This is a genomic window from Pseudomonas sp. s4 (assembly GCF_046764235.1).
In the GTDB taxonomy this organism is placed as follows: domain Bacteria; phylum Pseudomonadota; class Gammaproteobacteria; order Pseudomonadales; family Pseudomonadaceae; genus Aquipseudomonas; species Aquipseudomonas asiatica.
Map to the genome: position 1 here is coordinate 57,672 of NZ_CP177209.1, position 112,239 is coordinate 169,910.

The 112,239-nt window shown below is 61.5% G+C and carries 105 protein-coding genes and 2 pseudogenes (2 of these 107 running past the window's edge); 59 read left to right on the forward strand and 48 right to left on the reverse strand.

What is annotated here, in order from left to right:
* A protein-coding gene (locus tag ACK56M_RS00290) for a GtrA family protein (RefSeq protein WP_010951446.1) crosses the window boundary here: on the reverse strand, window positions 1-307 show its 5' portion. It extends 113 nt beyond the left edge of the window; 307 of the gene's 420 nt are visible here — the first part of the coding sequence; it begins with the start codon at window positions 305-307; its stop codon lies off the left edge, out of view.
* Window positions 308-564: 257 nt separating this feature from the next.
* Between ACK56M_RS00290 and ACK56M_RS00295 the strand changes: the two genes are divergently transcribed.
* The 4 genes from ACK56M_RS00295 (at window position 565) to ACK56M_RS00310 (ending at window position 4,727) form a co-directional block, all read left to right on the forward strand.
* A complete protein-coding gene (locus ACK56M_RS00295; protein WP_011953108.1) occupies window positions 565-1,533 on the forward strand; it encodes a LysR family transcriptional regulator in 969 nt (322 codons plus the stop codon).
* 210 nt (window positions 1,534-1,743) lie between these two features.
* Window positions 1,744-3,051, forward strand: a complete 1,308-nt coding sequence (locus ACK56M_RS00300; RefSeq protein WP_009395904.1) for an OprO/OprP family phosphate-selective porin — start codon at window positions 1,744-1,746, stop codon at window positions 3,049-3,051.
* A gap of 298 nt (window positions 3,052-3,349) precedes the next feature.
* Window positions 3,350-4,375: a hypothetical protein gene (locus ACK56M_RS00305; RefSeq protein ID WP_011953109.1), complete on the forward strand. Its 1,026-nt coding sequence runs from the start codon at window positions 3,350-3,352 to the stop codon at window positions 4,373-4,375.
* A gap of 127 nt (window positions 4,376-4,502) precedes the next feature.
* Window positions 4,503-4,727 carry a hypothetical protein gene (locus ACK56M_RS00310; protein WP_010951451.1) on the forward strand — a complete coding sequence of 75 codons (225 nt, stop codon included), beginning with the start codon at window positions 4,503-4,505 and terminating at the stop codon, window positions 4,725-4,727.
* Between the two features lie 92 nt (window positions 4,728-4,819).
* Here the strand turns inward: ACK56M_RS00310 and ACK56M_RS00315 are convergent, their stop codons facing one another.
* The 5 genes from ACK56M_RS00315 to ACK56M_RS00335 form a co-directional block, all read right to left on the reverse strand.
* Window positions 4,820-6,817, reverse strand: coding sequence for a heavy metal translocating P-type ATPase (locus tag ACK56M_RS00315; RefSeq protein WP_411959204.1), 1,998 nt, complete (start codon window positions 6,815-6,817; stop codon window positions 4,820-4,822).
* Window positions 6,818-7,019: 202 nt separating this feature from the next.
* The gene (locus ACK56M_RS00320; RefSeq protein WP_003253432.1) at window positions 7,020-7,343 is read right to left on the reverse strand and encodes a DUF2790 domain-containing protein; all 324 of its coding nucleotides are present in this window, start codon (window positions 7,341-7,343) and stop codon (window positions 7,020-7,022) included.
* A 162-nt stretch (window positions 7,344-7,505) separates the two neighbouring features.
* Window positions 7,506-10,667 (reverse strand): CusA/CzcA family heavy metal efflux RND transporter, encoded by a 3,162-nt coding sequence (locus ACK56M_RS00325; RefSeq protein ID WP_010951454.1) that lies wholly within the window; start codon window positions 10,665-10,667, stop codon window positions 7,506-7,508.
* A 24-nt stretch (window positions 10,668-10,691) separates the two neighbouring features.
* On the reverse strand, window positions 10,692-11,942 hold the full coding sequence (locus ACK56M_RS00330) for an efflux RND transporter periplasmic adaptor subunit (RefSeq protein ID WP_010951455.1): 1,251 nt from the start codon (window positions 11,940-11,942) through the stop codon (window positions 10,692-10,694).
* A gap of 68 nt (window positions 11,943-12,010) precedes the next feature.
* Window positions 12,011-13,282 carry a TolC family protein gene (locus ACK56M_RS00335; protein WP_010951456.1) on the reverse strand — a complete coding sequence of 424 codons (1,272 nt, stop codon included), beginning with the start codon at window positions 13,280-13,282 and terminating at the stop codon, window positions 12,011-12,013.
* Between the two features lie 403 nt (window positions 13,283-13,685).
* Between ACK56M_RS00335 and ACK56M_RS00340 the strand changes: the two genes are divergently transcribed.
* From ACK56M_RS00340 to ACK56M_RS00350, 3 genes and pseudogenes are all read left to right on the forward strand, one after another.
* Window positions 13,686-15,029: an OprD family porin gene (locus ACK56M_RS00340; RefSeq protein ID WP_003253422.1), complete on the forward strand. Its 1,344-nt coding sequence runs from the start codon at window positions 13,686-13,688 to the stop codon at window positions 15,027-15,029.
* Between the two features lie 488 nt (window positions 15,030-15,517).
* Window positions 15,518-16,192: pseudogene (locus ACK56M_RS00345) on the forward strand (heavy metal response regulator transcription factor).
* 117 nt (window positions 16,193-16,309) lie between these two features.
* On the forward strand, window positions 16,310-16,633 hold the full coding sequence (locus ACK56M_RS00350) for a hypothetical protein (RefSeq protein WP_010951457.1): 324 nt from the start codon (window positions 16,310-16,312) through the stop codon (window positions 16,631-16,633).
* A 101-nt stretch (window positions 16,634-16,734) separates the two neighbouring features.
* Here ACK56M_RS00350 and ACK56M_RS00355 read toward each other — a convergent pair whose 3' ends face one another.
* The 5 genes from ACK56M_RS00355 to ACK56M_RS00375 form a co-directional block, all read right to left on the reverse strand.
* On the reverse strand, window positions 16,735-17,262 hold the full coding sequence (locus ACK56M_RS00355; protein ID WP_012269855.1) for a hypothetical protein: 528 nt from the start codon (window positions 17,260-17,262) through the stop codon (window positions 16,735-16,737).
* Window positions 17,263-17,451: 189 nt separating this feature from the next.
* Window positions 17,452-18,849, reverse strand: a complete 1,398-nt coding sequence (locus ACK56M_RS00360) for a hypothetical protein (protein WP_224765890.1) — start codon at window positions 18,847-18,849, stop codon at window positions 17,452-17,454.
* A gap of 81 nt (window positions 18,850-18,930) precedes the next feature.
* On the reverse strand, window positions 18,931-19,329 hold the full coding sequence (locus tag ACK56M_RS00365) for a hypothetical protein (RefSeq protein ID WP_411959205.1): 399 nt from the start codon (window positions 19,327-19,329) through the stop codon (window positions 18,931-18,933).
* Window positions 19,330-20,066: 737 nt separating this feature from the next.
* A complete protein-coding gene (locus ACK56M_RS00370; protein ID WP_411959206.1) occupies window positions 20,067-20,474 on the reverse strand; it encodes an RcnB family protein in 408 nt (135 codons plus the stop codon).
* A 241-nt stretch (window positions 20,475-20,715) separates the two neighbouring features.
* On the reverse strand, window positions 20,716-22,008 hold the full coding sequence (locus tag ACK56M_RS00375) for a sigma-54 interaction domain-containing protein (RefSeq protein WP_085721401.1): 1,293 nt from the start codon (window positions 22,006-22,008) through the stop codon (window positions 20,716-20,718).
* A gap of 222 nt (window positions 22,009-22,230) precedes the next feature.
* Between ACK56M_RS00375 and ACK56M_RS00380 the strand changes: the two genes are divergently transcribed.
* From ACK56M_RS00380 to ACK56M_RS00390, 3 genes are read left to right on the forward strand one after another with little or no spacing between them, the layout of a single operon-like run.
* A complete protein-coding gene (locus tag ACK56M_RS00380; RefSeq protein WP_054572533.1) occupies window positions 22,231-23,115 on the forward strand; it encodes an MBL fold metallo-hydrolase in 885 nt (294 codons plus the stop codon).
* 39 nt (window positions 23,116-23,154) lie between these two features.
* Window positions 23,155-24,426, forward strand: coding sequence for an FAD/NAD(P)-binding oxidoreductase (locus tag ACK56M_RS00385; protein WP_100413590.1), 1,272 nt, complete (start codon window positions 23,155-23,157; stop codon window positions 24,424-24,426).
* Entirely contained in the window at window positions 24,423-25,241 is an 819-nt protein-coding gene (locus ACK56M_RS00390; protein WP_085721398.1) for a sulfite exporter TauE/SafE family protein, read from the forward strand. The genes ACK56M_RS00385 and ACK56M_RS00390 overlap by 4 nt, the downstream gene beginning before the upstream one ends.
* Here the strand turns inward: ACK56M_RS00390 and ACK56M_RS00395 are convergent.
* Window positions 25,230-26,117, reverse strand: coding sequence for a LysR family transcriptional regulator (locus ACK56M_RS00395; protein WP_015268432.1), 888 nt, complete (start codon window positions 26,115-26,117; stop codon window positions 25,230-25,232). The two genes, ACK56M_RS00390 and ACK56M_RS00395, sit on opposite strands and share 12 nt — an antisense overlap.
* Window positions 26,118-26,338: 221 nt before the next feature.
* On the opposite strand from ACK56M_RS00395, the gene ACK56M_RS00400 reads away from it, so the two are divergent.
* Window positions 26,339-27,985: a GMC family oxidoreductase gene (locus ACK56M_RS00400; protein WP_015268433.1), complete on the forward strand. Its 1,647-nt coding sequence runs from the start codon at window positions 26,339-26,341 to the stop codon at window positions 27,983-27,985.
* A 98-nt stretch (window positions 27,986-28,083) separates the two neighbouring features.
* Window positions 28,084-29,703, forward strand: a complete 1,620-nt coding sequence (locus tag ACK56M_RS00405) for an MFS transporter (protein ID WP_100413589.1) — start codon at window positions 28,084-28,086, stop codon at window positions 29,701-29,703.
* A gap of 199 nt (window positions 29,704-29,902) precedes the next feature.
* Here the strand turns inward: ACK56M_RS00405 and ACK56M_RS00410 are convergent, their stop codons facing one another.
* From ACK56M_RS00410 to glyQ, 4 genes are read right to left on the reverse strand one after another with little or no spacing between them, the layout of a single operon-like run.
* Entirely contained in the window at window positions 29,903-30,688 is a 786-nt protein-coding gene (locus tag ACK56M_RS00410; protein ID WP_025337179.1) for a lysophospholipid acyltransferase family protein, read from the reverse strand.
* Between the two features lie 46 nt (window positions 30,689-30,734).
* Window positions 30,735-31,262 carry a D-glycero-beta-D-manno-heptose 1,7-bisphosphate 7-phosphatase gene (gene gmhB / locus ACK56M_RS00415; RefSeq protein WP_015268435.1) on the reverse strand — a complete coding sequence of 176 codons (528 nt, stop codon included), beginning with the start codon at window positions 31,260-31,262 and terminating at the stop codon, window positions 30,735-30,737.
* A gap of 3 nt (window positions 31,263-31,265) precedes the next feature.
* Complete coding sequence (glyS, locus tag ACK56M_RS00420; protein ID WP_100413588.1) at window positions 31,266-33,317, reverse strand: glycine--tRNA ligase subunit beta; 2,052 nt, start codon at window positions 33,315-33,317, stop codon at window positions 31,266-31,268.
* Entirely contained in the window at window positions 33,314-34,261 is a 948-nt protein-coding gene (glyQ, locus tag ACK56M_RS00425; RefSeq protein ID WP_013970261.1) for a glycine--tRNA ligase subunit alpha, read from the reverse strand. Before glyQ ends, glyS begins: the two co-directional genes overlap by 4 nt.
* 83 nt (window positions 34,262-34,344) lie before the next feature.
* Between glyQ and ACK56M_RS00430 the strand changes: the two genes are divergently transcribed.
* Window positions 34,345-34,896, forward strand: coding sequence for a DNA-3-methyladenine glycosylase I (locus ACK56M_RS00430; RefSeq protein ID WP_003260004.1), 552 nt, complete (start codon window positions 34,345-34,347; stop codon window positions 34,894-34,896).
* 41 nt (window positions 34,897-34,937) lie between these two features.
* Window positions 34,938-35,825: a lysophospholipid acyltransferase gene (locus tag ACK56M_RS00435; RefSeq protein WP_015268436.1), complete on the forward strand. Its 888-nt coding sequence runs from the start codon at window positions 34,938-34,940 to the stop codon at window positions 35,823-35,825.
* 97 nt (window positions 35,826-35,922) lie between these two features.
* Here ACK56M_RS00435 and ACK56M_RS00440 read toward each other — a convergent pair whose 3' ends face one another.
* The 5 genes from ACK56M_RS00440 to def are packed head-to-tail and all read right to left on the reverse strand — an operon-like array spanning window position 35,923 to window position 40,452.
* Window positions 35,923-36,237: a tetratricopeptide repeat protein gene (locus tag ACK56M_RS00440; RefSeq protein WP_015268437.1), complete on the reverse strand. Its 315-nt coding sequence runs from the start codon at window positions 36,235-36,237 to the stop codon at window positions 35,923-35,925.
* An 11-nt stretch (window positions 36,238-36,248) separates the two neighbouring features.
* Window positions 36,249-37,622 carry a Trk system potassium transporter TrkA gene (gene trkA / locus ACK56M_RS00445; RefSeq protein WP_013970264.1) on the reverse strand — a complete coding sequence of 458 codons (1,374 nt, stop codon included), beginning with the start codon at window positions 37,620-37,622 and terminating at the stop codon, window positions 36,249-36,251.
* A gap of 23 nt (window positions 37,623-37,645) precedes the next feature.
* Window positions 37,646-38,956, reverse strand: a complete 1,311-nt coding sequence (rsmB, locus tag ACK56M_RS00450) for a 16S rRNA (cytosine(967)-C(5))-methyltransferase RsmB (protein WP_411959207.1) — start codon at window positions 38,954-38,956, stop codon at window positions 37,646-37,648.
* Window positions 38,953-39,885: a methionyl-tRNA formyltransferase gene (fmt, locus tag ACK56M_RS00455; protein ID WP_015268438.1), complete on the reverse strand. Its 933-nt coding sequence runs from the start codon at window positions 39,883-39,885 to the stop codon at window positions 38,953-38,955. Before fmt ends, rsmB begins: the two co-directional genes overlap by 4 nt.
* A gap of 60 nt (window positions 39,886-39,945) precedes the next feature.
* On the reverse strand, window positions 39,946-40,452 hold the full coding sequence (gene def, locus ACK56M_RS00460) for a peptide deformylase (RefSeq protein WP_003260000.1): 507 nt from the start codon (window positions 40,450-40,452) through the stop codon (window positions 39,946-39,948).
* Between the two features lie 207 nt (window positions 40,453-40,659).
* Here def and dprA point away from each other — a divergent pair, with 207 nt between their 5' ends.
* From dprA to ACK56M_RS00475, 3 genes are all read left to right on the forward strand, one after another.
* Window positions 40,660-41,757: a DNA-processing protein DprA gene (dprA, locus tag ACK56M_RS00465; RefSeq protein WP_015268439.1), complete on the forward strand. Its 1,098-nt coding sequence runs from the start codon at window positions 40,660-40,662 to the stop codon at window positions 41,755-41,757.
* A 42-nt stretch (window positions 41,758-41,799) separates the two neighbouring features.
* A complete protein-coding gene (locus ACK56M_RS00470; protein WP_015268440.1) occupies window positions 41,800-42,357 on the forward strand; it encodes an L-threonylcarbamoyladenylate synthase in 558 nt (185 codons plus the stop codon).
* Between the two features lie 443 nt (window positions 42,358-42,800).
* Window positions 42,801-43,109: a hypothetical protein gene (locus ACK56M_RS00475; protein ID WP_031324379.1), complete on the forward strand. Its 309-nt coding sequence runs from the start codon at window positions 42,801-42,803 to the stop codon at window positions 43,107-43,109.
* 159 nt (window positions 43,110-43,268) lie between these two features.
* Here the strand turns inward: ACK56M_RS00475 and ACK56M_RS00480 are convergent, their stop codons facing one another.
* Window positions 43,269-44,246 carry an NADPH:quinone reductase gene (locus ACK56M_RS00480; protein WP_013970270.1) on the reverse strand — a complete coding sequence of 326 codons (978 nt, stop codon included), beginning with the start codon at window positions 44,244-44,246 and terminating at the stop codon, window positions 43,269-43,271.
* 134 nt (window positions 44,247-44,380) lie between these two features.
* Here ACK56M_RS00480 and hemF point away from each other — a divergent pair, with 134 nt between their 5' ends.
* Window positions 44,381-45,292, forward strand: coding sequence for an oxygen-dependent coproporphyrinogen oxidase (hemF, locus tag ACK56M_RS00485; protein ID WP_013970271.1), 912 nt, complete (start codon window positions 44,381-44,383; stop codon window positions 45,290-45,292).
* 25 nt (window positions 45,293-45,317) lie between these two features.
* The gene (gene aroE, locus ACK56M_RS00490; RefSeq protein WP_015268442.1) at window positions 45,318-46,142 is read left to right on the forward strand and encodes a shikimate dehydrogenase; all 825 of its coding nucleotides are present in this window, start codon (window positions 45,318-45,320) and stop codon (window positions 46,140-46,142) included.
* Window positions 46,143-46,255: 113 nt separating this feature from the next.
* On the opposite strand, the gene ACK56M_RS00495 is transcribed toward aroE, so the two are convergent.
* The 3 genes from ACK56M_RS00495 to betC form a co-directional block, all read right to left on the reverse strand.
* A complete protein-coding gene (locus ACK56M_RS00495) occupies window positions 46,256-47,821 on the reverse strand; it encodes a SulP family inorganic anion transporter (RefSeq protein ID WP_015268443.1) in 1,566 nt (521 codons plus the stop codon).
* 129 nt (window positions 47,822-47,950) lie between these two features.
* Window positions 47,951-48,880 (reverse strand): choline ABC transporter substrate-binding protein, encoded by a 930-nt coding sequence (choX, locus tag ACK56M_RS00500; RefSeq protein WP_015268444.1) that lies wholly within the window; start codon window positions 48,878-48,880, stop codon window positions 47,951-47,953.
* 14 nt (window positions 48,881-48,894) lie between these two features.
* Complete coding sequence (gene betC / locus ACK56M_RS00505) at window positions 48,895-50,412, reverse strand: choline-sulfatase (protein WP_015268445.1); 1,518 nt, start codon at window positions 50,410-50,412, stop codon at window positions 48,895-48,897.
* Between the two features lie 108 nt (window positions 50,413-50,520).
* On the opposite strand from betC, the gene ACK56M_RS00510 reads away from it, so the two are divergent.
* Complete coding sequence (locus ACK56M_RS00510; RefSeq protein ID WP_411959208.1) at window positions 50,521-51,420, forward strand: choline sulfate utilization transcriptional regulator; 900 nt, start codon at window positions 50,521-50,523, stop codon at window positions 51,418-51,420.
* A 282-nt stretch (window positions 51,421-51,702) separates the two neighbouring features.
* Window positions 51,703-52,674, forward strand: coding sequence for an IS110 family transposase (locus tag ACK56M_RS00515; RefSeq protein WP_411959049.1), 972 nt, complete (start codon window positions 51,703-51,705; stop codon window positions 52,672-52,674).
* 92 nt (window positions 52,675-52,766) lie between these two features.
* On the opposite strand, the gene ACK56M_RS00520 is transcribed toward ACK56M_RS00515, so the two are convergent.
* Complete coding sequence (locus ACK56M_RS00520) at window positions 52,767-53,384, reverse strand: NAD(P)-dependent oxidoreductase (protein WP_411959209.1); 618 nt, start codon at window positions 53,382-53,384, stop codon at window positions 52,767-52,769.
* A gap of 52 nt (window positions 53,385-53,436) precedes the next feature.
* Between ACK56M_RS00520 and ACK56M_RS00525 the strand changes: the two genes are divergently transcribed.
* Window positions 53,437-53,769 (forward strand): DOPA 4,5-dioxygenase family protein, encoded by a 333-nt coding sequence (locus ACK56M_RS00525; RefSeq protein ID WP_054572544.1) that lies wholly within the window; start codon window positions 53,437-53,439, stop codon window positions 53,767-53,769.
* A 120-nt stretch (window positions 53,770-53,889) separates the two neighbouring features.
* Here the strand turns inward: ACK56M_RS00525 and trpA are convergent, their stop codons facing one another.
* Both trpA and trpB read right to left on the reverse strand, forming a co-directional pair.
* Window positions 53,890-54,699 carry a tryptophan synthase subunit alpha gene (gene trpA / locus ACK56M_RS00530; RefSeq protein ID WP_054572545.1) on the reverse strand — a complete coding sequence of 270 codons (810 nt, stop codon included), beginning with the start codon at window positions 54,697-54,699 and terminating at the stop codon, window positions 53,890-53,892.
* On the reverse strand, window positions 54,696-55,913 hold the full coding sequence (trpB, locus tag ACK56M_RS00535; RefSeq protein WP_015268451.1) for a tryptophan synthase subunit beta: 1,218 nt from the start codon (window positions 55,911-55,913) through the stop codon (window positions 54,696-54,698). Before trpB ends, trpA begins: the two co-directional genes overlap by 4 nt.
* A gap of 111 nt (window positions 55,914-56,024) precedes the next feature.
* On the opposite strand from trpB, the gene ACK56M_RS00540 reads away from it, so the two are divergent.
* Window positions 56,025-56,921 carry a LysR family transcriptional regulator gene (locus ACK56M_RS00540; RefSeq protein WP_015268452.1) on the forward strand — a complete coding sequence of 299 codons (897 nt, stop codon included), beginning with the start codon at window positions 56,025-56,027 and terminating at the stop codon, window positions 56,919-56,921.
* On the opposite strand, the gene ACK56M_RS00545 is transcribed toward ACK56M_RS00540, so the two are convergent.
* The gene (locus ACK56M_RS00545; RefSeq protein ID WP_003261039.1) at window positions 56,918-57,241 is read right to left on the reverse strand and encodes a DUF883 family protein; all 324 of its coding nucleotides are present in this window, start codon (window positions 57,239-57,241) and stop codon (window positions 56,918-56,920) included. The genes ACK56M_RS00540 and ACK56M_RS00545 overlap by 4 nt on opposite strands.
* Before the next feature lie 150 nt (window positions 57,242-57,391).
* Here ACK56M_RS00545 and ACK56M_RS00550 point away from each other — a divergent pair, with 150 nt between their 5' ends.
* Together ACK56M_RS00550 and ACK56M_RS00555 are read left to right on the forward strand one after the other, a co-directional pair.
* Window positions 57,392-57,607 carry a dodecin gene (locus ACK56M_RS00550; protein ID WP_013970282.1) on the forward strand — a complete coding sequence of 72 codons (216 nt, stop codon included), beginning with the start codon at window positions 57,392-57,394 and terminating at the stop codon, window positions 57,605-57,607.
* Window positions 57,608-57,708: 101 nt separating this feature from the next.
* Entirely contained in the window at window positions 57,709-57,930 is a 222-nt protein-coding gene (locus ACK56M_RS00555) for a DUF1161 domain-containing protein (RefSeq protein ID WP_003261041.1), read from the forward strand.
* Window positions 57,931-58,028: 98 nt separating this feature from the next.
* Here ACK56M_RS00555 and ACK56M_RS00560 read toward each other — a convergent pair whose 3' ends face one another.
* A complete protein-coding gene (locus tag ACK56M_RS00560; RefSeq protein ID WP_191472040.1) occupies window positions 58,029-59,033 on the reverse strand; it encodes an LLM class flavin-dependent oxidoreductase in 1,005 nt (334 codons plus the stop codon).
* Between the two features lie 153 nt (window positions 59,034-59,186).
* Between ACK56M_RS00560 and ACK56M_RS00565 the strand changes: the two genes are divergently transcribed.
* Together ACK56M_RS00565 and ACK56M_RS00570 are read left to right on the forward strand one after the other, a co-directional pair.
* A complete protein-coding gene (locus ACK56M_RS00565; RefSeq protein ID WP_013970285.1) occupies window positions 59,187-59,612 on the forward strand; it encodes an OsmC family protein in 426 nt (141 codons plus the stop codon).
* Between the two features lie 73 nt (window positions 59,613-59,685).
* Window positions 59,686-59,919: a DUF1161 domain-containing protein gene (locus ACK56M_RS00570; RefSeq protein ID WP_015268454.1), complete on the forward strand. Its 234-nt coding sequence runs from the start codon at window positions 59,686-59,688 to the stop codon at window positions 59,917-59,919.
* A 120-nt stretch (window positions 59,920-60,039) separates the two neighbouring features.
* Here ACK56M_RS00570 and ACK56M_RS00575 read toward each other — a convergent pair whose 3' ends face one another.
* Together ACK56M_RS00575 and ACK56M_RS00580 are read right to left on the reverse strand one after the other, a co-directional pair.
* Window positions 60,040-60,453 (reverse strand): hypothetical protein, encoded by a 414-nt coding sequence (locus tag ACK56M_RS00575; protein ID WP_013970286.1) that lies wholly within the window; start codon window positions 60,451-60,453, stop codon window positions 60,040-60,042.
* 55 nt (window positions 60,454-60,508) lie between these two features.
* Window positions 60,509-60,922, reverse strand: a complete 414-nt coding sequence (locus ACK56M_RS00580) for a hypothetical protein (protein WP_015268455.1) — start codon at window positions 60,920-60,922, stop codon at window positions 60,509-60,511.
* A gap of 85 nt (window positions 60,923-61,007) precedes the next feature.
* Between ACK56M_RS00580 and ACK56M_RS00585 the strand changes: the two genes are divergently transcribed.
* Window positions 61,008-62,081 carry an aminopeptidase gene (locus ACK56M_RS00585; protein ID WP_411959210.1) on the forward strand — a complete coding sequence of 358 codons (1,074 nt, stop codon included), beginning with the start codon at window positions 61,008-61,010 and terminating at the stop codon, window positions 62,079-62,081.
* 117 nt (window positions 62,082-62,198) lie between these two features.
* On the opposite strand, the gene ACK56M_RS00590 is transcribed toward ACK56M_RS00585, so the two are convergent.
* Together ACK56M_RS00590 and ACK56M_RS00595 are read right to left on the reverse strand one after the other, a co-directional pair.
* Entirely contained in the window at window positions 62,199-62,849 is a 651-nt protein-coding gene (locus tag ACK56M_RS00590) for an HAD family hydrolase (protein ID WP_191472039.1), read from the reverse strand.
* A gap of 119 nt (window positions 62,850-62,968) precedes the next feature.
* On the reverse strand, window positions 62,969-63,517 hold the full coding sequence (locus tag ACK56M_RS00595) for a gamma carbonic anhydrase family protein (protein ID WP_003261048.1): 549 nt from the start codon (window positions 63,515-63,517) through the stop codon (window positions 62,969-62,971).
* Between the two features lie 66 nt (window positions 63,518-63,583).
* Between ACK56M_RS00595 and prlC the strand changes: the two genes are divergently transcribed.
* The 6 genes from prlC (at window position 63,584) to ACK56M_RS00625 (ending at window position 72,071) form a co-directional block, all read left to right on the forward strand.
* Window positions 63,584-65,671: an oligopeptidase A gene (prlC, locus tag ACK56M_RS00600; protein WP_191472038.1), complete on the forward strand. Its 2,088-nt coding sequence runs from the start codon at window positions 63,584-63,586 to the stop codon at window positions 65,669-65,671.
* Complete coding sequence (locus tag ACK56M_RS00605; RefSeq protein WP_013970292.1) at window positions 65,668-65,949, forward strand: YheV family putative zinc ribbon protein; 282 nt, start codon at window positions 65,668-65,670, stop codon at window positions 65,947-65,949. Before prlC ends, ACK56M_RS00605 begins: the two co-directional genes overlap by 4 nt.
* Window positions 65,950-66,073: 124 nt before the next feature.
* Window positions 66,074-68,068, forward strand: coding sequence for a M3 family metallopeptidase (locus ACK56M_RS00610; RefSeq protein WP_100413580.1), 1,995 nt, complete (start codon window positions 66,074-66,076; stop codon window positions 68,066-68,068).
* Between the two features lie 77 nt (window positions 68,069-68,145).
* Window positions 68,146-69,204, forward strand: a complete 1,059-nt coding sequence (locus ACK56M_RS00615) for a PA0069 family radical SAM protein (RefSeq protein WP_411959211.1) — start codon at window positions 68,146-68,148, stop codon at window positions 69,202-69,204.
* Window positions 69,205-69,626: 422 nt separating this feature from the next.
* A complete protein-coding gene (locus ACK56M_RS00620) occupies window positions 69,627-70,346 on the forward strand; it encodes a carbonic anhydrase (RefSeq protein WP_013970295.1) in 720 nt (239 codons plus the stop codon).
* Between the two features lie 192 nt (window positions 70,347-70,538).
* On the forward strand, window positions 70,539-72,071 hold the full coding sequence (locus ACK56M_RS00625) for a SulP family inorganic anion transporter (RefSeq protein ID WP_100413579.1): 1,533 nt from the start codon (window positions 70,539-70,541) through the stop codon (window positions 72,069-72,071).
* A gap of 131 nt (window positions 72,072-72,202) precedes the next feature.
* Here ACK56M_RS00625 and ACK56M_RS00630 read toward each other — a convergent pair whose 3' ends face one another.
* A complete protein-coding gene (locus ACK56M_RS00630; RefSeq protein WP_100413578.1) occupies window positions 72,203-72,844 on the reverse strand; it encodes a hypothetical protein in 642 nt (213 codons plus the stop codon).
* A 369-nt stretch (window positions 72,845-73,213) separates the two neighbouring features.
* On the opposite strand from ACK56M_RS00630, the gene coxB reads away from it, so the two are divergent.
* From coxB to ACK56M_RS00650, 4 genes are read left to right on the forward strand one after another with little or no spacing between them, the layout of a single operon-like run.
* Window positions 73,214-74,341, forward strand: coding sequence for a cytochrome c oxidase subunit II (gene coxB, locus ACK56M_RS00635; protein WP_015268462.1), 1,128 nt, complete (start codon window positions 73,214-73,216; stop codon window positions 74,339-74,341).
* 43 nt (window positions 74,342-74,384) lie between these two features.
* Window positions 74,385-75,974: a cytochrome c oxidase subunit I gene (gene ctaD, locus ACK56M_RS00640; protein ID WP_015268463.1), complete on the forward strand. Its 1,590-nt coding sequence runs from the start codon at window positions 74,385-74,387 to the stop codon at window positions 75,972-75,974.
* Window positions 75,975-75,984: 10 nt separating this feature from the next.
* A complete protein-coding gene (locus ACK56M_RS00645; RefSeq protein WP_100413577.1) occupies window positions 75,985-76,551 on the forward strand; it encodes a cytochrome c oxidase assembly protein in 567 nt (188 codons plus the stop codon).
* 16 nt (window positions 76,552-76,567) lie between these two features.
* Complete coding sequence (locus ACK56M_RS00650; RefSeq protein ID WP_100413576.1) at window positions 76,568-77,455, forward strand: cytochrome c oxidase subunit 3; 888 nt, start codon at window positions 76,568-76,570, stop codon at window positions 77,453-77,455.
* 110 nt (window positions 77,456-77,565) lie between these two features.
* Here ACK56M_RS00650 and ACK56M_RS00655 read toward each other — a convergent pair whose 3' ends face one another.
* A complete protein-coding gene (locus ACK56M_RS00655; RefSeq protein ID WP_003258925.1) occupies window positions 77,566-77,769 on the reverse strand; it encodes a twin transmembrane helix small protein in 204 nt (67 codons plus the stop codon).
* A gap of 63 nt (window positions 77,770-77,832) precedes the next feature.
* Between ACK56M_RS00655 and ACK56M_RS00660 the strand changes: the two genes are divergently transcribed.
* From ACK56M_RS00660 to ACK56M_RS00680, 5 genes are read left to right on the forward strand one after another with little or no spacing between them, the layout of a single operon-like run.
* Window positions 77,833-78,570 (forward strand): SURF1 family protein, encoded by a 738-nt coding sequence (locus tag ACK56M_RS00660; protein ID WP_100413575.1) that lies wholly within the window; start codon window positions 77,833-77,835, stop codon window positions 78,568-78,570.
* Window positions 78,539-79,120 (forward strand): hypothetical protein, encoded by a 582-nt coding sequence (locus tag ACK56M_RS00665; protein WP_015268467.1) that lies wholly within the window; start codon window positions 78,539-78,541, stop codon window positions 79,118-79,120. The genes ACK56M_RS00660 and ACK56M_RS00665 overlap by 32 nt, the downstream gene beginning before the upstream one ends.
* 9 nt (window positions 79,121-79,129) lie before the next feature.
* The gene (locus ACK56M_RS00670; protein WP_015268468.1) at window positions 79,130-80,209 is read left to right on the forward strand and encodes a COX15/CtaA family protein; all 1,080 of its coding nucleotides are present in this window, start codon (window positions 79,130-79,132) and stop codon (window positions 80,207-80,209) included.
* A complete protein-coding gene (gene cyoE / locus ACK56M_RS00675) occupies window positions 80,194-81,087 on the forward strand; it encodes a heme o synthase (RefSeq protein ID WP_286918408.1) in 894 nt (297 codons plus the stop codon). The genes ACK56M_RS00670 and cyoE overlap by 16 nt, the downstream gene beginning before the upstream one ends.
* A complete protein-coding gene (locus tag ACK56M_RS00680; RefSeq protein WP_013970305.1) occupies window positions 81,084-81,716 on the forward strand; it encodes an SCO family protein in 633 nt (210 codons plus the stop codon). Before cyoE ends, ACK56M_RS00680 begins: the two co-directional genes overlap by 4 nt.
* A 210-nt stretch (window positions 81,717-81,926) precedes the next feature.
* Here the strand turns inward: ACK56M_RS00680 and ACK56M_RS00685 are convergent, their stop codons facing one another.
* From ACK56M_RS00685 to ACK56M_RS00695, 3 genes are all read right to left on the reverse strand, one after another.
* A complete protein-coding gene (locus tag ACK56M_RS00685) occupies window positions 81,927-82,697 on the reverse strand; it encodes a MetQ/NlpA family ABC transporter substrate-binding protein (RefSeq protein WP_013970306.1) in 771 nt (256 codons plus the stop codon).
* 64 nt (window positions 82,698-82,761) lie between these two features.
* On the reverse strand, window positions 82,762-83,433 hold the full coding sequence (locus ACK56M_RS00690; RefSeq protein ID WP_013970307.1) for a methionine ABC transporter permease: 672 nt from the start codon (window positions 83,431-83,433) through the stop codon (window positions 82,762-82,764).
* Complete coding sequence (locus ACK56M_RS00695; protein ID WP_411959212.1) at window positions 83,433-84,440, reverse strand: methionine ABC transporter ATP-binding protein; 1,008 nt, start codon at window positions 84,438-84,440, stop codon at window positions 83,433-83,435. Before ACK56M_RS00695 ends, ACK56M_RS00690 begins: the two co-directional genes overlap by 1 nt.
* 227 nt (window positions 84,441-84,667) lie before the next feature.
* Here ACK56M_RS00695 and katE point away from each other — a divergent pair, with 227 nt between their 5' ends.
* Complete coding sequence (katE, locus tag ACK56M_RS00700) at window positions 84,668-86,803, forward strand: catalase HPII (RefSeq protein ID WP_411959213.1); 2,136 nt, start codon at window positions 84,668-84,670, stop codon at window positions 86,801-86,803.
* A 109-nt stretch (window positions 86,804-86,912) separates the two neighbouring features.
* On the opposite strand, the gene ACK56M_RS00705 is transcribed toward katE, so the two are convergent.
* The 4 genes from ACK56M_RS00705 to zur form a co-directional block, all read right to left on the reverse strand.
* Window positions 86,913-87,620 carry a PA5502 family lipoprotein gene (locus ACK56M_RS00705; RefSeq protein ID WP_015268471.1) on the reverse strand — a complete coding sequence of 236 codons (708 nt, stop codon included), beginning with the start codon at window positions 87,618-87,620 and terminating at the stop codon, window positions 86,913-86,915.
* Between the two features lie 127 nt (window positions 87,621-87,747).
* Entirely contained in the window at window positions 87,748-88,530 is a 783-nt protein-coding gene (znuB, locus tag ACK56M_RS00710) for a zinc ABC transporter permease subunit ZnuB (protein ID WP_191472033.1), read from the reverse strand.
* Entirely contained in the window at window positions 88,523-89,299 is a 777-nt protein-coding gene (znuC, locus tag ACK56M_RS00715) for a zinc ABC transporter ATP-binding protein ZnuC (protein ID WP_191472032.1), read from the reverse strand. The genes znuB and znuC overlap by 8 nt, the downstream gene beginning before the upstream one ends.
* Complete coding sequence (zur, locus tag ACK56M_RS00720) at window positions 89,296-89,781, reverse strand: zinc uptake transcriptional repressor Zur (RefSeq protein ID WP_013970312.1); 486 nt, start codon at window positions 89,779-89,781, stop codon at window positions 89,296-89,298. Before zur ends, znuC begins: the two co-directional genes overlap by 4 nt.
* An 18-nt stretch (window positions 89,782-89,799) precedes the next feature.
* On the opposite strand from zur, the gene ACK56M_RS00725 reads away from it, so the two are divergent.
* Entirely contained in the window at window positions 89,800-90,756 is a 957-nt protein-coding gene (locus tag ACK56M_RS00725; protein ID WP_043935186.1) for a zinc ABC transporter substrate-binding protein, read from the forward strand.
* A 313-nt stretch (window positions 90,757-91,069) separates the two neighbouring features.
* Here the strand turns inward: ACK56M_RS00725 and ACK56M_RS00730 are convergent, their stop codons facing one another.
* A complete protein-coding gene (locus ACK56M_RS00730) occupies window positions 91,070-92,020 on the reverse strand; it encodes a homoserine kinase (protein WP_015268475.1) in 951 nt (316 codons plus the stop codon).
* 69 nt (window positions 92,021-92,089) lie between these two features.
* Entirely contained in the window at window positions 92,090-92,377 is a 288-nt protein-coding gene (locus ACK56M_RS00735) for a DUF2782 domain-containing protein (protein WP_015268476.1), read from the reverse strand.
* Between the two features lie 75 nt (window positions 92,378-92,452).
* On the opposite strand from ACK56M_RS00735, the gene polA reads away from it, so the two are divergent.
* Entirely contained in the window at window positions 92,453-95,200 is a 2,748-nt protein-coding gene (polA, locus tag ACK56M_RS00740) for a DNA polymerase I (protein ID WP_054572509.1), read from the forward strand.
* Between the two features lie 422 nt (window positions 95,201-95,622).
* Here polA and yihA read toward each other — a convergent pair whose 3' ends face one another.
* Entirely contained in the window at window positions 95,623-96,255 is a 633-nt protein-coding gene (gene yihA, locus ACK56M_RS00745) for a ribosome biogenesis GTP-binding protein YihA/YsxC (protein ID WP_015268478.1), read from the reverse strand.
* A gap of 201 nt (window positions 96,256-96,456) precedes the next feature.
* Here yihA and ACK56M_RS00750 point away from each other — a divergent pair, with 201 nt between their 5' ends.
* From ACK56M_RS00750 to ACK56M_RS00780, 7 genes and pseudogenes are all read left to right on the forward strand, one after another.
* Window positions 96,457-96,759: a c-type cytochrome gene (locus tag ACK56M_RS00750; RefSeq protein ID WP_015268479.1), complete on the forward strand. Its 303-nt coding sequence runs from the start codon at window positions 96,457-96,459 to the stop codon at window positions 96,757-96,759.
* Between the two features lie 31 nt (window positions 96,760-96,790).
* Window positions 96,791-97,408: a c-type cytochrome gene (locus ACK56M_RS00755; protein WP_003256951.1), complete on the forward strand. Its 618-nt coding sequence runs from the start codon at window positions 96,791-96,793 to the stop codon at window positions 97,406-97,408.
* A gap of 174 nt (window positions 97,409-97,582) precedes the next feature.
* Window positions 97,583-98,215, forward strand: coding sequence for a thiol:disulfide interchange protein DsbA (dsbA, locus tag ACK56M_RS00760; RefSeq protein WP_003256950.1), 633 nt, complete (start codon window positions 97,583-97,585; stop codon window positions 98,213-98,215).
* 34 nt (window positions 98,216-98,249) lie between these two features.
* Window positions 98,250-99,082 (forward strand): annotated as a pseudogene (locus ACK56M_RS00765) (endonuclease/exonuclease/phosphatase family protein).
* 27 nt (window positions 99,083-99,109) lie between these two features.
* Complete coding sequence (locus tag ACK56M_RS00770; RefSeq protein ID WP_015268482.1) at window positions 99,110-101,053, forward strand: GGDEF domain-containing protein; 1,944 nt, start codon at window positions 99,110-99,112, stop codon at window positions 101,051-101,053.
* Window positions 101,054-101,133: 80 nt separating this feature from the next.
* Window positions 101,134-101,922, forward strand: coding sequence for an N-acetylmuramoyl-L-alanine amidase (locus ACK56M_RS00775; RefSeq protein WP_013970322.1), 789 nt, complete (start codon window positions 101,134-101,136; stop codon window positions 101,920-101,922).
* 122 nt (window positions 101,923-102,044) lie between these two features.
* Entirely contained in the window at window positions 102,045-103,649 is a 1,605-nt protein-coding gene (locus ACK56M_RS00780) for an EAL domain-containing protein (RefSeq protein ID WP_015268483.1), read from the forward strand.
* A 40-nt stretch (window positions 103,650-103,689) separates the two neighbouring features.
* Here ACK56M_RS00780 and ACK56M_RS00785 read toward each other — a convergent pair whose 3' ends face one another.
* Window positions 103,690-105,471 carry a KinB sensor domain-containing domain gene (locus tag ACK56M_RS00785; RefSeq protein WP_015268484.1) on the reverse strand — a complete coding sequence of 594 codons (1,782 nt, stop codon included), beginning with the start codon at window positions 105,469-105,471 and terminating at the stop codon, window positions 103,690-103,692.
* Window positions 105,468-106,814: a sigma-54-dependent response regulator transcription factor AlgB gene (algB, locus tag ACK56M_RS00790; protein WP_015268485.1), complete on the reverse strand. Its 1,347-nt coding sequence runs from the start codon at window positions 106,812-106,814 to the stop codon at window positions 105,468-105,470. Before algB ends, ACK56M_RS00785 begins: the two co-directional genes overlap by 4 nt.
* 211 nt (window positions 106,815-107,025) lie before the next feature.
* Between algB and ACK56M_RS00795 the strand changes: the two genes are divergently transcribed.
* The 6 genes from ACK56M_RS00795 to ACK56M_RS00820 all read left to right on the forward strand — a co-directional run.
* Window positions 107,026-107,847: a BON domain-containing protein gene (locus tag ACK56M_RS00795; protein WP_015268486.1), complete on the forward strand. Its 822-nt coding sequence runs from the start codon at window positions 107,026-107,028 to the stop codon at window positions 107,845-107,847.
* Between the two features lie 174 nt (window positions 107,848-108,021).
* Window positions 108,022-108,312 (forward strand): hypothetical protein, encoded by a 291-nt coding sequence (locus ACK56M_RS00800; RefSeq protein ID WP_015268487.1) that lies wholly within the window; start codon window positions 108,022-108,024, stop codon window positions 108,310-108,312.
* Between the two features lie 41 nt (window positions 108,313-108,353).
* On the forward strand, window positions 108,354-108,515 hold the full coding sequence (locus ACK56M_RS00805) for a DUF1328 domain-containing protein (protein ID WP_003252966.1): 162 nt from the start codon (window positions 108,354-108,356) through the stop codon (window positions 108,513-108,515).
* Between the two features lie 2 nt (window positions 108,516-108,517).
* On the forward strand, window positions 108,518-108,988 hold the full coding sequence (locus tag ACK56M_RS00810) for an inhibitor of vertebrate lysozyme family protein (RefSeq protein ID WP_015268488.1): 471 nt from the start codon (window positions 108,518-108,520) through the stop codon (window positions 108,986-108,988).
* A gap of 743 nt (window positions 108,989-109,731) precedes the next feature.
* Entirely contained in the window at window positions 109,732-111,060 is a 1,329-nt protein-coding gene (gene gltP / locus ACK56M_RS00815) for a glutamate/aspartate:proton symporter GltP (protein WP_191472031.1), read from the forward strand.
* Window positions 111,061-111,331: 271 nt separating this feature from the next.
* Window positions 111,332-112,239 carry the 5' portion of a nucleoside recognition domain-containing protein gene (locus ACK56M_RS00820; protein ID WP_054572512.1) on the forward strand. 322 nt of this gene lie beyond the right edge of the window, so the window shows 908 of its 1,230 coding nt (coding positions 1-908); the start codon lies at window positions 111,332-111,334; the stop codon falls past the right edge of the window.

The window sequence follows — 112,239 nt, forward strand, 5'->3', positions numbered from 1 at the left end:
GTGACAGATTCGACTTGATGAGGAACCACATACCCACGCCATTGCCGAAGTTTGTGGTTAACGCGACCAGTGCAAACCTGACAGGCTGAAACTTACGAGAGCCATCTGCCACAAAACAGAGCGCCCTATTTCCAATGAAGCTCGCGATTGCGCCAACCATGCCGCCACAGATACTGGCCAGTAACGGAGTAACGAATTCTGTCGTAACCAGCAATAGGAACACCGCATAATGGACTCCCGTTGCTATGAAGCCGATCCCCAGATAACGAATCAGTAAGGTAGTAAGAGGTGGGGTTTGATTTTCCATGCCCAAAGCCTATGGAGGCAAAGGTGAAAAAATAGTGAACTAAATGTAAATGCGTAATTAGCCGAATCTATATATGGTAAGTAACAAGTCGGCGCACTAGGCTAGCACGCTACAATATCAGAGGGATTGCCTGAAAATTACGCTTTCGAAATAAAAGCCTTCCGATAACGCATGCATGACCCGTGGATTACAATGTTGACAAGATAAGGAAACACCGGGTGGCATTGAGATAGATTCCCCGAATTAAGGGGGACCTAATGGTTACACAAAATGAAACATATACAAGCAGCGTTGTTCCTTACAGCCCTGACATATTGGATGATTTGCCAATTGATGATCAGCTGGCCGTAGAGTTTTTCGCAACAGCACGTTGTGCCAGTTTCAAACAGGCTGCCCGAGGGCTCAATGTGCCAGTGGTAGGCCTGCGGAAACGCTTGGAGAAACTGGAAGAGCACATTGGTGCTCCCGTGTTTGTCTACAAACACAACAAGCTTGCCCTGACCCGCACAGGCGAGAGGGTCAGCCATTACCTGTGCCAGCTCTTCGGCCCAGACGGCCTTGGCAAGTCCGGTGAAAAGGAAGTCCCCAGGCTTACCATCGCGATCACAGAGCCAGTGCTGAACGACATCGTAAACCGCGATCTAGTCGCCTACGTGCGTGATCATGCCGAAATGCAGCTGGAAATCCATTCAGAATGCACAACGCAGATGCTTTCTGAGTGTGAAGTCGATGTGGGTATCGCTTTGGTGAGCCCAGATGATAAAGGCGCGCTTGATCGCCATCCTACGTATAGGTTTGAAAGGCTTGGCCGGATTGGGCACGCCCTGTTCATTTCCAGCCGCTATTCAAGAAGCGTCACCCTTCCAGTGGAGAGCTTGGATTTGCACAACTTCATGCTCGTTGTCCCTTGGGATGAAGAGATCTTGGCGGGCTCACGAAAGTGGGCATCGATAATGGCTGAGCATCAGGGCGGTACCACTCGGGTCAAGAGCTACAACCTATCACGAGGCCTTGTCGTTGGCGGTGCGTGTATTGGAGTGCTGCCCGACTACAGCCGAAAACTGGAGAGAAATATCCTACCCGTGCCGGGTTTCCTGGACGACCTGGAGGAGAAAGATGTCTATCTTGTTATCAAAACGAAGCTTGTCCGCAATCCGCAGGTTTTGGAAATTCGAAGATTGATCAAGAAGAGCTTCTTTGATAAGAAGGACTGGCTTGTTCGGTAACAGTTTTGTTAGGTTTCAAACTCCTCCGTTAACACTACAGAAACACAACTGTCATATTCGCTTGCAACCTAGTCAGAGTGCTTAGAACAAAGGCATCTTGTTACAGCGGGTGACAACCGTGGCCTGCTCCCATCTGCAAGATAAATTTAGGCCGGCGCAGGGCGAAATATAACGTCGGTAGCTAAGCACTTAACATACGAGAGGCAAGCAATGATCCGTTCTTCGAACATGCGGGAAAAGCTGTTGGCTGCCGCAATAATAGGCACATTTTCCTCGCAAGCATTCTCCGGAACAGTAACCACTGACGGAGCTGACATCGTTCTGAAGACCAAGGGCGGTCTTGAAGTATCGACTTCTGACAAGGAATTCAGTTTCAAACTGGGCGGCCGAGTTCAGGCCGACTACGGCCGTTTCGATGGTGTCTTCACCAAGAATGGCGATACCGCTGACGCAGGCTACTTCCGTCGCGCCTACCTTGAGCTCGGTGGCGTGCTGTACCGCGACTGGAAGTATCAGCTCAACTACGACCTTTCCCGCAACACGGGCAACGACTCCGACGGCTACTTCGACGAAGCCAGCCTGACCTACACGGGTTTCAAGCCGGTGCAACTGCGCTTTGGCCGTTTCTACACCGACTTCGGTCTTGAGAAAGCCACCAGTTCGAAGTGGACCACCGCCATGGAGCGGAACCTCTCGTACGACCTGGCGGACTGGATCAACGACAACGCCGGCATGGGTGTTCAAGCCACCAGCACCATCGCTGACATGGCTTATGTTTCCGGTAGCGTTTTCAGCGAAACCAATAACAACTCGGATGGCGACAGCACCAAGCGCTACAACGTACGTGGCGTGTTCGCACCGCTGCACAGTGATGGCAACGTCCTGCACGTCGGTGCTCAGTACGCTTACCGCGACCTCAAAAACAGTGCGGTCGATACCCGGATTCGTTCGCGTCTGGGCGTCCGCGGTGTAGATACCAATGGCGGCGGCGATGCCGGCACCAACGGCAACCGCATGCTGTTTGGCGGTGCTGCTGCACAAGATGGCCTGTGGAAGGACGACTCGGTCTGGGGTCTCGAAGGTGCCTGGGCCACCGGCCCGTTCTCGGTTCAAGCGGAATACCTTCGCCGCAAGCTGAAAGCTGACCAGGCCAACAACGACATGAAGGCCTCCGGTTACTACGCCCAGATGGCTTACACCCTGACCGGCGAGCCGCGTATCTACAAGCTCGATGGTGCCAAGTTCGACACTATCAAACCAGAGAACAAGGAACTGGGGGCCTGGGAAGTCTTCTACCGCTTTGACGATATCAAGGTCGAAGACGGCAACCTGGTCACCGCGGCGGACCAATCGAACGAGCGCAAGGCCAAGAGCCACACGGTGGGTGTGAACTGGTACGTCAACGAGGCGGTGAAAGTCAGTGCCAACTACATCAACGTGCGCACCGACAACAACGAGAACACCGTGGGCGACGACAGCGGCAATGCCATCGTGACCCGCCTGCAATACGTCTTCTGATCCCTCTCATCAGTCTGACGTGAGAAAGCCGGAAGCGCTCAACGTGCTTCCGGCTTTCCTGTTTCTGGAGGTGATCAAGCATGGAGCGCCCTCCTCCTACCTGCTTTCGCTTACCGATGACCGCTCTTGCCAAAGCTCGGCGAATCTGATGTGATTGCCGCGTCGGGCTTTGCATGGTGGCCGTGCAAGCAAATCAAACCTGACTCCTATTCATGATTGAACCTGATTCGACGTCCAGCTTCGCGTCTAACGGCCCTACAAGCGCAGCTACCCCAACGTCGCTCATTAGGGGATAGTCATGTCTGCAAAAAAGCTGCTTCAACCTCTCGCTGCTCAGCTGCACGCCTCGTTCTCGGCTTCTGGCCGCCCGTACTCTCATCTGCACCTCCACCAGCTGTTCCACGCGGCCATCGGCTCCGTTGCACCGCAAGTTGCCATCCAAGACAAGCTGCCAATTCAGGTCTGTCGTGACAACGAGACACGGCAGTACAACCTCTACGCGGCGGTCGAGCGGGCGAAAACGTGCTTAGGATTGACCGATCTTCAAGCAGTCGGTGTGGCTGAAGAAGTCATTGAGGTGCTACGAACTGCGGGAATCGGCGTGAACCAGGTTCGCCTGCTCCTTGACCCCTCCTTCAGCTCGAAGACTCGCAAAAAGGCCTTCAAGGCTCTCTGCAAGAACCTGGATCTGAACGAGCTAGGCGATCGCTTCGTCCCCAAGACTGCCACGTTGGCCATCGCTGCTGGTATTGCGCCGCCTCCCAAAATGTCGTGGAAGGATCGCTTCGCCCTGGCTGCAAATTCCCCCATGCGGGGGCCAAGCGAGCTCATCAGCATGGTCAACCGGGATGAGTGTTATCTGTGGGTATTCCCACCGACTGACCATCATGCGACGGCTCCAGCGACGCATGACCGTTTCTTTGGTGAAAAGACCCACCCGAGCGCAGAAATGGGCATGGGGTTCAGCATCATCGATTCCGGCTGGACCCGCCCCAAGTACCCGCTATCCAGGCAGTCACAAGAGACCTTCATCCAGTATTCGCTTTCTGCGCCGATGTGGTCCTGGCGCGCACAAAGTGACACCTGGCGCCTGGGAAACATCCTGCGTTCAAGAATCCTTGACGGGGCTCCTTGGCATAACGAGCCTCTGAGTGACGTGCTTCCGAGCGGCCTTAAATCCCTGCCCCGGATCTATGGGTGCGAAACCTGCCGAACGCTGTTCATTGAGAATCACAGCGACTACCCGGATGTACCCACTCAGTGCCAATGCGGTGAGGCGAGCAGCACGGGTGACCAAAACGAGTCATCTGCTCTCAATAGCTGATTTTCCTTACGGTGGCGGGCTGAGCCCCCCGTTAGGGATTGGCTATGGGAGCGGGATTCGCTCACCCCAAACCTGAAGGCGCCGCCACCTAACCGAGCGATATGAGCTGAATGCTCGCGGAGTAGATATGCAAAAGAGTAAAAACAAACAGGACACCCTGGCGGCGATCAATGCGCTTGTCGAGATTGCGTATGATCAGGGATTTGCGGACGGACACGGAGTCGGCAATCAAGTCGGTTTCGTAGCCGGTGTCATGAGCCTCAAAGCTGCATTGGCCTGCGGCTTACGGCATGGCTCACCTGAGTGCGGAAAGGCCCTTGAAAGCCTCAAGCGCATCGGGATCGACGAGTGAGAGAAAAGTACGGGTCGTGCGCTGATCGCGCACGACCCGTACTTCTACTTCAGGTCATTTCCCTGCTTAGCTTCATGATTGAAGCTCAGGGATCAGGTGCTTCTGCGGTAGGCCAACAGGCGCAAGGCGTTGAAGACGACCAACAGTGTGGAGCCCTCATGGATCGCAACAGCGGCACCAATGCTCAAGCCCATGATGGTGGACGGAACCAGGATGGCCACAATCCCCAAGCTGACGAACAGATTCTGGTGGATGATCGATCGCGTGTGACGGCTCAGCCCCACCACAAATGGGAGTTGCCTGATGTCGTCAGCCATAAGCGCGATATCAGCCGTTTCCAGGGCAACATCAGATCCAGCAGCCCCCATTGCGATACCAACGCTCGAACTGGCCATGGCAGGGGCATCATTGACGCCGTCACCCACCATGGCCACCTTGGCGCTAAGGCGCAGGTTTTTGATGGCCTTGACCTTGTCTTCCGGCATCAGGTCTCCCCACGCTTCATCTAAGCCAACTTGTTTGGCTACAGCCTCTGCAACGCGGTTGTGGTCTCCAGAAATCATGACCATGCGTTCGATGCCCATCTCTCTAAGCTTCTGGAGTGCCTCTTTGGCCCCCTCCCGGGGTGTGTCCAATAGCCCGATAGCGCCCAGATCCTTGTCAGCACGCCGTACCACCATGGTGGTACGGCCTGACTGACGTAGACGCTCCGCAGCCTCCAGGGCTGCCTTGCTGAGTGCGGGAATACCATTGGTACCGAACATCTCGACCTTGCCAATCCAGACGAACTGCCCATCAAGCTCAGCACGCACGCCGCGGCCAATCATGTTGCTCATGTTCTTGGCTTGGAATCGGCGCCGTGTGCCAATCATCTCTTCACCGTCACGCACAATTGCCGCAGCCAGCGGATGGTCGCTCATCGACTCCACAGCGATGGCGACGTTTAGCAGATCCTCGATCTGCGTGCCGCCTATGGGTATTACATCGGTGATACGTGGGCGCCCTTCGGTCAGGGTACCGGTCTTGTCGAATGCCATGGCATTCAATGATCCAAGCTCTTCAAGTGGCGCACCGCCCTTGATCAGCACGCCACCTCGGGCTGCCCTGGCGATGCCAGAGAGAATGGCGCTTGGTGTAGCGATCGCGAGCGCGCAGGGGCTGGCTGCAACCAGTACGGCCATCGCCCGGTAGAACGAGTCACGGAACGGCTCGTCAAGGAAAATGCCGGCAAATAGCAGCCCGACTACCAGCAGTAAAACCAACGGGACGAATATGCGTTGGAAGCGGTCCGTGAATCGCTGGGTCGGTGACTTCCTGACTTCGGCTTCACTGACCATCTTGATGACCCGCGCCAAGGTACTCTCCGTAGAGCGCCGTGTTACCTCAACCTCGATGAGCGTTTCGCCATTGATGGTACCGGCGAAGACTTTCGAGGCTGCATCCACTGCATCTGGCTTGCTGCGTGCGAGTTCGGCATCAGGAACAGGTTGCTTGTCCACGGGGACGCTCTCACCGGTTACTGGCGCCTGGTTGATACTTGAGGAGCCTACGACTACAAAACCATCGGCCGGCAGGCGGTCATTGGGGCGCACGATGACAACGTCACCGGGAACCAGCAGCTCCACGGGCATCTCCACCGTGCCATTTGCTCTGCGTACGATCGCGGTGGCTGGTGCGAGCTTGGACAGTGCCTCAATCGCTTTCTTGGCCCGCCCCATCGCGTAGCTTTCAAGGGAATGCCCCAGACTGAACAGGAACAGCAGCAGAGCCCCCTCCGCCCAGGCGCCGATGCTCGCGGCACCGACTGCGGCGAGAAGCATCAGCGAGTCGATCTCGAAGCGTTTCTGACGGATGTTGGTAACCGCTTCCTTAGTGGTGAACCATCCACCGAACACGTAGGCCGACACGTACAGAATCAGAGGCAGACGATCAATCAGGCCAAGTTTTCCTGCGAGAGCTCCGGCACCCAGGAGAGCACCACAGATCAGCGCGAAAATCAGCTCTGTGTTCATTCCAAAAATGCCGCCATGCTCATGGCTATGACCTTCATGCCCGGCTTGGTCATCAGGGCGTTCAAGCAAACTCTTCATAACTCGTCCCTTCTGGGGTCAAGGCTTCCAATTGCCCTCTGCAGTTGGGGAGCCGTCTCTGTTGGTTGGCTAAGATCTATTGCACGGTTTGCCCGAGCCCAGGCGTTAACATTTCGAAGCTATGGGGTATCGGGCGTAATAAAAAATGCCAGGCACTGCCTGGCATTTATGAATTCTCTAATTGTTCTGTTCAAATCGTTTACTACTTGTTGTTGATGCATTGCGAATACATCGAGTAACGAACAGTCTTGAGCGTGCCCTGGGAGTCCTCGAAGGTCATCAACCGTGGATAGACCTGGCAGGTACGGGGGTCCTGCGACTGACGTACGAATTTCGCAACGTCTATCTTCATGCCATATTTGTAATCCTGAATCTCTGGCATTGGCTTGCCATTTTTCTCCGCGTACTTGGCCACTGCGGTCTGGTGTTCCTTGGTGTATTGAAGCTGCTTGCTCTCGGAGAAAGTGTTGGCCTGCGAAGCCACCGAGAAAACAACAAGTGCAGCAGCGATAATTAGCTTTTTCATAAAACCCTCTCAATTTCAAAACTTCTCGGGCGTAACCTTAGCAATGCATAGGCATCACCGGCATGACGAGAAACTTACAATTTTGAAAGGTAAGTGCATCTACTTCACTTTAAACAAAAAAGCCCACAACACGTGTTGTGGGCTTCTCTTTAGCGGAGGCTGTTAGCTAACCACTTCGGCCTCGTCGCCGTCTTCATCCTTGCGGTGTGCCCAGTGATACAGGGCAGGCAGTACCAGCAAGGTCAGTGCGGTGGAGGACAGGATCCCGCCAATCACCACCGTCGCCAATGGCCGCTGAACTTCGGCACCGGTGCCGGTGGCCAAAGCCATCGGGATGAAGCCCAGGGACGCTACCAAGGCTGTCATCAGAACAGGTCGCAGACGGGTCAATGCACCTTCATCGACTGCCTGTCTGAGCGTTCGTCCCTCCTCCCTTAGCCCGCGGATGAAGGCAATCATCACCAGGCCGTTCAGTACTGCAACGCCGGACAGTGCAATGAAGCCGACACCTGCCGAGATCGACAGTGGGATGTCCCGCAGCCACAACGCCACAACACCACCGGTGAGTGCGAATGGAATACCGGTGAAGACCAGCATGCCGTCCTTCAGGTTGTTGAACATCAGGAACAACAAGGTCATGACCAGCAGCAAGGCGACTGGAACAACGATCTGCAGGCGTTTGGCAGCCGACTGCAGCTGCTCGAACTGGCCCCCCCAAGTCGTCCAGTAGCCCGCAGGGATTTGCACCTTCTTGTCCAGCGATGCGGTCGCCTCCTCAACGAAGGACCCCAGATCGCGGCCTCGAACGTTGGCGCTGACGATAACCAGACGTTTGCCGTTCTCGCGGCTGATTTGGTTCGGGCCCAGTTGCAGGTCCAGATTGGCGACCTGGGACAGCGGGATGAAGCCGATCTGATTGGCACCCTGTGCCGCATTGGCAGGTACCGGGATCAGCAAGCTGGACATACCCGCTACGTCGGTGCGAACGGTCTCTGGTAGGCGTACTACCATGTCGAACCGACGGTCGCCCTCATACAGCGTGCCGGCCTGACGGCCACCCACGGCGATAGCGATCGAGTTCTGAACATCCGCGATGTTCAGGCCGTAGCGTGCTGCTTTTTCGCGGTCAATGTTGATGGTCAGCACCGGCAGGCCGGATGTCTGCTCAACTTTCACTTCCGATGAGCCCGGGACCGCTTTGAGCGCTGCCGCGATCTTGTTGGCGGTGTTGTTGAGCACGTCCATGTCATCGCCGAAGACTTTCACAGCGACGTCACTACGCACGCCCGAAATCAGCTCGTTGAAACGCAGTTGGATTGGCTGCGACAACTCGTAGTTGCTTCCTGGAACACCCGCTGCGGCCTTCTGCACTTCAGCAATCAGCTCATCACGAGGCTTCTTCGGGTTAGGCCACTGATCCTGAGGCTTGAGCATGATGTAGGCGTCAGAGGCGTTCGGCGGCATCGGGTCAGATGCAATTTCTGCGGTACCCGAGCGTGCGAACATCCGCTCAACTTCAGGCACCTGCGCAATCACCGCTTTCTCCAGACGCTGCTGCATCTCGACAGATTGAGTGAGGCTCGTTCCAGGCACACGCATGGCCTGCATCGCAAAGTCACCCTCACTGAGGCTTGGGATGAACTCGCTACCCATACGACTTGCCAGCAAACCACTGAGCACGACCAAGGCTACTGCGGCCGAGAAAGCGATGTTCCGATGTCCCAGCACCCATTGCAGAACCGGTTCATAGCGCAGTCGAGCTGTGCGCATGACCACGCCTTCCTCTTCCTTCACCTTGCCAGTGACGAACATGGCAATAGCTGCAGGAACAAAGGTAACGGACAGGACCATTGCACCCAGCAGCGCCATCACAACGGTGAAGGCCATCGGGTGGAACATTTTGCCTTCGACGCCGGTGAGGGCGAAGATCGGCAGGTACACCACCATGATGATCAGCTGACCGAAGATCAGCGGCCGGCGAGCTTCTCGCGCCGCGGCAAAGACCTCGTGGAAGCGTTCGGTTTTGGTGAGCATGCGGCCATGCTTATGTTGCGCATGAGCCAGTCGACGGATCGCGTTTTCTACAATAACCACGGCACCGTCGACGATGATGCCGAAGTCGAGTGCCCCCAAACTCATTAAGTTGGCACTGACCTTGTTGTTGAACATGCCTGTGAAGGTGAACAGCATGGACAGCGGAATCACCATCGCGGTGATCAGAGCCGCACGGATGTTGCCGAGGAACAGGAACAGAATGGCGATAACCAGGATCGCGCCTTCCACCAGGTTCTTCTTCACCGTCGCGATGGCTTTTTCAACCAGGTTGGTACGGTCGTAAACAGTCACAGCCACCACGCCCTTTGGCAGGGTGCGGTTGATGTCCGCCAATTTGGCGGCGACAGCTTGAGATACGGTGCGGCTGTTTTCACCAATCAGCATGAACACGGTACCGAGCACGACTTCGCGGCCGTTCTCAGTAGCAGCACCTGTACGGAGCTCTTTACCGATGCTGACGTCAGCAACGCTGCTGATGCGAATCGGTGCACCATCCACACTGGTGATCACGATGTTGGCGATGTCTTCGATATTGCCTACCTGACCCGGTGCACGGATGAGCAACTGTTCACCATTACGCTCGATGTAGCCGGCACCGACGTTGGCGTTGTTACTTTCCAACGCTGCGACCAGGTCATTGAGTGTCAGCTTGTAGGTAGCCAGGCGCTTTGGATCCGGCGCAACCAGGAACTGCTTGGCATAACCGCCGATGGTATTGATCTCGGCCACACCCGGGACGTTACGCAGCTGAGGCTTGATGATCCAGTCCTGGATCACGCGCAGGTCGGTCGGGGTGTACGGCGTACCGTCCTCTTTGACCGCGCCATCTTCGGCTTCAACAGTCCACAGGAAGATCTCGCCGAGGCCGGTAGATACCGGACCCATGACGGCCTCTACACCTTCTGGCAGCTGTTCCTTCGCAACCTGCAGCCGCTCGTTGATCAACTGGCGGGCAAAGAAGATGTCAGTGCCATCCTTGAAGATCACGGTGACCTGAGACAGGCCAGAGCGAGACAGGGAACGGGTCTGCTGAAGGCCCGGGAGACCGGCCATGGCCGTTTCAACTGGAAACGTGATCCGTTGTTCGGTTTCCAAGGGCGAGTAACCAGGCGCTGCAGTGTTGATCTGCACCTGGACGTTGGTGATATCGGGTACCGCATCGATGGGCAGCTTTTGATAGCTGTAGATACCGATACCCGCCATGATCAGAACGGCGATCATTACTACGATGCGCTGCTCGATGGCGAATCTGATGATACGTTCAAACATGAGAAATCATCCTGTCAGTTCGCATCAGTGACCGTGTTCGGCAGAAGCTTTGCCGAGCTCGGACTTGAGTGTGAAGCTGCCACTGGTTGCTACCTGGGCGCCGGCTTCAATACCGTCGATGATTTCCACGTACCCATTGTCGCGGCGACCCAGTTTTACCGGGCGGGTGTCAAAGCCATCTGGGGTGCGTACGAATACCGAAGGTTTGTCTTCAACGGTCTGCACAGCGTGCTCAGGGACCGCTACGGCAACTCGATCGGTCTGGGAGGTGACCGCAATGTTTACGAACAGGCCTGGACGCCAGGCGCCGTTGGGGTTGGTCAAGGTGACGCGGACAGTAGCTGCACGGTTTTGCTCGCCCAGCAGGCTGCCGACATAACCCACCTTCCCTTCGACCTCGACGTTCATGTCAGGCGAAGAGACTTTCACTGCACGGCCAGTCGTGACCTTGCCCAGATCTGTCGGCGGAACTGCGAAGGTCGCCCAGACCTGATTCAGGTCGGAAAGGATGAAGGCGTTGGTCGCCTCGCTGACGACTTCGCCGACGGTCAGGTGTTTCTCCACTACCACGGCGTCGAAGGGAGCGCGGAGCTCGTAACGATTACCGCCAACGGAGTTAACCGAGGCACCGATTGCGCCGACCTTCTGCTTGGCGTTGGCCAAGGAGATCTCCGCTTCTTGCAGCGCTTGGCGTGCTTGGAGGTAGTCTTGCTCTGCAGAGATCTTGTCCTGCCACAGTTGCTTCTCACGTTCGAAGGTCACACGCGCCAGTTCGACGCGACGCTGTGCGGCCTGTTGTTCGCTGCGCAGGTCAGAGATCTGCTGGCTGGCGATTACCGCGAGGACTTGCCCTTTCTTGACCGTCTCGCCCAGGTTGGCCTGGACAGCCTCAACAACGCCAGGAACACGAGGAACCACGTGGGCAGTACGATCTTCGTCGAAGCGAATTTCGCCAGGGAAGCTCACGACGGTACCGAGGTCACGAGGCGCTGCAGCTTCCAGGGCAACACCAGCGGCCTTGATCTGTTCAGCGCTGAGCGTCAGCTTGCCCTCTTCTTCACCGCCCTCTTCGCTGTGGCCTTCTTCACCATGGCCCTCATCACCTTCCTCTTTGGCGGCAGATGCGGCTTTCTTTTCGTCGCCATGGCCATCGTTAGCGCCATGCTCGGCAGTACTGGCGGCCTGCTGTCCGGAACTGTTGTTCCAGGCAAGGCTGCCAAATCCGAGGGCTGCCACAGCGGCTACCGCGAGGGCGATCTTGCGTTTGTTATCCATTGCTACTCCTGCTGATCGTAGGCACCGGCTTGTTCAAGGCTGTGTGCCGAAGAAAATGTTTGGCCCGTTCAGCGAGTGCCGGCGGTTGAGCCGACTTCGCCATAAACCCTTTCCACCTGCGCACGCGCATTGGTCGCCGCTGCCAACGATTCGAGGTATTGGCCACGAGCGACGATCAAGGTGCGCTGGGCATCCAGCACTTCGATGAAACCGAATTTGCCCATCTCGAAGCCGCGGGTTGCGGTCTCTACGGCTTGTTGGGCTGAAGGCAGAATGGTCTTGTCGTAGGACTCGACCTCCTGCATGGCGGTGGACCATTGGTTCAACGCGGTTTGGGTTTCGGTGCGCAGGCGCAGCTCAACAGCATTGCGCTGGTCCCGGGCCTGATCTGCACGACGAGAAGCGGAAAGAATGTTGCCCTGGTTACGATCGAACAGCGGCAAAGGCATAGACAGGCCCACAGTGTTGACCCGCTCGCGCACAGAGCGGTCGTACTGGCTACCTACACTGACAGTAAGGTTCGGGATACGCTGAGCTTTCTCTGAGCCGAGCGAGGCATCGCTCTTGTCTATCTGCACCACGGCCTGACGCATTTCTGCTGTTTGGTCGAGCTTAGCCAGCAGATCTTCAGTGCGAGGTGGCAAGCCCGGGGAGAGGGTTGGCGATTCGAGTCGATCAAACACGGTGACTGAGCTCCCGGTAATTTGAGCGAGCTGTTGGTAAGCGGTCGCTTTTTCCGTTTCTGCACGTCGAACTTGCAGCTGGGCTTCGGCCAGTTGCACTTGAGCGCGGGTCGCCTCCACTGGGGACGACTTACCTGCGCGAACACGGCCATCGACGATGCGAAGACCGCGCTCAGTCAGTTCGAGAGATTGCTTGGCCAGGTCGAGACCTGTCTGGGCCCGCAACGCGGCGTAAAAGGCTTGGACGACATCTGCACGCAGGCCGTTAACGCGACGGTCTAACTCAAGCTGTGCGGCGGTCTGCCCGTATGTGGCGACGTCAACACGAGCCCCCCGCTTACCGCCCAGCTCAAGGGTCTGGCTGAGAGAGACAGTCGTCTGGCTGGTGTTACGACGGGTGTCTTCCACGTCATACGAGATTGTGGGGTTGGGGATAAGCCCGGCCTGCTTGCGAGCACCATCAGCGATCCCAATTTCTTGCCTGGCCGCGGCCAGGTCTGGGTTGGCATCCATGGCCGTCGAAAGCGCCTGGGGCAAGCTGATGCTTTGGGCAAGGGCTGCAGGCGCCATCAACCCAGAGATGACTGCACAGAGTGCAGCGATCTTCCAGGGCGAGACGGGGGTCTTGGGTAAGACATTGCGGTTATACCGGGGCACTTTGATGGTCCTCGTGCACAAACTTCGATAAAGCTTGGCGAGAACGCCGAAACAGCTGCCAAGCCCCACTTGATTAGGTGATGGCACTCTAATGAGCGGTAGCTATCAGAGGGGTGGCTAGAAAATTACAATTCCGTAAGAATGTCCTGTAATGCCCGAAAATACTGGGAAACCAAACCCGACACGATGATTTCGTTACAAGCAACGGAGATGGCAAACACGCGGTGCGAAGGCCCGAACAACAGGTAGATGACGAAATTGTAATTTTCCTATCACCCCCCCGTTATCTTCGGCCTGCAAATATGAGCTCGCGCTACGCTAGGCGCGCCGCCTGGTCAGAACAATTAACGACACCCGCGCCGGTAAACATAATAAAAACTGCCGTGAATCAAAGGAGCATCGGATGAAAATCAAAGTACCACTGTATTTGGCGGCAGTTTCTGCGCTGTCTGGAAGCTATGCTATTTCGGCACAGGCAGAAGACAAGCCAGAAGGCTTCATTGAAGGCAGCAGCCTTACAGTGCTGAACCGTAACTTCTACTTCAACCGTGATAACCGCGACAGCACTGCCCCCACTTATAACAGTGGCAAGGGCAACACCAACGGCTACTCCGAAGCCTGGGCGCACGCGATCATCAGCAAATTCAACTCTGGGTTTACCCAGGGAACCGTTGGCTTTGGCGTTGATGCCTTCGCCATGATCGGCCTCAAGCTCGACACCGGTGATGGGCGCAACGGCGGCCGTAGCTCCTTCGACGTGCTACCCGTTGATAACAAGGGCGAAGCTCGCGACGAATACACCAAGGTCGGCGGCGCAGCCAAAGTCCGCTTGTTCGATACCATCGTGAAAGTAGGTGATGTTTTCCCATCGACTCCGGTCGTTGCATCCGGCGACTCTCGCCTGCTGCCAGAAAGCTTCCGCGGCGTGACCGTTGAGAACACCAGCATCCAAGGCCTCACCCTGCAGGGTGGTCGTCTGCATGCGATGAGCCAGCCGGTCTCAAGCAACCTGAACGACAACTTCGTGACGTTCTACGGCGGCCCGGTCAACTCGCCATGGATCGGTTACGGTGGCGGTGACTACTCGATCAACGACAACTGGACTGTGAGCGTCTACGCCAGCCAGCTGAAAGACGTCTGGAATCAGTACTACGCCGGCACCAGCGTGGTTTACCCGCTGAGCGACGATCTGGCGCTGATCGGTGGCTTCAACTACTACAAAGCCGTAGATGAAGGTAAGAAGCGCCTGGGTGAATTCGACAACAACATCTGGAGTGCCAAGGTCGGCGTGCGTTACGGTGCCCATACCCTAGCCCTGTCGCACCAGCGCAACAACGGCGACGACGATTTTGACTACCTGCGTCAGTCGGACTCGATTTTCGTCGACAACTCCATCCAGTACAGCGACTTCAACTCGCCGAAAGAGCGTTCCTGGATGCTGCGCTATGACCTGAACTTCACCAGCTACGGCATTCCAGGCCTGACGTTCATGACCCGCTACGCCAGAGGCTCGGGCGCGGATTACTCGAACGCTAACCAGTTCTACATGCGCACTGATGACAACGGCAACCCGCTCGACAATCAGAAGCGTTGGGAGCGTGACGTCGAAGTCAAATACGTTGTCCAAACCGGTCCAGCAAAAGATCTGTCCTTCCGGTTGCGCCAGGCAACCACACGTGCCACTGCATTCGAATCGGATCTGGATGAAACCCGTGTGATCATTGAGTACCCGCTTTCGATTCTGTAATTCGCTAACTGGACCAGTTATTCATTAACTGGTCCTATTAGTAAAACGAGCATTACGAATTCACCTTGAGTGGCTTAAGTGCTCCTTTGGTAAAAGGTGGATATTTGGCGCCCATTGGGCGCCTTTTTTTGCCTAAAATTCAAGTAGGCGTTCGATTGTACGCATCGCATGCCGGTGAAGTTCATGACTACACCAATGACCAGTCTCTTCAATGTGAGCGACCTCGCCGTCATCTGAGCGGAACGAAGCCAGCACAAAGAAGAAAATAACCCAATACTTCATAAGGTCAAATCACCTGCTGGAGAGAGGGCCCGCAACTGTCAAACCCAAACCGCGACAAGATATACCGCCAGACTATCAACTGTATTACCTAGAAATTACAAATCCGTCATTTGAGCCCCGGCACGCTCATTTTGATTTACCATCCCTTTCAATAATGCCGGCGCGCGTGCGCGGTTAATTGCTCAGTGATATCGAGACAAAATCCCATGCGAATTCTGGTAATTGAGGATGAAGTAAAAACTGCGGAGTATGTGCGTCAAGGTCTGACGGAATGTGGCTATGTCGTAGATTGCGTCCACACCGGGTCAGATGGATTATTCTTGGCTAAGCAGCACGAATATGAGCTGATTATCCTGGATATAAATCTGCCAGAGATGGACGGTTGGCAGGTCCTTGAGTTGTTGCGTCGTAAAAACTGCCCTTCCCGTATCATGATGCTGACGGCGAGAAGCCGGCTGGCGGATAAGGTCCGGGGGCTGGAGAACGGAGCAGATGACTAGCTGATCAAGCCATTTGAGTTCCCTGAGCTGCTGGCCCGGGTTCGCGCCTTGATGCGCAGGTCAGATCACCCTGCATCCGTAGAGGTCATTCGCGTCGCTGACCTGGAGCTTGATCAGAGCCGGCACAGGGCATTCAGGGACGGTCAGCGCATTGACCTGACCACGAAAGAATTCGCGTTACTGCATTACCTGATGCGTAATACCGGTGTGGTGCTGAGCCGCACCCAAATTATTTCGCAGGTTTGGGATATGAATTTTGACTGCGACACAAACGTTGTAGAGGTGTCGATTCGAAGACTCAGAGCCAAGATAGATGACCCTTTCGAGACCAAACTGATACATACGCTTCGGGGCGTAGGGTATGTGCTTGAAAAACGATAGTTGCCAAGCTCTCTAGTACCGAAAATCCGCTACATGCTTCCGTCGCTTGCGAACTTGAGGTTTCTGTTTACGATCCGCGGCGCTGATTCCTCACTCAACAAATGAGGTAGGCTGTACATGAGGTATAGCATTGATTATCAGCAGGTTTCGCAAGGACAATCCGATGCCAGCATTGATGCCTGTCCAGCTGACATTGTCTTCAACAGCGACCATGGCCTAGCTCTTATCCCGTGCGTTGGCGATGTTATCAACCTCCCCTCTACGGCGGTCAAAGAAGGGGTTTGCGGCATCGTTAGATCAAGGATTTTCAATTATCTCAGAGGTCCTGAAGAGCTGTACTGTCACGTCAATATTCTCGTTGAGGAGGCGGACATCAATTTCGAAAGTCTCATCTCGGAATACATGCGCAATCAGTCACGTGCTCGCTCGCCTTCTTCATAAAGTCGAAGGCGGGCCAGTCCATTAATGGTTGTGTATGGGTGAGGGTTCAGCAGAGCGAGCGCCTACTGAGCACCAGAGATGAATAGTCACAGCCTAGTGGTTTAACGCGGTACTGCTGGTGTACGCAGGGCCGGACTCATTGTTTTTTGAATGGCGCATTGCAGCACATAGAAATATAAAACCCCGGAAGCAAATACGATTGCGGACAGATAAGCAAACTCAGAGTCTAAAACCCCGGAAACCATATACAATTTAATCGTGATAGAACCCATAATAATTCCGGTACAGTACATGACGCCTGTGAACTGATTGCCCAAAAAACTCAGTATGCCGCTGAAGGCATTGTTCGCACTCAACAGCATTGCTTTCAGTATCGTCCAGCCGAGAACTGGCAGAAAAGCCTTGATCATGAAGGCGAATAACATCGACGATGCAAACAGTTTTATCGGGGTTTCTGCCCACGGCTTGATGGTGCCGTCTACTTCAACGCCGGTATACAAGATGATATTCAGAATAATCGCCATAAGGGTGCATATGCCGAGGCGTATCATTTCCCGCTTAAGCGGGGCCATCATTATCACTGCGTGAATCTTGTTTCCAAAGTATCGTTTTAGTCCTTGGATCGACATTTTTCTTCCTATGCTCTCGGGTATGACGCTGTTGTAGCGTTGTATGACGGTCATGCTTTTACCCGAAGAGAGGTGACGCTTCAACGGTCCTGAATTGCGCAGGGGATCTCATGTCCTTCCCCTGGCTGGGTAGCTTGCTGAGAAATTCTCATCTACCTGCGTGGCAACGATGCGGCCACCCCGCCGCCGTCAGAGCTCTGGAGGACTGGCTGCTGTCAGCAACTCATCGAGTGACGGAACCTTAGCGTTTGCACTGAGGACGAGTGTTCTGGATCGGAGTATGGATACATCAAAGAAAGATTCGCACTCGACTCTTCCGTTTACTTCTCTCCAGTGGGTGACTTCTGGTATCAACTCATTAGGCACCGGGTATAGTGCCATAGGGTTATGGAATACCTCCACTTCAGCAGACCACGGCTCGTAGCCATATTGCGGCCAGAGCTGACCGTAGTCGCTGGACGCTACATCCAACAGAAATGGGATACCTCGTGATGCTCCCGGAGAACGGTCGAAAAACTCACCAAACCGCAAGTATCGGTACCCGTCTAGATGAGCTCCACCTGAGATCGGCACTCGGCTGAGCTTTGGCACTGTGCAGGCATTGGTGAAAATGACCGCTGAAAGATGGGCATTTTCCATTAGCGTAAATAGGCCGTTGGGGCGCCCTGATAGCAGAGATGTCTCTTCCTCCACAGTTATCAGGTGCGTACCACGATGCGCAGATGAGTGAACTGCAAAGCCATAGAGATAGCTGATGAGCGACTCCCTGCTCCACAGCATTGAACTGGGCGCATGGAAATCGGCTAAGGCCAGAATGAGCGGCTTACCCTCCACGTGCGGTAGGGATTCGTAACGCTTGTCCAATTTGTTTTGGATGGTCCTCGCAAACCTTTCTGCAGCCGCTCCTAAGAAACGCTCATGTCGGTCAGCGGGTGGGGGGACCGGCGAGGCGCCAAAATGCTCATACCGCTCTTCCGGGTTGGCTGTCACTGCTTCAACCCAGGCCTCATCTCCCAGCCTATTCTCGATGTGAAAATCGGGTGATTCTTTAGGCTGGGTGACCAAGAGTCCCTGTTCACGAAAAATCGCTAATAGGTGGGCTTCCCAGAGGCGGGTGTGAAAATTCTCAGTCTGGCAATCGGGAACCCAATTTCTGTCTGGGGATGGCAGTGCGAGATACAGTTGATTCAGCGCCCACGCCCCAATACGGCGGCTTGGATCAAATAGTGATTTGAACACCACGCTTGGTGTGCGCTTACCCATTCTGCTTAGAGGAGCACGTCGTCGTTCACCTGAAGGGAGTGGAAGCGGATGGGCTTGGGTATAGAGAAAATGGCTGATTGAGGCGCGGGCTTCAGACTCGCCAGTGGTGCGCTCACTATGGCTGAGGAGCACCCACACGCTATCGACACGACGCCGCAAGGTGACAATTCCGAAGCTGCCGGAATGGATATTTCGGGTTAGAGCGGCACAAGAAATTCCGTCCTCACTAAGCCATGCCCCTACTGGCGGGCTGTCCCCAAACCCCAACCCTCGTGGAAGCGACAAAGCGATTAGATCGAACATCGGCGCAGCAATTTCTTTCATTCGCTGATCTCGGCAGCCGTCAAAATGCATTCCATCAATGCCTCGGAGCGTGCCCGCCGGCGATGGCATCGGTGGAGGTACCTATTGAAGAAGGGGGCCTTGTTCCACCAGGACATCTCGGTTGGTGAAGATGGTCTCAATGGTTGCCTCGGCAGCCACATGAGTCTTTCGCGTGATCTCTTCAAGGGCCAGTTCGAGCCGGTAGTCTTGGAAATACTCGTACAGCTTTTCAGAGCTCTCGGATATCTCCTCCCCACCATTCTTCGCGAACAAGATGTGGATGATCGCTGCGAGTGGGAGAGAGATGTCGAGATCCTTCTCTTCTGCATCTGAATCCGAGTTCAAACCGTCGAAATACCTCTCCAGATGACTCTGGAGCTCCTCAAGCCAGAACTGAGATAGGTTGCTTGGAAGGGAGCTTTCAGGCCCGGTCAGAAGGACTTCATCTCTGAATAGAGCCAGCAGATTGGGGTTTGCCATGGAGGACCTCACGATTAGATTTGAGAGCAACTGGTCAGCATAGTCCACCTCAAGATGACCACCTCCTTGACGCCCATCCTGGTGCTCCTGAGCATCAGACGAGTGAATCGCCCCGAAACCTGTAGATACAAAATGACCGCTTCTCGCCGTTAGCTGCCTTTCTTGAAGGACAGCTTTGGGTCGATAGCGGCCTTCGTGGAGGTTGGTGTCTACGGGGTCGGTTTAGTCAATCTGAATCTCCGGTTTCACCTCCGTGAGGCCGGCCATCGTCATGCATCAGATCTTGATTGACACGCGTGCCGCTTTGGATAGCCTTGCAATTGAGGGCTGCAACTGCGCATTTGTCGGGCCTGGGTACCAGCATGAGCCCCCCGCAATTTTGGCAGCAGAGGAAGCTGGTTCCTCTGAAGTAGTGACGGCGGGCATTGCCAGTCGGATTCTGAACCCAAGGTCGCCAGACTAGGAGCTAAAGGATCGCTGCGACTACTCCTCATCCCTTACCGAAAAGTCACGCGTCGGTCGTAAACGGCCCTTTCCAGGCCAATCAACTTTTGTGATTGGTGAGTAGGGATTTCTCGGCTTTTCTGTGAAAAGCACCCCTTCATTTCACAAAAAAAATGGCGAAGATTCCAATTTCACGGGGTCTGGCCTATCACCTATTTTGTGAACCTACATCCGGTGTAGATCGCCAGGCACTAAAAAGCCCGCGAAAGCGGGCTTTTTAGTGCCTGTAGAAATCAGTAACCGCTGAGGACGTTGACGATCACACCACTGGCAATAGCCACCAGCACATAGTCCCCGTTGACATACAACCAGCGGTGATCACGTGGTGGCGCATACAGGTGGCGTGCTTTCCAGTCGGTCACCCAGTAACGGTCGCCGCGGTAGTGCGGATCAACCACATGGCCACGCTGCCACTGCTGATGCGGAACCGGCATGCCCGGTTGTGGGCGGAAATTCGGGTCGCGATAAGCGGGACCGCGGCCATTATCATGTCGGCCTTGGTACTGTGGCTGACCATGCGGTGGGTTGCCCTGGTGCAATGGGTCGCCATCATGCCGGTCAAGTGGGCCTGGCTGCGCGAAACTGGCCAAGGGGGCGCTGAGCATGAGCGCGGCGCAGATCACGGTCAGGGTTTTCTTCATTTTGCGGTCCTCTGCATGTTGACGCCTGGCGGGAGCTGACTGGCTGCCAGGTTCGGTTAACTGATCAGACCACAATCATTCCCGCTTAATGTCAGGACAGAGGTAAAGGTCCGGTAAAGGTCTGAGGAGGCACGGTGGATGGCACCGGCTTCGCCGGTGTTCACGGGTGAACCCGCTCCCACAGGATGTGTGTTGCCCTCGGGAATAAGCAGGCCCTTGTAGAGCGCGTTAACCGAAGGCGTCAATTCAGGCCAAGCTCCTTCAACCGGCGATACAGGGTGCGCTCGCTCAGGCCAAGGTGACGGGCCAGTTCACTGCGCGAGCCCTTGAACTGTTGCAGTGCCTGGGCCAGCTCACCCAGGTGATTGCGCCGGCCATCTGCCGTGATCGCCCCTGTCGACCCAATGTCCTCCGGCAAATGCTCGGGCCGGATAAGTCCGTCGTCCGCAAACAAACGCGCCCTTTCCAGAATGTTGCGAAGTTCGCGAATATTGCCTGGGAATGGATGCAGCACGAGTTTCTGCAAGGCCTCGTCGCTCAGCCTGGGTGTCGGCTTGCCGGCCATGCGCTGCAGCAGGCTCTGGGCGAGCAACGGTAGGTCTTCTGCTCGTTCGCGCAATGCCGGCAGACGTATCGGGAAGCCGCTGATGCGGTAGTACAGGTCTTCGCGGAAGGTGCCGTCCGCGACCATTTGCTTCAGCGGTTTATGGGTTGCCGATACCAGGCGGAAATCCGAATGCACCGTACGCAGGCTACCTACCGGGCGGAAGCTGCCGGACTCGATCAGGCGCAGCAGCTTCACTTGCATCGCCAGCGGGACCTCGCCAATTTCATCCAGAAAAAGGGTGCCACCATGCGCCGCTTCAGCCAGACCGATCTTGCGCTGGTTGGCGCCAGTGAACGCGCCCTTCTCGTAGCCGAACAACTCGCTCTCGAACAACGATTCGGTCAGGCCGGTACAGTCAACCACCACCAACGGGCCGTTGGCCCGGGGGCTACCCAAGTGCACTGCGCGGGCGAACAGTTCCTTGCCGGTACCCGACTCACCCTGTAGCAACACCGGGATCTGCGCCGGTGCCGCACGTTGCAGGCTGGCCAGGGCCGCTTTGAACGCTGGCGCGCGGCCGACCAGCCCTTGTTCCTGAGGCTGCGCCGACGCGAGGGTGATGCTGGTCAGGCGTTCGACAAAGGCCACCACCCTGCCCTGTTCATCCAGGATCGGCCGCAGCTCTACATCCACATGCTCGGGGCCGCGTGGCGTGTGATGAATGTGCAAAACCCGCTCCGGTGCCTTGCTGTGCCACGCCTTGCGCATCGGGCAATGCTCGCCGGCCTGGTCGCAAGGCACGGCGTAGTGGTGCGAGACCTTGTGGCATTTCTCGCCCAGCGGCGCCTGCTCGTGGCGACCGAACTGGCGGCGATAGGCAGCGTTGGCCGCCAGGATGTTGTAGTCGGTATCCAGCACGATGGTTGGCAGGGCATCGTGCTCAAGATAGGAAACCAAAGCTAGGATGAGGGGATGGGCTTCAGGCATGACGGCACCGATTGGATGACCGGCGCAGGGTAACAAGGACTGCCAAACACTGCCATTGGCTGACAGTCGACTGCCATCTGCGCTGCCACTGTCGTCGGCAATTGTCAGCAACGGGCCGGTTTCATTGGCCCAAGCGCAGGAAAATGCCTGGCATGCATCTTGATAAACCTCCTGGCACTGCCTACGCCTGTACAAGGCTGGGCGGATAAATTGGAGAACGCGATGATCATCGGCAACAACCTGCACGTGGACGCCTTTTACGACAAGGCGACCTCGACCATCAGCTACCTGGTCATGGACGGCGAAACGCGCAAGTGTGCGTTGATCGACAGTGTCCTGGACTATGACCCCAAGTCGGGGCGTACCTGCACTGCTTCGGCGGACCAGTTGATTAACCGGGTAAAGGAGCTGCGAGCTGACGTGCAGTGGGTGCTGGAAACCCATGTGCATGCCGACCACCTTTCGGCAGCGGCCTATTTGAAGGAAAAGCTCGGCGGCCATACCGCCATCGGCGCGCACATCACCCAGGTACAGAAAGTGTTCGGTGCCCTGTTCAACGCCGAGCCTGGCTTCGCCCGCGATGGCAGCCAGTTCGATGTGTTGTTCGAGGACGAGGAAGGTTTCCGCATTGGCAACCTGCATGCCCGCGCGTTGCACACCCCGGGGCACACGCCTGCGTGCATGAGCTTCATGATCGAGGACGCCGGCGAGATAGCGGTGTTCGTCGGCGACACCCTGTTCATGCCCGACTACGGTACCGCCCGTTGCGACTTCCCTGGGGCCGATGCCCGTACCCTGTACCGCTCGATCCGTCGCCTGCTGGCCTTCCCCGACCAGACCCGGCTGTTCATGTGCCACGACTACCTGCCAGGTGGCCGTGACATGCAGTACGTCACCACCGTGGCCGAGCAGCGCGCCAACAATATTCATATCCACCAGGGCATCGATGAGGACAGCTTCGTCGCCATGCGTGAAGCCCGCGACAAGACCCTCGACATGCCCGTGCTGATCCTGCCTTCGGTGCAGGTGAACATGCGCAGCGGCCAGTTCCCCGCGCCGGAAGATAACGGTGTGAGCTACCTGAAGATTCCGCTGAACAAGCTGTGACCGCCCTGCCCCATAACCAGATTTACAGGATTTACCGCCATGCCTGCCTTGTTGTCCCCTGCCAATACCGACCACCACAAAGTGGTCATCGTCGGTGCCGGCGCCGCCGGAATCGCCACCGCTTCCAGCTTGATCAGCCGTGACCCGTCGCTGGATGTGACCTTGATCGACCCCGCCGAAGTGCACTACTACCAGCCCGGCTGGACCATGGTCGGTGCCGGTGTGTTCAAGGCGCCAAGCACTGCCCGCACCATGGCCTCGACCATTCCGTGCGGCGTGCGCTGGATAAAGGCACGCGTGCAGGGGTTCGACCCGCTGGGCCAACTGGTCCTCCTCGAAGGCGGCCGCGCCATCAGTTATGAACAGTTGGTGGTCTGCCCCGGCCTCAAACTGGATTGGGCGGCCATTGATGGCCTCAGCGAGACCTTGGGCCTCAACGGCGTCACCTCCAACTACCGCTACGACCTGGCGCCCTACACCTGGGAACTGGTACAGAAGCTCAAGCAAGGCCGAGCCCTGTTTTGCCAGCCGCCCATGCCGATCAAGTGCGCAGGCGCGCCGCAGAAGGCGCTGTACCTGTCTTGCGACCACTGGCTGCGGCATGGTCACCTGGGGGCTGTGAAAGCCAGTTTCTTCAATGCCGGCGCAGTATTGTTCGGTGTGGCGGACTACGTGCCCGCATTGATGAAGTACATCGAAAAGTACGCCGTGGACCTCAATTTTTCCCACCGCCTAGTCGCCGTGGACGGTCCGAACAAGCGCGCCACCTTCGTGCGCACATTGGCCGATGGCAGCAACGAAACGCGTATCGAGGCCTTCGACATGCTGCATGTAGTACCGCCGCAGGTGGCACCGGACTTCATTCGTGAAAGTCCCTTGGCCGACAGCGCCGGCTGGGTCGATGTCGATCCGCATACCCTGCGCCATCGCCACTTCACCAATGTCCATGCCCTTGGGGACGTGGCCAATACCAGCAATGCCAAGACCGCCGCCGCTGCACGCAAGCAGGCTCCGGTCGTGGCCAACAATGTACTGGTGGCCCTGGGCAGGCTGCCTACCATGGCCCAGTACGATGGTTATGGATCGTGCCCGCTCACCGTCGAGCGCGGCAAGATCGTGCTGGCCGAGTTCACCTATGGAGGCAAGCTGGCACCGAGCTTCCCCAACTGGCTATTGGATGGTCGTAAACCGACACGTCTGGCCTGGTTGCTCAAGGCGCAGGTGCTGCCACCCTTGTACTGGAAAGGCATGCTCAAGGGCCGCGAGTGGTTGGCACGGCCACAGCCGTTGGTAGCCGAGGGTCGGCAGTGATCGAACATCAAATACTGGGAGCGGGCCTGGGCGCGATCATCGGTGCCGTGCTGGCATTGACCGGTGCCGGCGGTGGCATTCTCGCAGTGCCTTTGCTGGTGTTCGGCCTGGGGCTGTCGATGGTCGAGGCGGCACCGGTCGGCCTGCTGGCCGTAGGCATCGCGGCAGCGGTGGGTGCTGTGCTGGGCTTGCGGCAGGGCCTGGTGCGCTACCGGGCGGCGCTGTTCATCGCATTGATCGGTGTGGCAGCGGCGCCGTTCGGGCTGACGCTGGCGCACCGCCTGCCGAACACGCCACTGCAGTTGGTGTTCGCCGGGGTGTTGGTGTATGCCTGCCTGCGTATCTGGCGCAAGGCGGCCAAGGAACTGCGCGGCGAAGCCAATGATGCCCATCGCTACATCGAACCCTGCGTGCTGAACCCGCTGCAGGGCCGTTTGCGCTGGACCCTGCCCTGCGCGCGCGCCCTGGCCTTTACCGGCGCATTGTCAGGGCTGCTGTCCGGCCTGCTGGGCGTGGGCGGTGGCTTTGTCATCATCCCGGCCCTTAACCGCTACACCAACCTGCGGATGGCCAGCATCGTCTCCACTTCGCTGGCGGTGATCGCGCTGGTGTCCACCGGCAGTGTGGTCAGCGCCAGCCTCGCAGGGGTCATGCACTGGCAGGTTGGCGCCCCGTTCGCCGTCGGTGCGGTGCTCGGCCTGCTGCTGGCGCGGCCATTGGCGGCCAGGCTGGCCGGGCCGCGCTTGCAGCAGATGTTTGCCGTGGCCGGTTGGGCTGCGGCCCTGCTGCTGGCCGGCAAGGCGCTACTGGGCTAGCAGCTCGCTCTGTTCTGCCGCGCACAGCGCCAGCAGGTAGTCCCACACTACCCGCAGGCGCACTGACTTGTGCAGTTCGCGGCGGGTGCAGATCCAGTAGCTGCGCTGGATGGTTTCGCCAGGCAGCACGCGCACCAGCGTCGAGTCGTGGCGGGCCATGTAGTTGGGCAGTACGGCGATGCCCAACCCGGCGCGGGCGGCGGTTTGCTGGGCGATCACGCTGGTGCTGCGAAACACCACGTTGGGGGCCCGACAGAAGCTGTTGAGAAACAGCAGTTCCTGGCTGAACAGCAAGTCGTCGACGTAGCCGATCCAGCTGTGCCGGGCCAGGTCCTCGCGGTTGCGCAGCGGGGGCGCGCGATCCAGGTAGTCCTGGCTGGCGTACAGGGCCAGGCGATAGTCGGTGAGTTTGCGGGTGATCAGCAGGTCGGCGTTGGGCCGTTCCAGGTGGATGCTGATCTCCGCCTCGCGGTTGAGGATGCTGACGAAGCGCGGTACTGCCACCAGCTCCACTTCCAGGCCGGGGTAGCGGTCGAACAGCGCATTCATGCGCGGGGTGAAGAACATGATGCCGATGCCTTCGGTCACCCCCAGGCGAATCTTGCCCAGCGGCGTGATGGCCTGGGTGATTTCTTCCTGCGCCAGCAGGGCGACGTTTTCCATGGCTTCGGCGTGCTTGAGCAGGGCCTGGCCCGAGGGGGTCAGTTCATAGCCCTGGGCATGCTGCACGAACAGCGCAGTCCCCAGGCTCTGCTCGATGCTCTCGATGTGCCGGGCCACGGTGCTGTGGGTGGTGTTGAGGCGCTTGGCGGCGGTAAGCAGGCGGCCGCTGCGCTGCAACTCGAGGAAAAACCGCAGATCGTTCCAGTCGAACATGCTGATCCTTTTTGGCAGTTCGTTCCGGCCTCTTCGCGGGCACGCCCGCTCCCACAGGGATCGCGTTACCTTGTGGGAGCGGGCGTGCCCGCGAAGAGGCCAGCACAGACTTACCACTGTGCTAAAACGCACAGCGGCTGCGCGAAATCTCGTGTTTCCTCCACGAAATTACTCACTAAGATGGATCGGGACAAGAATAATAATCAGGCCCGAGGTTGCACATGCCATCAGCCGATTCTGTCTTCGACTACGTGGTCGTAGGTGCCGGTCCCGCCGGTTGCCTGTTGGCCAATCGTTTGTCCGCCGATCCTTCCTGCCGAGTGCTGCTGCTGGAAGCGGGTGGGCGCGACAACTATCCCTGGATCCATATCCCCGTCGGTTACCTCTATTGCATCGGCAACCCGCGCACCGACTGGTGCTTCAAGACCGAGGCGCAGCCCGGCCTGGGCGGTCGTGCGCTGGGCTATCCACGCGGCAAGGTGCTGGGTGGCTGCTCCTCGATCAACGGCATGATCTACATGCGCGGCCAGGCCGCCGACTACGACCGATGGGCCGAGCAAGGCAACGACGGCTGGGCCTGGAAGGACGTACTGCCGCTGTTCAAGGCCAGCGAAAGCCACTTTGCCGGCGCCAGCGAGCACCACGGTGGTGATGGCGAATGGCGGGTCGAGCGCCAGCGCTATAGCTGGCCGATCCTCGATGCCTTCCGTGATGCCGCCGAGCAAAGCGGCATCGGCAAGGTCGAGGACTTCAATACCGGCGACAACCAGGGCTGTGGATATTTCCAGGTCAACCAGCGCAGCGGTGTGCGCTGGAACGCTTCCAAGGCTTTTCTACGGCCGATCAAGGATCGCCCCAACCTCACCGTGCTGACCGGCGTTCAGGTTGACCAGGTGCTGCTCAACAACACCCGTGCACGGGCGGTAAAGGCGTTCTGGCAGGGTGCCTGGCACGAGTTTGCGGCACGTCGCGAGATCATCCTCTGTGCGGGTGCTGTGGGCTCTCCCGGTATCCTGCAGCGCTCCGGCATCGGCCCGCGGCAGTTATTGGAAAGCCTGGGCATTGGCGTGCGTCACGACATGCCCGGTGTTGGCGGCAACCTGCAGGATCACCTGCAGCTGCGCCTGATCTACCAGATCCGCAATTCCCGTACCCTGAACCAGATGGCCAACAGCCTGTGGGGCAAGATGGGCATGGGCCTGCGCTACCTCTATGACCGCAGTGGCCCGCTGGCCATGGCCCCGAGCCAGCTGGGTGCATTCGTGCGTTCAAGCCCGGAGCAGGCCACCGCCAACCTGCAGTACCACGTGCAGCCGCTGTCACTTGAGCGATTCGGCGAACCACTGCACACGTTCCCGGCCTTTACCGCCTCGGTGTGCAACCTGCGCCCGGCCAGCCGCGGGCGTATCGATATCCGCAGCAGCGACATGAACAGCACGCCGCTGATCGACCCCAACTACCTCAGCGACCCCCAGGACCTGCGCGTCGCCGCCGATGCCATTCGTCTTACCCGGCGTATCGTCCAGGCCCCTGCCCTCGCTGCGTTCGACCCAAAGGAGTACCTGCCGGGTTTAGCCCTGCAAACCGAAGAAGAGCTTTTCGAAGCCGCCGGCAAGATCGGCACCACCATCTTCCACCCGGTAGGCACCTGCCGCATGGGCAATGGCGAACTGGACGTTGTGGATAACCAGTTGCGCGTGCACGGCATCCCTGGCCTGCGCGTGGCGGACGCCTCGATCATGCCGCAGATCACCTCCGGCAATACTTGTTCACCCACCCTGATGATCGCCGAGAAGGCGGCGCAACTGATCCTCAAAGGAGCTGCCACCCAGACCTATTTGAACGAAGACGCGATACCGACGCCCTGACCCTGGGTGCGTGCAGTACCGGCAGCTGGCGGTCAGAAGCTGCCGACAGTGGAACAACAAGAATAATCACTGTGGCCTGCGGGCCGAGGACAGCAACGATGTCGGATTACATCCAAGAGCAGAGTGCGGCGGCCAGCAGCTCCAGCCGTCGTGAAGAACGCAAGATCATTTTCGCGTCATCCCTCGGGACAGTTTTCGAGTGGTATGACTTTTTTCTCTATGGTGCGCTGGCAGCGGTCATCAGCAAGCAGTTTTTCGCTGGCGTGAACGACACCACCGCCTTCATCTTCGCCCTCATGGCCTTTGCCGCCGGCTTCCTGGTGCGGCCGTTCGGCGCGCTGGTATTCGGCCGGCTGGGCGACATGATCGGGCGCAAGTACACCTTCCTGGTCACCATCGTGCTGATGGGCCTGTCCACCTTCGCGGTGGGGTTGTTGCCCACCTACGCCAGCATCGGCATCGCGGCACCGATCATCCTGGTGGTCCTGCGCATGCTGCAGGGGCTGGCGCTGGGTGGTGAATACGGCGGTGCGGCCACCTATGTGGCCGAGCATGCGCCGCCCGGCAAGCGCGGTTTCCACACGGGTTTCATTCAGTCCACCGCCACCCTTGGCCTGTTGTTGTCGCTGGTGGTGGTGCTGGGCAGCCGCTATATCAGTGGCGACCAGTTCGAAACCTGGGGCTGGCGCCTGCCGTTCCTGTTGTCGATCGTGCTGCTGGCGATTTCCACCTGGATCCGCATGAGCATGCACGAGTCGCCGGCCTTCGTGAAAATGAAGGCTCAGGGCAAGGTCAGCAAGTCGCCGATCCGTGAGTCGTTCACCTCCTGGCCGAACCTGAAAGTGGTGCTCACCGCCCTGTTCAGCATCAACGCCGGGCAGGCCGTGACCTTCTACACGGCGCAGTTCTACGTGCTGTTCTTCATGACCCAGATGCTGAAGATGGACCCGGCCCAGGCCAACACCCTGCTGATCATCAGCGTTGTCATTGGTGCGCCATTCTTCGTGTTCTTCGGCTGGTTGTCCGACCGGATTGGCCGCAAGCCGATCCTGATGCTCGGCCTGCTGCTGGCCACGGTGCTGTACTTCCCGCTGTTCAAGGCGCTGAGCCACTACGCCAACCCACAGATCGACGCGGCCAGCCGCCAGGCGCCGATCGTGGTCACTGCCGACCCGAGAGGCTGTACTTTCCAGTTCGACCCGGTAGGCAAGGCGCGCTTCGACAGCCCCTGCGACAAGGTCAAGACCTTCCTGGTCAAGCAAGGCCTACCGTACAGCTCTGTGGATGTGGCCGGCAGCGATGTGGTGGTTAACATCGGTGACAAGACCATCAACGGCTTCGACGAAGCGGCCATGCGTGCGGCGGTGGAACAGGCTGGCTACCCGGCCAAGGCCGACCCTGGGCAGGTCAACCAAGTGATGGTGGTGGTGCTGATCGTGGCGATGATCCTGATCGCGACCATGACCTATGGCCCGCTGGCGGCGGTGATGGTCGAGCTGTTCCCCACTCGCATCCGCTACACCTCCATGTCACTGCCCTACCACATTGGCAACGGCTGGTTCGGTGGCTTCCTGCCAACGGTGTCGTTCGCGCTGGTGGTGTACACCGGGGATATCTTCTATGGGCTGTGGTACCCGGTGGTGGTGACCGGGGTCAGCCTGGTGGTGGGGATCTTCTGCCTGAAAGAAACCAGGGATGTGGATATCGACAAGATCTGACGGTTGCAACGGGCCGTTTCTACACGCCCGCATGAGGCAATAAAAAACCGGCTGTAAAAGCCGGTTTTCTTATGCCCCAAAAAACTTATGCACGATTTTCAGAAAAATGTCATACACAGAAATAAACAGCTAATTCAAACACTTAGCGATCACTTCAGGCTTTTAATCCAAAAACAGTTCACAAGTTATCCACAGATGGTCAGGCCATCTGTTCCTGGGGTTTTTCCTCTGCTGGCGGCAGCGAACCCATGGCCCGCTGGGTCGCTTCGTTCCACGCCGCAGCGCGGTCGTTGAGCTCGGCAATGGCCCGTGGCCCGGTGCCGTTGGCGTACATCGGCTCGCCAATCACCACCTCGATTGTGCCCGCGCGCTTGCCCCAGCCGGTCTTGGGCCAGAACTTGCCGGCGTTATGGGCAATCGGCAGCACCGGCAGGCCGGCATTCACTGCCAGCGCGGTACCGCCACGGGAGAACTTGCCCATGGTGCCGAATGGCACGCGGGTGCCTTCCGGGAAGATCAGCACCCAGGTCTTCTGCTTGAGCAGCTCGTCACCCTTGCTGGCTACCTGGCGCAGGGCTTCCTTGGGGTTATCTCGGTTGATCGCGATCGGCCGCAGCATGGCCATGGCCCAACCGAAGAACGGCACATACAGCAACTCGCGCTTGAGCACCTGGCTCAGCGGCGAGAAATACTGGGAAAGGAAGAAGGTTTCCCAGGTGCTCTGGTGGTTGGACAGGATCACGCAAGGCTCATCAGGCACGTTCTCGGCGCCAGTGATCTTGTAGTCGATACCCAGGATGGTGCGCACCAGGAACAACGCGCAACGGCACCAGTACACGTTGATGAACTTGTAGCGCTTGGGGAACGACAGGAACGGCGCAACGAAGAAGCTCAGCGAGCACCACAGCAGCGAACTGGTGCCCAGCAGCAGGTAAAAAAGAAAGATTCTGATCGCCTGCAGGATCGACATAGTGGCTTGTACCATTGCGGGGCATGCCCGCCTGAGAAAAATGCGCCCGAAGGCGCACTGTTTAAATTAGTTCTCTGGCGATAGCTGCCAGATCGTCGAAAATCAGTGTAGTTTCCGGGACGCCTTTTTCCAGGGTCCGCTCGCCCTTGCCGGTTTTCACCAACACGGGTTGTGCACCGACGGCCAGGGCGGCCTCCAGGTCACCTTTGCTGTCGCCAACGAACCAGACGCCTTCCAGGCCGACCTGGTAATGCTCGGCGATCGCCCGCAGCATGCCAGGCTTGGGCTTGCGGCAATCGCAGCCTTCGTCCGGCCCGTGCGGGCAATACACGATGTGGCCCACTTCGCCACCCTGCTCGGCCACCAGCGCGCGCAGGCGCGCGTGCATGGCCTCGAGGGTAGTCAGCGCATAGTAGCCACGGGCAATGCCGGACTGGTTGGTGGCCACGGCCACCGTCCAGCCCGCCTTGCTCAACTGCGCGATCGCATCGACCGAGCCAGGGATCGGCACCCACTCGTCCAGCGTCTTGATGTAGGCGTCGGAGTCGTAGTTGATTACTCCGTCACGGTCGAGAATCAGCAGTTTCAAGGCTTACCCCAGCAGCGAAATGTCGGCCACGCCCAGGAACAGGCCGCGCAGGCGGCTGAGCAGGGCATAACGGTTGGCGCGTACCTTGGCATCCTCGGCGTTGACCATCACCGCCTCGAAGAAGGCGTCGACCGGGTCACGCAGGGCCGCCAGGCGGGCCAGCGATTCGCTGTACTGGCGTGCAGCAGCCATCGGTTGCACGGCCTGGTCGGCCTGCTGGATGGCCGAGTACAGGGAGAACTCGTTGGCGTTGTCGAAGTACTTCGGCTCGACGTGATCAGCGATGGCGCCTTCGGCCTTGCTCAGCAGGTTCGACACGCGCTTGTTCACCGCGGCCAGGGCCTCGGCTTCCGGCAGCTTGCGGAAGGCTTGTACAGCCTGCACGCGCTGGTCGAAGTCCAAGGCAGAACCTGGCTGCAGGGCACGGACCGACAGGTAGGTGGCCACGTCGATGCCTTCGTCTTCGTAACGCGCACGCAGGCGGTCGAAGATGAACTCCAGCACCTGTTCGGCCAGGCCGGCGGCCTTGACCTTGGCGCCGAACTGCTTGACCGCGAACTCGACCGCACCGGTCAGGTCCAGGTCCAGCTGCTTCTCGATCAGGGTACGCAGCACGCCCAAGGCGGCACGGCGCAGGGCGTACGGGTCCTTGCTGCCGGTAGGCAGCATGCCGATGCCGAAGATGCCGACCAGGGTGTCGAGCTTGTCGGCGATGGCCACCGCAGCACCGGTGAGGGTCTGCGGCAGCTCGGCGCCAGCACCGCGCGGCATGTACTGCTCGTTCAGGGCCAGGGCCACGTCTTCCGGCTCACCGTCGTTGAGCGCGTAGTAGTAACCGGCCACACCCTGCATCTCAGGGAATTCGCCAACCATCTCGGTGGCCAGGTCGCACTTCGACAGCAGGCCGGCGCGGCCGGCGCGCTGGGCGTCGCCGCCGATCAGCGGGGCGATGAAGGCGGCCAGCTTGGAGACGCGCTCGGCCTTGTCGTACACGGTACCCAGCTGAGCCTGGAACACCACGTTCTTCAGGCGCTCGTTGAAGGTTTCCAGCGGCTGCTTCTTGTCCTGCTTGAAGAAGAACTCGGCGTCGGTCAGGCGTGGGCGTACGACCTTCTCGTTACCTTGCACGATCTGCTTCGGGTCGCGGCTCTCGACGTTGGCCACGGTGATGAAGCGCGGCAGCAGCTTGCCTTCGCTGTCCAGCAGGCAGAAGTACTTCTGGTTGTCCTGCATGGTGGTGATCAGGGCTTCCTGCGGCACTTCGAGGAAGCGCTCCTCGAACGAGCACACCAGCGGCACTGGCCACTCGACCAGGGCGGTCACTTCGTCCAGCAGCGCCGGCGGCACGATGGCGCTGCCTTCCTGCTGCATGGCCAGTTCGGCGGTACGCTTGCTGATCAGCTCCCGGCGCTCGGCGAAGTCGGCCAGCACGTAGGCTTTGCGCAGGTCTTCGACGTAGTTGGCCGGGGTGGTGATGACCACGTTTTCCGGGTGGTGGAAGCGGTGGCCACGGGATTCACGGCCTGCCTTCTGCGACAGGATGGTGCAGTCGACCACTTGGTCGCCCAGCAGCATCACCAGCCATTGGGTCGGGCGCACGAACTCTTCACGGCTGGCCGCCCAGCGCATGCGCTTGGGGATCGGCAGGTCGTTGAGCGAATCTTCGACGATGGTCGGCAGCAGGCCGGTGGTGGCCTTGCCCGGGATGTGCTGGGAGAAGCGCAGCTTGGGGCCGCTCTGGTCGATTTCCGACAGCTCCACACCGCATTTCTTGGCAAAGCCCAAGGCAGCCTGGGTCGGCTCGCCGTCTTTGAAAGCAGCCTGCAGGGGCGGGCCGTCGATATTGATGCTGCGGTCAGGCTGTTGCACGTCGAGCTGGCGGATCAGCACGGCCAAGCGGCGCGGCGCGGCGTAAACCTGCTTGCCGGTGTAGTTCAGGCCAGCGGCCTGCAGGCCCTTCTCGATACCCGCCAGGAAGGCTTCGCCAAGGCTGGCGAGGGCCTTCGGTGGCAGCTCCTCGGTGCCCAGTTCTACCAGGAAATCTTGAGCACTCATTGTGCAGCCTCCAGCTTAGCCAACACTTCGTCACGCAGTTCAGGGGTGGCCATCGGGAAGCCCAGGCGTGCGCGGGCTTGCAGATAGCTTTGCGCCACGTCCCGGGCCAGGGTACGTACACGCAGGATGTAGCGCTGGCGCTCGGTTACCGAGATGGCGCGGCGGGCGTCCAGCAGGTTGAAGGTGTGCGAGGCCTTCAGGACCATTTCATAGGTCGGCAGCGGCAGCTCAAGCTTGATCAGGCGGTTGGCTTCGCTTTCGTAGAAGTCGAACAGCTCGAACAGCTTGTCGACGTTGGCGTGCTCGAAGTTGTAGGTCGACTGCTCCACCTCGTTCTGGTGGAACACGTCGCCGTAGGTGACCTTGCCGAACGGGCCGTCGGCCCACACCAGGTCGTACACCGAGTCGACGCCCTGGATGTACATGGCCAGGCGCTCCAGGCCGTAGGTGATTTCACCAGTGACTGGGTAGCACTCGATGCCGCCTACCTGCTGGAAGTAGGTGAACTGGGTGACTTCCATGCCGTTGAGCCAGATTTCCCAGCCCAGGCCCCAGGCGCCGAGGGTCGGCGATTCCCAGTTGTCTTCGACGAAGCGAATGTCGTGGACCAGCGGGTCCAGGCCGATGGCTTTCAGCGAGCCGAGGTACAGCTCCTGGAAGTTGGCCGGGTTGGGCTTCAGTACCACCTGGAACTGGTAGTAGTGCTGCAGGCGGTTGGGGTTTTCGCCATACCGCCCGTCGGCAGGGCGACGGCTAGGCTGCACATAGGCGGCGTTCCAGGTTTCTGGACCCACGGCGCGCAGGAATGTAGCGGTGTGGAAAGTGCCGGCGCCTACTTCCATATCGTAGGGCTGAAGCACCACACAACCTTGCTCGGCCCAGTAGTTCTGCAGGGCGAGGATCAGGTCTTGGAAGGTACGCACGGCTGGCGTAGGCTGGCTCACGAAATTCACCTGTATCTGGGGATGCGGATGTAAAGAGCGGGAGTATAACCTGATTCGCCTCGCCCTCTACTCATTGGAGCCTTATGCCACGCTGCTTTTGGTGTACCGACGATCCGTTGTACCAGGCCTACCATGACCAGGAATGGGGAACGCCCCAGCGTGACCCGGCGTTGCTGTTCGAGATGCTTTTGCTCGAAGGGTTCCAGGCGGGGCTTTCGTGGATCACCGTATTGCGTAAACGCGAGCGTTATCGCGAGGTGATGCACGGCTTCGATCCGGTGAAACTCGCCGTCATGAGCGACGAACGCATCGAGGAGCTGATGCAGGATGCCGGCATCATCCGCAACCGCCTCAAGCTCAAGGCTGCCAGGCGTAATGCCCAGGCCTGGCTGGCTGTGGACAACCCCGCCGACTGGCTCTGGTCATTCGTCGGTGGTGCGCCGAAGATCAACCACTTCACTGGCCGCAGCGAGGTGCCAGCGGTTACCGATGAAGCCAAGGCGATGAGCAAAGCCCTGCAGAAAGCCGGCTTCACGTTCGTTGGCCCGACCATCTGCTATGCCTTCATGCAGGCCACCGGCATGGTCATGGACCACACCACCGATTGCGATCGCTACGCCGCCTTGTTGCGCTGAGGGGTTACAATGCGCGCCTTGCTGAAATAAGGAATTCGCCTGTGGAAAAGTTCAAGGGCGCCCTGATGGTCGGGGTGCTGCGTCTGTTTGCCAAGCTGCCCTGGGGCGCTGTGCAGCGCGTCGGCGCCGGTATCGGCTGGCTGATGTGGAAGATCCCCAACGGCTCGCGCAATGTCGTGCGCATCAACCTGGCCAAGTGCTTCCCGGAGATGGACCCGGCCGAGCGCGAGCAGCTGGTGGGCCGCGCGTTGAAGGACATCGGTAAATCCTTCGTCGAAAGTGCCTGTGCCTGGATCTGGCCGCCGCAGCGCTCGCTGGAGCTGGTCAAGGAAGTGCACGGCCTGGAAGTGCTGGAGCAGGCGTTGGCCTCGGGCAAGGGCGTGGTCGGCATCACCAGCCACCTGGGTAACTGGGAAGTGCTGAACCACTTCTACTGCAACCAGTGCAAACCGATCATCTTCTATCGCCCGCCGAAGCTGAAGGCGGTGGATGACCTGCTGCGCGAGCAGCGGGTGCAGATGGGCAACCGCGTGGCGCCTTCGACCAAGGAAGGCATCCTCAGCGTGATCAAGGAAGTGCGCCGTGGTGGTCAGGTGGGTATTCCTGCCGACCCGGAGCCGGCGGAGTCGGCCGGGGTGTTCGTGCCGTTCCTGGGTACCCAGGCGCTGACCAGCAAGTTTGTTCCGAACATGCTGGCCGGGGGCAAGGCGGTTGGAGTGTTCCTGCATGCCCTGCGGTTGCCTGACGGCTCGGGCTTCAAGGTGTTCCTGGAGGCGGCGCCGGAAGAGATGTACAGCACCGATGTGACCGTGTCGGCGGCGGCGATGAGCAAGGTGGTCGAGCGCTATGTGCGCGAGTACCCGAGCCAGTACATGTGGAGCATGAAGCGCTTCAAGAAGCGCCCGGCTGGCGAGGCGCGCTGGTACTGAGATTTTCACTGTCCCCTGTTGGAGCGGGTTTACCCGCGAATGCGTCGGTGAATCCAACATCGCATTCGCGGGTGAACCCGCTCCCACAGGGACCGCGTTAACCTGATGTCTTGCTGAGCTTCTTCAGAAACACGGTCATCTCTTTCTCGGCCTGCTTGTCCCCATGGGCCTGCGCCGCCACGATCCCCTCCTCCCAGGCCTTGCGCGCCGCCGCCAGGTCACCCTGCAGCTGATGCGCCTTGCCCAGCAGCTTCCACGCCGCCGAGTACTTCGGGTCCTGTTCCACGCACCGTGCCAGATGCACCGCCGCTTCAGCACCATTGCCTTCGTCCAGCCAGGCCTTGCCCAGGCCGAACCTCAACAACGGGTTATCCACACCCTTGGCCAGCATCTTCTCCAGCGATTCGCGCATGCCCTGTGCTCCTAGAAGAAACTCAAGCCGACGTGGAACAGCTTCTCCACATCCCGGATATGCTTTTTATCCACAACGAACAGGATCACATGGTCGCCCGATTCGATCATGGTGTCGTCGTGGGCAATCATCACCTCTTCGTCACGAATGATCGCGCCGATGGTGGTGCCCGGTGGCAGCGCGATGTCTTCGATCGCCTTGCCGACCACCTTGCTCGACTTCGAATCCCCGTGCGCCACCGCTTCGATCGCCTCGGCCGCGCCGCGGCGCAGCGAGTGTACGCTGACGATGTCGCCCCGGCGCACGTGCGCCAGCAGGGTGCCGATGGTGGCCAACTGTGGGCTGATGGCAATGTCGATGTCGCCACCCTGCACCAGGTCGACATAGGCCGGGTTGTTGATGATGGTCATCACCTTGCGGGCGCCCAGGCGCTTGGCCAGCAGCGACGACATGATGTTGGCCTCGTCGTCGTTGGTCAGGGCCAGGAAGATGTCGGCGTCGGCGATGTTCTCCTCCAGCATCAGGTCCTTGTCCGAGGCGCTGCCCTGCAGCACCACGGTGCTTTCCAGGGTGTCGGAGAGGTGTCGGCAACGGGCCGGACTCATCTCGATGATCTTCACCTGGTAGCGGCTTTCGATAGCCTCGGCCAGGCGTTCGCCGATTTGCCCGCCACCGGCGATGACCACACGCTTGTTGGTTTCGTCGATACGGCGCAGCTCACCCATCACCGCGCGGATGTCCTTCTTCGCGGCGATGAAGAACACTTCGTCGTCTGCTTCGATCACCGTGTCGCCCCGCGGGGTGATCGGGCGGTCGCGGCGGAAGATGGCCGCCACGCGGGTGTCGACGTTGGGCATGTGCGCGCGGATCTGGCGCAGTTGCTGGCCTACCAGCGGGCCACCGTAGTACGCCTTCACTGCCACCAGCTGGGCCTTGCCTTCTGCGAAGTCGATCACCTGCAGCGAGCCTGGGTGCTCGATCAGGCGCTTGATGTAGTTGGTCACCACCTGCTCGGGGCTGATCAGTACGTCGACCGGGATATGGTCGTTGTCGAACAGCTCTTCGCGGGTCAGGTAGGCCGACTCGCGCACCCGGGCAATTTTGGTCGGGGTGTGGAAAAGCGAATAGGCCACCTGGCAGGCGACCATGTTGGTTTCGTCGCTGTTGGTTACCGCCACCAGCATGTCGGCGTCGTCGGCACCGGCCTGGCGCAGCACCGTAGGCAGCGAGCCGCGGCCTTGAACGGTGCGGATATCCAGACGGTCGCCCAGGTCGCGCAGGCGGTCGCCGTCAGTGTCGACCACGGTGATGTCGTTGGCTTCGCTGGCCAGGTGCTCCGCCAGCGTACCGCCTACCTGTCCTGCGCCGAGGATGATGATCTTCATCCGCTACTCCCTACCTTTTGTTTTTATCCGCGCGAGGCGGCGATCTTGATCAGCTTGGCATAGTAGAAACCGTCGTGGCCGCCTTCCTGGGCCAACAACTGGCGGCCGTGGGGCTGGCGCAGGCCGGCTTCGGTGGCCAGGTCCAGCTCACGGGCGCCCGAGGTGCGGGCAAGGAAGGCATCGATCACTTCGGTGTTCTCGGTCGGCAGGCTGGAGCAGGTGGCATATAGCAGCATGCCGCCCACTTCCAGGGTCGGCCACAGGGCATCGAGCAGCTCACCTTGCAGCGTGGCCAGGGCCGGGATGTCGTCGGCCTGACGGGTCAGCTTGATGTCAGGGTGGCGGCGGATCACGCCGGTGGCCGAACAGGGGGCATCGAGCAGAATGCGCTGGAACGGCTTGCCGTCCCACCAGCTGGCGGTGTCGCGGGCATCGCAGGCGATCAGCTCGGCGTCCAATTGCAGGCGGTCGAGGTTCTCGCGCACGCGGGTCAGGCGCTTGGCTTCGAGGTCGATGGCCACCACGTGGGCCAGGCCGGCTTCGGCTTCCAGCAGGTGGCAGGTCTTGCCACCCGGTGCACAGCAGGCGTCGAGCACGCGCTGGCCGGGGGCCAGTTCCAGCAGGTCGGCGGACAGCTGCGCGGCTTCGTCCTGCACGCTCACCCAGCCTTCGGCAAAGCCTGGCAGGCCGCGCACATCGAAGGCTTCGGCCAACACGATACCGTCACGGCTGTACTGGCAGGCGCTGGCGCCAACGCCTGCCTCGGCCAGCAGTGTCAGGTAGGCATCGCGGCTGTGGTGGCGACGGTTGACCCGCAGGATCATCGGCGGGTGGGCGTTGTTGGCGGCGCAGATGGCCTCCCAGTGCTCCGGCCAGAAGGCCTTGAGCGACTTCTGCAGCCAGCGCGGGTGGGCAGTGCGTACCACCGGGTCGCGCTCCATGCCGGCCAGCAATTCTTCGCCTTCGCGTTGGGCGCGGCGCAGCACGGCATTGAGCAGGCCTTTGGCCCACGGTTTCTTCAGCTTGTCGGCACAGCCGACGGTCTCGCCGATGGCAGCGTGGGCCGGGATACGGCTGTAGAACAGCTGGTACAGGCCGACCAGCAGCAACGCCTGCACATCGGCATCGGCGGCCTTGAACGGCTTCTGCAGCAGCTGCGCGGCCAGCAGGTCCAGGCGTGGCTGCCAGCGTGCGGTACCGAACGCCAGGTCCTGGGTCAGGCCGCGGTCGCGTTCATCGACCTTGTCCAGTTGCGCTGGCAGCGAACTGTTCAGCGAGGCCTTGCCACTGAGTACAGCGGCAAGGGCACGGGCGGCGGCGAGGCGTGGGTTCATTGGCCCAGCACCTTGCCGCTGGCGAATTTCTCGCGACGGCTGTTGAACAGGTCGCTGAAGTTCAGTGCCTTGCCGCCGGGCAGTTGCAGACGGGTCAGGCTCAGTGCCTGGTCACCGCAGGCGACAACCAGGCCGTCCTTGCTGGCGGAGAGGATCTCACCCGGGGTGCCTATCGCTGTGGACAAGTTGGCGGCCAGCACTTTCACGCTTTCGCCATCGAGGGTGCTGTGGCACACCGGCCACGGGTTGAAGGCACGGATCAGGCGTTCCAGCTCGACGGCCGGGCGGCTCCAATCGATGCGCGCTTCGTCCTTGTTCAGCTTGTGCGCATAGGTGGCCAGGGCATCGTCCTGCACTTCACCCTGCAGCGAACCATCGGCCAGGCCGGCGATGGCCTGGACGACTGCGGGCGGGCCCATCTCCGCCAAGCGGTCGTGCAGGCTGCCGCCGGTGTCTTCGGCGCTGATTGGCGTGACCACCTTGAGCAGCATCGGGCCGGTGTCCAGGCCCGCTTCCATACGCATCACGGTCACACCGCTCTCGGCGTCGCCGGCTTCCACGGCGCGCTGGATCGGTGCGGCACCGCGCCAGCGGGGCAGCAGGGAAGCATGGCTGTTGATACAGCCCAGGCGCGGGATATCCAGCACCACCTGCGGCAGGATCAGGCCGTAGGCGACCACTACCATCAGGTCCGGCTTCAGCGCCGCAAGTTCGGCCTGGGCTTCGGCGTTGCGCAGGGTCGGCGGCTGGAACACCGGGATGTCATGGGCCACAGCCAGTTGCTTGACCGGGCTCGGCATCAGCTTCTGGCCACGGCCAGCGGGGCGGTCGGGCTGGGTGTAGACGGCCACGATCTCGTACGGGCTGTCGAGCAGGGCCTTGAGGTGTTCGGCGGCAAACTCTGGAGTGCCTGCAAAGACGATGCGCATGGAGTTCTCGCTTCAAAAAAGAAAAAGGCTTGCCGGAGCAAGCCTTCTGGAAGGTGGGGATCAGGCTTGCTGGCGGTGCTGCTTTTCCAGCTTCTTCTTGATCCGGTCGCGCTTGAGCTGCGACAGGTAGTCGACGAACAGCTTGCCGTTGAGGTGATCGAATTCATGCTGCACGCACACCGCCAGCAGGCCTTCGCACTCCAGCTCGTAAGGCTTGCCGTCGCGGTCCTGGGCCTTGACCCGCACACGCAGCGGGCGGTCGACGTTCTCGTAGAAGCCAGGTACCGACAGGCAGCCTTCCTGATACTGGCCCATGTCGTGGGTCAGCTCTTCGACCGTGGGGTTGATGAAGACGCGCGGCTCGCTGCGGTCTTCACTGAGGTCCATGACCACGACCTGCTGGTGCACGTTGACCTGGGTAGCGGCCAGGCCGATGCCAGGGGCTTCGTACATGGTTTCAAACATGTCGTCGATCAGCTGACGCAGGGCGTCGTCGAACACCGTCACCGGCTTGGCGATGGTGCGCAGGCGCGGGTCCGGGAATTCGAGAATGTTCAAGATGGCCATAAGGTCAGGCAGTCACTGTGCGTTCGGTTGAAAACTGAGCACACATAATAAAGGGAAACGGGGATTTCAGCACCTGTGAAAGCTCGTCTAGGGTTTTCAGGGCCAGCTTATTGCCCATTCGATGGACAGGTTGTCAAAGCGTTATCAACAAAGTTATCCACAGTTTGTGCCACGTCGATGGCCCCGTTTCGATCAAGGATGATCCCCATGCAGACCTACCATTCGTCGCCTCTTCCGCCTGCCGAACTGGAGGCCCGATTACGCCTGCACCGGCTGCCGGAGACGGGATTGCGTCGCTTTAACACCTTGCTTGAGGCTTTTGGCAGTGCCTCTTCGGCACTGTGTGCACCCGCCGGCGCCTGGCGCGCATTGGGCATACCCCAGGCCACCATCGATGCCCGGCGCAGTGCCGAAGTTCGTGAGGGTGCATTGGCCGCAATGGCCTGGCTAGAGCGCCAGGGCCAGCATTTGCTGATGTGGGACGGCCCTGGCTACCCGCCACTATTGGCGGAAATCGACGATGCCCCTCCACTGCTTTTCGTAGCTGGAGACCCGGCCTTGCTCGAGCGCCCACAACTGGCAATTGTGGGCAGCAGGCGTGCTTCACCACCGGCGCTCGACACCGCTGCGGCATTTTCCCGCTACCTGGCGCAGGCCGGTTTCACCATTACCAGCGGCTTGGCCGTGGGCATCGACGGTGCCGCTCATCGGGCCGCATTGCAGGCTGGCGGGGGCACGATCGGCGTGCTCGGTACGGGGTTGCAAAAACTTTATCCACAGCGCCACAAGTCGCTTGCGCAAGCGATGATCGACAATGGCAGCGCGCTGGTATCCGAGTACCCGCTGGATGCCGGGCCGCTGCCCGGTAATTTCCCGCGGCGCAATCGCATCATCAGCGGGCTGTCGCTGGGCGTGCTGGTTGTCGAGGCAAGCCTGGCCAGTGGTTCGCTGATCACCGCACGCCTGGCTGCCGAGCAAGGCCGCGAGGTGTATGCCATACCGGGATCCATTCACCATCCTGGGGCCAAGGGCTGCCACCAGTTGATCCGTGACGGCGCGCTGCTGGTGGAAAGCGTGGAGCAGATACTGGAAAGCCTGCAGGGTTGGCAGAACCTGCCACCTGCGGTTGTGGATAAATTTGACCATCCACTGCTCGCCCTGCTGCATGCCGCGCCACAGACCAGTGAAAGCCTGGCCCACTGCAGCGAGCTGCCGCTGGCCGACGTGCTGGCGCAGCTGACCGAACTGGAGCTGGAAGGCCGGGTCAGCAATGAAGCCGGGCGTTGGTTTGCCCGCGCGGGCTAAGTACACTGCTCACAAGCAAGGTATATAGGCGGAGTAACAGAAATGGTGAGCAGTTTTCGTGTGCAACAAGCCGCACGTGAGATCCGGGCGGGCGCAGTGATCGCCTATCCGACGGAAGCGGTCTGGGGCCTGGGCTGCGACCCGTGGAACGAGGACGCGGTGTATCGCCTGCTGGCGCTGAAGTCGCGGCCTGTGGATAAAGGCCTGATCCTGGTAGCCGACAACATCCGCCAGTTCGACTTCTTGTTTGAGGATTTCCCCGAAGACTGGATCGACCGCATGGGCAGCACCTGGCCGGGGCCGAACACCTGGCTGGTGCCGCACCAGGACCTGTTGCCCGAGTGGGTTACCGGGCAACATGACACCGTGGCACTGCGGGTCAGTGACCACCCGGTGGTACGTGAGCTGTGTGCGTTGGTGGGTCCGTTGATTTCCACTTCGTGCAACCCGGGCGGGCGCCCGGCGGCGAAGACCCGGTTGCGGGTGGAGCAGTACTTCCATGGTCAGCTGGATCTCGTGCTGGGGGGGGCGTTGGGTGGAAGGAAGAACCCTAGTGTGATTCGCAACCTGGCCACTGGCGAAGTCGTTCGCCCGGGCTGATACATATCCACAGGCCTGGCCGGGACCTCCTGTGGGAGCGGGCGAGCCCGCGAAGAATCCAACGCGGTGCCTGGCACGGGCTTCGCCCGTGTTCGCGGGCATGCCCGCTCCCACAGGTCAGGGCCAAGCCCCCGCAGATTTTTCTGATTTTGTTTCGAATGCCTGTCCAGCTTGCGGCTTGGGAAATATCCTACGAGCCGCGTCCCCTGCCATCACCTTCTCAGTGGGAACCTCCGCCCTTAGTCTTCAGCCGTCGCCGAATAACTTGGCGATCGGGTGTGGTAACCCGGGTTCTGGGTGATCTTGGCAGTCCATGGCGGCTGTTCGCAGGAGGCTTCGTGCCTGCTGGGTTTTAGATCTCCCACCCGGTTTACCACCCTGCGTACAGCTGCCACCTATTCGTGTGGTAACGACTGGGTGGTGCCATGAAGCGAGATCTAGTGATGAAGAAGATTGTCCCCGATCCACCCCTACCCTGCACATCCACCCGCCCCTTCGGCCGCTGCGATGCCGGCCACGAACCGCTGTTCACCGTAAACCCGAACATTTCCGCCGAGGACGCCTTGGTTCATGTAGCTCTGTATCTGCGAGGCGCCTACGAAACGGGCTCGAAAGCCCTCGAGTACCTGCGCGAAGAAGGCCGTGGCATGTATTGGTCGAGCCTGCATTCCATTGAATTGGCGGAGGGATTGGTGGAGGCGATTCTCGATGGTATCGAGTCGATACCAACCACCCGTCCTCCACAGGCATAGCGCCCTGTTCAAGGCCGACGCAGTACCTGTGGGAGCGGGTTCACCCGCGAACACCGGCGCAGCCGGTGCCATGCACCGCGGTGCTTGCTTCGCGGGCATGCCCGCTCCCACAGGGATGGCACTGCACTTAAGATCGGTGCAGTACCTGTGGGAGTGAACTCAAGGAAGCAGAATTGTGGAACCCACAGTCCGCCGAGCCGACAGCTCCGCCTGTGCCTTGGCCGCCTCGCTGAGCGGATACCGCTGTTGGATATCCACAACCAGCTTGCCACTGCCGATCATCGCAAACAGGTCATCGGCCATGGCCTGGGTATTCTCGGCATTGTTGGCATAGGTCGCCAACGTCGGGCGGGTCACATACAGCGACCCTTTCTGCGCCAGAATCCCCAGGTTCACCCCGCTCACCGCCCCCGAGGCATTGCCAAAGCTCACCATCAACCCGCGCGGCTGCAGGCAGTCCAGCGAGGTCAGCCAGGTGTCGGCACCCACACCGTCATACACCACCGGGCATTTCTTGCCGTCGGTCAGCTCCAGCACCCGCTTGGCTACGTCCTCACGGCTATAGTCGATGGTCGCCCACGCCCCAAGCGCCTTGGCCCGTTCGGCCTTCTCGGCAGAACTCACGGTACCGATCAGCTTGGCCCCCAGCGCCTTGGCCCACTGGCACGCCAACGAACCCACGCCGCCAGCTGCTGCGTGGAACAGGATCACGTCACCCGCCTTCACCTCATAGGTCTGCTTCAGCAGGTACTGCACGGTCAAACCCTTGAGCATCACCGCCGCTGCCTGCTCGAAGCTGATGTTGTCGGGCAGCTTCACCAGATTAGCTTCCGGCAGCGTATGCACCTCGCTGTACGCGCCCAACGGGCCGCCGGCATGGGCCACGCGGTCACCCACTTTCAGCCGGGTCACGCCCTCGCCCACGGCCTCGACCACGCCAGCCGCTTCAGTGCCCAGCCCCGAAGGCAGGGATGGCGGTGCATACAGCCCGCTGCGGAAGTAGGTATCGATGAAGTTCAGGCCGATCGCATGGTTACGTACACGCACCTGCTGTGGCCCTGGCGGGGCTGGTTCGAATTCCACAAACTGCAGCACTTCCGGGCCGCCATGCTGGCTGAACTGGATACGCTTGGCCATCTCGCACTCCTGTCGTATGGGTCGGGAAAGACCTTCTATCGGACGCCTTTGCTTGATCGCCGTCAACTGCGGCGCGCGGGCTGGGGGTGGTATGCTACGCGGCGAATTCTTCCCTGCCCGTTCCTGGTGACCCGATGACTAGCCGCACCGAGGCCGTGAAAGCCTACCTGCTCGACCTGCAAGACCGCATCTGCTCTGCCCTCGAAGCTGAAGACGGCGGCGCCCGCTTCGTCGAGGACGCATGGGTGCGCGAAGCCGGTGGCGGGGGCCGCACGCGGGTGATCGGCGATGGCAAGGTGATCGAGAAAGGGGGGGTCAACTTCTCCCACGTGTTCGGCGCCGGTCTGCCGCCGTCGGCCAGTGCCCACCGCCCCGAGCTGGCGGGCCGTGGCTTCGAGGCCTTGGGCGTGTCGCTGGTGATCCACCCGCACAACCCGCATGTGCCCACCTCCCACGCCAACGTGCGCTTCTTCATCGCCGAAAAGGAAGGTGAAGAGGCTGTCTGGTGGTTCGGCGGCGGCTTCGACCTGACTCCGTACTACGGCAATGAAGAAGACTGCATCCACTGGCACCGTGTGGCCGAGCAGGCCTGCGCGCCGTTCGGCGCCGACGTGTACCCGCGCTACAAGGCCTGGTGCGACCGCTACTTCCACCTCAAGCACCGTGGCGAGCCACGCGGCATTGGTGGGTTGTTCTTCGATGACCTGAACGAGTGGGACTTCGACACCTGCTTCGCCTTCATCCGCGCCATTGGCGACGCCTACGTCAACGCCTACCTGCCGATCGTCCAGCGCCGCAAGGGCACGCCCTACACGCCGCAGCAGCGCGAGTTCCAGGAGTATCGCCGTGGCCGCTACGTGGAGTTCAACCTGGTCTACGACCGTGGCACCTTGTTCGGCCTGCAGTCCGGCGGTCGCACCGAGTCCATCCTCATGTCGCTGCCGCCGCAGGTGCGCTGGGGCTACGACTGGAAGGCCGCGCCCGGCAGCGAAGAAGCACGCCTGACCGAGTACTTCCTGCAGGACCGCGACTGGCTCGGCCAGTAAGCCTGTGGATAATCAAGGAGCCGTCATGGACCAGTACGTCGTTTTTGGTAACCCCATCGGCCACAGCAAGTCGCCGCTGATCCATCGCCTGTTCGCCGAACAGACCGGCCAGGACCTGGAATACGCCACCCTGCTGGCGCCGCTGGACGAGTTCAGCGACTGCGCGCGCGGCTTCTTCAAGCAAGGCCGCGGCGGCAACGTCACCGTGCCGTTCAAGGAAGAGGCCTACCGCCTGTGCGACAGCCTGACCCCGCGTGCTCGGCGCGCTGGTGCGGTGAACACGCTAAGCAAGCTGGCCGATGGCACACTGCAGGGCGACAACACCGATGGCGCTGGCCTTGTGCGCGACCTGACGGTGAATGCTGGGGTCGAGCTGGCGGGCAAACGCATTCTGATCCTGGGTGCTGGTGGCGCGGTACGTGGCGTGCTGGAGCCGATCCTGGCGCACAAGCCGCAGTCGCTGGTGATTGCCAACCGTACCGTGGAAAAGGCTGAGCAGCTGGCGCGTGAGTTCGATGAACTGGGGCCGGTGGTGGCCAGCGGGTTTGCCTGGTTGCAGGAACCGGTGGATGTGATCATCAATGCCACCTCGGCGAGCCTGGCCGGTGAGTTGCCGCCGATCGCCGACAGCCTGGTCGAGGCGGGGCGCACGGTTTGCTACGACATGATGTATGGCAAGGAGCCTACGCCGTTTTGCCAGTGGGCCGAGAAGCTGGGGGCGGCCAAGGTGCTGGATGGGCTGGGGATGCTGGCTGAGCAGGCGGCTGAGGCTTTCTTTATCTGGCGTGGGGTGCGGCCGGATACGGCGCCAGTGTTGGCTGAGTTGCGCCGGCAGCTGGCTCGCGGCTGAGACACAAGGCCGCTCCTACAGGGGACCGCGTCAGCAGGCTTTGCGCGGTCGGTGTAGGAGCGGCCTTGCGTCGCGATGGGCTGCGCAGCAGCCCCAAAAATCTCAACCCAACATCACTCTTCAAACCGGATCGGACAAAGCTCCACCCCTTCCAGCTTCTGCAACTCCTCGATCACCTGCGGCCTGGCCCGGTGCAGGGTCAGACTCCCCCCTGCCCGCCGCAACCGCCGCGCCTCGCGGTGCAACATATCCACACCCGAGTAATCGATGAAGTTCACCTGCCGCGCATCGATAACAACATGCGGCCCCTGGCAGCGCTGCAAGCGCACCTGCAGGTAATGCGCCGCACCAAAGAAGATCGACCCGCCCACCCGCAGCACGTCCGCCTCCCCTTCACGGCTTTGTTGCACCCGTGGTCGCGAGGTGCGCTTCAGATAGAAGAACAGCGACGCCAGCACTCCGGCATAGATCGCCGTCTGCAGCTCCAGCAACAAGGTCGCTGCCGCCGTCAGCGCCATTACCAGGAACTCCGAGCGGCTGACCCGGAACAGCGCACGAATCCCCTGGTGGTCCACCAACCCCCAGCAGATCAGCAGGATGCTGCCGGCCATGGCCGGAATCGGCAGGTGCGCAATCAGCCCGGCCCCGGCAACGGCGAACACCGCCACCCACAGCGCCGAGAATACCCCGGCCATGGGCGAGCGGGCGCCGGCGTCGTAGCTCAGCCCGGAGCGGGTGAATGAGCCGGAAGACAGGTAACCGGAGAAAAACGCACCGACGATGTTCGACAGGCCCTGTGCGCGTATTTCCTGGTCTGCGTCGATCAACTGCTCCGAACGTGCCGATAACGAGCGGGCGATCGACAGGCTGGTGACCAGCCCGAGCATGCCCACTGCCACGGCGCTGGGCAGCAGGCGCAGGATCAGTTCCACATCCAGCAAGGGCAGCGGGCTGAAGGGTGGCAGCTGGCCGGTGAATGTCGGCACACGCGGCACATGGCCAAAGAACCCGGGCAGCAGCCAGGCCAGCAGGCTTACCAAAATCAGGCTTATCAACAGGCTGGGCCAGCGTGGGCGCCAGAGCTTGAAGACCACGCCGATCACCACTGTGGCCAGGCCCAGAACCAAGGAAGGCAGGTCGACCTCGCCGGCATGGCTGGCCAGGTCCTGCACGGTCTTCAGCGCCGTGGCCTGGCTTGGCAGGTCCATGCCCAGCAGGTTGGGCAGCTGGCCCAGGGCAATGACGACAGCGGCGCCCAGGGTGAAGCCGAGCACCACGGAATGGGAGACGAAATTGACCAGTGCGCCGAAGCGCAAAAGCCCCAGCAGCAACTGGAAGATGCCGCCGAGGAAGGTCAGCAGCAGCACCAAGGTGACATAGTCGGCGCTGCCGGCAACGGCCAGCGGGCTGATACTGGCGTAGAGGACGATGGAGATGGCAGCGGTCGGGCCGCAGATCAGGTGCCAGGACGAGCCCCACAGGCAGGCGATCAGCACTGGCACGATGGCGGCGTACAGCCCGTACTCGGCCGGCAGGCCGGCGATCAGGGCATAGGCGATGGATTGCGGCAGGGCGAGGATTGCACCGCTCAGGCCCACCAGCAGGTCCTGGCGCAGGCTGCGGCCCGATTGGCGGGGGAGCCAGGAGAGGAAGGGCAGCAGGTGAGTGAGGCGATGCATGGGTTATCCACAATCCTGAAATTGCACTGTCCCCTGTGGGAGCGGGTTTACCCGCGAATGCTGCAGTGAATCTACCGTCGCATTCGCGGGTGAACCCGCTCCCACAGGGATAGAGGTTTGCTTGTGAGGTTACAGTTTGGCTTTGACCGCCTCCAGCGCATTGCCATCGGCCTTGGTCGTCACCCCGGCCAACCACCCTTCCAGCAACTCGGGGTGCGCCTTCAGCCAAGCCTTGGCCGCATCATCGAAGCTCATCTTCTTGTCCACAACTTCGGCCATGATGGTGTTTTCCATGTCCAGCGTGAACTTCAGGTTGCCCAGCAGCTTGGCCGCATTCGGGCAGGCTTGTGGATAACCCTTGCGGGTCAGGGTATACACCTCGCCCTTGCTGCCAAACCACTTCTCCCCGCCGCTCAGGTAATGCATCTTCAGCTTCACGTTCATCGGGTGCGGGGTCCAGCCGAGGAAGGTGATGAACTGTTGTTTCTTCACCGCCCGGTCGACCTGTGCCAGCATCGCCTGCTCGCTGGACTCCACCAGTTTCCACTGGCCGAGGTTGAATTCATTCTTGTCGATGATTTCCTTCAACGACAGGTTGGCCGGTGCCCCGGAACCAATCCCGTACAGCTTCTTGTCGAACTGGTCGGCGTGCTTCTGCAAGTCGGCGAAATCCTTCACTCCGGCATTCCACACATAGTCGGGCACTGCCAAGGTGAACTCGGTTCCTTCCAGATTGCGCGAAAGCTGCTGCACATCGCCATTTGCGATGAACTTGTCATGAAAGCCCTGCTGCGCCGGCATCCAGTTACCGAGGAAGGCATCGACGCGGCCATCCTTGAGGCCGCCGTAGATGATCGGAACGGCCAGGCTGTCGATTTTCACCTGGTAACCCAGGCTTTCCAGAAGCACGCGGGCCAAGGCGTTGGTCGTTGCGATGTCGCTCCAGCCGGGGTCGGCCATCTTCACGGTGGTGCATTGCGCGTCGCTGTCGGCGGCGTGGGCCGTGGCGGTACCCAGGCTCAGGGCCAGGGCGAACACGGCGGCGGAGAACTTGTGCATGGCGGCCTCTCTTCTCAATCCAGGGGGGCGGGCTGTGGATAACGTGCCTTGCGCTCGAGGTCGTCGAGATCGATGTGGTTGCGCATGTACTGTTGGCTGGCGTCCACCAGCGGTTGGTGGTCCCAGCTTTTCAGCTTGCCGACGGCCAGCGCCTCGGCCACCAGGCGGCGGCGCCGCTGGCTGGCCAGAACCTGCTGGCGCAGGCTGGGGATATCCCAACGCTGCTGTGCTTCATCGACAAATGCCTGCAGCAGCGCCTGGTGTTCCGGGCTGCCGGTTAGGTTCTCCCGCTCGTGCGGGTCGCGGCTCAGGTCATAGAGTAGGCATGGGTCGTCTTCGCTGTACACGAACTTGTACGGCCCGCGGCGGATCATCATCAGCGGGCCGACGGTGCCTTCGGCCATGTACTCGCCGATCACTTCGTCATGGCCGCCCTGCCCTTGCAGATGGCCGACCAGCGAGCGGCCATCCAGATGCAGGTGGTTATCCACAGCACCACCGGCCAGCTCGACCAGGGTCGGCAGCAGGTCGCAGGTAGACACCGAAGCGCTGACCCTGGCTGGCGCGAAGTGCTTCGGCGCGTGCACCAGCAGAGGCACCCGCGCCGACATCTCGAACCAGTGCATCTTGTACCAGAGGCCGCGCTCGCCGAGCATGTCACCGTGGTCGCCGGAGAACACGATCAGGGTGTCGTCAGCCAGGTTGCATTCCTCCAGGGTCTGCAGCAGCAGGCCGATGTTGTCGTCGATATAGCTGCAGGCGCCGAAGTAGGCACGGCGGGCGTCACGGATCTTGTTCACAGGCAGCGGCTTGTTCCACAGGTCGTAGACCTTCAGCAGGCGTTGCGAGTGCGGGTCAAGCTCTGCCTGGCCCAGTTCGGCGCGGGGCATGGGGATATCCACACCCTCGTAGCGATCCCAATAGCGCCTGGGGATGGTGTATGGGTCGTGCGGGTGGGTCATCGACACGGTCAGGCAGAATGGCCGGCCATCGTTTTCGCGCACATGGTCGTACAGGTACTGGCGCGCCTTGAATACCACTTCTTCGTCGAAATCCAGCTGGTTGGTGCGCACGCACGGGCCGGCCTGCAGCACCGAGGACATGTTGTGATACCAGCTCGGGCGCACGTCCGGCTCATCCCAGTTCACCGCCCAGCCGTAGTCGGCCGGGTAGATATCGCTGGTCAGGCGTTCTTCGTAGCCATGCAGCTGGTCCGGCCCGCAGAAGTGCATCTTGCCCGACAGCGCGGTGCGGTAACCCAGACGGCGCAGGTAATGGGCATAGGTCGGTACATCGGCAGGGAAGTCGGCGGCATTGTCGTAGGCACCGATGCGGCTGGGCAGCTGGCCGCTGACCAGAGTGAAGCGCGACGGTGCGCACAACGGGCTGTTGCAGTAAGCCGAGTCGAAAACCACCGCCTGTTCGGCAAGGCGGCTCAGGTGCGGCATCTGGATCGGCGAAGAGGCGTAGATCGGCAGCAAGGGCGCGGCCATCTGGTCTGCCATGATGAACAGGATATTCGGGCGCGTCATGGTGGCTTCCATCGTTGAGGGTTATGCGAACCGCTTGCCTATCAAGATGCGACTGTGGATAACATGGGTAAAGCCCATGGCGGGCAATGACTGGGATTAGCCCTGCTTATGTTTGGCCACCTTGCCAAGTTGTCGCTGGATACACTGCGCGTGTTCGAGGCTGCCGCACGGTTGCGTGGCTTTACCGCTGCGGCACTGGAGCTGGGCACCACGCAGCCGGCGGTGAGCCAGCAAGTCAAACGGCTGGAGGCACAGCTGGGCACGCGGTTGTTCGACCGCATTTACCGGGGTATCGAGCTGACCGAGGCCGGCCAGGTGCTGTTCGAACAGGTGCACCAGGGCCTGCAGGCCATGGAGGACGGCATTGCCCAGGCCAGTGGGCGCGGCCAGAGGGAAGTGCTGCAGGTGGCTACCGACTTCGCCTTTGCGGCGTTCTGGCTGATGCCACGGCTGCAGCGTTTTCACGAGGCTTATCCACAGGTGGACGTGAGCCTGGTGACCGGTGAGCGCAGCCAGGGCATGTTGCGCCCGGACATCGATGTGGCGGTGCTGTTTGGCGACGGGCGCTTTCACCAGGGCGAGAGCCGCTGGCTATTCGATGAGGAGGTTTTTCCGGTGTGCAGCCCCCGGCTGATTCATGGCAAACCCTTGTCAGCCGTGGCTTTGCAACGATTGCCCTTGCTGCACTTGAAGGGAGAGCAGGCTAGCCGCTGGTTTGATTGGGCAGGGGTGTTTCGCGGGTTTGGTGTGGCCAGCCCGCCACCGGCCGGGCAGTTGAGGTTTGATAACTATACGTTGCTGATCCAGGCGGCGATTGCCGGGCAAGGGGTGGCGATTGGCTGGGGGCACCTGGTGGATGGGCTGGTGGAGCAAGGGTTGCTATGCCGGCCGTTGGAGGGGAGTTTGCGCTCGGCGCGCGGGTATTACGCAGTGCTACCACCACGCAAGCGGCGTGGGGCTTTGATCGAGCGGTTCGTGGACTGGCTGGAGCAAGAGCGTAGCCTTTGAGATTTTGGGGCCGCTTTGCGGCCCATCGCGACACAAGGCCGCTCCTTGTATCTCGACTTTCGCCTCCCAAGAGGCGAAAGTTCTCGACTGATCATCGAGGGAAGGTCTTGAAGCGGAGCCGCTCCAAGGGCATCGAGCCCGCACTGTAGATAACGCTCTGGCCTTTCAACCCCACTCGACGAGTTCGAACGGTATCTAGTGCCCGCCCCCGGCGTGAGCACGCATTAACAAGGTTGAACTGAGTGTAGGGTGATCGACTTTCGTAGTTTGAAGGAGAAGATCATGTCCGCCTTTGTTGGCGTTGATGTCGCCAAAAAATCTTTCGACATTGCCACCCCACTTCCCAACGGCAAGACGCGCACCAAAGCCAAGCTGTCCAATGATCCTGGAGGGTTCAAGCAGTTCAGCGATTGGCTTGAGCGCCATGCCGAACCAGGCGCCTGGATCGTTATGGAGGCCACAGGCACCTATCACGAAGCGTTAGCCGAGCACTGTCACAACCAAGGTTATCGGGTGTGTATTCTGAACCCGGCGGTGATCGCGAAATTCGCTGACGTGGAGCTTCGGCGCGTCAAAACCGATAAAGCTGACGCCAAAGTCATTGCTGCTTATGGCCAGCAGAAGGCGGCCTCGCTTCGCCAGTGGGAGCCGGAGCCACCTGCACAGCGCCGTTTGCGTGCTCTGGTGCGGCGACTGGACGACCTCAAGGAAATGCGCCAGATGGAGCAGAATCGTTTGGATGTCGCACAAGATGCGGTGCAGCAGTCGATTCAAGACGTCATCGGGCACATCACCGAAGAACTGGAAAAGACCAGGAAGGCCATCGAACAGACGATCGATGATGATCCAGACCTGCGCAAGCGACGTGATCTGATTACTTCGATAGATGGTTTGGGTGACACCACTGCTACGTTGCTGCTCGCCGAACTGGGCGATCCACTGAAATACCAAAGCTCTTCTGCGATCGTCGCGTTCTCAGGCCTGAACCCGGTAGTGCAGCAATCGGGAGAGTTCATAGGTCAGAGCACTATCTCGCGTACAGGCGCCTCAAGGCTGCGGGCGGGCTTGTGGATGTCAGGCACTGTCTCGATCAGGTACAACCCTGTCGTGAAGGCACTGGCAGAGCGGTTGAACAGCCGACACAAAGCCTATAAACAGATCGTTTGCGCGGCGATGCGCAAGCTGCTGCACCTGGTTTATGGGGTGGTGAAGTCGGGGATACCGTTTGACCCCAAAATCCCTCTTGCAGGGTGAGGGTCAAGACGGTATCTACAAAGGTACTGCGCACGCCGGCCCGTGTGGGAGCGGCCTTGTGTCGCGATGGGCTGCGCAGCAGCCCCGGCAATCTAGACCACAAAGTTCAGATGCTCGCCCCGGTGCAAATCCAGCTCCAGCATATCCACCATCCCTGCCGCGACCCTGGCCAGGTACCGCAACGGCTCTGCCAACCCCGGCTCCAGCGTACCTTCAGTGCTGCGAAAATGCTCCATCCCCAACCCGGCCAGTTCCTGCGGGGCATTGATCAGCGTCCAGTGCAAGGCACTGCGCTGTAACCCGTCCACCACCTGGTCCACACACTCCCGCTCCGCCTCGCTGTACTTGCCCGGCTTATCCAGCACATCGAAATCGCCCACCAGCAACAGCCGGCGTATAGTTGTACGCTTCAGCCCCGCCACCAGCGCCTCGCTCATGCGGGCTTGCCTGGGCAGATCGCCCGGCGCCAGCGCCGACAACAGGGCAATTACTGCCGACCCGCCTGCCGCGCCCTGCTCCGCCTGGTCGGCATTGCCCAGCCCGCCTATCTTGAAATGCAGGCCGGGGCGCGGCGCATGGCGATTAAGGTCGTCGACCACGGCGGTGACTTCGTGCTGGCGCGACAGCAGCTCTACCATCAGGGCGTTGCCCAGGCTGCTTTCTGGCCCGAACAGGACCAGTTTGAACACTGGGGTTTCGGCGTTTTTCACTGCATCACTCCCTTTGCAGGTGGTGATGTTTGGACCGCAATCAGGAGTTATCGTGCAGAGGATCAAGGGTTACCACGCCCACGTTTACTACGACGCAGCGACCATGGACCAGGCCCGTGAGCTGTGTGAGGAAGCGGCGCGGCTGTTTCCCGTGACCATGGGGCGCATGCACCAGAAACCGGTGGGGCCGCACCCGGACTGGAGCTGCCAGCTGGCCTTCGAGCCGGAGTTTGTGGGGGTGGTGCTGCCGTGGTTGGCGCTGTATCGGAAGGGGTTGGTGGTGTTCATGCACCCGCTGACCGGGGATGAACTGGCGGACCACCGTGACCATGCGATCTGGATGGGGGCGGTGCGGCCGCTGGATCTGTCGATGTTTGGGGGCTAGTTCTTCATAGTCTGTACTGGCCTCATCGCCGGCAAGCCAGCTCCCACAGGGATATCACAGGGCCTGAGGGCGGCGCTGTACCTGTGGGAGCTGGCTTGCCGGCGATGAAGGCGACGCGGTTTAACGGCGGGCGCCGCGCACCCCTTCAGCCAGTGCCGAGCACAGGCTCAATACATCGTTGACTGCCTGCTCGGCACTCTTGGCCTGGGCAATCTTGTCGACCAGCGCCGAGCCCACCACTACGCCGTCCGACAGACGGGCAATGGCCGCAGCCTGCTCCGGCGTACGAATACCGAAACCAACGCTGATTGGCAGGTCGGTATACCGACGCAGGCGGGCAATGGCTTCGGTCACGTGCTCGGTGGTCGCCGAGCCGGCGCCGGTCACACCGGCCACCGACACGTAGTAGACGAACCCGGAGCTGCGCTCCAGCACGCGCGGCAGGCGCGCGTCGTCGGTGGTCGGGGTGGTCAGGCGGATAAAGTCGATACCCGCTGCCTGGGCCGGGGTTGCCAGTTCGGCGTCGTGCTCTGGCGGCAGGTCGACGATGATCAGGCCATCTACACCCGCTTGCTTGGCTTCGGCCACGAACTTTTCCACGCCAAAGCGGTGGATCGGGTTGTAGTAGCCCATCAACACAATCGGTGTGGCCTGGTTATCCACACGGAATTCGCGAACCATCTGCAGGGTCTTGGCCAGGGTCTGGCCGGCTTCCAGGGCACGCAGGGTGGCCAGCTGGATGGCCACGCCGTCGGCCATCGGGTCGGTGAACGGCATGCCCAGTTCGATCACGTCGGCACCGGCTGCCGGCAGGCCCTTGAGGATCTGCAGCGAGGCGTCATAGCCCGGGTCGCCCGCGGTGACGAAGGTGACCAGTGCCGAGCGGCCTTCGGCCTTCAGCTCGGCGAAGCGTTGTTCAAGACGGCTCATGCCTGTTTCTCCTGGGCGGCCATGTGGTTCATGACGGTTTGCATGTCTTTGTCGCCGCGGCCCGACAGGCACACGACCATCAGGTGGTCCTTGGGCAGCTTCGGTGCGCGCTTGATCGCCTCGGCCAGGGCGTGGGAGCTTTCCAGGGCCGGGATGATGCCTTCCAGGCGGCAGGTGGCGTGGAATGCATCCAGCGCTTCGTCGTCGGTGATGCTGACGTACTCGACACGCTTCACTTCGTGCAGGTAGGCGTGCTCCGGGCCGATGCCCGGGTAGTCCAGGCCGGCGGAAATCGAGTGGGCGTCGGTGATCTGACCGTCTTCGTCCTGCAGCAGGTAGGTGCGGTTGCCGTGCAGCACGCCCGGTACGCCGCCGTTGAGGCTGGCGGCGTGCTTGTCGGTGTGCACGCCGTGGCCACCGGCTTCGACGCCGATGATCTGCACGCTTGGCTCTTCGAGAAACTCATGGAACAGGCCCATGGCGTTGGAGCCACCACCGACGCAGGCAACCAGGCTGTCTGGCAGGCGCCCTTCCTTCTCTTGCAACTGGGCGCGGGTTTCCTTGCCGATGATCGACTGGAAGTCGCGGACCATGGCCGGGTACGGGTGCGGGCCGGCCACGGTGCCGATCAGGTAGAAGGTGTCTTCGACGTTGGTGACCCAGTCGCGCAGGGCCTCGTTCATGGCGTCCTTCAGGGTGCCGGTGCCGGCAGTGACCGGGACGATTTCGGCGCCCAGCAGCTTCATGCGGAACACGTTAGCCTGCTGGCGCTCGATGTCGGTGGCGCCCATGTAGATCACGCAAGGCAGGCCGAAGCGGGCAGCGACGGTGGCGGTGGCCACGCCGTGCATGCCGGCGCCGGTTTCTGCGATCAGGCGCTTCTTGCCCATGCGCTTGGCCAGCAGCACCTGGCCGATGCAGTTGTTCACCTTGTGCGCGCCGGTGTGGTTGAGCTCTTCACGCTTGAAGAAGATCTTGGCGCCGCCGCAGTGCTCGGTCAGGCGCTCGGCGAAGTACAGCGGGTTGGGGCGGCCGATGTAGTCGCGCTGGAAGTAGGCCAGCTCTTCGAGGAACTTGGGGTCTGCCTTGGCCGCTTCGTATTCGCGGGCCAGGTCCAGCACCAGTGGCATCAGGGTTTCGGCCACGTAGCGGCCGCCGAACGAGCCGAACAGGCCATTGGCGTCGGGGCCGGGGCGGTATTGGGACTGGGTCATGGGGGCGCTCCAGGGCGTAATGAATGAGTGATGGGCTTTACTCTAACCACGGCAAGCCCAGCTGAAAACCGATAAGATTGCGCAAACTTGTCAGAAAAACTCACAGGTAAAATGGCCCACGATCTCCCTCCCCTCAACGCCCTTCGGGCTTTCGAGGCCACCGCTCGTCTCAACAGCGTCAGCCAGGCGGCCGAAGCGCTGCACGTCACCCATGGCGCCGTCAGCCGGCAGATCAAGGTACTTGAAGAGCACCTGGGCGTAGCGCTGTTCGTGAAGGACGGGCGTGGCATCAAACTCACAGATGCCGGCGTACGTCTGCGCGATGCCAGTGGCGAAGCCTTCGATCGCCTGCGCAGCGTGTGCGCCGAGCTCAGCCACGACGTCAGCGAGGCGCCATTCGTGCTGGGCTGCTCGGGCAGCCTGCTGGCGCGCTGGTTCATCCCGCGATTGGGGCGGCTGCAGGCGGATTTACCTGAACTGCGTCTGCACCTGTCGGCCGGTGAAGGCGACCTGGACCCACGGCGGCCAGGGTTGGATGCGCTGCTGGTTTACGCCGAGCCGCCGTGGCCGACGGACATGCAGGTGCATGTACTGGCCGAGGAGCGCATCGGGCCGGTGCTTAGCCCGCATTTCGCCGGTTTCGAGCGCTTGCATGGCGCGCCGGCCAAGGCCTTGCTGGACGAAGCCTTGCTGCACACCACCTCGCGCCCGCAGGCTTGGCCGACCTGGGCGCTGGAACAGGGTTTGGAGCCGGCGGCCCTCCACTATGGCCAGGCCTTCGAGCACCTGTATTACCTGCTGGAAGCTGCCGTGGCCGGGCTGGGTGTGGCGATTGCGCCGCAGCCGCTGGTCGCTGACGACCTGCGAGCTGGCCGTTTGAGTGCGCCGTGGGGCTTTTCACCTACCCCTGCGGCATTGGCGCTGTGGGTGCCCAGGCGCGCCGCAGACGGGCGCGCCGAGCAGTTGGCGCAGTGGCTAAGGGCGGAGCTGGCGCGACAGGGCGCTTAGTTGCGTTTGCACATAAGGTACGCCGCCAGCAGGCCTAGCGCGCCAATGGCAACGCCGGCAGTTGTGTACGGATGTTCCTGGGCATAGTCGCGGGTGGCGATGCCGGTCTGGCGGGTGCGGTGCTTCACTTCCTCGTAGGCATCGCTCAAAAGGTGGCGCGAGTGACGCAGGGCACTCTCGGCGTTGCTGCGGATTGCCTTCACCGATTTCTGGGACTCCTCCGACGCATCATGCTTGAGGTTTTCCAGGCTTTTCAGAAGGCTCTCGATCTCCGCTTCCATGCTTTCCAGGGACGTTCTACGCAGCGAATTGCGGTGCATGTTGACTCTCCTTTGCAGTATGGACTGTAAGGATTGCGACCTTTGGCCGGCGGGAAAGTGCGATCGAACTTTCGTCAATGGTGACCGCTCGCAGGTAAACCAGGCCTGCGCTGCTAGGCTCAATCTCACCATCATCCGAGGAGAGCGCTCATGACCGATCATCACACCTACAAGAAGATCGAGCTGGTGGGGTCTTCGACCACCAGCATCGAAGAGGCGATCAACAATGCCCTGGCCGAAGCCGGCAAGAGCATCAAGCACCTGGAGTGGTTCGAAGTGATAGATACCCGTGGCCATATCCGTGACAACAAGGCGGCGCATTTCCAGGTCACGCTGAAGGTCGGCTTCCGTATCGCCAATAGCTGAAACACTGCCGGGCTGGATGAGCCCTGCATGATGGGGTATTTAGGGAGGGGGCGCCTTGGCGGGCGCCTTTTCTGATTTCATCTGCACAAGGAAAGCGAGTGATGAACAAACTGATTCTGGCGCTGGGCCTGATGACGCTGGCCGGTGGTGCGCTGGCGGCGGGCAAGCCGTGCGAGGAGCTCAAGGCAGAGATTGCGGCCAAGCTGGATGCCAAGGGGGTCACCGGCTACAAGCTGGAGATCGTCGACAAGGGCGACCCGGCCGGCAAGGTGATTGGCAGCTGCGAGGCTGGTACCAAGGAGATTGTGTACCGCCGCGGCTAATATGCTGGCCTCTTCGCGGGCTCGCCCGCTCCCACAGGCATATCACAGGCCTGAGAGCGACGCTGTACCTGTGGGAGCGGGCAAGCCTGCGAAGAAGATCACGCGGTCTTGAGAGCCTGCGCCATCAGTTCATAGGACCGAATCCGGTCCGCATGCTCATACAAATCACAGGTGAAGATCAGCTCATCTGCCCCGGTCTGCTCCAGCAGCACTTCCACCTTGGCCCGCACCTTCTGCGGGCTGCCAATCATCGCCAGGCCGAGGAAGCTACCCACCGCGTCCCGTTCATGGGGCAGCCACAGCCCATCCATGCTTTCCACAGGCGGCTTCTGCATCAGGCTCTGCCCGCGAATCAGCGCGAGGATGCGCTGGTACACCGAAGTGGCCAAGTACTCGGCCTTTTCGTCGGTTTCCGCCACCACCATGGGGATGCCCAACATCACATACGGCTTGTCCAATGTGGTCGAGGGCTTGAAGTGGTTGCGGTACACGCGGATCGCCTCGTGCATGTAGCGCGGCGCAAAGTGCGAGGCGAAGGCGTAGGGCATGCCGCGCATGCCGGCCAGTTGAGCGCTGAACAGGCTGGAGCCGAGGAGCCAAATCGGCACCTCGGTATCGTGCCCTGGCACGGCGATCACTTTTTGATCATCGGTACGCGGGCCGAGGTAGCGTGACAGTTCCTCGACATCGTCCGGGAAGTCATCCGGGCCGCCGGCGCGGTCGCGGCGCAGGGCGTAGGCGGTCATCTGGTCGGAACCCGGTGCGCGGCCCAACCCCAGGTCGATGCGCCCCGGGTACAGGCTGGCCAGGGTGCCGAACTGCTCGGCGATCACCAGCGGCGCATGATTGGGCAGCATGACCCCGCCAGAGCCCACGCGAATGCTCGAGGTGCCCCCGGCCAGGTAGCCGATCAGCACCGAAGTCGCCGAGCTGGCGATGCCGTCCATGTTGTGGTGCTCGGCTACCCAGAAGCGGTTGTAGCCAAAGCGCTCGACGTGCTGCGCCAGGTCCAGCGAGTTGCGCAGCGACTGCGCCGGGCCGGCGTCGGCGCGTACCGGCACCAGGTCGAGGGTGGAAATCTTCAGGTCACGCAGCTGCGTCATGGAGCCTCCGCAAAGGTGTTTGGCCCACAGGCCTTTTCAACTCTGTATGGGCACATTCGACGGATTCAATGCTTGCCGTGCGATTGCTCTGAACTTGCCGTAGGCGGCTGACCTCTGAAGCCATAAGCATGTAACCCGAGACCAGGAGGCATCATGAAAAAGACAGCATCGGCGATCTGGCAAGGTGGCCTGAAGGACGGCAAAGGCCTGCTTTCTACCGAAAGTGGCGCGCTCAAGCAGAACCCCTACGGCTTCAACACCCGTTTCGAGGGCTCGCCCGGGACCAACCCGGAGGAGCTGATTGGCGCGGCGCATGCCGGCTGTTTCTCGATGGCGCTGTCTATGATGCTGGGCGAAGCGGGGTTCACTCCGGACAGGATCGACACCGCTGCCGAAGTGACACTCGACAAGCAAGCTGATGGCTTTGCCATTACCGCGGTGCATCTGGTACTGAGGGCCAAGGTACCCGGTGCAAGTGAAGCGCAGTTCTTGCAGATCGCCGACAAGGCCAAGGCTGGGTGCCCGGTGTCCAAGGTGTTGAACGCGAAGATCAGCCTGGATGCGGCGCTGGTGGGTTGAAGCAGTGCAATGAGGGCGGTTTGCTGTAGTCTAAACAGCGTCGGCAGCACGCTGCCCTTTCAGGAGCCGTTTCATGATTCGCGTAGCAATCGCCGTGTTGGCTTCCCTGGTCGCCACATCTGCAGTGGCGGCGGTCAAGCCGTGCGAGGAACTCAAAGCCGAGATCGAGGCCAAGATCCAGGCCCAGGGGGTTTCGTCCTATACCCTGGAGATCGTGCCCAACAGCGAGGTCAAGGACCAGAACATGGTCGTCGGGACCTGCGATGGCGGGACCAAGAAGATCATTTATCAGAAGAATGATCGGTAGGTTCAGAATTTTGGGGGCCGCTTTGCGGCCCTATCGCGACACAAGGCCGCTCCTACAGGGATCGCGTATCTCCTGTAGGAGCAGCCTTGTGCTGCGAATGGGCTGCAAAGCAGCCCCAGGTCAAGGAATGCAGAACACCTCGCTAGGCTCGTTCACCACCACCTTGCGGCTGCCGTCATACAGCAGCACCTGCGGTTCCATCACCGGCGCCCGTGCCTCCAGGCGATAGCGTTCACCGGCCTTGAAGTTGTCAAAGCGAACAGTCAGGTAACAGGTACGATCCCGGGGCTGGGTCATGAGGCCGCCCCCATATATCTCGTAATCGAAGCGCACTACCAGTTCGTGCTTGCCCGGCGTCACCTGGAAGTAACGGCCATCTTCCAGGCGCTTGCCGTCGAGGCGGTCGGCCATGATCACCCTGCCGGGAGTCATGGTATACAGGTCGACCCAGGCCTGCTTGGGGTCGACGGGCGGCAAGGGGCTGGCGCATGCCCCCAGTGCACTGAGGGCGATCAGCATCATGGGCTGGCGCATGGCAAGACTCCCACTTGCGATTCATAGGCTACAAGCATAGCGCCGTTTGTGCGTTTCAGGTGCGCTGGCAGCCTGCAGGCAAGCCCTGGCCAACCAGTTTTTGCTGATGGTCGTAGAGTTTGATCCAGGGGCGGAAACCGATGCTGCCAGCCTGCAGCTGGTAGCGCTGGCCGGCACTGAAATCCTTGAAGGTCAGTTTGACCTGGCAATCCCGCCACAACGGCTCCTCGACCGGGCCGATATTGCTGGGGGTAACCGGAAACTGGTAGCGCACGGTCAGCTCGTGGCTGCCGGGCTGTACTTCGAAATAACGGCTGTCGGCCCAGTCGCGTTCATCTACCTGCACGGCGTGCAGCGAGGTGTTGTCGTAGGGCGTGAGGTCGATCCAGGCCTGGTTCGGGTCCGGGTCTGGCAAGGTCGAACAGGCGGATATCAGCAGCAGTGAGCCGGTGACCAACAGTGCACGCATGGCGAAACTCCCCCTTGGCGAGATAGTCTTGGAGTGAATCGGCCTTGAGCGAGTCAGACAGTCCCGGATGCTTCGACTTATTCTTATGCAGCGCTCAGGCCCTGGGCCACTCGACCTTGTTTTCACCCGTTTGGTTCCCCTGCTGGCGGTGCTCCTGCTGAACGGTTGCAGCAGCGCCGCCTACTATGGGCAGTTGGCCGAGGGCCAGTGGCAGCTGCTACGCGCACGGCAGCCAGTGGATCAGGTAGTGGCCAACCCGGCCACTTCAGCGCAATTGCGCGCGCGCCTGGAACACGCCAGGCAGGCGCGGGTATTTGCCAGCCAGCAGCTGAAGCTGCCGGACAATCGCAGCTACCGGGTGTATGCCGACATTGGCAGGCCCTATGTGGTGTGGAATGTGTTCGCTACCCCCGAGTTGTCGTTGCAGCCAGTGACGCACTGCTTCCCGATCGCAGGGTGTGTGGCCTATCGCGGCTATTACCAGCAAGGCGCGGCGCGTGGGGCGGCGGCGTTGATGCGCCAGGACGGCATGGATGTATACGTGGGCGGCGTGGAGGCCTATTCGACCCTGGGCTGGTTCGACGACCCGATTCTGTCGTCGATGGTGGGTTGGAGCGACGAGCGCCTGGCCACGCTGATCTTCCATGAGCTGGCCCACCAGCGCTTCTATGTGCAGGACGACACCGAGTTCAACGAGTCGTTTGCCTCATTCGTCGAGCAGGAAGGCACGCGGCAATGGCGCGTGGCGCGGGGCCTGGCTGCCTCTGGCGGGGAGCAGGGGCAGCAGCGTGAGCAGTTCATCCGGTTGGTGCTGGCCAGCCGCGAGCGGTTGCAGGCGATTTATGCCGGGCCTCTGGATGATGCGCAGAAGCGGACGGCCAAGCAGGCGGAGTTCGAGCGGCTTAGGCGGGAATACCGGCAAGTGCGTGATACCCAGTGGGGTGGTGACAAGCGCTATGACGCCTGGATGTATGGGCCGATGAGCAATGCCAAGCTGCTGCCGTTCGGGCTGTATGACCAGTGGGTACCGGCGTTTGCGGCGGTGTTCCGTGAGGTTGACGGGGATTGGCAGCGTTTTTATCACCGGGTCGAGCAATTGGGGCGGTTGCCGATCGATGAGAGGAAGGCGGCCTTACGGCGGTTGATGGTTAGCCGGTGAGATTTTGGGGCCGCCTTGCGGCCCAGCGCGACGCAAGGCCGCTCCTACAGAAGGTACGCGATCGCCTGTAGGAGCGGCCTTGTGTCGCGATGGGCTGCAAAGCAGCCCCCAGGGCCATCAAGCCTTGAGGAACGCCTGATGCATCTCGGCCAAGGTAGCAAAGTGGTAGGCCGGCTCTTCGGCCATCAACTCTTCCTGGCTACCAAACCCGTACCCCACCGCCACCGCCTGCAAGCCATTGCTGCGCGCACCGATCAGGTCATGCTTGCGGTCGCCGATCATCAGCGTCTGCGCCGGGTCCAGCCCTTCTTCCTCAAGCAGGTGACGAATCAACTCGACCTTGTTGGTGCGCGTGCCATCCAGTTCACTGCCGTAGATCACCTTGAAGTGGTGGTCGAAGGCGAAGTGCCGGGCGATTTCACGGGCGAACTCCCACGGCTTGGAGGTGGCGATGTACAGCGTGCGACCCTGCCCGTTCAGGGCCTCGAGCATCTCCGGCACACCTTCGAACACCAGATTTTCGTACAGGCCGGTGACGCTGAAGCGTTCCCGATAGAAGTTCACCGCCTCCCATGCCTTGGCTTCGTCGAAGCTGTAGAACTGCATGAAGGCCTGCAGCAGGGGTGGGCCGATGAAGTGCTCGAGGCGGGTCAGGTCCGGCTCGTCGATGCCCAGTTTGGCCAGGGCATACTGGATCGAGCGGGTGATGCCCTGGCGTGGGTCGGTCAGGGTGCCGTCGAGGTCGAAGAGGATGTTTTGCTGGTGCATTTGCGGGTTCCACTTGAGTGCTGCGTGGCCTTCTTCGCGGGCTTGCCCGCTCCCACAGGTACGGCACTGGCCTTGAAGGCTTCGCTAGACCTGTGGGAGCGGGCGCGCCCGCGAAGGGGTTATTCCGGTTGGTCGTAGCCTTCGGCCAGGTGCTGGTCCTTGAGCTTCACGTAGTTACTGGCGCTGTAGGCGAAGAACGCGTGTTCCTGGTCGTTCAGCAGCCGGGCTTGCTTCACCGGGCTGCCCATGTACAGGTAGCCACTGACCAGGCGCTTGCCCGGCGGTACCAGGCTGCCGGCGCCGATGATCACTTCGTCCTCGACAATGGCGCCGTCCATGATGGTGCTGCCCATGCCGACCAGGATGCGGTTGCCCAGGGTGCAGCCATGCAACATGACCTTGTGGCCGATGGTCACTTCGTCACCGATGATCAGCGGGAAGCCGTCCGGGTTGAACGGGCCGGCATGGGTAATGTGCAGCACGCTGCCATCCTGCACGCTGGTACGCGCGCCGATGCGGATGCGGTGCATGTCGCCGCGTATCACAGTCAAAGGCCATACGGAGCTGTCTTCACCGATTTCCACGTCGCCCAGCACTACCGCCGATCGGTCGACGAAGGCCCTGGGCCCAACTTTCGGAGTGTGTTGCTGGAAGCTTCGGATGGCCATGATAGCGTCTCTCATCTGTGCCGATAGGCAGGCTGCCTGCTGCGGTCGGCGTCGATTGTAATTAAGATGGGGCAGTGTTTCTTCTGCCAAGGTATCCAAACCGTGAGTGCGAACAACCCGCTTCTGCAGTCCTACGATCTGCCGCCCTTCTCGCAAATCCGTGCCGAACACGTGTTGCCGGCGATCGAAGCGATCCTGGCCGACAACCGTAAAGCCATTGCCGAGATCCTCGAAAAGCAGGGCAAGAACCCTACCTGGGCTGGCCTGGTGCTGGCCATTGACGAACTGAATGACCGCCTGGGCGCCGCCTGGAGCCCGGTCAGCCACCTCAATGCGGTGTGCAACAGCGCTGAGCTGCGCGAAGCCTACGAGTCTTGCCTGCCGGCGCTTAGCGCCTACTCTACCGAACTGGGCCAGAACCGTGCGCTGTTCGAAGCCTACCAGGCGCTGATCGACAGCCCCGAAGCCGCCGGCTTCGATGTGGCGCAAAAGACTATCCTCGAGCACGCCCTGCGGGACTTCCGCCTGTCGGGTATCGACCTGCCGGCGGATAAACAGCAGCGCTACGCCGAAGTGCAGAGCAAGCTCAGCGAGCTGGGCAGCCGTTTCTCCAACCAGCTGCTCGACGCCACACAGGCCTGGACCAAGCATGTTACCGACGAAGCCGCGCTGGCCGGCCTGACCGATTCGGCCAAGGCGCAGATGGCCGCGGCCGCCCAGGCCAAGGGCCTCGACGGCTGGCTGATCACCCTGGAATTCCCCAGCTACTACGCGGTGATGACCTACGCCAGCGACCGCGCCCTGCGCGAAGAGCTATACGCGGCCTACTGCACCCGCGCCTCGGACCAGGGCCCGAATGCCGGCCAGTTCGACAACGGCCCGGTGATGCAGGAAATCCTTGACCTGCGCCAGGAGCTGGCCGAACTGCTGGGCTACAAGAACTACGCGGAGCTTAGCCTGGCCACCAAGATGGCCGAGTCCAGTGACCAGGTGCTGAGCTTCCTGCGTGACCTGGCCAAGCGGTCCAAGCCGTTCGCCGCCCAGGACCTGGAGCAGCTCAAGGCTTATGCCGCCGAGCAGGGCTGCCCTGAGCTGGCCAGCTGGGACGCCGGGTACTTCGGCGAGAAGCTGCGCGAGCAGCGCTACAGCGTGTCGCAGGAGGCCCTGCGCGCCTACTTCCCGATCGACAAGGTGCTGGGTGGCCTGTTCAGCATCGTGCAGCGCCTTTACGGTATCGAGATTGCCGAGCTCAAGGGCTTCGACAGCTGGCACCCGGATGTGCGCCTGTTCGAGATCAAGGAAAACGGCCAGCACGTCGGCCGCTTCTTCTTCGACCTCTACGCGCGCGCCAACAAGCGTGGCGGCGCCTGGATGGATGGCGCGCGTGACCGTCGCCGCACAGCCGCTGGCCAGTTGCAGAGCCCCGTGGCCAACCTGGTGTGCAACTTCACCCCGGCCGCGCCCGGCAAGCCGGCGCTTTTGACCCACGATGAAGTCACCACCTTGTTCCACGAGTTCGGCCACGGTCTGCACCACATGCTGACCCGCATCGAGCATCCCGGTGTATCCGGCATCAACGGCGTGGCCTGGGACGCGGTCGAACTGCCGAGCCAGTTCATGGAAAACTGGTGCTGGGAGCCGGAAGGCCTTGCACTGATCTCCGCCCACTACGAAACCGGCGCCCCCCTGCCCCAGGACCTGCTGGACAAGATGCTGGCGGCAAAGAACTTCCAGTCGGGCATGATGATGGTGCGCCAGTTGGAGTTCTCGCTGTTCGACTTCGAGCTGCATGCAACCCATGGTGACGGCCGCAGCGTGCTGCAGGTGCTCGAAGGCGTGCGCGACGAGGTGTCTGTCATGCGCCCACCGGCGTACAACCGCTTCCCCAACAGCTTTGCGCACATCTTTGCTGGTGGTTATGCGGCGGGCTACTACAGCTACAAGTGGGCCGAGGTGCTGTCGGCAGACGCCTTCTCGCGCTTTGAGGAAGAAGGCGTGCTGAATGCCGAAACCGGCCGAGCCTTCCGCGAGGCGATCCTGGCACGTGGTGGTTCGCGCGAGCCGATGGAGCTGTTCGTCGACTTCCGTGGCCGTGAGCCTTCCATCGATGCCTTGCTGCGCCATAGTGGCCTGAGCGAGGACGCTGCAGCATGAGCGAGGTAGCCGTGAACAAGACCAAGAAACGCTTCATTGCCGGGGCGGTATGCCCGGCGTGCAGCGAGACCGACAAGCTGATGATGTGGAACGAAGACGGCGTACCGCACCGCGAGTGCGTGGCCTGCGGCTTTACTGACACCCTCAACGAGCAGGGCTTGTCGGTGCCGAAGGAGCTCGGCACCCGGGTCAACCATCTGGAGCCGAAAGCCGCGCCGGCCAAGGTACAGACGGTGCAGTTCTTCCCCAACCCGAAGCTGAAGAAACCGGCTGAATAAAGCCGTCGTGCCGCCCGGGTTCGTGCCCGGGCGGGCATGCCCCGGGTGGTAGATAGTCAGGCCACCTGCTGCACGCTGGCCATGCAAGCTCGCCTGCTCTTCTCTACGAGCAAGGTGTTGCACCATGGACAACCCCCTTCTGCAAAATAGCCGTATCCCCGTCGATTATCCTTCGATCACGCTTCAAAACATGCAGTTTGCCTTCGACCACGTGCTGTTGGCGCACGAGCAAGGCATCGAGCGCATCATTCGCGAACAGCAGGCACTGCCAACCTGGGATGACATGGTGCTGGCGGTGGACGGGCTGGATAGTCAACTGCTGACGGTGTTGTATGCCGCCTCGCCATTGGTTGGTCGGGATCAAGCCTGGGCCGGTGCCATCTTCGACTTCTTCGCCAAGGCCACGGAGCGGTTCGAACAGAAATTCGCCAATTCAGCACTGCAGGCCCTGTATGAGCGCTTGGCCAACAGCGACATCGGCAAGCAGCTGGATGCCCAGAAACGCGCCACGCTGCGCTGGCATCTGCACAAGTTCACCTCCAGTGGTGCATCGCTCGACCCCGCAGGCAAGGTACGCCTGGCCGAACTGCTGAAACGGATTGGCGCTGCGCGCGAGGCGTTTCGCAGCAACATCAACCGGCCAGGGCTGAGCATTACGGATGAGTCCGAACTGAGCGGTGTACCTCAACGCATCCGTGACGAGCTGGCTAGCAGGGCACAGGAGGCGGTTGAGCCGGGTTGGTTGATTGCATGTGAAAGCGTGACTACCGACGCCGTGCTCAAGCATGCCGACAACCGGCAGCTGCGTGAGCACGTATACCGGGCTTACAACACCCGAGGCGTCGGCCTTGGCCAACAGCAGGATAATCGCTCGCACCTGGAGCAACTGGCGAGGCTGCTGGAAGAAAAGGCCCACTTGCTCGGTTTTGCCAGCCATCTGGAGCAGAGCCTGCATTCGAAGAGCGCGGGTTCGGTTGCCCAGGTGCGCGGCTTTCTTCATGACCTTGCCGACCATGTGCGGCCGGCCGTGCTGCAGTGGCGTGCAGATATGCAGCATCAGGCCGCAGCCAGAGGTCTGGGGAATGTCCAGCCCTGGGACATTGCCTATCTGCAGGCCTCGTCGCGCGAGGTGCTTTCCACCGAAGCCTTGCGCGAACACTTCCCTCTGAATGCCGTGGTCAGCGCATTGCAGCAGTTGGCGGAAAAACTGTTTGGCGTAACGCTGCTGGCCAAGCCGCTGGCAACCTGGGATGAAAGCGTGCAACCGTTTGAGGTGTGGCAGGACAACGCCTTGATCGGTTTCCTGTACTTGGACGCCGTACAGCATGCTGGCAAGCAACCTGACTCGGTGTTCACCACCTACATTCGCAATCGTCGGGTCGATGCCGAGGGCATCTTCCAGGCGGCCTCGGTGGTGGTCTACAGCGACGTGCCTGCAGCGCTGCCGGGTAGTCAGCCGTTGCTGGACCATCTGTCACTGCGCAAGCTGTTCCATGAGTTTGGCCATGCCTTGCACCATTTGCTGGTGCGCACGACCAACCACGTGATGTCCAACGTCACCGAACTCGGTACCGATGGCGTGGAACTGTTCGGCAAGCTGTTTGAGCGCTGGGTCTGGGACGCGGATTACCTGGTGGCGATCTCTTCGCCACTTCAGGATGGCAGCAAGCTTTCCCGGGCCCGGGTCGATGAATGCCTGCGCCGCTTGCGGCAGCAAGGTGTGGAGGAAACCGCGCGCGACCTGAGCATGGCGCTGTTCGATCTGGACCTGCATGGCACGCCGAACGATGGCCGGTCCCTCGAGCAGCGCCTGGGCGATGCCCGTGAGCGTTGTGGCTACTGGCCCTTGGCCGATTTCGAGCACCCGGCGCATGCCTTCGACCATCTGGTAAACGGCTACGATGCCGGTTATTACGCCTATCTGTGGTCGGACGTGCACGCATTCGACCTGTTCACCCGCTTCGAGGCCCAAGGCCTGCTGGACCGGGCCACAGGCCGGGCGCTGCAGGAAACATTGCTTGCCCCTGGGGCATCGCGACCTTTACGTGACGGCATTGAGGCGTTTCTCGGCCGGCAGTCAAGCCAACTGCCCTTCCTGCGTTGGCATGGCCTGAAGTGAGAGTGGGCTGACCGGAGGTGCTGGAAAGAATCAGGCATGCGCGATACTGTACATGAATACAGTATTCGGGGTAGGCCATGATTCCTCCAGCACCGCAAAAGGGCCGTGGCACGGCGCACAATCCGCACAACCGCTTTGCCCCCAGCCATTCGGTGGCGGAGGATGACGGCTGGTATCAGGAGGTGCCGCAAACCCAGGGCACCGAGGTACGGGTAGAGACGGCCAAATCGGTGATCAGTCGCAATACCTCGCCCGACCTGCCCTTCGACCGTTCCATCAACCCATACCGTGGCTGCGAGCACGGTTGCATCTACTGCTATGCCCGCCCTTCCCACGCTTACTGGGACCTTTCCCCCGGCCTGGATTTCGAGACAAAGCTGATTGCCAAGACCAACGCCGCCGAGGTGCTTGCGCAACAATTGAGCAAACCGGGTTACGTGTGCGCGCCGATCAACCTGGGTTCCAATACCGACCCGTACCAGCCGATCGAACGTGAACAACTGCTGACCCGGCGCCTGCTCGAAGTGCTGCTGCGTTTTCGCCACCCGGTGACCATCGTCACCAAGGGGTCGCTGGTGCTGCGCGACCTCGACCTGCTGGCCGAGATGGCTCGCCAGCGCCTGGTGCGGGTGATGATCAGCCTGACCACGCTGGACGATGACTTGAAACGGGTGCTGGAACCGCGTGCGGCGTCACCCAAGGCGCGCTTGCGGGCGATCCGCGAGTTGCGCGAGGCGGGAGTGCCGGTGGGCGTGTTGTGTTCGCCGATTATTCCGATGATCAACGACAGTGAACTGGAACGGCTGCTGGAGGCGGCGAGGGAGGCAGGTGCACAGAGCGCAGCCTACATGATGTTGCGCCTGCCGCTGGAAGTGGCACCGTTGTTCGAGCAATGGCTGCAGGACCATTACCCGCAGCGGGCGGCACATGTATTGAGCCTGATCCGCCAGAGCCGCGGCGGCGAACTGTATGACAGCCGCTTTGGTGCGCGCATGCGCGGTGAAGGCGTGTTTGCCGAATTGCTGGCGCAGCGTTTTGCCAAGGCCATGAATCGGCTGGAGTTCGAAGGGCGAGAAGCGCAGGCGCTGGATTGTTCGGCGTTTTGCCCGCCGGGTGGGCAGATGGCGTTGTTCTGATGCTTGAGCAGAGTACGGTCTTTGTGGGAGCGGGCGCGCCCGCGAACACCGGCACAGCCGGTGCCATGTACCGAGTTGCCTCCTTCGCGGGCACGCCCACTCCCACAGGTTCTGCGCAGGTTCCGGGTGCCCGCATGTGGCGCATTGCCAGCCCTCAATGCAACTAATTAAAGTTGATAATTGCAGTAATGGCTCTTGGCAGTTGATGTTTTTTTGCTATTATCCAATACCCGCCTTTCCTATCTGGAACACCCGTTCTAGAGCCTTCGAATTAAGTTTCAGTTAAGTTTTCCCCGCTAGCGTAGGAAATCAGTCTTCACCGACTGTGATCTATGGCCCGTGCGTGTCATCTAAATCCCTGCATAGCCAGAATCTTTCACCGGTAAAATGGATTTACCTACACACCGTCAAGAGGATGAATCATGCCCGTCAAGGACCCATCCAAGGTCGTACCGCAGGTCCCCGCGGAGAGCGCCGATGCCGCCCTGAAGCACATCGTCGACGGCTTCCTGCGTTTTCACCATGACGTTTTCCCCGAGCAGCAAGAGCTGTTCAAGAAGCTCGCCACCGCGCAAACCCCGCGAGCCATGTTCATCACCTGCGCCGACTCGCGCATCGTTCCCGAGCTGATCACCCAGAGTTCACCTGGCGACCTGTTCGTGACCCGTAACGTCGGTAACGTGGTACCGCCGTATGGCCAGATGAACGGCGGCGTTTCCAGCGCCATCGAATACGCCGTACTGGCGTTGAAAGTGCATCACATCATCGTCTGCGGCCACTCCGACTGCGGCGCCATGCGTGCCGTACTCAACCCGCAGTCGCTGACCAAGATGCCGACCGTGTCCGCCTGGTTGCGCCACGCCGAAGTGGCCCGCACCGTGGTCGAGAACAACTGCTCGTGCGGCAGCGAACACGAAACCATGCAGGTGCTGACCAAGGAAAACGTCATCGCCCAGCTGCATCACCTGCGCACCCACCCTTCGGTGGCTTCGCGCCTGGCAGCCGGTGAGCTGTACATCCATGGCTGGGTCTACGACATCGAGACCAGCAAGATCGAAGCCTACGACGCTGCCAGCGATACCTTCCTGCCCTTGGCTGCTGGCGAGCCGGTCCCCTGCGCTACTCCGAGAGGCCGCTACTAAGCGACCCATCCACCCGCTGGAACCTTGATAGCCGGCTGCACCCCGTAGGGGTGTGGCACGGCCTTCGGCTGCCTTGAATTCCCTGACTGCCTTGCCGGCACGCCCGCTGGCGGCCCGCGCCTGCGCGCTCGTCAGGGGCAAACGTGCCCACGGCCAGGGGAATGGCTGTGTGACAAAGAAAGGAGAAACACGGTGAACATTACACAGTTGAAAGCGGCCCTGCCGCGTGAGTTGCTGGCGTCGGTGGTGGTCTTCCTGGTGGCACTGCCGTTGTGCATGGGCATTGCGATCGCCTCTGGCATGCCGCCGGCCAAAGGCCTGATTACCGGCATTATCGGCGGTATTGTCGTTGGTTTCCTCGCCGGTTCGCCGCTGCAGGTCAGTGGCCCGGCCGCCGGTCTGGCGGTATTGGTATTCGAGCTGGTACGCCAGCACGGCATGGCCATGCTCGGGCCGATCCTGCTGCTGGCCGGCTTGCTGCAGTTACTGGCCGGGCGCCTGCGCCTGGGCTGCTGGTTCCGGGTTACCGCACCGGCGGTGGTGTACGGCATGTTGGCGGGGATTGGCGTGCTGATCGTGCTTTCGCAGGTGCATGTGATGTTCGACACCGCGCCGCAGCCATCCGGCATGCAGAACCTGCTGGAGTTCCCGGCGACCGTGGCCGCCGCCCTGCCGCTGGAAAGCGCCGGCTCTGGTTGGATGGCCGGTGCGCTTGGCCTGGGCACCATCGCCATCATGTGGAGCTGGGAGCGGCTGCGACCGCAGCGGCTGCGCTTCGTCCCGGGTGCCCTGCTGGGTGTGTCGGCCATGACGGCCATCAGCATCTGGCTGGCTTTGCCGGTGAACCGCGTACAGGTGCCGGCCGACCTGTCCGAGGCTATCGACTGGATCCGCCCTGGTGACCTGATGCAACTGGCCGACCCTACCTTGTTGGTCGCCGCTTTTGCCTTGGCCTTCATCGCCAGTGCCGAAACCTTGTTGTCGGCTGCAGCGGTCGACCGCATGCACAGCGGCCAGCGTTCGGACTTTGATCGTGAGCTGTCGGCCCAGGGCATCGGCAACATGCTGTGCGGGGTGCTCGGTGCGTTGCCGATGACCGGGGTGATCGTGCGTAGCTCGGCCAACGTGCAGGCAGGTGCGCAGACCCGGGCTTCGGCGATCTTCCATGGCCTGTGGCTGTTGGCGTTCGTGGTGGCGCTGAGCAGCGTGCTGCAGCAGATCCCGGTGGCTAGCCTGGCGGGTGTGCTGGTGTTTACCGGGGTCAAGCTGGTGGATTTCAAGGCGTTTCGTGGGCTGGGCCGCTATGGCCGCATGCCGATGTTCACCTACGCGGCGACGGCGCTGGCGATCATCTTTACCGACCTGCTGACCGGTGTATTGCTGGGCTTTGCCCTGACCTTGCTGAAGCTGGCACTGAAGGCGGCGCGATTGAAGATCAACCTGGTCAGCCTGGAAAAGGCTGGACACATGGAGCTGCGGTTGAGTGGCGCGGCTACCTTCCTCAAGGTGCCGGCGCTGACCCAGGTGCTGGATAGCGTACCGGCGGGGACCACCCTGCATGTGCCGTTGGGTAACCTCAGCTATATCGACCACTCGTGCCTTGAGCTGCTTGAAGATTGGGGCCGCAGTAATTCAGCAAATGGGTCGCGGTTGCTGATCGAGCAGCGGCGCTTGAAGCGGCGGATCGAGGGGCGGATGCGGACTACGGCCGGGGTTGGGGCCTAGAGCCGGAATCTTTGCTGCATGAGCCGGCCCTTTCGCGGGCACGCCCGCTCCCACAGGTAATCCACAGTCATCAAGGCATGTGCTTTCCCTGTGGGAGCGGGCGTGCCCGCGAAGAGGCCGGGACAGGAACTTCAGGCCGGCTGGCCCAGCTCCACCCCCAGCTGCCGTGACAGGCACGGCCAGCGCTTCCACGCCGCGCCTGTTTCCGGGCTGCTCAATTTCTCGCGGTAGGTTTCCACCGATTCCACCGCGAAGCTTTCATCATTCAACATTTCATCCACCGAGTGGTGCACCACTTCATCCAGCTGATTGGCAAACGTCTCGCCAATCAACTGGTGGGCAATCAGGTTGGCGACGGTGGTGTCGACCGGGATCAACGGTTGCTGGAAGTGACGGATGTACAGGTCGTTCACCTCTTCCACCAGGCGGTGCGCTAGGTAGGCCTCATCCAGCAGGCAGTCCAGGCCCACATGCCCTTGCATCACGCTGGGCGGCTGCAGGAAGTAGGCTTCGGCGATTTTCAGTACAGGTTTGATCTGCGATTCGATCCCGGCCTCGCGGGCGACCTCATGGGCGGCCTCCAGCAGTTCCGGAACCTGGTCGATGTAGGCGCTGACGAAGCGCGCCAAAGTACCCTGGGCGTCCTGCTCAGGCAGTTGGATCGAGGGGTGCAGGTGGGGCAGTTGCAGCTCGAGACGCTTTTTCAGTTGGCCGGTCTGGCCTTCGTGTTGATGGGCTTGGCTTACCTGCTCGCGTACAGCAGCGATGTTCATGACAACTCCAGGGACATTACGTTTCAAACGGAAGACACTAAATTAGCTCGGTATACAGAATACCTAAGACGCATTTGTTATAAGTCGCGCAAACGTGTGCATGCTCAGGCATATCGAAAAGCCACTATTGTGCCATGCCGTGTCAAGCGCGCGGTTTTCAGGCCATTCAGCCATTTCATGAAGTTCATTTCACGGGCTTCGTTGCGTGCCGTTGGTCGCTGTCTATACTCCCGGTGAACGTGATTCGTTGATGAGGCCCGACTGCTTTTAGCAGGGGCTCGGTCGTCGAAGCCAGGTAGTCTTGACCACCGTTCCCTCTTGCCGCAGGCCACGCCTCCGGGACTACAAGAACGAGAAGGGGAACCCGCAATGATGCGACATCCACATGTCTGGATGGGCCTCCTGTTGTGGTCGGTTTTTGGTCAGGCCAACGCCGCCTGGACCGTGAACATGCACCCAGGCGCGACGGAAGTCTCCAACGCCGTCTTCGACCTGCACATGACCATCTTCTGGATCTGCGTGATCATCGGCATCGTTGTCTTTGGCGCGATGTTCTGGTCCATGGTCATCCACCGCCGTTCCACCGGCCAGCAGGCTGCGCATTTCCACGAGCACACCTGGGTGGAAATCCTCTGGACCGTGGTCCCCTTCCTGATCCTGGTAGCCATGGCCATCCCGGCCACCAAGACCCTGATCGACATCTACGATGCCAGCGAGTCGGACATCGATATCCAGGTTACCGGCTACCAGTGGAAGTGGCACTACAAATACCTTGGCCAGGACGTGGAGTTCTTCAGCAACCTGGCCACCCCCACCGAGCAGATCCACAACAAGGCACCCAAGGACGAGCACTACCTGCTCGAAGTCGACCAGCCGCTGGTGCTGCCGGTTGGCGCCAAGGTGCGCTTCCTGGTAACCGCTGCCGATGTCATCCACTCCTGGTGGGTGCCGGCCTTCGCGGTCAAGCGTGATGCCATCCCCGGTTTCGTCAACGAAGCCTGGACCCGTATCGAGAAGCCCGGCATCTACCGCGGCCAATGCACCGAGCTGTGCGGCAAGGACCACGGTTTCATGCCGGTGGTGGTCGAGGTCAAGTCCAAGGCCGACTACGACACCTGGCTGGGCGAGCGCAAGGCTGAAGCTGCCAAGCTCAAGGAACTGACCAGCAAGGAATGGACCCTGGAGGAGCTGGTGGAACGTGGTGACAAGGTCTACCACACCACCTGCGTGGCCTGTCACCAGGCCGAAGGCCAGGGCCTGCCGCCGATGTTCCCTGCGCTCAAGGGCTCGAAGATCGCCACCGGGCCGAAGGAAGCCCATCTGGGCATCGTATTCCACGGCAAGCCTGGCACTGCCATGGCCGCGTTCGGCAAGCAGCTCTCGGAAGTCGACATCGCCGCCGTGGTCACCTACGAGCGCAACGCCTGGGGCAACAACAAGGGTGACATGGTCACGCCGAAGGACGTGCTGGCGCTGAAGCAGGCAGAAGCGCAATGAACCGGGTTACTCGCGGCAATCAATGGATTGCAGGAGACAGGACATGAGTGCAGTGATCGACGACCACGCCCACGGCCATGACCATGCGCACGGCCCGGCCAAGGGCCTGATGCGCTGGGTGCTGACCACCAACCACAAGGACATCGGCACGATGTACCTGTGGTTCAGCTTCATCATGTTCCTGCTCGGCGGCTCGTTCGCCATGGTGATCCGCGCCGAGCTGTTCCAGCCCGGCCTGCAGATCGTCCAGCCGGAGTTCTTCAACCAGATGACCACCATGCACGGCCTGATAATGGTGTTCGGTGCGGTGATGCCGGCCTTCGTCGGCCTGGCCAACTGGATGATCCCGCTGATGATCGGCGCGCCCGACATGGCCCTGCCGCGGATGAACAACTTCAGCTTCTGGCTGCTGCCGGCTGCTTTCCTGTTGCTGGTTTCGACCCTGTTCAGCCCGGGCGGCGGGCCCAACTTCGGCTGGACCTTCTACGCCCCGCTGTCCACCACCTACGCGCCGGCCAGCGTCACCTTCTTCATCTTTGCCATCCACCTGATGGGCATCAGCTCGATCATGGGCGCGATCAACGTGATCGCCACCATCCTCAACTTGCGCGCCCCAGGCATGACCTTGATGAAGATGCCACTGTTCGTCTGGACCTGGCTGATTACCGCATTCCTGCTGATTGCGGTGATGCCGGTGCTGGCCGGCGTCGTGACCATGATGCTGATGGACATCCACTTCGGTACCAGCTTCTTCAGTGCCGCCGGCGGTGGTGACCCGGTGCTGTTCCAGCACGTGTTCTGGTTCTTCGGCCACCCCGAGGTGTACATCATGATCCTGCCGGCCTTCGGCGCGGTCAGCTCGATCATCCCGGCGTTCTCGCGCAAGCCGCTGTTCGGCTACACCTCGATGGTGTACGCCACCGGCGCCATTGCCTTCCTGTCGTTCATCGTCTGGGCCCACCACATGTTCGTGGTCGGTATTCCCGTGGTCGGCGAGCTGTTCTTCATGTACGCCACCATGCTGATCGCCGTGCCTACCGGGGTGAAGGTGTTCAACTGGGTCAGCACCATGTGGGAAGGCTCGCTGACCTTCGAAACGCCGATGCTGTTCGCCATCGCCTTTGTCATCCTGTTCACCATCGGCGGTTTCAGCGGGCTGATGCTCGCCATCGCCCCGGCGGACTTCCAGTACCACGACACCTACTTCGTGGTAGCGCACTTTCACTATGTACTGGTGCCTGGGGCGATCTTCGGCATCTTCGCCTCGGCCTACTACTGGCTGCCGAAATGGACCGGCCACATGTACGACGAAACCCTCGGCAAGCTGCACTTCTGGCTATCGTTCGTCGGCATGAATATGGCCTTCTTCCCCATGCACTTCGTGGGGCTGGCCGGCATGCCACGGCGGATCCCCGACTACAACCTGCAGTTCGCCGACTTCAACATGGTGTCGTCGATCGGCGCGTTCATGTTCGGCGCCACGCAGATATTCTTCCTGTTCATCGTCATCAAGTGCATCCGCGGCGGCGCGCCGGCACCGGCCAAGCCATGGGATGGCGCCGAGGGCCTGGAGTGGTCGATCCCTTCGCCTGCGCCCTACCACACCTTCCAGACGCCACCGGAAGTGAAATAGGAACCGTGCCATGAACGGCCTTTCGCTGAAACGTCTGGTGTTGCGCCTGTTGATGCTGACGGTGGTGATGTTCGCCTTCGGCTTCGCCCTGGTGCCTATCTATGACGTGATGTGCAAGGCCTTCGGCATCAACGGCAAGACCGGAGGGCAGTACGAAGGCAGCCAGGTCAGCGACCCGACGCGTTCTGTGCGGGTGCAGTTCATGTCGACCAATGCCAGCGGCATGGTCTGGGACTTCTACTCCACCGCCGACCAGTTGGAGGTCAACCCGGGTGCGGTGAACCAGATGATCTTCATTGCCCATAACCCGACCGACCGGCCGATGAGTGCGCAAGCCATCCCCAGCATCACCCCGGCCGAGGCTGCGGCGTACTTCCACAAGACCGAGTGCTTCTGCTTCACCCAGCAGGTGCTGCAGCCCGGCGAACGCATCGAGATGCCGGTGCGCTTCATTGTCGACCGCGACCTGCCGGCCAGCGTGAAGCACCTGACACTGGCCTACACCTTGTTCGACATCACCGCTCGCCACCCGCCGGTCGCGCATGTCGCGGCCCAGGACGTCCAGGGCGCCCGTTAAGGGAAGGAGAACAGCAATGGCAAGTCATGAGCACTATTACGTTCCGGCGCAGAGCAAGTGGCCGATCATCGCCACCATCGGCATGTTCATCACGGTGTTCGGCCTGGGTACCTGGTTCAACGACATGAAGGCCGGCCACCCCGAGTCGCACGGGCCGCTGATCTTCTTCATCGGTGCGTTGTTCCTGGCCTACATGCTGTTCGGCTGGTTCGGTTCGGTGGTGCGGGAGAGCCGCGCGGGGCTGTACAGCCCGCAACTGGACCGCTCGTTCCGCTGGGGCATGAGCTGGTTCATTTTCTCCGAGGTGATGTTCTTTCTGGCCTTCTTCGGTGCGCTGTTCTACGTGCGCGTGCTGGCCGGGCCGTGGCTGGGCGGTGAAGGGGCCAAGGGTGTTGCGCACATGTTGTGGCCGACCTTCGAATTCACCTGGCCGCTGCTGCACACGCCCGACCCGAAACTGTTCCCGCCGCCCAAGGAAGTGATCGACCCGTGGCACCTGCCGCTGATCAACACCATCTTGCTGGTCAGCTCCAGCGTGACCATCACCATCGCCCATCATGCCCTGCGCCGCGACCACCGTGGCCCGCTGAAATTCTGGATGGCGCTGACCATCGTCCTGGGCGCCAGCTTCATCGCGTTGCAGGCCTACGAGTACCACGAGGCCTATACCAAGCTGGGGCTGACGCTGGGGTCGGGTATCTACGGCGCGACGTTCTTCATGCTCACCGGCTTCCACGGCGCCCACGTGACATTGGGCACGATCATCCTGATCGTGATGTTCGTGCGCATCTTGCGCGGGCATTTCAACCCGGAGAAACACTTTGGTTTCGAGGCGGCCAGTTGGTACTGGCACTTCGTCGATGTGGTGTGGGTGGGGTTGTTCATCTTTGTGTATGTGCTTTAGGGCCAATCGCCGGCAAACCAGCTCCCACAGGGTCTCATTGGGCCTGAAGCATAGGTGATCCCTGTGGGAGCTGGCTTGCCGGCGATGAGGCCATCAAAACAAGTGCAGTTTCAGAAGGGGGCGTGTGAGACCAGCTGACCGCTGATGAAGCCCCAGGCCACCAGGCCGATGGTGAGGGCCGCCAGGGTCACCCGCACGGTCAGTGCCTTCAGCAAACGGGTCGAGTTTTCATCGTCCTTGACCAGAAACACCAGGCCGCTGAACAGGCTGGCAATCGTGGCCAACAGCATCAGGACAATCGCGGCCTTGAGCATGGCGATACTCCGGGGGGATGCGGTGATGTGGATAAGTATAGCGATCGGCCCGACGAGGCTCCGATGAGGCCGTTTCGTCCGGGCTGGGTACCAACCCTGGTGGTGCTTGCGCTGCTGCCGGGGCTGATCGCGCTTGGCTGCTGGCAACTCGGCCGTGCCGAGGAAAAGCGCGTGCTGCTGGCCGCCTATGCCGAGCGGCGGGTCGAAGCGCCCGTGGCCACGGCCCAGCTGACAGCGAACCAGGACAATGCCTTCCGCCGCGTGCATCTCTATGGCCGCTTCGACGCCGAGCACAGCTTGCTTCTGGACAACCGCATGCGTGACGGCCAGGCCGGTGTCGAACTGCTGCAACCCTTCCATGACCAGGCCAGCGGCGTGTGGCTGCTGGTCAACCGCGGCTGGCTGCCTTGGCCGGACCGCCGCGTGCCGGTGCATTTCGATACCCCTGCCCAGGCGTTGGCGCTGGACGCTTCGGTGTATGTCGCGCCTGGTAGCACGTTCCAGCTGCACCCCGACCCTGCAGGCGGCCAGTGGCCGCACCTGCTGACTGCCGTGGATGCCGCGCAGCTATGGCAACAGCTCGATCGCGATGGCTTCGCCCATGAGCTGCGCCTGGAACCCGGCCCGGCGACCTATCGCCTGGACTGGCCGGTCGTTGCCATGGGCCCGGAAAAACACTTGGGTTACGCCGTGCAATGGTTTGCCCTGGCAACCACTTTGGTACTGCTCTACCTCTACTTCGGCTGGCACCACAACAAGGAGAAACGCCATGGCCACCGCCACTCCACTGGACGTGCCTGAACGCAGCAAACCCAGAGCCCGCGGGCGTTTGCAGCTGCTGCTGATTCTGCTGGTGGTGCTCGGGCCGATGGTTCTGGCCACCAGCATGTACAAGCTCAAGTTCTGGGTGCCGGACGGCCGCAGCTACCACGGCGTGATGATCGGCAACGGTGAGAGCCTTTCCGATCTCGGCGTGGCGGGCCAGGACGAGCGCTGGCAGCTGCTGGTGAGCACACCCACAGCCTGTGCCGAGGATTGCCAGCGGCTGGTGTACCTGGCCCGGCAGATCCAGGTCGGCCTGGGCCGTGATGCCAGCCGTGCCAGCCATGCCCTGGCGGCCGCCCAGCCGGCAAGTGCCGATTACCAGGCGTTGCTCGGCCGCGAATACCCACAGTTGCAGCGTTACCCGCTTGATGCGCAACGCTACCTGCAAAAGGTCGGCGAGACCGGCCCGCAGCTGTGGATCGTCGACCCACACGGCAACCTGGTGCTGCGCTACGACGCCAAGGTCAACGGCAAGCATGTGCTGGACGACCTGCGCCACCTGCTCAAGCTGTCCAACATCGGCTAGGAGCCTGCCATGGCCAGACCCGGATTCCGCCTTGCTGTGTTCGCCACCTTGCTGGCACTGCTGGTTGTCCTGCTCGGTGCCTATACCCGCCTGACCCACGCCGGCCTCGGCTGCCCGGACTGGCCGGGTTGCTACGGCTTCATCAGCGTGCCCAAGAGCGAAGCGCAGCTGGCTCATGCCGAGCTGCATTTCCCCGAACACCCGGTGGAAGCCGCCAAGGGCTGGGCCGAGATGGTCCACCGCTACTTCGCCGGCACCCTGGCGATGGTGATCGCCCTGCTCGCCTTGCAGGCGCTGCGCCGGCATGCCCGCGATGGCCAGCCTTACCGCCTGCCCTTGCTGCTGCTGGGCGTGGTGCTGGCCCAGGCAGCCTTCGGCATGTGGACGGTCACCCTCAAGCTGTGGCCGCAGGTGGTCACCGCGCATCTACTTGGCGGCTTCACTACCCTGAGTTTGTTGTTCCTGTTGTCCCTGCGTCTGTCCCGGGCCTTTGCGCCCTTGCCAAAGCTGCCATTGAGCCTGCGCCGGATCGCCGCGCTGGCCTTGCTGGTGGTGATCGGCCAGATCGCCCTGGGCGGCTGGGTCAGTGCCAATTACGCGGCCGTCGCCTGCATCGACCTGCCCACCTGCCACGGCCAGTGGTGGCCGGCGGCGGACTTCAGCAACGGGTTCCACCTGACCCAGCATGTCGGGCCCAATTACCTGGGCGGGCAGCTGGACAGTGATGCGCGAACGGCCATCCACATCAGCCACCGCCTGGGCGCATTGCTGGTGACCTGCGTGCTGCTGATGCTCAGCTGGAAGCTGCACCGCTGCGGCCTCCCTGGCCTGGCGCGGCTGGTGCTGCTGGCGCTGGTGGTGCAAGTCGGCCTGGGCATCAGCAATGTGCTGCTGCACCTGCCGCTGGCCGTGGCCGTGGCGCACAACGCTGGTGGGGCGCTGTTGCTGCTGAGCATGGTGCTGGTGAACTACCGCATCCGCGTGGTCGACAAGGTTCGCGTGGGTGTCGGCCATGGCTGGCGCCTGCGGCCCGTGGCTGGCGTGGGCATCTCCCACCACATGAGGAATGATTCGTGGCGACGTTTCTGAGCGCTCAGAGGGCCAGTTGGCGTGACTACCTGGAGCTGACCAAGCCCAAGGTGGTGGTGCTGATGCTGATTACCTCGCTGGCGGGCATGTTCCTTGCCACCCGTGCGGGTGTCAGCTGGAGCGTGCTGCTGTTCGGCAACCTGGGCATCGGCTTTTGTGCAGGCGGCGCGGCGGTGGTCAACCATGTGGTGGACCGACGCATCGACGCGCTGATGGCGCGTACCCACAAGCGGCCGCTGGCCCAGGGCCGGGTCGAGCCGCTGCCGGCGCTGCTGTTCGCCCTGGCGCTGGCGCTACTTGGCATGGCCCTGCTGCTGGTGTTCACCAACGCCCTCACTGCCTGGCTGACACTGGCTTCCCTGCTCGGCTATGCGGTGCTTTACACCGGCTTTCTCAAGCGCGCCACGCCGCAGAACATCGTCATCGGCGGATTGGCCGGCGCCGCCCCGCCGTTGCTGGGCTGGGTGGCGGTCAGTGGGCATGTCAGCGCCGAGCCCCTGCTGCTGGTGCTGATCATCTTCGCGTGGACCCCACCACACTTCTGGGCCTTGGCCATCCACCGCAAGGAGGAGTACGCCAAGGCCGATATCCCGATGCTGCCGGTGACCCACGGCGAGCGCTACACCAAGCTGCATATCCTGCTGTACACCCTGGTATTGCTGGCGGTGAGCCTGCTGCCGTACGCCATCCACATGAGCGGCCCGCTGTACCTGGCCTGTGCCCTTGTACTGGGCCTGCGCTTCCTGCAATGGGCCTGGGTGTTGTACCGTGGCAGCCGGCCGCACGCAGCGATCGGCACCTTCAAGTACTCTATCGGCTACCTGTTCGCGCTGTTCATCGCGTTGCTCCTCGACCACTACCTGTTGCTGAACCTATGACCCGAACCCAGAAAACCGTCTTCATCCTCGTTGCCCTGGTCGCGTTGATCCTGGGCCTGACCGTCAACAAGGTGCTCAATGGCCGCGACCAGCCCAACCCCACCGAACTGATCGATGCCGGCATCATCCTGCTGCCGCAGAGCCGTACCGTGGCCGACGTGACCATGACCAACCAGGACGGCCAGCCGGTGCAACTGGATGACCTGAAGGGCAAATGGTCGTTGCTGTTCTTCGGCTACACCTACTGCCCGGATATCTGCCCGACCACCCTGGCCCAGCTGCGCCAGGTGAAGAGCGAGCTGCCCAAGGAGGCCGTCGACCGGCTGCAGGTGGTGCTGGTGAGCGTTGACCCGAACCGCGACACGCCGAACCAGCTGAAGCAGTACCTGGGTTATTTCGACAAGGATTTCGTCGGGGTGGCGGGGTCGATTGAGGATACCCAGAAGCTGGCCAATGCCTTGAGCATTCCGTTCATTCCGGCCGATACCAGCAAGCCGGGGTATACCGTGGATCACAGCGGCAACCTGGCGGTAGTGGGGCCGGATGGGCGTCAGCGCGGGTTCATTCGGGCGCCGTTCAACAACCAGAAGCTGGTGGCGCAGTTGCCCGGGCTCGTGAAGCGGGATTGAGATTTTTGGGCCTGCTGCGCAGGCCTATCGCGACACAAGGCCGCTCCCACAAAGTACGGCGTACGCCTCGGTCCTCATGGTTTGCCTGCCAGGGCAAATCGCCGGCAAGCCGGCTCCCACAGGGACCTCACAGGGCCTGAGGCTGGCGCTGTACCTGTGGGAGCTGGCTTGCCGGCGAATGGGCCGCAAAGCGGCCCCGGGGATTTCGGATCAGAACGCCGGAACCACAGCGCCTTTGTACTTCTCGTTGATGAACTGCTTCACCTCAGGCGAGTGCAGCGCAGCAGCCAGCTTTTTCATGGCGTCCGAGTCCTTGTTGTCCGGGCGGGCAACCAGGATGTTCACGTAAGGCGAGTCGCTGCCTTCGATGACCAGAGCGTCTTTCTCCGGGTTCAGCTTGGCTTCCAGCGCGTAGTTGGTGTTGATCAGGGCAGCATCGACCTGGGTCAGCACACGCGGGATCGTGGCTGCTTCCAGCTCACGGAACTTCAGGCTTTTCGGGTTCTCGGCAACATCCTTCACGGTGGACAGGATGTTCTTGTTGTCCTTCAGCTTGATCACGCCGGCCTTGTCCAGCAGCAGCAGCGCGCGGCCGCCGTTGGTGGCGTCGTTGGGGATGACCACGGTGGCGCCGGAGGACAGCTCGTCCAGCTTCTTGATCTTGGTCGAGTACACGCCCAGCGGCTCGATGTGCACGCCGGCAACGCTCACAAGGTTGGTACCCTTGGCCTTGTTGAACTCATCCAGGTACGGCTGGTGCTGGAAGAAGTTGGCGTCCAGGCGCTTTTCCGCCACCTGCACGTTCGGCTGGATGTAGTCGGTGAATTCCTTGACCTTCAGCTCCACGCCCTCTTTCGCCAGAACAGGTTTGACGAAGTTGAGGATCTCGGCGTGCGGAACCGGGGTAGCGGCAACGGTCAGGGACTCGGCGTGGGCCGAGAAGGCCGCGACAGCGGCGACAACAGCAAGCAGCTTCTTCATTGATCACTCCTTGTGAGGGCCGCGACGGCCCCCGAACGGGTCGGCCGGGCCGACCCCATTGGGGTTACTTACGGGAAAAATGCACGACCAGTTTGTCGCCCACGCTCTGCAGGACTTGAACCAGTACCAGCAACAGCACCACGGTGACGACCATCACGTCGGTCTGGAAACGCTGGTAGCCGAAGCGGATGGCCAGGTCGCCCAGGCCGCCGGCACCGACCACACCAGCCATGGCGGTGTACGAAACCAGGGTGATGGCGGTCACGGTAATGGCGGCGAAGATGCCCGGGCGAGCCTCCGGCAGCAGTGCGCTGGTGATGATCTGGCGGGTAGTGGCGCCCATCGACTGAGTGGCTTCGATGATGCCGCGGTCCACTTCACGCAGGGCGGTTTCCACCAGGCGCGCGAAGAACGGCGTGGCACCCACCACCAGCGGCGGAATGGCGCCGGCTACGCCCAGGGAAGTGCCTGTGATCAGCACTGTGATCGGGATCATAACGATCAGCAGGATGATGAACGGCAGCGAGCGCAGGATGTTGACGATCAGCGACAGCAGCGCATACACACCCTTCTGCTCGAACATCTGCTTTGGCCCGCAGAGGAACAGCAGCACGCCCAGCGGCAGGCCGAGCAGCACGGTGAAGAACAGCGAGCCGAACAGCATGATCATGGTGTCGACGCTGGCCAGCCAGATTTCGGCCCAGTCGACGTTGGCAAAGAAATTCAGGGCGTCCATCAACGCAGTACCTCCATATGTACGTCAGCTGCCTTGAAGCGGGCGAACGCCGCTTCCATGTCACCGCCGATCAGGGCGAGGGTGAGCTGGCCATAGGGGACATCCTTGATGCGGTCGATACGCCCGGCGAGGATGCTGTAGTCCACACCGGTTTCGCGGGCCACGGTGCCCAGCAGCGGCGCGTAGGTGGCGTCGCCCTGGAAGGTCAGGCGCACGATACGGCCCGGCACGTGGGCGAAGTCGTCACGCTGCTCGCCTTCGTCAACCTGCTCGTCTTCCTGGACGAAGCGCTTGGTGGTGGGGTGCTGCGGGTGCAGGAACACCTCGGCCACCGAGCCCTGCTCGACGATCTGGCCGACGTCCATCACTGCCACGCGGTCGCAGACCCGGCGGATCACGTCCATTTCGTGCGTGATCAGCACGATGGTCAGCTTCAGCTCACGGTTGATTTCGGCCAGCAATTGCAGGACCGAGGCGGTGGTTTGCGGGTCGAGGGCGCTGGTGGCCTCGTCGCACAGCAGGATCTTCGGGTTGGTGGACAGGGCGCGGGCGATGCCGACGCGCTGCTTCTGGCCACCGGACAACTGCGCCGGGTACTTTTTGGCATGGTCGGAAAGGCCGACGCGGGCCAGAAGCTCGGTCACGCGCTTGTCGATTTCGCTGCGCGACAGCTCGCCGGCCAGGGTCAGTGGCAAGGCGACGTTGTCGGCGACAGTCTTGGAGGCCAGCAGGTTGAAGTGCTGGAAAATCATCCCGACCTGCTGACGGAAACCGCGCAGCTGGCTCGCGTTGAACGCGGTAACGTCTTCGCCGTCGACGATGATCTTGCCCCCGGAAGGCTCTTCCAGGCGGTTGATCAGGCGCAGCATGGTGCTCTTGCCGGCGCCGGAATGGCCGATCAGGCCGAACACCTGGCCATCTTCGATGGTCAGGCTGGTCGGATTCAGTGCGGGGATTTCCCTACCGGCGACGCGGTAGGTCTTGTGTACCTGTTGGAACTCGATCACGTAGCGAACCTTGTGGGGCGCATGGAATTTGGGTCAGCGGTTAGCTGGGGTCGCGCATTTTAGCCTTTTCCCATAGCTGTTCTTAGCATTTATTTCGTAATGCACCAATCCTTCGGGCATATCGCGACAACCGGTAATCCTGATTGAACGCTCGGCAAAGCCTCCCGGTCACTACTTGCACACAGCCCGAAACGGGTATGCCTTAAGACTGACGAGGAGAGCCGATCATGCCCAGCAAGAACACGGACGCGCCAAAGCACAGCGAGGCCGCTGGCACCCAGACCCCGGACCGGGCCAATACCAACACCAAGTTGCAGAGCCTGGAGGCTGACCGAAGCGATGCCACAGGCAAAGCGTTGCGTACCAACCAGGGGGTGCGCATCGCTGACAACCAGAACACGCTCAAGGCGGGTGATAGAGGCCCCTCGTTGCTCGAAGATTTCATCATGCGCGAGAAGATCACGCACTTTGACCACGAGCGCATTCCTGAGCGCATCGTGCATGCGCGAGGAACAGGGGCGCATGGCTATTTCCAGAGCTATGGCAACCACGCCGAGCTGACCAAAGCCGGCTTCCTGCAGGACCCGGAGAAAGTCACGCCCATCTTCGTGCGATTTTCCACGGTACAAGGCCCGCGCGGCTCAGCCGACACCGTGCGTGACGTGAGGGGCTTTGCTGTGAAGTTCTACACCGACGAGGGCAACTTCGACCTGGTGGGCAACAACATGCCGGTGTTCTTCATCCAGGATGCGATCAAATTCCCGGATTTCGTCCACGCCGTAAAGCCAGAACCGCACAACGAGATCCCGACCGGCGCTTCGGCCCATGACACCTTTTGGGATTTCGTCTCGCTGGTACCGGAGTCGGCCCATATGGTCATGTGGGCGATGTCGGACCGCGCTATCCCGCGCAGCTTGCGGATGATGGAAGGGTTCGGGGTGCATACGTTCCGCCTGATCAACGCCCAGGGCGTAGCCAGTTTCGTCAAATTCCACTGGAAACCGCGCCAGGGTGTGCACTCCCTGTTATGGGACGAAGCGCAGAAGCTGGCAGGCAAGGATGCTGATTTCCAGCGTCGCGACCTGTGGGAGGCTATCGAGACGGGTGATTACCCTGAATGGGAACTGGGTGTGCAGATCGTGCCGGAAGCCGACGAGCACAAATTCGATTTCGACCTGCTGGACCCGACCAAGATAATCCCGGAAGAACTGGTGCCGGTTACACCTTTGGGCAAGATGGTCCTGAATCGCAACCCGGACAACTTCTTTGCCGAAGTGGAGCAGGTGGCGTTCTGCCCGGCTCATATCGTGCCTGGCATCGACTTTACCAACGACCCTTTGTTGCAGGGACGGCTGTTCTCCTACACCGACACGCAGCTTAGCCGCCTCGGCGGGCCCAACTTCCACCAGATCCCGGTAAACCGCCCCGTCGCCCCTAACCACAACAACCAGCGTGACGCCTTGCATCAGCATGTGGTGCACAAGGGTCGCGCATCCTACGAGCCCAACTCCATCGACGGTGGCTGGCCGAAGGAAACGCCACCAGCCGCGCAGGATGGCGGCTTCGAGAGCTACCAGGAGCGTATCGATGCGCACAAGATCCGCCAGCGCAGCGATTCGTTCGGCGACCATTTCTCGCAGGCGCGGTTGTTCTTCCAGAGCATGAGCCCGACCGAGCAGCAGCACATCATCAAGGCTTACAGCTTTGAGCTGGGCAAGGTGGAGCGGGAGACGATCCGTGCTCGGGAAGTGAATGAGATTCTCGCCAATATCGACCTGAAGCTGGCGGCTGCGGTTGCTGCCAACCTCGGTTTGCCTGCACCGAGCGCAGGCACTGTGCAAGTGAAGGGAAGCCAGCTTGCGCAGTCGCCTGCCCTGAGCCAGATGAACCACCCGGGCTCGGTTGGCATCAAGGGGCGCAAAATTGCCGTGCTGGTGGCAGATGGCGTAGACGCTGCCAGCGTGGACAAGCTGGTCAAGGCTCTGGAGGCGCACAGTGCCCGGCCGATGCTGCTTGGGCCGACCTCGGCACCAGTGATGGCCACGGACGGCAAGCAGCTGCCGGTGGGTGCCTCCATGGAAGGGATGCCCTCGATCATGTTTGACGGGATTGTCGTGCCAGCGGGCAAGGCCTCGACCGATGCGCTGGCAGGCAGTGGTTTGGCCAAGCACTTCCTGCTGGAGGGCTACAAACACCTGAAGGCGATGGTGGTGACCAAAGACCTTTTGGGCAGCTTGGGGCTTAAAGAAGACAAGGGGTTGCTGCTGGGGGATGAGCAGAAGACCGTGGATGCCTTCGTCAAAGCGGTAGAGGGGCATCGGGTGTGGGAGCGGGAGGCGGCTGCGGAGGCTGTGCCTGCCTAAGGGGCTGCTTTGCAGCCCATCGCGACACAAGGCCGCTCCTACAGGAGATCGCATTCCCTTGTAGGAGCGGCCTTGTGTCGCGAAAGGGGCGCGCAGCGCCCCCAGATTCTTAACGCTGATGCGGAACCAGAACCACCTGCGCCGGCAACGACCGCTGAATCTCGTGCTTCTGCTTCAGCTCGAACCCGCTGTCGATCTTGCGCACGCGTTTCTCCAGCAAGGTCTTCAGCCAAGGCGCATCTTCGGTACGCGGCACCTGGAACACCACGTCGCATTGATAGCTCACCACATCGGCGGCAATGTCATCCAGCTGGCGACGCATGGCGCGGCTGTCGGTGGTCTTCAAGGCCACCACGGTGCTCGGTGCAGCCGGGTCGATGATGCGCGCCTTGGGCTTGGCCTCGGCCGCTTTCAACGCCGCTTCAGCTTTCTCCAGCTCGGCCTTGCGCGCCTGGGTCACGGCGTCGCCACCAGTAACCGCCGGGGCCTGCGGCATCAGCGCGCGGGCACGGGCCAAGGCTGTGGCGGCAGCGTTCACATCACCCTTTTGCAGGAAGATCTGGCTGCGTTGCAGGTAGGCTTCGGCAAGCTGGCGCTGGTATTGCTCCAGGCGCGCGTCATCCGGCGCCTGGGCCTGCAGGGCTGCCAGCTGGTCTTCGGCGGTGGCCAGCTCGTTGCTGGCGATGTTCTGTTGCAATTGCTGCCAGGCATCTGCTTGGGCAGGTGCGGTGGCCTGCTCGACCGGCGCGTTTGAACACGCAGCCAGGAACAGGGAAAACGCGGCAACAAGCAGATAACGGGAGGCGAACGGCTTCATTCCTGCGACTCTCTATTTGCGCAAAAAGCGAGCAAGTCTACACCCAGGTGCGCACGCTCGAAAACAAGTCTTACAGACCCTTTACGTGCGGAAAGGTTGCAGGGCGCGCCTTCACACGCCCCTTTTTTCAGCGTTTTGGCAGGGCCAGGCTCAGCAAGAATAGCACCGCCGCGCAGACCACGATCGATGGGCCGGCAGGGGTGTCCTTGAACCAGGACAGAGCCAGGCCGCCGCATACCGCGCTCACGCCCAGCAGGCTGGCGCCTAAGGCCATCTGTTCGGGAGAACGGGCGTGACGTTGCGCCGCAGCGGCAGGAATGATCAGCAGCGAGGTGATCAGCAGCACCCCGACGATCTTCATGGCAACGGCAATCACCACCGCGATCAGCAGCATCAGCGCCATGCGCAGCCCGGCCACCGGCAGGCCCTCGACCATGGCCAGCTCCTCGTGCACGGTGACTGCAAGCAACGGCCGCCACAGTGCAGCGAGCAGCAGCAGGACCAGCGCGCTGCCACCGAGGATCCAGGCAAGATCGGTAGTGCTGATGGCCAGCAGGTCGCCGAACAGATAGGCCATCAGGTCGATGCGGACATCATGCATGAAGCTCAGCACCACCAGGCCCAGCGACAAGGTGCTGGGGGCGAGGATGCCAAGCAGTGTATCGGAGGCCAGCGGTTGGCGTTGCTGCAAGGTAACCAGCAAGATCGCCAGCAACAGGCAGCCCACGGTTACCGCCAGCGCCGGGCTGACGTCCAGAGCAAAACCCAGGGCAACGCCGAGCAGGGCGGCGTGGGACAGGGTGTCGCCAAAATAGGCCATGCGCCGCCACACCACGAAGGAGCCCAGTGGGCCGGCCACCAGCGCCAGGGACAAACCGGCAAGCAGGGCGTAGAGAAGAAAGTCAGCCATGCTTGCAGTGCGCTCCGTGAACATGGGTGCCAGGGGCGACCACCGAGCCGTGCAGGTCGTGGCTGTGGTCGTGATGGTGGTGGTAGATGGCCAGGCTGGGGGCGGCGGTCTTGCCGAACAGCTCGACAAATGCCGGGTCGCCGCTGACCTGCTCCGGGTGGCCCGAGCAGCACACGTGGCGGTTCAGGCATACCACCTGGTCAGTGGCGCTCATCACCAGGTGCAGGTCGTGGGACACCATAAGCACGCCGCAACCGTGGCGGTCGCGCAGGCGGGTAATGAGGTTGTACAGCTCTGTCTGGCCGACCACATCTACGCCCTGCACTGGCTCGTCGAGCACCAGCAGCTGGGGTTCGCGCAGCAGGGCGCGGGCCAGCAGCACGCGCTGCATCTCGCCACCGGAAATGGTCTGGATCGGGCTGTCGATGACCTGCTCGGCGCCCACTTCCTGCAACGCCGACAAGGCTGCCGCGCGGTCTACACCGGGCACCAGGCGCAAGAAGCGCAGTACCGACAGCGGCAGGGTTGCATCGACCTGGATCTTTTGCGGCATGTAGCCAATACGCAGCTTCGGCCTGCGCCATACCTTGCCGCGGTGCGGCTTGAGCAGGCCGAGCACGGCGCGCACCAGGGTGGTCTTGCCCGCGCCGTTGGGGCCGATCAGCGTGACGATCTGGCCAGGTGAGACTGACAGGTCGATGCTGTCGAGCACCGCCTCGCCACCGAAGGTGACACCGACCTGCTCCAGGCGGATCAGTGCATCGCTCATGCCGCGCTCCGGCAATTGCTGCAAAGGCCGACCACTTCCACCGTCTGGGTCTCGACCGCGAAGCCCACGCCCTTGGCGCTGCTGATGATGGCTTCGCTGATGCTGTCCTGTTCCAGTTCGATTGCCACATGGCAGGCCCGGCAGATCAGGAACTGACCCTGGTGCAGGTGTTCCGGGTGGCTGCAGCCGATGAATGCGTTGAGCGAGGCGATGCGGTGCACCAGGCCGTTTTCCAGCAGGAAGTCCAGCGCACGGTACACCGTGGGGGGCGCGGCGCGGCGGCCGTCCTGCTCACTGAGCACGGCGAGGATATCGTAGGCGCCCAGCGGCTTGTGGCTTTGCCACACCAGTTCCAGCACTCGACGGCGCAGCGCGGTCAGGCGCAGGCCCTGGCGGGTGCACAAGGCGTCGGCTTCAGCCAATGCGCTGTGTACGCAATGGGAATGATCGTGAGGACGGTTGGCCAGCGGCGTGATGGACATGGGCAGCGACGGTTCTGGATGGAGACGTTATTATGTTACCTGTTTCTGACGACTCGAGTATTCACCGTGTCCCGATTCCTAGTCCTTTTTGTCGCTTTCATCGCATTTTCCGCCCAGGCCGACGTGCGCGTGCTGACCAGTATCAAACCCCTGCAGCAGATTGCCGCTGCCGTGCAGGACGGTGTTGGCACCCCTGAGGTATTGCTGCCTCCGGGGGCTTCGCCACACCACTACGCGCTGCGCCCGTCCGACGTACGGCGGGTAGGCGATGCCGACCTGCTTTACTGGATCGGCCCGGACATGGAAGGCTTCCTGCCGCGGGTACTGGGCAATCGCAGCAAGCCCACTGTGGCCGTGCAGGCGCTACCGGGCATGAAGCTCCGGCATTTTGGCGAGGACAGCCATTCCCATGAGGAAGAAGACCACGACGACCATGACCACGACCACCGCCCGGGCAGCCTGGACGCGCACCTGTGGCTATCGTCGGTCAACGCGCGTGTGATTGCAGCGAAAATGGCGGCTGACCTGGCGCAGATCGATCCGGCCAATACGGTGCGCTACCAGAGCAACCTCAAGGCCTTCGACGAACGCCTGGACGCATTGGATAAGCGGATCAAGGCGCGGGTGGCCGGGATTGCCGGCAAGCCGTACTTCGTGTTTCACGAAGCATTCGACTATTTCGAGGCCGAGTATGGCCTGAAGCACACCGGGGTGTTCAGCGTGGCGTCCGAGGTGCAGCCGGGTGCGCAGCACGTGGCAGCCATGCGCAAGCGCCTGCAGGAAGTGGGCAAGACCTGTGTGTTCAGCGAACCGCCGCTGCGGCCGCGGCTAGCCGAGACCTTGACCGCCGGGCTGCCGGTGCGCCTGGCCGAGCTGGATGCCCTGGGCGGTACCGACCCGGTGGATGGCAAGGGCTATGAGCGCTTGCTGGAGAAGCTGGGTGGCGACCTGGTTGGGTGCCTGGAACAGTTGTAAGCCTGTACCGACCTCTTCGCGGGTAAACCCGCTCTCATAGAACAACACATGACTCATTGGTTCGGCGAGGTTCTGTAGGAGCAGCCTTGTGCTGCGAAGAGGCCGGTACTGACAAAGCCTGTCTGTTGCTTGTACCGGCCTCTTCGCAGCACAAGGCTGCTCCTACAAAGGACGCGTCAGACGAGCGATATTTGTTCTCTGCGCGACAGCGCAGCCCAAAAGGGCTGGGTAATCTCCCACAGGGATAGCGCCAGCCTCACGCTTGTCACCGTACCTGTGGGAGCGGGTTTACCCGCGAAGAAGCAGACACGCTCTAGAGGGCGAACGGCAGGTGCAAAGCCACCTGCTGACGCTGCGCCAAACGCACTTCGAACTCGCTCGGGTCGTGGATCATCACATCCATTCCGGCAAACGATTCCGCTGCAATCAGGCGCGACAGCCAGAAGCGCACGCAGCCTACCCGCAACATCTCCGGCCACAGCTCGGCTTCGGCCGCGGTGAACGGCCGCAGCGCCGCATAGGCCGCCAGCAACGCCTGGGCGCGTGGCACATCGATCGCGCCGTGTTCATCCAGGCACCAGTCGTTCACGGTGATGGCAATGTCATACAGCATCGGCCCGGAACAAGCGTTGTAGAAGTCGATCACACCGGTCAGGTGGGTGCCTTCGAACATCACGTTGTCGCGGAACAGGTCGGCATGCAGGTTGGCCCGTGGCAGGGCCAGGATCTGTGCCTTGTGCGCACTGATTTCATCCAGCGCCGGTTGCAGCAGCGCGGCTTGCTCGGTGGTAAGGCGCGGCAGCAACTCGGCCCCCGAAGCCAGCATCCAGTCCAGGCCGCGGTCGGTGCGGCGCTCGATGATGTGCTCGCGGGTAGCCAGGTGAATGTGCGCCAGCAGCTCGCCGACCTGGGCGCAGTGCTGGGCGTTCGGTGCCTTGATGTGCTTGCCCGACAGCCGTGGCTGCAGCAGCGCCGGCTTGCCGCACAGCTCGCGCAGGCCATTGCCGTCGCGGTCGCGTATGGCATAGGGCACCGGCATGTCGGCTGCGTGCAAAGTGTCCAGCAGCTCGATGAAGAACGGCATGTCCTCGCTGGGCCCGCGCTCGATCAGCGTCAGGACGAACTCCCCCTGTTCGAGGCTGACGAAGAAATTGCTGTTCTCGGTGCCGGCGGCGATGCCCTGGAAATCGAGCAGACGACCCAGCGCGTACGGCGCCAGAAAGGTTTCCAGCTCAGGCCGGGTCACGGGGGTGAAGACTGACATGATGAAAATTTGCCCATACGGGCACTTCCGCCGGGAAGTGCCGGGTTGATGTGAACGGTGCGCGTCAGATTACCACTCGAAGATCTTCCAGGACGGAATCAGCATGTCCGGCTGGTCGGAACGAATGAAATTGCCATCAGAGCCATCGGCGCGTACCAGGAAATAAGGCTTGCCGTTTTTCGGCGTGATCTTGATCGCATACAGGAACCCGTTCTGCCGGTACTCCTGGATGGTTTTGTCGCCTTCCGTGCGAATGGTCACCTCGGGATCGGCCGAGGGGGCGTCTTCCGCCGCCAGGGTGACGACAGGCATGGTGGCCAACAGACCGAGCAGTAACAGGCGATTGAGTGTACGCATGATAACCTTGTCCCTTTGTCGTCAATGATTCTGGCTATTCTAGCGCCGGACCCGTCGAAAAGGTTGATTCTGCTCATGAGCCAAGCGCCCCTCGTCCTGGTGGACGGTTCCTCCTACCTGTACCGCGCCTTCCACGCGCTGCCGCCGTTGACTACCTCCAAGGGCATGCCGACCGGCGCGGTGAAGGGGGTGCTGAACATGCTCAAGAGCCTGCGCAAGCAATACCCCGACAGCCTGTTCGCGGTGGTGTTCGATGCCAAGGGTGGCACCTTCCGCGATGCCATGTTCGCTGAATACAAGGCAAACCGCCCGAGCATGCCTGACGACCTGCGGGTACAGATCGAGCCGCTGCACGCCAGCGTCAAGGCGCTGGGCTACCCGCTGCTGTGCGTCGAGGGGGTCGAGGCCGACGACGTGATCGGCACCCTGGCGCGCAGCAGCGCCGCGTTGGACCGCCCGGTGATCATCTCGACCGGTGACAAGGACATGGCGCAGCTGGTGGACGGGCACATTACCTTGGTCAACACCATGACCGGAAGCGTGCTGGACGTGGCTGGCGTGCACGAGAAATTTGGCGTCGGCCCGGAACATATCATCGACTTTTTGGCGCTGATGGGCGACAAGGTCGACAACATCCCCGGTGTGCCGGGCGTGGGCGAAAAAACCGCGGTGGGCCTGCTGACCGGTATCGGCGGCGGTCTCAGCGACCTGTACGCTAACCTGGACAAGGTCCCGACGCTGGCCATTCGCGGCGCCAAGACCCTGCCGGCCAAGCTGGAAGAGCACCGCGACGCGGCGTTCCTGTCCTATGAGCTGGCTACCATCAAGGTCGATGTGCCGCTGGATATCGAAGTAGATGCCCTGGTGTGCGGCGAACCTGATCGCGACGCGTTGCTGGCGCTGTACACCGAGATGGAATTCAAGAGCTGGATCGCCGAGGTGCAGCGTGACGCTGCCAAGGCCGGTGACGAAATCGCGCCGGTCGCGGAGCAGGTGGCCAAGGTCGAGCCCAGGTACGAAACCATTCTCGACCAGGCCCGTTTCGACTTCTGGCTGGAGAAGCTGCGCCAGGCGCCATTGTTCGCTTTCGACACCGAGACCACCGGCCTGGACGCTCAGCAGGCCCAGCTGGTCGGCCTGTCGTTCGCCGTTGAACCGCACGAAGCGGCCTATGTGCCGCTGGCCCACGACTATGAAGGCGCGCCGGCCCAGTTGGACCGCACTGCCGTGCTGCAGGCGCTGAAGCCACTGCTGGAAGACCCGGCCAAGGCCAAGGTCGGGCAGAACGCCAAGTACGATATCAACATCCTTGCCAATGGCTCGCCCGCTATCGAAATGCGCGGCGTTGCCTACGACACCATGCTCGAGTCGTACGTGCTGAACTCCACCGCCACCCGTCACGACATGGACAGCCTGGCGCAGAAGTACCTCGACCATACCACCATTGCCTTCGAGGATATCGCCGGCAAGGGCGCCAAGCAGCTGACCTTCAACCAGATCCACCTGGACAAGGCCGGCCCCTACGCTGCCGAAGATGCCGACATCACCCTGCGCCTGCACCAGGCGCTGCAGGCGCGCCTGGCACAGACGCCAAGCGTGCAGCCGGTGTTGATGGACATCGAGATGCCGTTGGTGCCGGTGCTGGCCAAGATCGAGCGCCAGGGGGCGCTGGTCGATGCCGCGTTGCTGCAGGTGCAGAGCGGTGAACTGGGGCTAAAGATGGCCGAACTCGAGCAGCGCGCCTATGAGCTGGCCGGTGAGGAGTTCAACCTCGGCTCGCCCAAGCAACTGGGCGCGATCCTCTACGACAAGCTGGGCATGCCGGTGCTGAGCAAGACCACCAAGGGCCAGCCATCCACGGCAGAAGCGGTGCTCGACGAACTGGCCGAGCAAGGTTACCCGCTGCCGGAGGTACTGATGCAGTACCGCAGCCTGAGCAAGCTCAAGAGCACCTACACCGACAAGCTGCCGGGGCAGATCAACCCGCGCACCGGGCGTATCCACACCTCATACCAGCAGGCGGTGGCGGCCACCGGTCGACTGTCGTCCAGCGACCCGAACCTGCAGAACATCCCGATCCGTACTGCCGAAGGCCGGCGCATCCGCCAGGCTTTCGTTGCCAGCCCGGGTTACAAGCTGCTGGCGGCGGACTACTCGCAGATCGAGTTGCGTATCATGGCCCACCTGGCCAAGGACGAAGGCTTGCTGCATGCCTTCCGCAACAACCTGGACGTGCACCGCGCCACGGCGGCGGAAGTATTCGGCGTAGCCCTGGAAGACGTCACCACCGATCAGCGCCGCAGTGCCAAGGCCATCAACTTCGGCCTGATCTACGGCATGAGCGCCTTTGGCCTGGCCAAGCAGATCGGCGTAGACCGCAAGCAGTCGCAGGATTACATCGACCGCTACTTCGCCCGCTACCCGGGCGTGTTGGCGTACATGGAGCGCACCCGCGCCCAGGCGGCGGAGCAAGGCTTTGTAGAAACCCTGTTCGGCCGCCGCCTGTACCTGCCGGATATCAATGCCAAGAACCCGGCCCTGCGCAGAGGCGCCGAGCGCACGGCGATCAACGCCCCGATGCAGGGTACTGCAGCCGACATCATCAAGCGGGCCATGGTCAATGTGGATAACTGGCTGAGCGAGAGCGGGCTGGATGCACGGGTGATCCTGCAGGTGCACGACGAACTGGTGCTGGAAGTGCGCGAGGACCTGGTGGAGCAGGTGAAAGATGAAATTCGCCAGCACATGAGCAAGGCCGCGCAACTGGATGTGCCGCTGCTGGTCGAGGCAGGAATTGGTGCGAATTGGGACGAAGCTCACTGATCGGGTGGGGAAAGCTGTGTAGGATCCGTGTCGTAGGGATGCGGATCTTGGCACTGCTCAGTGCCAGCGGTGCTGAGGTTTCATGAAACTATCGCAAATAGTTTTCAGGGCTCTGGAACTAAACCGGTGAAGCGGAACTCAGAGTAACTGAATGGCTGGTGAAGCCTTTCGATGCTCCTATGTTGTGTTAAGTGTTGGCAGATATCTGGACCCCGCCCTAGCGGTCCGGACTTGGACCCCGAACTTCCCCCTCCCCATACGAAGTCCGGGGTTTTTTTTGCCCGGAATTTGACCTGATGGCGCAGCTACCCCTGTAGGAACAGCCTTGTGCTGCGAAAGGGCCGGTACAGCCAACAGACCTATACAGCCTGTCATGGCCTCTTCGCAGCACAAGGCTGCTCCTACAACGAGCGGTGCGGGCCTCAGGCTACTGGCTTGTCTTCCAGCTCCATCCAGTCCGCCAGCACCCGGTACGCCTCTTCCACGCCCAGGCGCTTGGGCGCCGAGAACAGCTGGATGGTCACGCCATCGCCCCAACCCTTGCGGATTTCCGACTGCACCTTGAGCAGGGTGTTCTTGCCCGCGCCGTGGGTCAGCTTGTCGGCCTTGGTCAGCAGGATGTGCATCGGCATGCTGCTGGCCTTGGCCCAGTCGAGCATCATCTTGTCGAAGTCGGTCATCGGGTGGCGCACGTCCATCATCAGGATCACGCCACGCAGGCACTCCCGGCTGCCCAGGTAGGCTTCCAGGTGTTTCTGCCAGTGCTGCTTGAGCGGAATCGGGACTTTTGCATAACCGTAGCCTGGCAGGTCGACCAAACGCCGTTCATCGTCCAGACTGAAGAAATTCAACAGCTGGGTGCGCCCGGGGGTTTTCGAGGTGCGTGCCAGGCTGGCATGGGTCAGGGTGTTGAGGGCGCTGGATTTGCCGGCGTTGGAGCGGCCGGCGAAAGCCACCTCGTAACCCTGGTCGTCCGGGCATTGTTCGACCTTGGCAGCGCTGAGGGCGAATTTGGCTTTCTGGCAGAGGCCGAGGATGGGGTTCTTGACTTGCATGGGATATCCGATGTGGGTGTTGCCTGACTCAATAGGCCCGAGCCTGGCAAGCGGTGTCGTTTCCGTTTGGATGGCGGAAGTATATAATGCCCCAGTTTTTGTGTGCTCATTCTCCCGGCGAAGGAGAACGGGCATGGGGTGTCGAACAATAGCTCGCGCAACAGAACGCAGCGCGGCCCCCAACCCTGAAGGTCGTTCCGCATGGCGAAATGGCTGCTTGCTGTCGGTATGTTCCTGCCGTTTTTCAGCGCACAGGCTACACAGGATCCCGAGGTGTTGTACAACCGCACGTGTGCGGCCTGTCACACCGGGCAGTTGCCACAGGCACCCAGGCAGGGTGACCGGGCAGCATGGGAGCCAAGGCTGGCGCAAGGCATGGATGTACTGGTGAAGCACGTGACCCAGGGTTTCAAGGCTATGCCGCCGCGTGGATTGTGCATGGACTGCAGTGCCGAGGACTACCGTTTGGTCATCCTTTGGATGAGTGGCAGTCCCGATACATAACATTTCACCCTTAGCCGTGTTGGATTAGCTGATGAACAAACTAGTCGTGAGTCTGCTGTTGACCCTGGGTGTCGCAGGTGCGGCCACTGCTGCGCAACCCGTCAAAGGCGATGCCGCCGCCGGCCAGGCCAAGACGGCCGTCTGTGGCGCCTGCCACAACCCCGACGGCAACAGCCTGGCACCGAACTTCCCGAAACTGGCCGGCCAAGGCCAGCGCTACCTTGAAAAACAATTGCACGATATCAAGTCGGGCAAGCGTACCGTGCTGGAGATGACCGGCATGCTGGCCGCGTTCAGCGACCAGGACCTGGCCGATATCGCCGCCTACTTCTCCAGCCAGAAAGGCAGCGTGGGCGCCGCCGATCCCAAGCTGGTCGAACGTGGTCGGGCGCTGTTCAACGGTGGAGACCTGGAAAAAGGCATGCCTGCCTGCACCGGCTGCCACTCGCCGAACGGCGCGGGTATCGCCTTGGCCGGCTTCCCGCACCTGGGCGGGCAGCACGCGCAGTACGTGACCAAGCAGCTCACCGACTTCCGCGAAGGCAACCGCACCAACGATGGCGATGCCATGACCATGCGCACCATCGCTGGCAAGCTGAGCAACCACGACATAGAGGCGCTGGCCAGTTACATCCAGGGCCTGCACTGAGGCCATTACGGTCGGCGCATTAACCTTCAGTTAATGTTGTAGGCCAATGATGAAAGGGCGGCCGGACCGCCCTTTTTTTCGTTCGCAGCCGTTACACTACAGAACTCGGCCCGTTCCCGGCCTGTCTCAGTGCAGGTCGCGTCGTGGCGACCAATGACTGCCCAGGAGTAAAGCATGCGTAAACTGATTCTCAGCGCCGCGCTGGTCGCTGCCAGCGTATTCGGTATGACTGCCGTCCAGGCCGCCGAGCCTGTCGCTGGCAAGGAATACCTCGAGCTGAGCAACCCTGTTCCGGTTTCCGTACCTGGCAAGATCGAAGTGGTCGAGCTGTTCTGGTACGGCTGCCCCCACTGCTACCACTTCGAGCCGACCATCAACCCGTGGGTCGATAAACTGCCCAAGGACGTCAACTTCAAGCGCGTACCAGCCATGTTCGGTGGCGCATGGGACGCCCACGGCCAGATGTTCCTGACCCTCGAAGCCATGGGCGTCGAGCAGAAGGTGCACGCCGCAGTGTTCGATGCCATCCAGAACCAGCGCAAGCGCCTGACCGACCCGCAGGACATGGCCGACTTCCTTGCCACCCAAGGCGTGGACAAGGACAAGTTCCTCGCCACCTTCAATTCGTTCGCCATCAAGGGCCAGGTCAACCAGGCCAAGGAACTGGCGAAGAAGTACGAGATCACCGGCGTACCGAGCATGGTGGTCAACGGCAAGTACCGCTTCGACCTGGGTACCGCCGGCGGGCCGGAAGGCGTACTGAACGTTGCCGACCAGCTGATCGCCAAGGAGCGCGCCGCTAAGTAGGCGGCGTAACCCATGCGCCGCTTCAGAACCGCGCGTGGCATTGGCCTGCACCAGCCGCAGGTCAACGAGCATCACCTGCAGGCCCCTGGCCTGCCTGAGGATGGTCGCCTGCGGCTGCTCAGTTTCAACATCCAGGTGGGCATCAGCACCGAGCGCTACCGGCATTACGTGACCCGCAGCTGGCAGCACCTGCTGCCGCACAACGGGCGTGCCGGCAACCTGCAGAAGATTGGCCAACTGCTGGGCGACTTCGACCTGGTAGCCTTGCAGGAGGCCGATGGCGGCAGCCTGCGCTCGGGCTACGTCAACCAGGTCGAGCACCTTGCCCACCTGGGTGCCTTCCCCTACTGGTACCAGCAACTCAACCGCAACCTCGGGCGTTTTGCCCAGCACAGCAACGGGGTGCTCAGCCGCCTGAAGCCGCATCTGCTGGAGGATCACCCGTTGCCCGGCCCGGCTGGGCGTGGTGCGATCCTGGTGCGCTTTGGCGAGGGTGAAGATGCGCTGATCGTGGTGATGATGCACCTGGCCCTCGGCGCCAAGACCCGCACTCTGCAGCTGGGCTACATCCGCGAGCTGATTGGCGGCTATCGCCACCAGGTGCTAATGGGCGACATGAATACCCATGCAACCGACCTGCTGGAGCACTCGCCGTTGCGCGACCTGGGCCTGATAGCCCCGCAAGTCGAGGCCACTTTCCCCAGCTGGCGACCACAGCGTTGCCTGGACCATATCCTGCTCAGCCCAAGCCTCACGCTGGAGCGTGTCGAGGTGCTGGCGCAGCCAATTTCCGACCACCTTCCCGTTGCTGTAGAGATTCGATTGCCTGATGCATTGACTGTGGATACGCTGCCGGTCCTGAGCTAATTGCCATCACCGTTTGCGGACCCGGGCATGACTGAAGACGCTGAGCGCTGGAAAGAAAAATACCTGAAAAGCATCGAGCAGCAGGAAAAGCTCGAGCGCCGTTGGGACGCCCGTCTCGACCTGCTGCGTCGTGGTTTGGTACGCAGCACCCTGGCTGCCGAAGGCAGCGACAAGGTGGTGGACCAGTGCATGAAGGAAATGCGCGAGGTCATCCGCAGCGACAACATGGACGCCGGCCTTGCCGGGTTGATTCCTCGTCTTGAGAAGGCGGTACTGGACTCCGAACAGCGTCGGGAAGCCCGCATGAACCAGGTCAGCGATGCGCTGACAGCGCTGGTCAACCAGCTGCAAGGCCTGCCATTGCCGAACGATGTGTCGCGTCCGTTGAAAAAGCTGGCGAAGAAGCTCGATGGCGGAGTGGCCCAGTCACGCGACCTGCCACCGTTGCTGGGCGAGTTGAGCGGCTTGCAGGGCCGCGCGCTGTCAGCCTTGGGCAAATCGGCGGCGGAGGCCCGCCCCGGCTTCTTGCAGCGCTTGTTCGGCAGCCGCGAGGATGGTGTGCAAGGCGAGCCAGCGCTTGTGCCTCTGGCGCTGCCGGTTGCCGAGGCGCAGCCCTTGGCGGCACCTGCCGGTGTCGATGCCCCGCAGCCCGACGACATGGACGCGCTACAGCCGCTGCCAGCCTCCTCAGCTTCTGTTGTCGAAGCCCTCGTAATATCGGAGCCCGAGCTGGAGGCACCAGGCCCGGCGCTTATCGAAACGGCCGAACTGTCACCAGCCCCGCTGCCGCAGCCGCTCCCGGACGATGTACCGGCAGCGGTAGCTATCGCCAGCGAGCCGCCGGTTGAAGCAGGACCGGCGCAAACACTCGAAGAAACCTTTGGCGAAGATGGCCCCTACGCCCTGCCCTACGCGGTGGAGCCGCCCTACAGCCAGGTTGCCGAGCACATCGAGCACACTCTGATCGGCTTGCTCGATGACCTCAGCCTGCCAGAGCGACACAAGGCCCAGGCGCTAGAGATGCGTGAACGCGTCGCCCGCGGCTTGAACTGGTATGAGCTGATACCGGTGCTGGATGACCTGGCTGTGCTCATGCTGGCGATCACCGACAGCGGCCAGCACGAATTCGAAACCTACCTGCAGCAGCTCAACGAACGCCTGGAAGGTTTCCAGAGCCACCTGCACGAGGCTAGCGCCGGCCATGCCGACAACAGCTCGGCCGCTCGCGAGCTGGATACCCAGCTGCGTGAGCACGTCGATGGGTTGCAGAGCAGTGTGCAAGGTGCCGCCGACGTCGACAGCCTCAAGCACATTCTGGAAAACCGCCTGGAAGGTCTGTTGGTGACTATGGATGAGCACAAGCATGAGCGTGATCGCCGCGAACAGGAGCTGGCTGGTCGCCTGCAAGGGCTGTCGGAGCGGGTGGCGAACATGGAGCAAGAGGCGCTCGGCTACCGTGAGCACTTGGAAGAGCAGCGCCAGAAGGCCTTGCTCGATCCCCTAACCGGCCTGCCCAACCGTGCGGCCTGGAGCGAGCGGGTCGAGCGCGAAATGCTCGAATGGCAGGCACACGGCGGCCATCTGGCGATGGCGATCCTCGACCTGGACCATTTCAAGCGTATCAACGATAGCTATGGGCACCTGGCTGGGGACAAGGTCTTGAAGATCGTCGCCGACCAGTTGCGCAAGCGCCTGCGCAGCCATGACTTCATCGCCCGGTTTGGCGGCGAGGAGTTTGTCCTGCTGCTGCCGCAAACCTCGCCGGCTGCCGCTGCCCAGATAGCCGAGATGCTGAGGGCCACGGTCGAGGCGTGCCCGTTCCACTTCAAGGGCGAACGGGTGGTGATCACCACGTCCATCGGCCTGGGTGCATTCCGTCCCGGCGAGCGCGGCGATCAGGTGCTCAAGCGCGCCGATGCGGCGCTTTACCGGGCCAAGGAATCGGGACGCAACCGTGTCGAGCTGGCATAGCCGGTAGCTGCTGACTCGCGGCAAGCACGGCCCTTGGGGAGCACGTTATACTGTAGCGCTCATACGCTGAGGCCACTGACGTGCTTTCCACGCTTAAAAAAACCCTGATTTCCTTCCTGCTGTTGTCTGTCGCCGGTTGCTCGACCGGCCTGCGCATCGACCGTAGCCACCCTTCGATCAACCAGGACAACCGCATCCAGTTCGTTGTCCTGCACTACACCAATGCTTCGCTGGAGCGTTCCCTGGCGTTGCTGACCCATGGGGAAGTCAGCAGCCACTATCTGATTGGTGACGGCCCGGCGACGGTGTACCAGCTGGTGGATGAAAGCCGCCGCGCCTGGCATGCCGGTGATAGCCAGTGGCAGGGGCGGACCTGGCTGAACTCCTCGTCCATCGGTATCGAAATCGTCAACCCGGGCTTCACCGACACGCCGAATGGGCGGGTCTGGCACCCTTACAGCGAAGCGCAGGTCCAGTCGCTGATCGCGCTGCTCAAGGACATCGTCAAGCGTAACAACATCGAGCCACGGCACATCATTGGCCACAGCGATATCGCGCCGCTGCGCAAGCTTGACCCGGGGCCGCTATTTCCGTGGAAACGCCTGGCCGACGCCGGATTGGGTGTCTGGCCGGATGCAACTGCCGTGGCACGGCAGCAAGCCTATTTCAGCGTCAACCCGCCGAGCGTTGGCTGGTACCAGCAGGAGCTGGCGCGGTTTGGCTATGCGATCGAGCAGACTGGGGTACTTGATGTTGCCACCCGCCATGTGATCGCCGCCTTCCAGATGCGTTTCCGCCCGCAGCGCTTCGATGGCATGCCGGATGCGCAGACGGCGGCGATGCTGCAGGTGCTCAACCGGATGCGTTGATCTGCCAAGGTGAGACGGGCTCTTGTTTAGGAGCGGCCTTCGGCGCTTGTAGCGAAGCGCCAAACGGCAAAGGTGATTCCTGATTCAGTTGCTATAACCTAGTAATCAACTGGATGCCCTCGATGTCAGCCCTCATCGCCTTGCTGCGCCAAATTTTTTACCGTCCCTGGATGCTGGCCACGTTGGCAGCACTGGCCAGCGCGGCACTGTTGCTTTCTGCAAGCATCGGCATTGCCCTGCAACAGATGAAGCAAAGCGAGAGTGCACAGATGAACGCCCAGGGCGAACGCTTTCTGGAGCGCCTCGAGCAGGTGTTCGGCCAGTTGCGCGAAGGGGTCGACCTGCTGCAGGCGCAACCCTTGCGCGGCTGCAGCCCGGCGATGCTGACGGCATTGCAGCAGGTAGGCCTGAGTTCCCGCTTCATTTATGAAGCGGCGTACGTGGATGGAGATGTGGCCTGCTCAAACCGCGGTGATGAGCGGGCGTTCGAACCCCTGCGCGCCCCCGACATTCAAGGGCCGACCTACAGCTACTGGCTGAATACCACGACCGAGCCGAACGAGAACCTGGCCGCGCTGATGCTTGGGAGGGGCAAGTTCGTGGTATCCACCTCTCGTGGGCACCTGACCGATGTGGTCGACTTGCCCCCGGGCGGCAGCCTGGTGGTGGTGTTGGACAACGGTGCCCGGGCCATCCCCGTGCTGGGCCCACCGCAGGTATGGCCGCCTCCTTCGGCCTGGTCAACCAGCCACAAGTCGCTGCTTGAACTCAGCGATCGACTGATCTACCGAATGCCGACCAAGTCACCGGACTACCAGTTGGTGCTGATCGCCCCGCGGGCGAGCCTGCCGTTGAGGATGAACGGCATGCTCTGGCTTCTGTTCCCCGGCAGTGTACTGGCGGCCTGTTGCATCGGCTGGCTGGTACTGCAACTGATCCTGCAGCGGCGGTCGATGAGCTCGGAATTGCAGAATGCTTTGCGTCGCGGCGAACTGCAGGTGCTCTACCAGCCGATCTTCGAGCTCGACAGCCGACGCTGTGTCGGGGCCGAGGCTCTGGTGCGCTGGCGCCGCCCGGACGGTACCCTGACCAGCCCGGACCTGTTCATCCCTTTGGCGGAAAACACCGGGCAGATTCGCCAGATCACGGACTTTGTCCTGCAGCGTGTGCTGGAACAGCTAGGGCAGCTACTGCGCTCGCACCCCAACTTGTACATTTCGGTGAATCTGGCGGCCTGTGATGTGATGGTGCCGCGCATCGGGCGGGTGGCGGCACGCTTGCTGGCCTTGCACCGTGTGTCGGCCAGCCAGATCGCCTTCGAGGTGACCGAGCGCGGCCTGATCGATGTGGTTGTGGCCCGCGACAACCTCCAGGCGCTGCGCGCAGTGGGGCATCAAGTGCTGATCGACGATTTTGGGACTGGCTATTGCAGCCTGGCGTACCTGCAAACCCTGCCAGTGGACTGCCTGAAGATCGACAAGGCGTTTATCGATGCCTTGGGGCACGACGCCGCCAGTAGCGGTGTTGCCCCGCATATCATTCGCATGGCTCACGACCTGCACCTGCGGGTGATTGCCGAAGGAATCGAGTGTGAAGACCAAGCGGTGCTGCTGAACAGCGAAGGGGTCAATTATGGCCAGGGCTGGCTTTTTGCCCGGCCACTGAATGCCCGGCAGTTTGCCGAACTGGTGACTCGAGGTCGGCTGCCGCGGCGGGTTGAGCATTGACTGATCCGGCACCGAAGATGGGGCCGGGGGCAGGGTACATTCAGACCGGTAGTGCCATGTAGAACTGGGTCCCCTGCCCCGGTCGGGAAAACACGCCCATGCGCCCGCCATGCAGCTGCACGATCTCTTTGCACAGCGCCAACCCCAGCCCCGCGCCGCCTTTCTTGCGCCCTACCTGCACGAAGGGCTCGAAGATGCGCCCCTGTTGCCCATAGGCAATGCCTTCGCCGTTATCCTCGACACTGATGATGACCCGCTCCGCATGCCGTCGTGCATGCAGGCGGATACGACCGCCGCTGGCGGTATGGCGGATGGCATTGTGCAACAGGTTGTCCAGCACCCGGTCGAGTTGGGCGACATCGGCCTGGATACGCGGTAGCGGCGGTTCCAGCTCCGTGATCAACTCGATCTGCTTGTTCGCCGCTGGCTCGGCAAAGCGATGTTGTGCACGTTCCAGCAGTTCGTCTATGGCGCAGGGAGCCAGCTCGAGCTTCTGCATCCCGCTCTGGTAGCGGCTGAAGTTGAGCAGGTCGTTGATCAACTGGGTCAGGCGCTGCATTTCCTCGCCGATGGTCTCCAGCAGGTCATGCTCGCGCGCCTCTGGCGGGAACTTGAGCCGCTCGCGCAACAGACCGAAGGCCATGTGCATGCCAGTCACCGGGGTGCGCAACTCGTGGGAAGCGCGCAGCACGAACTCGCTGCGCACGCGTTCGAAGGCGCGCTGCTCGGTTACATCATGCAGCACCATCACTGCGCCAAGTATCGGCCCTTGCGGGTGGCTGACCGGGGTCAGGCTGTAGGCGAGCAGGCGCGTTTCGTCATCGACGTCCATGTTCAGGTCGTCTGGCTGGCGGTCGAGGTTGCCGCCGCGCAGTACCTGCCGTAGCTGCTGTTCCAGTTCCGGGCGCTGCAGGGCTTCGGCCAGGCTGCTGCCGGCGCGGCTGTCGGTCCAGCCCAGCTGGCGCTGCGCCACCGGGTTGAGGTGTTCCAGGCGGCCCTGGCGATCAATGATCAGCAGGCCATCGTCGATGCTGTCCAGCACGGCCTGCAAGCGTTGCTGGCCAGCCAGCAGTTCATCGACGTTGGTGGCCTGGTGCTTGCGCAAGGCATCGGCCATCAGGCCGAAGCGGCGGGTGAGCTGGTTCAGTTCGGTGGCCTGTGTGACCGGCAGGGTGACGTCGAAATCGCCCTTGCCGAGTTGGTCGGCCGCTTTAGCCAATGCTTCGATCGGCTGACCGAAGCGCCGGGCGATGTTGTGCGCAGTGATGAAGCCCAGTACCAGTACCACCAAACCCATCAGGCCGAGTACGCCGCTGACCAGGAGGGCGTGGGCGCGGGTGTGTTCCTCGCTGCGGGTGATGTGCTCCAAGGCCTGCTTGTGGGAATCGATCAGATCGGTGCGGACCTGGTTGAACGCGGCCCCGAGTGGTTGGTCAACGCCCATGCTGCGGGAGGGCGCCGGGCTGTCGCGGTAGGCCTGGAGGAAGGCCTGGTAATTGCTGCTGGCCTTGCTGAAGCCGGTGCGCTCGCCACCTTGGTCCAGGCCTTGGTTCAGCAGGGTCTGGAAGTTGTCTTGCAGCAGCCGCAGGTTTTCCGGGGCGGTCTCGTCATCGAGGATCAGAGTCAACTGTTCGCCAAGGTTCTGGCGCAGCTTCAGCCCTATTTCCAAGGTGTGGGTAGTATCGCGCACCAGTCGCTGCTGCACCGTGGCCATTTGCAGCACGCTGACCAGGCCCAGCAGCAGCCCGAGCAGGGCCACGGTGACCAGCGCCGAAATGCTGAGGAAAAGCCGCGTGCGCAGCTTCATGGGCGGCCATTTCATAGGTTGTACTGCTTGCGCTTGCGGTACAGGGTGGATGCATCGATCCCCAGGGTCTTGGCGGCCTGGTCAAGGGTGTCACTGGCGGCCAGCACCGCGCCAATGTGGGCGCGCTCCAGCTCATCAAGGCTCAGCGCGGCGCCTATGCGAGGGGCGTTACCAGCAGGCTGCTCGCCCATGCCCAGGTGGCTGATTTCCACGCGTTCCTGCGGGCAGATGATACTGGCCCGCTCCACCACGTTACGCAGTTCGCGAATGTTGCCGGGCCAGCGGTAGTTGAGCAGGGCTGTGCGGGCTTCATCACTGAAGCCGCGCGCAGGCCGAGAGTATTCCTTGACGAAGCGGGCGAGAAAGCGGTCGGCCAAGGTCAGGATGTCTTCACTGCGCTCGCGCAGCGGCGGCAGGTGCAAAGTGATGACGTTCAGGCGATACAGCAGGTCTTCGCGGAAACGGCTCTCACGCACCATCTCTTCGAGGTTGAGGTTGGTGGCGGCGAGGATACGCACATCGGCGCGACGGGTGACCGGGTCGCCGACGCGCTCGTATTCCTTGTCCTGGATGAAACGCAGCAGTTTGGGCTGCAAGGTCAGCGGGAAATCGCCGATCTCGTCGAGGAACAGCGTGCCCCCATCTGCCTGGTTGACTCGCCCCAGGGTGCTTTCGCTGGCGCCGGTGAAGGCGCCGCGGGTGTGGCCGAACAACTCGCTTTCCATCAGCTCGGCGTTCAGTGACGGGCAGTTGATGGTCACGCAGGATTTGCGCGCGCGCTTGCTCCAGCCGTGGATGGCCCGGGCCAGTTCACCTTTACCTGTGCCCGACTCGCCAAGGATGAGGATGTTGGCGTCGGTGGTAGCGACCTGGCGGGCGGTTTCCAGTACCGCCATCATGGCCGGGCTGTGCGAGTCGAGGCCGTCCTTGGGTTTGCGCACTTCACCTTCCAGGGCCTCCAGTCGCGCGGAAAGCTGGCGCACTTCCAACTGTTTGGCGGTAGCCAGGCGCAGCTGGTCGGGGCTGCACGGCTTTACCAGGTAATCGGCGGCGCCGGCCTGGATCGCGTCTACCGCCGTATCGATCGCTGAGTGCGCGGTGACGATCACCACCCGCATCCAGGGGGCCTGGATACGCATCTGCGCCAGCACATCGAGGCCGTTGTCCTCGCCCAGGCGCAAATCGAGGAAGCACAGGTCGAATACTTGGCGCTGCAGCAAGGCTTCGGCCTGGGCGGCGCTGTTGGCCGTTGCCACATTGTAGCCCTCGTCCTCCAGGCAGTAGCGGAAGGTGCGCAGGATCGCGGACTCGTCATCCACCAGCAGAATGCGGCCTTGGTTGTCCTGGGCTGACTCCATGTGCTGCGCTCCTTTAGGAAAGATCTTCATTTAGTGTGGGAAAAATCGGGCAAGTTGCATGGTCCATTGTGAAGGAACCTGTCCTTTGCATGCTAGCCACTGGCCAATCAGCGCGTGGAGGCCGCGCTATCCAGATGATTTTCTTAGAGGCGCACGGTGGCACATTGGTTGCGAGGATTTTCAGTTTTTGCCTACAAAAGGAGGCACTGCCATGCGCTTTTCCATCCGAGCCGCCATGTTGGCAGCCACACTGCTACCGGTGTTCACGCCGGTATTCGCCGATCCGGTGCAAGACGCCCGCCTGGAGGGGGCCCTGCAAACTGCCCTGTCGCTGAACCGCATGCTCGACCCGTTCCGTATTCAGGTCGAGGTGGATGGCAAGCAGGCGCGGCTTTCCGGTGAGGTGGAGAACGACGTCGAGCGCCAGCTGGCAGAGCATGTGGCTCTGGCTACCCGTGGCATCGAGCAGGTTGACAACCAACTGCGGGTCAATGCCCAGCTGGTGGAGCGCCCGCTGGCGTTGCGTGCCTACGCCCAGCGCCTGGAGGATGCCACCCTGGCCGCCGTGATCCGTGCTCGGCTGCTATGGAGCCGCATAACCGAGAAGGCACCTATAGATGTACAGAGCAGCGAAGGTGTGGTGACCCTGCGCGGCAAGGTCGACAGTGCCGAGGCCAAGGAGCTGGCCGGCGTGGTGGCGCGCACCACCGAGGGCGTACACCTGGTCAACAACCTGGTCAGCCTCGATACCGCCGCCATGGCCAAGGCCCGGGAAGCTCCGGTTGGGCTGCCGACCGGGCCGCAGCCGAGTGATAGCTGGATCATCGACAAGATCCAGAACAGCTACCGCTTCAGCCGCAACCTCGATGGCCTGAACCTGAAAGTGGCCAGCGAAGAGGGGCTGGTTCGGCTTTCAGGCGAAGTGGTCAGCAGCGAGCAAAAAACCATCGCCGTGGAAATCGCTAGGCAGATCATCGGCGTGCGCGGGGTGGATGCCGACCTGCTCAAGGTGGCGACCAAGATCGAAGGTTGATCGTGCAATTCGCACGACCCCACGGAAGGCATCGTGCAGGATACGTCCCTGTCGATTATCGCCTTTATGTGTAACTACTTGATTTGAAAGGATTTTATTTGATTCAAAAGGCTGGCATGCAGGCTGCAATTACTTATTCAGGTTTGAACAAGAATTACAGCAGGAGGAGCCGGCATGAACTGCCAATCCGTCAACCGCTTGCAGAGCGCCGCACTGCCCCTGCGCCAGGTGTTGTCACTCGGCCTGGCGCTGGTACTGACTTTGGCCGCTGGCCTCTTCTATTACAGCTGGCAGACCGCGCGCCTGGCCGAGCAAGTGGCGGCGCAGACCGCCCTGTTGACGCACATTCAGGCAACCCGTGCCAACACCCTGGTCAAGGCCGCCGACCCGCTGCCAACCGGCCAGGCCAGTGCGTCACCGGGCACCTTGGAAAATGTCGTACCCCAGGACCGCTGGGTGTTCTGACCGCCGGTTGAACCGATTCCGAAAAAGAAAGGAGAACCACCATGCTGAGTTGGGCTATCACTTTCCTCATCATCGCCATTGTCGCCGCCGTACTGGGCTTCGGTGGTATCGCGGGCGCTGCCACGGGTATCGCGAAGATTCTGTTCATTGTCTTCCTGGTGCTGTTCGTAGCCTCCTTCTTCTTTGGACGTGGACGAGGTTGAAGATGGGCAGGAAGCGTTGGACAGCCCTGGCTGCCGCCCTGTTACTGGGTGGCAGTGCGGCGGCGATGGCGGCCAATGACGGCCAGGTCCGGGTCGACCAGTTGCTCGGCTCGGACCCGGAGTACAGGGGAACCTGGCAGGACACGATCAAAGGCGAGGAACGCCTGCCTGACTGGGTGGTCAATCTGACCGGCAGTTCCCAGCAGCAGATGTCTGCCGTCACCGAAGACGGCGACAAGTACCTGGTCGGCCCGTTGTGCGAAGGCCAGGACAACTGCACCTACAAGCGCCTGATCGTGGCGTTCAGCTGGGACAAGGATGATGCCTACGGGATGCTCGTGGAGGTGCCCGAAGGTCTGCCGAACGACAAGTCGCCCACCCGCCACGCGCAGTACCGCTGGCTGGGTGAGCCGGATGACGGCATGAAGGCAATGCTGCAGGAGCAGCTCAAGCGTGACCCGAACTGGTACTGAGCGTTTGTAGCCGGTACGGATGAAAGGTCATGCACTGTCACGTAATAGAAGCTGAACCTGTCTATATTTCAGCCTTCTATGATGCGCCGCCCCGAGGAGGGGCTGCACATGACCAAGGGGCCGGGCTGTTCTGATTGTTGCAGGATCGGAGTGGCCTAGGGGTACAGGGAGTGCCTCCAGCCATGGGCCGGGTCAGGAACGGCGGAATCGGAAGTTTCAGGTCGGCGGTGCCATAGGGGCATCTGACCAGACCTGACTTCCGAGGAGCCATGTAGGAAACGTCTCTTCCCTGCGCGATTTCCTCTTCGAGACACATTTTGTCTCGACCGCACATCAATTTTTTTCGATCAGCTCGGCGCTTGTTCAAGTGGCATTTCGGCCATTCGGATTGTCGAACAAGCCATCGCCCCTGTTCTTTTTACCCTGCCAAATCTGCCTAAATATGGCGGTTTGGTCTTGTTCGGGATTCCGAACGTTGTAAATCAAGCACTTGCGAACCTCTCGTTCTGGTCAGAAACGTTATGCATAAGCGGCATGGGCCATGCGCTTCAGGCATTAGATTTCCCCCTTTGCCATCGCAATAGTTGCCGCCTTTTTCGCCGGCCGAGCGCCCTGTCGCTCGCCTGCGGTGTCCTTACATGAAGTCGCCGGACGGAAGCAGCTGCTGCCCGTGACCTAGCCAACGGCTCTGTTACGCGCGTTTCCGTTGGGTGCCCATGACCACTAGAACAAAGGGTAAAGACATGAAGAAGGCAAAACTGAGCCTCGCCTGGCAGATCGTCATCGGTCTGGTCCTGGGTGTTGCAATCGGCGCTCTACTGAATCATTTCAGTGCAGAAAAGGCATGGTGGATCAGCAACGTCCTCCAGCCCGCTGGTGACATCTTCATTCGCCTGATCAAGATGATCGTCGTCCCGATCGTGATTTCGTCGCTGATCGTGGGTATCGCCGGGGTTGGCGACGCGAAGAAACTGGGCAGCATCGGCCTGAAGACCATCATCTACTTCGAAGTGGTGACCACCATCGCCATCGTCGTCGGCCTGGTGTTGGCCAACCTGTTCCACCCGGGCGCCGGCATCGACATGAGCACCCTGGGTACAGTGGACATCTCCAAGTACCAGGCTACCGCGGCCGAGGTGCAGCATGAGCATGCGTTCATCGAAACCCTGCTGAACCTGATCCCGTCGAACATCTTCGCAGCGCTGATGCGTGGCGAAATGCTGCCGATCATCTTCTTCTCGGTGATGTTCGGCCTGGGTCTGTCGAGCCTGCAGGCAGAGCTGCGCGACCCGCTGGTGCGTACTTTCCAGGCGGTTTCCGAGACCATGTTCAAGGTCACCCACATGATCATGAACTACGCCCCTATCGGCGTGTTCGCCCTGATCGCCGTGACCGTGGCCAACTTCGGGTTCAGCTCGCTGCTGCCGCTGGCCAAGCTGGTGGTACTGGTGTACTTCGCCATCGCCTTCTTCGCCTTCATGGTGCTGGGCCTGGTTGCCCGCCTGTTCGGCTTCTCGGTGATCAAGATCATGCGCATCATGAAAGATGAGCTGATTCTCGCTTACTCCACCTCCAGCTCGGAAACCGTGCTGCCGCGCGTGATCGAGAAGATGGAGAAGTACGGTGCGCCGAAGTCGATCTGCTCGTTTGTGGTACCGACCGGCTACTCGTTCAACCTCGACGGCTCGACCCTGTACCAGAGCATCGCGGCCATCTTCATTGCCCAGCTGTACGGTATCGATCTGTCGTGGAGCCAGCAGCTGCTGCTGGTGCTGACCCTGATGGTCACCTCCAAGGGTATCGCTGGCGTACCGGGTGTTTCTTTCGTGGTGCTGCTGGCCACCCTGGGCAGCGTGGGTATCCCGCTGGAAGGCCTGGCCTTCATCGCCGGTGTCGACCGCATCATGGACATGGCCCGTACCGCCTTGAACGTTGTGGGCAACGCCCTGGCAGCCCTGGTCATCGCGCGCTGGGAAGGCATGTACGACGCCGCCAAGGGCGAGAAGTACTACGCCTCGCTGATGGCCGGCAAGCAGGAAGTGGCCATGGTTGGCGAAGCTGCCAAGCGCTGAGCCTGACTGCTGTTTGACCAAAAGCCCCGACTTGTCGGGGCTTTTTGTTGCCTGTGAGATCTTGGGAGCCAATTGCGAACCCTTGTAGGAGCGGCCTTGTGTCGCGAAAGGGCCGCAGAGCGGCCCCGGCAATTTGTGCAGCGGAGCTGAAATCTTGGGGGGCGCTGGGCACCCCTTTCGCGACACAAGGCCGCTCCTACAAAGGATCGCGATCGCCAGTCACAGGCCCCGATACGCTATCATTCGGGCATTTTTCAGGGGGAACACACGGATGCTCAACGGCCTTTGGCTTGGCTTTTTCCTGGTGGCGGCAGTGTCCGCCCTGGCCCAATGGCTAATAGGCGGCAACGCCGGCATCTTCGCGGCGATGGTCGAGAGCATATTCGCCATGGCCAAGTTGTCGGTCGAGGTGATGGTGCTGTTGTTCGGCACGCTGACCCTGTGGCTGGGCTTTCTCAAGATCGCCGAGAAGGCTGGCATCGTCGAGTGGCTGGCCAAGGTGCTCGGCCCGCTGTTTGCCCGGCTGATGCCGGAAGTTCCGCCCGGCCACCCGGCCCTGGGCCTGATCACCATGAACTTCGCCGCCAACGGCCTGGGGCTGGACAACGCCGCCACGCCGATCGGCCTGAAGGCCATGCGCGCGCTGCAGGAGTTGAACCCCAGCAGTACCACGGCGAGCAACGCGCAGATCCTGTTCCTTGTGCTCAACGCATCGTCGTTGACCCTGCTGCCTGTGACCATCTTCATGTATCGGGCCCAGCAAGGTGCGGCGGACCCGACCATGGTGTTCCTGCCAATCCTGCTGGCCACCAGCGTCTCCACCATGGTCGGCCTGCTGTCGGTGGCAGTGATGCAGCGCCTGCGCCTGTGGGACCCGGTAGTGCTTGCCTACCTGATTCCCGGTGCCTTGCTGCTGGGCGGCTTCATGGCCTTTCTCGGTACCCTTTCGGCGGCCGCGCTGGCCAGCCTGTCGTCGATCTTGGGCAACCTCACGTTGTTTGGTGTGATCACCCTGTTCCTGGTGATCGGCGCCTTGAAGCGGGTGAAGGTGTATGAAGCCTTTGTCGAAGGCGCCAAGGAAGGTTTCGATGTGGCCAAGGGCCTGTTGCCTTACCTGGTGGCGATGCTGGTGGCGGTGGGTGTATTGCGGGCCTCAGGCGCCCTGGAGCTGGCTTTGGA

Excerpts from the sequence above, each read along its gene's own strand:
- ACK56M_RS00295 (WP_011953108.1), top strand. The coding sequence starts at position 565 with ATGGTTACACAAAATGAAACATATACAAGCAGCGTTGTTCCTTACAGC.
- ACK56M_RS00300 (WP_009395904.1), top strand. The coding sequence starts at position 1,744 with ATGATCCGTTCTTCGAACATGCGGGAAAAGCTGTTGGCTGCCGCAATA.
- ACK56M_RS00305 (WP_011953109.1), top strand. The coding sequence starts at position 3,350 with ATGTCTGCAAAAAAGCTGCTTCAACCTCTCGCTGCTCAGCTGCACGCC.
- ACK56M_RS00310 (WP_010951451.1), top strand. The coding sequence starts at position 4,503 with ATGCAAAAGAGTAAAAACAAACAGGACACCCTGGCGGCGATCAATGCG.
- ACK56M_RS00315 (WP_411959204.1), bottom strand. The coding sequence starts at position 6,817 with ATGAAGAGTTTGCTTGAACGCCCTGATGACCAAGCCGGGCATGAAGGT.
- ACK56M_RS00320 (WP_003253432.1), bottom strand. The coding sequence starts at position 7,343 with ATGAAAAAGCTAATTATCGCTGCTGCACTTGTTGTTTTCTCGGTGGCT.
- ACK56M_RS00325 (WP_010951454.1), bottom strand. The coding sequence starts at position 10,667 with ATGTTTGAACGTATCATCAGATTCGCCATCGAGCAGCGCATCGTAGTA.
- ACK56M_RS00330 (WP_010951455.1), bottom strand. The coding sequence starts at position 11,942 with ATGGATAACAAACGCAAGATCGCCCTCGCGGTAGCCGCTGTGGCAGCC.
- ACK56M_RS00340 (WP_003253422.1), top strand. The coding sequence starts at position 13,686 with ATGAAAATCAAAGTACCACTGTATTTGGCGGCAGTTTCTGCGCTGTCT.
- ACK56M_RS00350 (WP_010951457.1), top strand. The coding sequence starts at position 16,310 with ATGAGGTATAGCATTGATTATCAGCAGGTTTCGCAAGGACAATCCGAT.
- ACK56M_RS00355 (WP_012269855.1), bottom strand. The coding sequence starts at position 17,262 with ATGTCGATCCAAGGACTAAAACGATACTTTGGAAACAAGATTCACGCA.
- ACK56M_RS00360 (WP_224765890.1), bottom strand. The coding sequence starts at position 18,849 with ATGAAAGAAATTGCTGCGCCGATGTTCGATCTAATCGCTTTGTCGCTT.
- ACK56M_RS00365 (WP_411959205.1), bottom strand. The coding sequence starts at position 19,329 with ATGGCAAACCCCAATCTGCTGGCTCTATTCAGAGATGAAGTCCTTCTG.
- ACK56M_RS00370 (WP_411959206.1), bottom strand. The coding sequence starts at position 20,474 with ATGAAGAAAACCCTGACCGTGATCTGCGCCGCGCTCATGCTCAGCGCC.
- ACK56M_RS00375 (WP_085721401.1), bottom strand. The coding sequence starts at position 22,008 with ATGCCTGAAGCCCATCCCCTCATCCTAGCTTTGGTTTCCTATCTTGAG.
- ACK56M_RS00380 (WP_054572533.1), top strand. The coding sequence starts at position 22,231 with ATGATCATCGGCAACAACCTGCACGTGGACGCCTTTTACGACAAGGCG.
- ACK56M_RS00385 (WP_100413590.1), top strand. The coding sequence starts at position 23,155 with ATGCCTGCCTTGTTGTCCCCTGCCAATACCGACCACCACAAAGTGGTC.
- ACK56M_RS00395 (WP_015268432.1), bottom strand. The coding sequence starts at position 26,117 with ATGTTCGACTGGAACGATCTGCGGTTTTTCCTCGAGTTGCAGCGCAGC.
- ACK56M_RS00400 (WP_015268433.1), top strand. The coding sequence starts at position 26,339 with ATGCCATCAGCCGATTCTGTCTTCGACTACGTGGTCGTAGGTGCCGGT.
- ACK56M_RS00405 (WP_100413589.1), top strand. The coding sequence starts at position 28,084 with ATGTCGGATTACATCCAAGAGCAGAGTGCGGCGGCCAGCAGCTCCAGC.
- ACK56M_RS00410 (WP_025337179.1), bottom strand. The coding sequence starts at position 30,688 with ATGGTACAAGCCACTATGTCGATCCTGCAGGCGATCAGAATCTTTCTT.
- glyS (WP_100413588.1), bottom strand. The coding sequence starts at position 33,317 with ATGAGTGCTCAAGATTTCCTGGTAGAACTGGGCACCGAGGAGCTGCCA.
- ACK56M_RS00430 (WP_003260004.1), top strand. The coding sequence starts at position 34,345 with ATGCCACGCTGCTTTTGGTGTACCGACGATCCGTTGTACCAGGCCTAC.
- ACK56M_RS00440 (WP_015268437.1), bottom strand. The coding sequence starts at position 36,237 with ATGCGCGAATCGCTGGAGAAGATGCTGGCCAAGGGTGTGGATAACCCG.
- trkA (WP_013970264.1), bottom strand. The coding sequence starts at position 37,622 with ATGAAGATCATCATCCTCGGCGCAGGACAGGTAGGCGGTACGCTGGCG.
- rsmB (WP_411959207.1), bottom strand. The coding sequence starts at position 38,956 with ATGAACCCACGCCTCGCCGCCGCCCGTGCCCTTGCCGCTGTACTCAGT.
- fmt (WP_015268438.1), bottom strand. The coding sequence starts at position 39,885 with ATGCGCATCGTCTTTGCAGGCACTCCAGAGTTTGCCGCCGAACACCTC.
- def (WP_003260000.1), bottom strand. The coding sequence starts at position 40,452 with ATGGCCATCTTGAACATTCTCGAATTCCCGGACCCGCGCCTGCGCACC.
- dprA (WP_015268439.1), top strand. The coding sequence starts at position 40,660 with ATGCAGACCTACCATTCGTCGCCTCTTCCGCCTGCCGAACTGGAGGCC.
- ACK56M_RS00470 (WP_015268440.1), top strand. The coding sequence starts at position 41,800 with ATGGTGAGCAGTTTTCGTGTGCAACAAGCCGCACGTGAGATCCGGGCG.
- ACK56M_RS00475 (WP_031324379.1), top strand. The coding sequence starts at position 42,801 with ATGAAGAAGATTGTCCCCGATCCACCCCTACCCTGCACATCCACCCGC.
- ACK56M_RS00480 (WP_013970270.1), bottom strand. The coding sequence starts at position 44,246 with ATGGCCAAGCGTATCCAGTTCAGCCAGCATGGCGGCCCGGAAGTGCTG.
- hemF (WP_013970271.1), top strand. The coding sequence starts at position 44,381 with ATGACTAGCCGCACCGAGGCCGTGAAAGCCTACCTGCTCGACCTGCAA.
- aroE (WP_015268442.1), top strand. The coding sequence starts at position 45,318 with ATGGACCAGTACGTCGTTTTTGGTAACCCCATCGGCCACAGCAAGTCG.
- ACK56M_RS00495 (WP_015268443.1), bottom strand. The coding sequence starts at position 47,821 with ATGCATCGCCTCACTCACCTGCTGCCCTTCCTCTCCTGGCTCCCCCGC.
- choX (WP_015268444.1), bottom strand. The coding sequence starts at position 48,880 with ATGCACAAGTTCTCCGCCGCCGTGTTCGCCCTGGCCCTGAGCCTGGGT.
- betC (WP_015268445.1), bottom strand. The coding sequence starts at position 50,412 with ATGACGCGCCCGAATATCCTGTTCATCATGGCAGACCAGATGGCCGCG.
- ACK56M_RS00510 (WP_411959208.1), top strand. The coding sequence starts at position 50,521 with ATGTTTGGCCACCTTGCCAAGTTGTCGCTGGATACACTGCGCGTGTTC.
- ACK56M_RS00515 (WP_411959049.1), top strand. The coding sequence starts at position 51,703 with ATGTCCGCCTTTGTTGGCGTTGATGTCGCCAAAAAATCTTTCGACATT.
- trpA (WP_054572545.1), bottom strand. The coding sequence starts at position 54,699 with ATGAGCCGTCTTGAACAACGCTTCGCCGAGCTGAAGGCCGAAGGCCGC.
- trpB (WP_015268451.1), bottom strand. The coding sequence starts at position 55,913 with ATGACCCAGTCCCAATACCGCCCCGGCCCCGACGCCAATGGCCTGTTC.
- ACK56M_RS00540 (WP_015268452.1), top strand. The coding sequence starts at position 56,025 with ATGGCCCACGATCTCCCTCCCCTCAACGCCCTTCGGGCTTTCGAGGCC.
- ACK56M_RS00545 (WP_003261039.1), bottom strand. The coding sequence starts at position 57,241 with ATGCACCGCAATTCGCTGCGTAGAACGTCCCTGGAAAGCATGGAAGCG.
- ACK56M_RS00550 (WP_013970282.1), top strand. The coding sequence starts at position 57,392 with ATGACCGATCATCACACCTACAAGAAGATCGAGCTGGTGGGGTCTTCG.
- ACK56M_RS00555 (WP_003261041.1), top strand. The coding sequence starts at position 57,709 with ATGAACAAACTGATTCTGGCGCTGGGCCTGATGACGCTGGCCGGTGGT.
- ACK56M_RS00560 (WP_191472040.1), bottom strand. The coding sequence starts at position 59,033 with ATGACGCAGCTGCGTGACCTGAAGATTTCCACCCTCGACCTGGTGCCG.
- ACK56M_RS00565 (WP_013970285.1), top strand. The coding sequence starts at position 59,187 with ATGAAAAAGACAGCATCGGCGATCTGGCAAGGTGGCCTGAAGGACGGC.
- ACK56M_RS00570 (WP_015268454.1), top strand. The coding sequence starts at position 59,686 with ATGATTCGCGTAGCAATCGCCGTGTTGGCTTCCCTGGTCGCCACATCT.
- ACK56M_RS00575 (WP_013970286.1), bottom strand. The coding sequence starts at position 60,453 with ATGCGCCAGCCCATGATGCTGATCGCCCTCAGTGCACTGGGGGCATGC.
- ACK56M_RS00580 (WP_015268455.1), bottom strand. The coding sequence starts at position 60,922 with ATGCGTGCACTGTTGGTCACCGGCTCACTGCTGCTGATATCCGCCTGT.
- ACK56M_RS00585 (WP_411959210.1), top strand. The coding sequence starts at position 61,008 with ATGCAGCGCTCAGGCCCTGGGCCACTCGACCTTGTTTTCACCCGTTTG.
- ACK56M_RS00590 (WP_191472039.1), bottom strand. The coding sequence starts at position 62,849 with ATGCACCAGCAAAACATCCTCTTCGACCTCGACGGCACCCTGACCGAC.
- ACK56M_RS00595 (WP_003261048.1), bottom strand. The coding sequence starts at position 63,517 with ATGGCCATCCGAAGCTTCCAGCAACACACTCCGAAAGTTGGGCCCAGG.
- prlC (WP_191472038.1), top strand. The coding sequence starts at position 63,584 with ATGGGGCAGTGTTTCTTCTGCCAAGGTATCCAAACCGTGAGTGCGAAC.
- ACK56M_RS00605 (WP_013970292.1), top strand. The coding sequence starts at position 65,668 with ATGAGCGAGGTAGCCGTGAACAAGACCAAGAAACGCTTCATTGCCGGG.
- ACK56M_RS00610 (WP_100413580.1), top strand. The coding sequence starts at position 66,074 with ATGGACAACCCCCTTCTGCAAAATAGCCGTATCCCCGTCGATTATCCT.
- ACK56M_RS00615 (WP_411959211.1), top strand. The coding sequence starts at position 68,146 with ATGATTCCTCCAGCACCGCAAAAGGGCCGTGGCACGGCGCACAATCCG.
- ACK56M_RS00620 (WP_013970295.1), top strand. The coding sequence starts at position 69,627 with ATGCCCGTCAAGGACCCATCCAAGGTCGTACCGCAGGTCCCCGCGGAG.
- ACK56M_RS00630 (WP_100413578.1), bottom strand. The coding sequence starts at position 72,844 with ATGAACATCGCTGCTGTACGCGAGCAGGTAAGCCAAGCCCATCAACAC.
- coxB (WP_015268462.1), top strand. The coding sequence starts at position 73,214 with ATGATGCGACATCCACATGTCTGGATGGGCCTCCTGTTGTGGTCGGTT.
- ctaD (WP_015268463.1), top strand. The coding sequence starts at position 74,385 with ATGAGTGCAGTGATCGACGACCACGCCCACGGCCATGACCATGCGCAC.
- ACK56M_RS00645 (WP_100413577.1), top strand. The coding sequence starts at position 75,985 with ATGAACGGCCTTTCGCTGAAACGTCTGGTGTTGCGCCTGTTGATGCTG.
- ACK56M_RS00650 (WP_100413576.1), top strand. The coding sequence starts at position 76,568 with ATGGCAAGTCATGAGCACTATTACGTTCCGGCGCAGAGCAAGTGGCCG.
- ACK56M_RS00655 (WP_003258925.1), bottom strand. The coding sequence starts at position 77,769 with ATGCTCAAGGCCGCGATTGTCCTGATGCTGTTGGCCACGATTGCCAGC.
- ACK56M_RS00660 (WP_100413575.1), top strand. The coding sequence starts at position 77,833 with ATGAGGCCGTTTCGTCCGGGCTGGGTACCAACCCTGGTGGTGCTTGCG.
- ACK56M_RS00665 (WP_015268467.1), top strand. The coding sequence starts at position 78,539 with ATGGCCACCGCCACTCCACTGGACGTGCCTGAACGCAGCAAACCCAGA.
- ACK56M_RS00670 (WP_015268468.1), top strand. The coding sequence starts at position 79,130 with ATGGCCAGACCCGGATTCCGCCTTGCTGTGTTCGCCACCTTGCTGGCA.
- ACK56M_RS00680 (WP_013970305.1), top strand. The coding sequence starts at position 81,084 with ATGACCCGAACCCAGAAAACCGTCTTCATCCTCGTTGCCCTGGTCGCG.
- ACK56M_RS00685 (WP_013970306.1), bottom strand. The coding sequence starts at position 82,697 with ATGAAGAAGCTGCTTGCTGTTGTCGCCGCTGTCGCGGCCTTCTCGGCC.
- ACK56M_RS00690 (WP_013970307.1), bottom strand. The coding sequence starts at position 83,433 with ATGGACGCCCTGAATTTCTTTGCCAACGTCGACTGGGCCGAAATCTGG.
- katE (WP_411959213.1), top strand. The coding sequence starts at position 84,668 with ATGCCCAGCAAGAACACGGACGCGCCAAAGCACAGCGAGGCCGCTGGC.
- ACK56M_RS00705 (WP_015268471.1), bottom strand. The coding sequence starts at position 87,620 with ATGAAGCCGTTCGCCTCCCGTTATCTGCTTGTTGCCGCGTTTTCCCTG.
- znuB (WP_191472033.1), bottom strand. The coding sequence starts at position 88,530 with ATGGCTGACTTTCTTCTCTACGCCCTGCTTGCCGGTTTGTCCCTGGCG.
- znuC (WP_191472032.1), bottom strand. The coding sequence starts at position 89,299 with ATGAGCGATGCACTGATCCGCCTGGAGCAGGTCGGTGTCACCTTCGGT.
- zur (WP_013970312.1), bottom strand. The coding sequence starts at position 89,781 with ATGTCCATCACGCCGCTGGCCAACCGTCCTCACGATCATTCCCATTGC.
- ACK56M_RS00725 (WP_043935186.1), top strand. The coding sequence starts at position 89,800 with ATGGAGACGTTATTATGTTACCTGTTTCTGACGACTCGAGTATTCACC.
- ACK56M_RS00730 (WP_015268475.1), bottom strand. The coding sequence starts at position 92,020 with ATGTCAGTCTTCACCCCCGTGACCCGGCCTGAGCTGGAAACCTTTCTG.
- ACK56M_RS00735 (WP_015268476.1), bottom strand. The coding sequence starts at position 92,377 with ATGCGTACACTCAATCGCCTGTTACTGCTCGGTCTGTTGGCCACCATG.
- polA (WP_054572509.1), top strand. The coding sequence starts at position 92,453 with ATGAGCCAAGCGCCCCTCGTCCTGGTGGACGGTTCCTCCTACCTGTAC.
- yihA (WP_015268478.1), bottom strand. The coding sequence starts at position 96,255 with ATGCAAGTCAAGAACCCCATCCTCGGCCTCTGCCAGAAAGCCAAATTC.
- ACK56M_RS00750 (WP_015268479.1), top strand. The coding sequence starts at position 96,457 with ATGGCGAAATGGCTGCTTGCTGTCGGTATGTTCCTGCCGTTTTTCAGC.
- ACK56M_RS00755 (WP_003256951.1), top strand. The coding sequence starts at position 96,791 with ATGAACAAACTAGTCGTGAGTCTGCTGTTGACCCTGGGTGTCGCAGGT.
- dsbA (WP_003256950.1), top strand. The coding sequence starts at position 97,583 with ATGCGTAAACTGATTCTCAGCGCCGCGCTGGTCGCTGCCAGCGTATTC.
- ACK56M_RS00770 (WP_015268482.1), top strand. The coding sequence starts at position 99,110 with ATGACTGAAGACGCTGAGCGCTGGAAAGAAAAATACCTGAAAAGCATC.
- ACK56M_RS00780 (WP_015268483.1), top strand. The coding sequence starts at position 102,045 with ATGTCAGCCCTCATCGCCTTGCTGCGCCAAATTTTTTACCGTCCCTGG.
- ACK56M_RS00785 (WP_015268484.1), bottom strand. The coding sequence starts at position 105,471 with ATGAAATGGCCGCCCATGAAGCTGCGCACGCGGCTTTTCCTCAGCATT.
- algB (WP_015268485.1), bottom strand. The coding sequence starts at position 106,814 with ATGGAGTCAGCCCAGGACAACCAAGGCCGCATTCTGCTGGTGGATGAC.
- ACK56M_RS00795 (WP_015268486.1), top strand. The coding sequence starts at position 107,026 with ATGCGCTTTTCCATCCGAGCCGCCATGTTGGCAGCCACACTGCTACCG.
- ACK56M_RS00800 (WP_015268487.1), top strand. The coding sequence starts at position 108,022 with ATGAACTGCCAATCCGTCAACCGCTTGCAGAGCGCCGCACTGCCCCTG.
- ACK56M_RS00805 (WP_003252966.1), top strand. The coding sequence starts at position 108,354 with ATGCTGAGTTGGGCTATCACTTTCCTCATCATCGCCATTGTCGCCGCC.
- ACK56M_RS00810 (WP_015268488.1), top strand. The coding sequence starts at position 108,518 with ATGGGCAGGAAGCGTTGGACAGCCCTGGCTGCCGCCCTGTTACTGGGT.
- gltP (WP_191472031.1), top strand. The coding sequence starts at position 109,732 with ATGAAGAAGGCAAAACTGAGCCTCGCCTGGCAGATCGTCATCGGTCTG.